This window comes from Desulfovibrio sp. SGI.133 (assembly GCF_050313955.1).
Lineage (GTDB): Bacteria > Desulfobacterota > Desulfovibrionia > Desulfovibrionales > Desulfovibrionaceae > Desulfovibrio.
In genome coordinates, this window is sequence record NZ_JBNPMK010000005.1 from 1 (window position 1) to 115,343 (window position 115,343).

Genomic DNA, 115,343 nt, shown 5'->3' on the forward strand with positions numbered 1-115,343 from the left:
TCAAGCCCCGCTCCGGCGGGGCTTTTTGCGTTTTGAGATACTGCAGAGCAGCAACGATAGTGCGAACGCTGTTGGGACCGTCCAGCTTCTATGATAGTTATAACGGCGTTCTTTGGCAGACTGATCCGCAGAGCCGGTGGGGTAAGGTTTGCATGGGATCGCTTGTCGGTAGGCTTGTCTGATTCTGCCGCTCAGGGCACGGTTCAAAAAATTGACCTTTCCCCCTTGACGGAGACAACGGGCATGCGTATGCTTGCGTAACAAAATTTGTACTCAAACGGAAAAGCGTACATTTTTTGTCCAGAACTGGCTAATGGGACGTCCCTGGGGAGGAGCGTTCCATAGTGGAGCCAGAAAATTTCTCTCAGGAAGGAAGGTTTTTATCATGAAAAAGCTGATGACCCTCGCTCTTGCTGCGGGTATGCTGCTGGGTGTCGCTACCGGCGCCAGCGCTATTGATTTCAAGGCCAAAGGCCAGTGGCTGATGGGCTTCTCCGCCGGTGACGGCTCTCTGGTGAGCCACACCAAGACCAATAAGGCCAGCAATCACAACAAGGCCGCTGATACCGATGACATCTTCAGCGCTTCCCAGCGTCTGCGTCTGCAGTTGGACGCCGTGGCTTCCGAAGCCCTGTCCGGTACCGTGTTCTTCGAAATCGGTGACACCAACTGGGGCAAGAACAGCAATGGCGGTGCCATGGGTGCTGACCAGAGGATCGTGGAACTGAAGAACGCCTACATCGACTGGATGGTGCCCAACACCGACCTCAAGTTCCGCATGGGTATCCAGGGCATCCAGCTGCCCAACGTGGCCGGTGGTTCCGCCATCCTGGATGACGACGTGGCTGCCATCACCGCCAGCTACCAGTTCAACGAAAACGTGGCCCTGACCGCCATGTGGGCCCGTCCCTTCAACGACAACTACACCGGCACCGATCGTGTGAATTACCATGACAACATGGATCTGTTCGCCCTGATGGTGCCCCTGACCTTCGACGGCGTGAAGGTGACCCCCTGGGCCATGTACGGCATGGCTGGTGCCAACACCAACACCCTGACCTCCACCGCTCCGTACGCCCGTTACGCCAACGGCGGTGATAAGTTCGATTTTGATAAGGCCGATACCGGCAAGGCTTACGGTTCCATGTTCTGGGCCGGTCTGCCCATCTCCCTGACCCTGTGGGATCCGCTGAACGTCGAGCTGGACATCAACTACGGTTACGTGGAATCCATGGGCCGCTATCAGGCCGAACGCTATGGCTCTGCTGCCGATTTCCGCATGGGCGACACCAAGCGTGAAGGCTGGCTGGTCAAGGCCCTGGTGGAATACAAGATGGATTGGGGTACTCCCGGCATCTTCGGCTGGTATGCTTCCGGTGACGACGGCAACGTCAAGAACGGTTCCGAGCGTATGCCCAGCATCTCCGGCTGCGGTAACTTCATGTCCTTCATGGGCGACGGCAACTACGGCTGGTCCACTTCCGACAGCCTGTATGACCGCAATATGACCTATGCCGGTACCTGGGGTATCGGTCTGCGCATCCACGACCTGAGCTTCGTGGAAGACCTGAAGCACTCCTTCCGCGTGGCCTACTGGGGCGGTACCAACAGCCCGTCCATGGCCAAGTATGTGAACAGCTCCTACGGCTGGCAGAACTTCAACAATGACGGCAACTACGGCGAAAAGGACGGTCCTTACCTGACCACCAACGACGGTCTGCTGGAATTCAACCTGGTCAACAGCTACCAGATCTACGAAAACCTGGAAGCCAACCTGGAACTGGGTTACATCGTGAACCTGGTGGACGACGACACCTGGAAGCGCAGCTACCGCAGCGATTCCTACAAGAAGCAGGACGCCTGGAAGGCCCAGCTGATCTTCGCTTACAGCTTCTAGTCTTTACGGCAAAGATGCTTTCAAGGGGGGCGCAAGCCCCCCTTTTTTTATGCATGGCAGGAAGTAAGGAAGGCTGGCATTGCCTCTTCCTTCGCATTCTACTGCGGCCTTGCCTTGGCTGGGGCCTCTGTTATGCTGTGGTGGTAACAGCCTGTTCCCCCGTGTGTTCCTGCCTGTCTGTAGCTTTTTATGCATGGAGCCGGAACAACGTCCCTGTCCCGGAGAGGGGCAACCCTCCCTGCAGTCTGCTGAGGTCCCATGTTTGCCCGTATCGCTCTGCTTTCCGCTCCTTACAGTACCCTGACCTATGCCTTGCCCGACATCTTTCCGGAAGACTTCTGGCAAGACGGCCTGCGCGTGGCCATTCCTCTGGGGCGGGGGGCGTTGCGGGCGGGTATTCTGATGGAACGGCTGGAGCACAGCGATCTTCCTGACGGAGTCACTTGCAAGGAGGTCGCCTGGCCGCTGGAGACAGCCCCGCTGCTCTCGGAGGAGATCAGGGCTCTGGCTCGGGATCTGGCTGTCCGGCAGGGGCTGGAACCGGGCTGTGTGTTCGGACATGTGCTGCCGCAGGGCCTGCGCCAGGTGGAATTGCGTATCCGCTGGCTGGCGGCGGACAGGGATTTTTCCTGTACGGTGAAACAGGTAGGAAAGCTGGATGCGGATCTTCGGCAAGCTCTGGCTGCGGCCCTGTGCCGGGGCGAGGCCCGCCTTGCAGCGCCGGGCCGGGATGCCGCCGGAGAAGAGCTTTGCGTATTGCGCGTGGATCCTCCCTGGCCTGTACGCCCCCAGGCTGCCCGGCAGCGCGAGATACTGGAATATCTGCACGAACGGGGCCAGGTCAGCCGCCGCCAGCTGACACGGGATCTGGGAACCGGCAGCGCTCCCGCCCTGCGAGTTTTGTTGCAGGCCGGTTTCGTGGCCTTGCGCCACGCGGATGCTGATGAACCCGCTGACGAACTGCTTCCGCCTGCGCCCCGGGCCTTTGCCCTCAATGCAGACCAGCAGAACGCCCTGGAGGCCATGTGTGCTGCGCTGGAGGCGGAGCGGCCTGCCTCGGTCCTGCTGTTCGGCGTGACCGGCAGCGGCAAGACAGCCGTTTATCTGGAACTGATCCGTCATTGTATAGGGCAGGGCAAGAGCGTTCTCCTGCTGGCTCCCGAAGTGGCGCTTGCCTGCAAGCTGCGTCGGGATGCGTCCTGCGTTCTGCCCCATGTGCCCCTGTTTTTCTATCATGGCTATCAGACTCCGGCACGGCGCGAGGAGATTTTTCGCCGCCTGGCCACCCGGCAGGAGCCCTGCCTCGTGGTGGGGACGCGTTCCGCACTCTTTCTGCCTGTGCCGCAACTGGGCTGCGTCATCCTGGACGAAGAGCATGACAGTTCGTTCAAGCAGGACGAATCCTTGCCCTATCAGGCCAAGGAACTGGCCTGGTCGCGCATCGCACGGCAACGCGGTCTTCTGGTGCTGGGTTCGGCGACGCCGGACATCAAGACCTTCCATGCGGCCAGCCAGGGGCAGATAGATCTTCTTCGACTGCCGGAAAGGGTAGGGGGGCGCCCCCTGCCACCGGTGGAGCTGGTAGATACCAGCGGTCTTGCCGGGGAAAGCCTGCTGGCCGCCCGCAGCGAGCAGGCCCTGCGCGAAGTGCTGCAACGTGGGGAGCAGGCCGTTGTCCTGCTCAACCGGCGCGGCTATGCGCCCCTGCTGTACTGTCTGGACTGCAAGGAGACCGTCAGCTGTCCGCATTGCCACATCGCCCTGACCTATCATAAAGGGCGGGGGCGGCTCGTTTGCCATTACTGCGGTTATGCCGTTCCTTTTCCCAGCCCCTGCCCGCAGTGCAGGAGCATGAACTTCCTGCCCATGGGAGAGGGGACCGAAAGACTGGAAGAATATCTGTCCACGCTGGCCGGGCAGCCAGTTCTGCGCCTCGACCGCGACAGCACCCGGCGGCCCGGACGCATGGAAGAGATCCTGGCGGCCTTTGCCCGGCACGAGTCTCCCATCCTTGTGGGCACGCAGATGCTCTCCAAGGGGCATCATTTTCCTGATGTGACCCTGGCTATCGTGGCTGATGGCGATCTGGGCCTCAACCTGCCGGACTACAGGGCTGCGGAGCGGTCCTTCCAACTTCTTGTCCAGTCTGCGGGCCGGGCCGGGCGTGGTGACAGACCCGGGCGAGTACTGATCCAGACCCGCAATACCAACCACTACTGCTGGCAGTATGTCCAGAATGGTGACTACGAAGGCTTTTATGCTGCCGAGCTGGCCCGGCGGCGGCAATATGGTTATCCGCCTTTCGTACGTCTTGCCCTGCTGCGCATATCCTTCTCGGCAGAAGATTCCGGCGGTGCCGCGGCGCTGGGGGAGCTGGCCCGTCTGCTGCAAACCAGGGCCCGTGAGCTGGGCGTGCGCCTGCTGGGGCCTATCCCGGCGCCTCTGGCCATGCTGCGGGGGCGCAGGCGTTTTTCCTGCCTCATCAAAAGTGCTGACTGGCAGTCGGTCAGGGCGCTGTACCATGAAGCTTTGCGGCAGCAGTGCTCCAGTCGCTTGCGGCTTTTCCTTGACCTTGACCCTGTCAATATGCTCTAATCTTGCGATTTATTTTTCCCGTAAGCGGGATTTTACTGGGGAAAGCTCTGTGGTGCCTGCCCCGGCATTTTTGCGGCCTTTGACCGGTCCTGATGCCTGAGCGAGCGGCGTGCCCTATAGCCGGGCACAGCAGGGCAGGAGTCAGGACCGGGCGGAAGGACTTTGCCCGGTACTTCATGGTCAAGGGAGGAAGAATGAAAGCTTTGCGTGTGGTGGGCCTGTGGGTGGTCCTGGTTCTGGGAATGGCGTCGTCCGCCATGGCTGAAGGTTTTGCGCTGACCGAGTGGAGCGCACGCGGTCTGGGGCTGGCCAGCGGCATGGTGGGCCGCGCCGACGACGTGTCGGCCATTGCCTATAACGCGGCCGGCATCACCCAGTTGCCCGGCGTCCAGGTCATGGGCGGGATGGGCCTTATCGCTCCCATGGGGACCTTGTCGCTGGATACGACCTACGGCAAGCAGGAAACCACCACCAAGCCCGCTGTGTGGGCCGCGCCGCACGCCTACGCCAGCTGGCAGCTCAACGACAGCCTGTGGCTGGGCCTGGGCGTGTTCTCGCGCTTCGGTCTGGGCAACAGCTATGACCAGAACTGGACCGGCCGTTACAACCTGTACAGCGTCAACCTGCAGACCGTTTCCGCCGTGCCCACCCTGGCCTGGAAGATCAACGACATGTTCTCCGTGTCCGCCGGTCTGGAGATCATGAACGTCAATCTGACCACGCAGCAGAAGATTCCCGGTTTCAATTTCGGTGCGGCGGGGCTTACACCCGGTCTGGATCATGATGCCGAAGTCCAGGCCTCTGGCTGGGGCGTGGGCGGCCATTTTGGCCTGCACGCCCGCTTGAATGATGAGTGGTCCATCGGCCTTGCCTACAAGACCCAGGTCACGGTCAATGCCTATGGTGAAGGCAAGTTTGAGCGCAACAGTACACTTGCCCAAGTTTCTCTTGATGACTGCGACCTCCATGGCACTGTGCAGTTGCCCGACTCCCTGGCCCTGGGCATCGCCTACAAGCCTCTGGACAATCTGAGCTTTGAAGTGGGCGCTGTCTGGACGCGCTGGTCCACCTACAACTCCCTGAACATCTACATGGACAACGGCAACCAGTCCATCAGCCACAAAAACTGGAACGACGGCTGGAACTTCAACGCCAGCGTGGAATACAAGCCCCTGGACTGGTGGAGCCTGCGCGCCGGTTTCTGGTACGAGACCCCGGTCATCAACGAAGACCATTCCGATTTCATGGTGCCGTCCAATGGCCGCACGGCCCTGACCCTGGGCACGGGCGTGGAATGGAACGATTTTACTGTGGACTTCGCCTACTGCCATATGTGGATCAATCCCACCAGCTACGATTCCACCGATGCCAGCGGTATCCGTGACAGTTTCCAGCTCACCGGCATCAGCGGCGGCAATTCCAAGGACACCGTGGCCAACATCTACATGCTGAGCTTCGGTTACAAGTTCTAGGCTGCTTTCCGGCAGATTTCAGGGGCGTCGTCCTTGGGGCGGCGCCCTTTTTTCATGCCCTGCGTACAGACTATTTGACCAGCGGCTAGAAAGTCTCTATAGTCCCGTTTGAGAAAGTCTAAACTTTTATCCGCCTGAACAGGCCCTGCTCTGCAGGAAACATCTCTTTGGAGGAGAGCAATGAAACGCACCATCCTTGCACTGGCTCTGCTGGTGGCTCTGGTCCTGCCCGGCATGGCCAAGGCCGAAGGTACCGGTATGTACCTGGCTCCCAAGTTCCTGATGACCATTCAGGAAACCGGCACTATCGAACGTTCCGGTATGGGCGGCGTGGACGAATACTCCCAGTTCACCCTGGGCGGCGCTCTGGCTGCCGGTTATGACTTCTGGCCCCAGTATCTGGTGCCCCTGCGTGTGGAACTGGAATACGCCCTGCGCGGCAACAGCGAAAAGAGCTGGGGCAGCAACTGGGGCGGCGTGGACTGCACCTGGAACAGCTCCACACTGTTTGCCAACCTGTACTATGATTTCCGCAACGACAGCGCTTTTGTGCCCTACATCGGTGCCGGTATCGGTATGTCCTTCAACTACCTGGGCTTCGACCTGCATCGTGACCGCAGTTCCGTTTCCCGTGATGAAAGCACCACCAACTTCGCCTGGAACGTGGGCGCCGGTGTGGCTTACAATGTGAACGATGCCCTGTACATCGACGCCGCCTATCGCTATGTGGACTTGGGCTACACCGAAGCCACCGGTACCCTGAACGGCGACCAGATCAAGGTGGGCAGCCGTCCTTACAACCACGAATTCATGCTGGGCCTGCGCTTCGCCTTCTAGGGCGCATCACCCGCGATCCAACAAAAAAGGCCGCTCTTTTGGGAGCGGCCTTTTTTGTTATGTCGATCTTTAATTATACTAAATAAGTATCTTTTTCTTTGTTTGAATGGGCAAGGCCGTAGTTTCCAGGATGCAGGAACATTTCTTATTGGAACAACTATTTTGCTGATTGTGATAAAAATATCATGATAGTCATATCATCATGGATCCTAGCTGATTATGAGTATGAATCATCGTAATGAACATTTTTCTCTCTGTTATGGCAGAGTCTTCTGGAAAAGATGTAAAACGAAAATGTAATATATTTCAAATGTTATGAAATATAGCATATAATAATTATTCTTGAAAATTCTCCTCCTTCCTGCTAGGGAAGAAAATCCCAAACACTGCCTGTTACCACGGACAGCGCAGTTAACTTCCCAAAGAAAGGAGAAAACATGAAACGTTACTTTGCTGCCCTGGCGCTGATCTGCGCTCTGGCCCTGTCCGGTGTGGCCAAGGCCGAAGGTACCGGTATGTACCTGGCCCCCAAATTCCTGATGAGCATTCAGAATAACTATCCCACGGTAGAGGTGGGCCCCAATGGGCCCAGCGAGGATTACAGCCAGTTCACTCTGGGCGGCGCTCTGGCCCTGGGCTATGACTTCAACAGCCAGTTCGGTGTGCCTGTACGAGCTGAAGTGGAATATGCCCTGCGCGGCAACAGTGAAAAAAGCTGGAACTACAGCAAAAAGCTGGACATCAAGGGCGCCTGGAACGCTTCCACGCTGTTCCTGAACCTTTACTATGACTTCCGTAACAGCACGGCCTTCACTCCCTATGTGGGCGCCGGTCTGGGCATGGCCTTCAATTACGCCAACTATACCTTCTCTGCCCCGGGCTTTAATGCCAACTTCGATGATCACCGTACCACGTTCGCCTGGAACGTGGGCGCCGGTGTGGCCTATGACATCACTGACAACTTCGCCGTGGATCTGGGCTACCGCTATGTGAACCTGGGCTACTACGAAGTGGATCTCCCCGAAGGCGGCAAGATCAAGAACCAGCCCAGCAACCACGAATTCATGCTCGGCCTGCGTTATACCTTCTAGTCTGAGTCCTTCAGCACGTCTGGCCGCTCCTTCGGGGGCGGCCTTTTTTGTTTTTTGGCAGGGCAGGGCAACATGAGGGCATATCTCCCGGGATCCGTGAGCCACAGACAGGCCGGGACGGCCTGGTAAAAGCCGTGCTGGCCGCCACTGCGGTCTTTTCTTGACGAAACGTCGTAAACAGCCTATGAATCACAATTCTGTATGCGCTGGCCGGGCCCGCGTGATCTGCCGCCATGTCCTGCGGCAGGGAGGGCAGGGCCTTTCAGTGTAACTTGATAGCGGGGTTCCCATGTTTGAAAGTCTTTCCGATCGCCTTTCCGGTGTGTTCCGCTCCTTCAGCGGACGCGGCCAGCTGACGGAAGAAAATATCCAGGCCGGCCTGCGCGAGGTGCGTCTTGCCCTTCTGGAGGCCGACGTCAACTTCAAGGTCGTCAAGGACTTTGTGGAGAACGTCCGCCAGAAGTGCCTGGGACAGGAACTCATCAAGGGCGTCAGCCCGGCGCAGCAGGTCGTCAAGATCGTCCATGAAGAACTGGTGGGGCTGCTTGGCGGTGAGACAGCGGGGCTGAACCTGCAGGGGCAGGAACCCGCCGTCATCATGCTGGTGGGCCTGCAGGGCTCCGGTAAGACCACTTCGGCGGGCAAGATCGCCAATCTGCTGCGCAAGCAGAAGATGCGTCCCTATCTGGTGCCTGCCGACGTGTACCGTCCCGCGGCTATCGATCAGCTGACCGTGCTGGCCAAGCAGCTGGACATGCCCTGCTTCCCGTCCACGGTGGACATGAATCCCGTGGACATCGCCCGTCAGGCCATGGAAGCCGCCCGCGAGCAGCAGGCCACGGTGGTCCTGCTGGACACCGCCGGCCGCCTGCATGTGGACGAGCCCCTGATGCAGGAACTGGCCGCCATCAAGGCGGCGGTGAACCCGCAGGAAATCCTGTTCGTGGCCGACGCCATGACCGGTCAGGATGCCGTGACCGTGGCGGAGTCCTTCAACGAACGTCTGGGCCTGACCGGTGTGGTGCTGACCAAGATGGACGGCGATGCCCGCGGTGGTGCGGCCCTGTCCATCCGGGCGGTGACCGGTGCCCCGGTGAAGTTCGTGGGTATGGGCGAAAAGCTGTCCGAGATGGAGGTCTTCCATCCTGACCGCATCGCGGGCCGCATCCTGGGCATGGGCGACGTACTCACCCTGGTGGAAAAGGCCCAGGCCACCATCGACGCCGACGAGGCCGAAGCCCTTGCCAAAAAGATGCGCAAGGCCAGCTTCGACCTGGAAGATTTCCGTACCCAGATGCGCCGGATCAAGAAGCTCGGCTCTCTGGACAGTATTTTGAAGATGATCCCCGGTATGGGCGGCCTGCGCGAAAAGCTGGCCGAAGCCAACGGTGCCATGCCTGAAAAGGAAATGGCCCGTACCGAAGCCATCATCAATTCCATGACCATGGCCGAGCGCCGCAACCCCGATATCCTCAACGGCAGTCGCCGGGCGCGTATCGCCAAGGGCGCCGGGGTCACGGTGCAGCAGGTCAACCAGCTGGTGCGCCAGTTCGAGCAGATGCGCCAGATGATGAAGGGGATGATGGGCGGCAAGGCCAAGGGGATGCCCGCCATGCCCAGGATGCCCCGGGGCATGAGCATGCCCGGCGGCATGGGCGGGATGCCCGGCATGATGCCGGGTATGGGTGGCATGCCCGGTATGCCTCCCATGGGGCTGCCGGATGCCGGACACGGCAAGTCGGCGGCGGCCAAAAAGCGCAAGAAGCGCGAACGGCCTGCCAAGCGCAAAAAGAAATAGGCCCGTCCGTGCGGTCTGTCCGCACGGATCAGCGTCCGTTCCCCGGCAGCGCACGGCGAAACCTCATCGCCAGACGGCTGCGGCGATGCCGGAGACGCGATAAAAAAATCGTTGCGGCGCACTGGTCATTGATATAATGGGGGGAGGGCAAACTTGCTCTTTTGCCCCCGCAACGCTACCATAGCACAAACAGGAGATAATCATGGCTGTTAAGCTGAAATTGACCCGTCTGGGCAGCAAGAAGCATCCTTTCTACCGCGTCGTGGCCGCCAACGACGAAACCCGTCGTGATGGCCGTCCGCTGGAATTCCTGGGTTACTACAACCCCATGACCGATCCCGCCGAAGTGAAGCTGGACGCCGAAAAGGTGAAGGCTTGGCTGGATCGCGGTGCCGAACCCACCGACACCGTTCGCGCTCTGCTCAAGAAGATGGCCTAAGGGTATCTTTGCAGGATACCATCGTACCGGTCTTTCCGGTACTGGCCCGATGTTCTTCCGGTGTGCGGTACTGACACGGCAGATCCCTGAGGGGACTGCCTGATGGATGTACCGCACCGCAGGCGCATGGCGCTTTTCCCGCGGGCTTTTCCCGCGGAGATGCAGCGCCCGCTCACACCAACAGTCTTGTCACGGCAGGACTTGCGGGAGGCCAGCAATGAAAGCTTTGATTGAATTTATCGCCCGTTCGCTCGTGGACGCCCCTGATCAGGTGCAGGTCACCGAGGTGGAAGGCGAACAGACCACTGTGCTGGAATTGAAGGTCGCCAAGGAAGATCTCGGTAAGGTGATCGGCAAGCAGGGCCGCACGGCACGCGCCATGCGTACCTTGCTCAGCGCCGCGTCCACCAAGGCCAAAAAACGCGTCGTACTCGAGATCCTGGAATAGTTCCTCATGGCACGACGCATCCATATGGGCACGCTCGCGCGCCCGCACGGTATCAAGGGGGAGATCTGCGTCGACTGGTACGCAGACTCCCCTTCGCTGCTGGACGGTCCTTTCTGGTTGCAGGCGGGCGATGCTCCGCCGCGTCCTGCCCGGGCCCGTTCGTGGCGCATGCACAAAGGTCGTCCCCTGCTCCTGCTGGAGGGGGTGACCGACCGTAACGACATCGAAGCCCTGCGCGGCCAGAAGATCCTTGTGGACCGCGACCTGCTGCCCCCTGTGGACGAAGACGAAGTCTACGTAGAGGACGTGCTGGGCTTTGCCGTCATCCTGCCTGACGGCTCCCGCCTGGGCGTGCTGGATCATGTGGAATATCCTGCCGGTCTGGAGGTCTGGAGCATCGTGACCGATGACGGCAAGGAAGTCCTGTTCCCTGCGGAAGCCTCGTTCATCGAAGGCTTCGACCTGGAAGGGGAGTGCATCCACATCGCGCCGCCGGAAGGCCTGCTGGACATCTATCTGGGCGGTGACGAACAGGCCTAGCTTGTGGAGTCGGCTTTGCCGCCGGATTGCGGCGGGCATTTCGGACCGTCCATACGACTTCCTGTTCCCTGTTTTTTGCCTGTCTTTTTTGCTGCCCGTGCTGTCCGCAACACGGGCTGTCTTTTTCCTGGTCGGATGGGTTCCGACCCCTGCTGTTTTGGACCTGCCCTCGGCAGGTCTTTTCGTATGAGGTGGATCATGCCCGAATTGCCGGAAGTGGAGACCGTCGTCCGCACTCTGCGGCCGCAGGTACTGGAATGCTGCATCGAGCGGGTGGACGTGCTGCGCGAGCGTTCCCTGCATCCCCTGAGCCTTCCTGTGGAGCGAATGGCGGGGACGCGCATCAGCGCTGCCCGTCGCCGGGGCAAGCTGGCCCTGCTGGATCTGGAGCCGCCTGCCGTGGCCGCTGCTTTGCCTGTGCCGTCGATTCTGGCCGTGCATCTGCGCATGACGGGGCGCTTCATGGTCCACCCGGAAGGGGCCGCCCCTTTGAAGCACACGCGCATCATCTTCCATTTGCAGCGGCCTGACGGGAGTCGGGCACAGCTCTTTTTCGATGATGTGCGCTCCTTCGGCCTGGTCTTTGCCGCCACGCCGGAGCTGCTGGAGCACTGGGACTTCTGGCGTTCGCTGGGGCCGGAACCGCTGGACATGGGGCCCGGTTCTCTGGGGTCGCGTCTGCACGGACGCCGGGCCATCAAGGCCGCCCTGCTGGATCAGACCGTGCTGGCCGGTATCGGCAATATCTATGCGGACGAGTCCCTGTTCCGGGCCGGTATCGATCCCCGCCGGCCTGCCGGGGAGCTTTCGGAGGCAGAAGCGGAACGTCTCCGCTGTGCTTTGCAGGAGGTCTTGCGGGAATCCATCGCCCAGTGCGGCAGCTCCATCCGTGACTATCGGGATGCCAACGGCAATGTGGGTGCTTTCCAGAATACCTTTTTCGTTTATGGCCGTGGCGGACAGATGTGTCGTCGGTGCGGCACGGAGCTGGAAAAAGGGCGCATCGCCGGCCGGGCCACGGTATTTTGTCCGCAGTGCCAGAAGTAGCGGGCGATCTTTTGGGGAAGGGGGGCGGTAAAGTCCCCTATCTCAGGAGACTTTAGTCTGGCGGGTATTTGAGGCCGTCAGTCTTACAAATATTTGTGTATGGCTGATGCACAGCCGTGATGAGCAACGGGCCGTTCTCTGCGGGGAGCGGCCCGTTGCTCGTATCTGTCCCAGGTCCAGGTACGTTGGGGAAGGAGTTGCGGGAGGCCTCCCTTCCCAGTGGGATCTGAAAATGCTGCTAGCTGTACCGTAGCAACAACCTTACAAACCGTGCAGCAACTTTGGGCACCGCGGTATTTTTTCAGGGCCGTATCGGCCGGGCGGTGTCCCAGTTCAGAAGAGGGACGTCCGTGTCGCCTGACAGGGGCCAGGTCACACGGACATGCCCATGGCGTCCTGTCTGCAGCAGGGGGATCTGCTGTTCTTCCAGCCATTGTCTGAGCTGTTTCCCGGGATGGCCGAAGCGGTTGAAGGCGCCGCAGGAGGCCACCACCAGCCGGGGGCGTACAGCCGTCAGGAATTCAGGCAAAAAAGAACTGTCCGAGCCGTGGTGCGGTGCCAGCAGGACATCGGCCTGCACGTTCTGGCCGCTGGCCAGCAGGTGACGCAGGGCGGCCCCGTCGGCATCACCGGGGAAAAGGGCCAGACCGTGCCCGTTATGGACCAGACGCAGGATCAGGGAAGCACTGTTGCCTTCCCAGACAGAGATGCCCGGGGCTGGTCGGGGCGGATGCAGTACATGCAGAGCCAGCCCGTCTTCGGGATCGCCCAGTTGCAGAATGTCCCCGGCATGGAGGGGGGCGTTCTTCCGTTTTTGCAGGGTGGCCTGCCAGATATGCCCCATCTGGCCGCTGCCCGGCTGGCCGTTGTGCAGCAGGAGCGTTTCGGGAAAGGCCGCCAGCAGGGGAGGGATGCCGCCCGCGTGGTCGATGTCGGGATGGCTGTTGATGATGGCGTCCAGACCGGGGCGGGCATTGCAGGTCAGCAGGGGAAGGAGAAGTTCGCGTCCCGGGTTCCAGGAGCGGGACATGCTGCCTGCGGCGTCCACGAGCAGGGTCTGGCTATGCGGCAGACGCAGCAGGACGGCTTGTGCCTGTCCCACGTCAGGGACGGAAAGCTCCAGCCGGGGCACCAGACTGTGGTGCAGACGCAGGGCCGGGCCCACACAGGCCAGCAGCAGACCACAGATGAGCAGGCGCTTTCCCGCCGGCGGCAAGCCGGGGCGTCCGGCCCGCAGGGCCAGAGCCAGAAAAAGGCAGGCCATGGCGGGCAGGGCCGTCCAGTGGGGCCGCAGGATGGGGGGGACGCTGAGCCAGCCCTGCGTCTGGAGGAAAAGCAGGCCGTCCACCAGCCACTGGCAAGGCAGGGCCACCACATCCAGCACCAGGGTGGCTGCCGGGTCAAGGCCGCACAGGCTGAGGCCAAGCCCCAGAAAGGCTCCCGGCAGGACAAGGGTGCCCAGGACGGGCAGCCAGAAAACATTGAGCAGGAACCACAGACCGCTGTTGTTGAACAGCAGCAGGGAAAGGGGCAGCAGGGCCAGCTGGATGAAGAAGGAGACCAGCAAAATGCTGGCCAGTGAACGGAGCAGGCGCTGCCCGGGGGACGTCCGCGGGATGCGGCGCAACAGCTGCCCCATGAGTGGTGTGGCGCAGCAGATGACGGATACGCACAGGGCGGAAAGTTGCAGACCGGTATCGAAGACGGACAGGGGGGAGATGACGGTGATGCAGAGCAGCGTGCAGCACAGGACATCCAGCCCGCTGGAAGGAAGGCGCTCCCGGAGCGTTTGGGGCAGCGGCATGCAGCGCAAATGGGCCAGGGCCATGCCCGTGGCCAGCAACAGGAGCATCCCGGCCGCCCGCAGCAGCGAAGGCGGCGCATTGCCCAGCCAGAGATAGGCCAGGGCCGCCGGGCAGGCCGCCAGCGGGATGAGGACGGTACGGGGGCGCCAGAGATAGAGCCCCGGGTGCACACGGGCCGCCAGCCAGACCAGGAGCATCCCTGCCAGACCGGCCACGAGCAGATGTTGCCCGGAAAGGGCCAGGCTGTGGGAAAGGTTGCCGGCGTTGAAGGCCTTTACGGTGGGCGTCTCCAGCAGGAAGCGTTCTCCGAAGAGCAGGGCCAGCAGGATGGCTTTGCCCTGGGGCACCGGTGCCGCGGAAGGCGTGGAAGGCGCGGCGGCAGGGGGCTGAGGAGGGGCTGCGGCCGTCAGACCGGAGGGAGAAGCGGCGGCGGGCGGCAAGAGGGCTTCCCTGCCCGGCAGGAGCACGGCAAGGAACTTCCGTATGAGTTCCAGACGCTGTTGGGCAAAGGGGGAGGGGGCGCCGTCGACGGCGGGCTGCCCGCCCGTGCCTCGGCTCCAGATGCGCCAGCCGGTACCGTGGCTGTGCCACCAGAAGCCCCAATCGGTGAGGCCGAAGTTGCGTTGATTGTCCACGGGCAGCAGTTTGCGCTGTAAGCGTACCGTCTGCCCCGGCAGCGGGAAGACGGCGGCCTGTTCCCATGTCCAGGCAAGGTTGCCGGGAAGGCGGACCAGTGTCTGGCCGTCAGGCTGTTGCAGGTGCAGGTCGGTCAGGCTGATTCGCAGGCGCTGTTCCGGCAGGGTGCGCACATCGCTCACCCTGGCTTCCAGCACAGGCCAGTGGCGGGGAGGGGTACGTTCCTCGTACAGCTGTTCCAATACAGGGGGCGTGGGAAAAGCGGGCAACAGGGCCTGGGCCGTGACGCAGCCCAGCAGGGCGACGGCACAGCCCGTCAGAAGTCGGGGGAGACGCCACAAACGGCTGTCCGCCACCAGGACGCAAAGACCCGCGCAGAGCGCGGGTCCGGGCCAGCGTGCCGCCAGCAGGCCCAGCAACCAGCATAAGAGCCAGCTTTGCCAGAGAAGGCCCGGGGCCAGCGGCGGACGCCACATGATATCAGGCCAGATCGCGGGCGGCGTCGCGCTCTTCAGCCCTGCGTTTGAGGGTCTCGCGATGGTCGAACAGCTTCTTGCCGCGGCCCAGGGCGATCTCCATCTTGACCTTGCCCTGCTTGAAATACATGCGCACGGGCACCACGGTCAGGCCTTTCTGTTCCACGCGGGCCGCCATCTGGCGGATCTCGGCGGCGTGCAGCAGCAGGCGGCGCGGGCGGTCGGGGTCTTGCGGTACATAGCCGGCATTGTCGTACGGGGCGATATGCAGCGAAAGCACGAAGGCCTCGCCGTCACGGAAATCCACATAGCTGTCCAGAAAGTTGATCTTTCCGGCCCGGATGCTTTTGACTTCAGGACCGGTCAGGCTGATGCCCGCTTCCACGAAGTCGGAGAGTTCGTACAGGTGGCGGGCCTTCTTGTTGACGGCGATGGTGGACGGGGATGGTTTTTTGCTCATATTCCTAACTGTTCGTCATGATGCTTGTGGTATGGAAGGCCAGCTCCGAGCCCAGGCTCTCCTGCAGGCGTTCGCGCAGCATGCGCTGCGAGGCCGTCACGTCGGTGCTCATGAGCACGCTGTGGGCCATGTCCATGCAGGTCTGGGCGTCCAGGCGGCGGATCATGTGCTTCATGCCGGGCACGAAGCGCGGCGAGGCCGAGAGCGTGTCCACGCCCATGCCCAGCAGCAGGGCCAGACCGTAGGGGTCGGCGGCCAGTTCGCCGCAGACGGAGACCCCGATGCCCTCGCGGTGGGCGGAGTCGATGATGCGCTTCAGGGAGCGGACCACAGCCGGATGCAGGGCCTCGTTGAGATAGCCCACATGCAGGTTGTTGCGGTCGATGGCCATGAGGTAATGGATGAGGTCATTGGTGCCGATGCTGAAAAAGTCACATTCGCGGGCCAGGGCATCGGCGATGAGCACGGCCGCCGGGGTCTCCACCATGATGCCCAGGGGCAGGTCGGCGGCGTGGGGCAGACCGGCGGCCTGCAGCTCCTGCTGCAGTTCCTGCATGATGCGGCGCACGCTCTGCACCTCGGCCAGGCCGGAGATCATGGGCAGCAACAGGGAGATATTGCCTTCCACCCCGGCGCGCATGAGGGCGCGCAGCTGGCTGCGGAAGATCTTCTGGTGCCGCAGGCAGAAGCGGATGCCGCGCAGGCCCAGGGCCGGGTTGGGTTCCTTGAGGGCTTCCTGGGCGCGGAGCATCTTGTCCGCACCGGCGTCCAGGGTACGGAAGACCACATGCGCGGGCGCGGCCTTGCGGGCTACGGCGCTGTATTCGGCATAGAGCTCTTCCTCGCTGGGCAGATGCTCCCGCAGGAAGGAGAATTCCGTACGGTACAGGCCCACGCCTTCGGCACCGCTGGCCTGCAGTTCGTCCATCTCTTCCAGCCGTTCCAGGTTGGCATGGACGCTCACGCGCACGCCGTCGCGCATCTCGGCAGGCCAGTGGGACTCGCTGCGGGTGCGGGCCTCCCACTCCTGATACTCGCGCTGGCGCTCTTCATAAGTGGCCAGGTCGTCGGCATCGGGATCCAGCAGCAGGCAGCCGTTGAGGCCGTCCACGATGACCTTTTCACCGGGCTTGCCGGTCTCCAGCAGGCCGGTGACGCCCACCAGGGCCGGGATGTGCAGGCCGCGCGACAAAATGGCCGTGTGCGACGTGGGCCCGCCCTCGGCCGTGATGACGGCCCGCACGTCCTTGAAATCCATGTCCATGACGTCGGCGGGCGAAAGATCCTGGGCGGCCAGGATGCCGGCACCGGCCGCGGCGGGCAGGGCGCAGCTGCCGGCCAGGCATTCGCGCAGGCGCAGACCCACGGCCCGGATGTCCTGCGCACGGTCGCGCAGGTAGGGGTCGTCCATGTTACGGAAGATGCTGCACAGCTGTTCCACCGTGCTGTCCAGGGCCCAGGCGGCGCAGACCAGTTCCTTCTCGATGCGGGAAAGGGCGCTGCCCACCAGTTTGGGGTCGCGGGCCAGCTCGATCTGGGCGGCGATGACCTCACGGTATTCGGAAAGGTCTTCCGGGACCTTGGCCATGGCTTCCTGCAGGGCGGCGCGCACATTGGTCACGGCGGCGCGCAGCTGTTCCTGCTCGCCTTCCACTTCGCGCGGGCTGATGCGGCGCATCTCCACGGTCTGGACATTGTGGGCGAAGCGCAGCACCCCGATGGCGATGCCGGGAGAGACGGACGTACCGAAAAGAAGAGAGCGTGCCATATCAGTCCTGCAGATTTTCCAGATAATCGGCCAGGGCCGTCAGGGCTTCGCGGGCGTCATCGCCACGGGCCAGCAGGGTCAGCGTGCAGCCTGTGGAGATGGCGAGGGAGAGGATATCCAGCATGCTTTTGGCATCGGCGGTACCGTTGTCGCTCTGGATCTGGATGTCGGAGGAAAAATTCTGGGCCTCCTGCGCCAGACGGGCAGCAGGCCGTGCGTGCAGCCCGCCACGCGTATGCAGCGTGATGGGGAGGACGAGGCCTTCGGGTGTTTCCTGAACTTCTGCCATGATATATTCTCCCTGGTCGCCCGGGGCGACCTGTACGATCTGTTCCTGACGGTCCCCCGCACCGCATCGGGGGCCTTGCGGCAAGGATGCCATGCCGTAGGCGTCCCTGTCGTTTGAGGCGGCCGCAGGCCCTGCGGAGCGCGCCTTTCCCGTCCGTGTGGCCGGATGTTTCCCTGCCGTGGCGGCAAGGGCCTTTACAGGCCGACCAGCCCCGTGTCCATGAGCACGAGAAAGGTCAGCAGGATCAGCCAGAGCACGATGCGCGGCAAATGCAGGCGCCCGATGATCCAGGCGGCGGCCAGAACGGCAGCGCCGCCGCCCATACACCAGAGGAGCGTATGCCGGTCCCCGCTGTAGGGCAGCAGCATGGCGGCCGCCACGGTCAGCAGGCAGGCATTGACGACCTTGATGCGGCCGGTCCAGTTGATGAGCCCCAGACGCTTGAGCCAGGCCAGGGCAGCCAGCCCGTAGCGCAGGGCAAAGAAAAACGTGCCTGTCCTGAAGGCCAGCAGGGCCACGGCCAGCAGGGCCGTCAGCAGGATGACGGGCAGCGTGTGCCCGGCCAGCAGGAAGCAGATGCAGCACAACGCCCAGCAGGGGAAGACGCCCCCTTCAAAAAAACCGTCCCCCACGGCGGAAAGCGTGGTGCCCAGCGTGCGGCGCACCGTGTCCAGCGCGTTGGAGGGCAGTTTGCCTTCGGCCACCTGTTCTTCGATGTTCAGCAACAGGCCCATGTAGAACGGCAGCATGTAGGGATGGGTGTTGCTGTGGGCGCTGTAGTGGGTCGCCGCCTGTGCCCGGGCTTCGGCCTCGGGATACAGATGGCGCAGTGCCGGTTCCAGGGCGAACAGCAATCCCAGCTGCTGCATGCCGCGTGCCGTGACGGCGGCGTTGATGCAGCAGCTTCGCGCAAGGCAGGAAAGGGCTGTCCGGGTGGGCAACATGACGGGCTCGCTTGGTTGGGCGGTCGGTTCCGTGGCGGAGAAAGGCTCAGGCGCGGGTCAGCAGTTCGTAAAGCTCCTTGGCGCTCCAGCCGGGGGCCATCTCCTGGGCCCGGCGGGCCACTTCCTTGGGCTTGAGACGCTCGTCCGCGGCGGCCATGACAGCTTCCAGCGCCCGGCGGGCCTCGGCTTCATCGACGCGTTCCTTCTGTTCCGGCGGGCCGATGATGACCGTGATCTCGCCCAGCAGTTCTTCGGGCAGCTCCTGCCATTTCTCCAGACGGCCAAGTATAAATTCCTCATGTGTCTTGGTCAATTCCCGGCACACGGCCACGGCCCGGGGGCCCAGCAGCTCCGCGGCCTGGGCCAGGCTCTCGCGCAGGCGGTCCTTGCGCTCGAAGAAGATGAGCGAGCCCGGCGTGCGGGCAAAGGCCGAGAGCGTGGCGCGGCGGCCCGCGGCATCACGCGGCAAAAAGCCCAAAAAGGTGTAGGGCAGGGGCGGGATGCCCGCGGCGGAAAGGGCCGTCACCGGCGCTGAAGGACCGGGCACGGGCGAGACGGGCAGGCCTTCGGCCCGGCAGGCGCGCACCAGACGGTAGCCGGGGTCGGCCAGCAGGGGCGTGCCCGCATCCGAGACCAGGGCCAGGTTCTGGCCCTGACGCAGCAGGCGCAGGACCTCTTCCTGCCGTTCGCTCTCGTTGTGGTCATGAAAACTCAGGAAGCGGCGGGCCGGGATGTTGCACTGGCTGCACAGCAGCCCGGCGCGACGGGTGTCCTCGGCCAGGATGAGGTCGGCACCGGCGAGGACTTCGCGGGCGCGGGGAGAAAGGTCACCAGGGTTGCCAAGAGGCGTGGCCACTATCCACAGATGGCCCGGAGCCGGAGAGGTCGAAAGCATGGCGGATGTGCTCCATGTGCGGGCCCGTGGGCCCCGGTTCGATACAGACGAGGTCAAAGCGGCAGGGCAGGTGCCACTGGTCATGCGCGGCCAGCCAGGCCCGTGCGGCCCGGATCAGGGTCTGCCGCTTGCGCGGCCCCACCGCGTCCAGGGCGCTGCCCAGACTGCCCGGACCGCGAGTTTTGACTTCCACGAAAACAAGAGTGTCGCTTTCCCGGCAGACAAGGTCAAGTTCCAGCGGGCCGCTGCGCCAGTTGTGGGCCAGGATGCGCATGCCGCGCGCATGCAGCAGGGTGGCGGCGGCATCTTCCCCGGCACGGCCCAGGGCGGCCTTGTGGTCCCCGCCCGCACGCTCGTCCCCTGCCGGTGTCCCGGAAGGATCGGCCAGACGGCGCAGGCGGGAAAGAAAACTCACAGCAGGCTCCCCTGCCGGGTCCCGGGGCCTTCGTCCCTGTCGGGCAGCACGCCGCGAAACGTCAGCCGGTGCTGGCGGCAGGGCCCCAGACGGTGCAGGGCCTCGTAATGGTCGGCCGTGCCGTAGCCCTTGTGCCGGGCGAAACCATAGCCGGGATGGCGGCGCTCCAGATGCTCCATGAGCATGTCCCGGTAGGTCTTGGCCAGGACGGAGGCCGCGGAGATGGCGGGCACGGAGCTGTCCCCGCCCACCACGGCATTCTGGCGGGGCAGATCGGGGGCGTCGGCATGACGCTTGCGCCAGTGCGGCAGCAGGACGGGCTCGGGCACGGTCTTGTTGCCGTCCACCAGCAAAAGGCCGGGCCTGCGCTTGAGGCCGGCCACGGCGCGGCTCATGGCTTCGAAGGTGGCCTGCAGGATATTGATGCGGTCGATGGTGGCGGGCCAGATCACGCCCAGCCCCCAGGCCAGAGCGCACTGGCGGATCAGGGGCGCCAGGTGTTCCCGCTGGGCGGCGCTCAGGGCCTTGGAGTCCGTGAGGCCCGGCAGGTCGTATTCTTCCGGCAGGATGACGGCCGCCGCCACGACGGGGCCGGCCAGGCAGCCGCGGCCCGCCTCATCGATGCCCGCCATGAGCAGGGGACGGGAGGGCAGGGCGCAGAGCAGGCCCTGTTCCGGGGCCGGTGCGGCGGAGGATCTTTTGCGGCGAGGGGGCATCGTGTTTCACTCGGTTGCTAAAACGCCAAAGACCTCACCCCGCGCAAGGCAGGGTGAGGTTCATTCCGTTCGTATTCTGCCCGGGCATGTTCACAGGACCCTCAGGCCGCCATGGACATTCCGCTGGGCTGCGAATCAGAAGCGGCCGCGGGGCTTGATGCGAGCGGCTTTGCCCTTGAGGGCACGCAGGTAGTACAGACGGCTGCGACGCACGCGGCCCTGGCTCACCACTTCCACATGGTCGATGAAGGGGGAGTGCAGGGGGAAGATGCGTTCCACGCCCACGCCGTCAGAGATCTTGCGCACGGTGAAGGTGGCGTCGGTGGTGCCGCGCTGGATGCGGATCACGTTGCCCTGGAACACCTGAATACGCTCTTTTTCGCCTTCCACAATGCGCAGATGCACTTTCACCGTGTCGCCGGAGCGAAACACGGGCATATCCATACGCATGTTTTCACGTTCAATTTTCTTAATGATATCCATGCCCTACTCCTTAAATACGCAGCCTTGGGACGGCTGTCGTCGTGAAGAAAAACTGTGGCGCTTACTTGTAATCGCCCAAAATTCTGTCGGCCAGGATAGCGGCCGCGCTCCGCACCGAAAGGTGGTTGTAGCCCAGATACCGTATGGGTCTGAGCACCCCGTCACACCGGGCGAGCACCTCAGGGGCCAGCCCCTGGGCCGTACCCAGCAACAGCAGCACAGGACCTTCTTCGCACATGCGGCACACATCCGCCGGACAAAGCGGCGGGGGCGCGTGCTTGTGAGCGGGCCAGGAGGCGGAACTCGCCACCACTCTGGGCCGCATGCCCGTGCGCTCCGTGAGATGTTCCACAGCGGCATCCACGGATTCGGCAGGACAAACCGTGGCGAGCGCCTGGGCCCGGTCCGGGTTGCCCCTGCTTCCCGCGCCTTGCGTCCAGTGCCGGACTATGGCCTGTAGCAGACGCTGCTGGTCCTCCAGCGGGGTCACGGCATAGAACGGTCCCATCGCATAGCTGCGGGAAATCCGGGCTATATCGTGAATATCCAAATTTGTCAAAGAGGAAACGCCGGAATTTTTCCGGCCCAGCAGCACGGGATAGTGCACGAGGCAGAAAGAAAGGTTCCTTCCGGCCCTTGTCCGGGGCAGCGTGGCCAGATGGCGGGCATCTTCCGCCACCAGGGGCGCGCTGTCCAGCAGATCGGGCCGTACCCGCAGCGTGGTGGCCAGCGACTGCTGCCGCCGCCAGCGCGCTACGGCACCGTGGTCCCCGCCCCGCAGTACCTCCGGCACCTCGCGGCCTTCCAGTACTTCGGGCCGCGTGTAATGGGGGTACTCCAGCAAGCCGTTGGAAAAACTTTCGTCGTCCCCGGACTCCTCCTTGCCCATGAAGCCGGGCACCAGCCGCGCCACGGACTCGATGACGGCCAGGGCCGCCGTCTCGCCGCCATTGAGCACGGCTTCGCCCACGCTCACGGGCTCCAGAGGAAAGATGTCCAGCAGGCGGGCATCCAGTCCTTCGTAACGGCCGCAGATCAGGGTCAGGTCTTCTTCCCGGGCCAGCTCGCGGGCCAGCGCATCATTGAGGGGACGCCCGCTGGGAGCCAGCAGGATCATGCGTCCCGGCTTTTCGATGGAGCGCAGCGCCGCGGCCACCGGTTCGCCCTGCATGACCATGCCGGGACCGCCGCCGTAGGGGCGGTCGTCCACATGATGGTGACGGCTGGTGCTGAAGCTGCGGGGATCGTGGAAAGAAAAGTCCACGATGCCGGCCTCGCGGGCGCGGCCCAGCAGTGCCGTCTCAAGGGGCGAGCGGAAAAACTCCGGGAAAAGGCTGACCAGATGAAAGCGAAGCATGGGCGCACAGTGACCCAAAAGCGGGCATAAGGCAAGTAATGTTTGTATATGGCAGCTGCGAGGGGACACAAAATGGCCGGGGTGAGCTGGTGTGCGGAAAGAATGGAAGCCTTACCCCCGCACCGCCACGCAGAGCCAGTGGGCGGGACAGGGCAGCATCTGCCAGCGGTAACGGGCATCATCGAGCATGAGGTTACCTGTACGCCGGCCGCTGCGGCCGCTGTCCAGCAGGCGCGGCGGTCGGTCGCAGCCCGTACCGGCGGCCTTGAAGACGGCTTCCTTGATGGTCCAGCGGCGCAGGCGGTCACGCTGCCGGGCTGTTGGAGAAAGACCGGGGAAAAGCTCTTGGGGCGAGAAGGCCGATGCGGGCGGCGCCGGGCTTGTCAGGGCCTCGGCATCCACGCCGGGACTGGTATCAGGCCCGGCCAGCAGGCAGAAGGCCGCCTGTTCGCTGTAGCTGAAGCTGACGGAAAAGCCTTCCAGCCACGGACGGCCTGAAGGCAGGCGATGCAGGCGGGGGCAGGCATGGCGGGCGAAGAAGAGCCGGGCCTCCCGCATGCGGTGGAACAGCAGCGGCAGGGGATGCCAGCTTAAAGAGGGGAGGGCGGACAGACCGTCAACAGCGGCGCGATGCAGCAGCACCGCCAGCAGCAGCCGCGCCAGATGGCGTTTTTCACGTTCGGCCGGAAGACGGAAAGCCGTCATATGGGCCCGGTCTTCCGCCGTCGGCAGGCCCTCCGGCAGCTCCGGCAGTGACATGACAGAAGACTGACCGGAGAAAGACGGCAAAGGGCAGGCCGCCAGCAGCATGGGCGGCAAGGGAGAGGAAGGTTTGGGCCGGGACATGCTGTGATGATGCCCGTCAGGCAGGCAAAAGGCAATGCGCTGACGGTATCCCGACGCGCCGTCTGCTACAGGCAGGGATACCCTTGCGGTTGCCTGCCCCGCGCTCCCGAAACGGGGCTGATACAAAAAAAGTCCGCAGGCACAAGGCTTGCGGACGGACTGTTGACGGGATGGCGGAGGCGTATAGGAGTCGAACCTACCGCAGACGGTTAAGCCTGCCACCGGTTTTGAAGACCGGGCGCCACACCGGTGACGACACGCCTCCACACAACAGCCATATATGTGACACAAAGCCCGGGGGAAAGCAAGCCCGCCCTGCGGCAAGGCGCCGGGGCCGGAGTATGGTGCGGGAAGAGCGATTTTCCCGTCTCTCCGGCGCTGCCCATTGCCAGACGGGAAAAGAGACTTATCTTGTTCCTGATCCCTGACCGGTGTCGATTGACACCCTGCCGCCGGTCAGAGTACCTTGACTGCTTGGCGCAGACCGGTGCGCCATCAGCACAACGCTTTACCGCTCTGTAGTGGAGGCCGAATTGAATCAGTTTAGTCGCAACCTGATGCTCTGGGCTGCCATAGTCCTTGCGATGGTCATGCTTTTCAATATGTTCCAGCAGCCGCAAAGCTCGGCCCAGAAGGTGTCCTACACGGATTTCATCGGCCGTGTGGACGGCGGGCAGATCAGCTCTGTGGAGATCCAGGGCAACACCCTCATCGGGCGCGGACCGGACGGTGCTTCCGTCCAGACCTATGCCCCGCGTGACAATGAGCTGGTGTCCCGCCTGCTGGACAAGAAGGTGGAAGTCAAGGCCCAGCCGCCGGAAGAACAGCCCTGGTACATGACCCTGCTGGTGTCGTGGTTCCCCATGCTGCTGCTCATCGGTGTCTGGATCTTCTTCATGCGCCAGATGCAGGGTGGCGGCGGCAAGGCCATGAGCTTTGGCCGTTCCCGCGCACGCCTGCTCAACCAGGACTCGGCCCGTGTGACCTTTGAAGACGTGGCCGGTGTGGATGAAGCCAAGGACGAACTGTCCGAAGTGGTGGAATTCCTGTCCAACCCCAAAAAGTTCACCCGTCTGGGCGGCCGCATCCCCAAGGGCGTGCTGCTGGTGGGCCCTCCAGGTACCGGTAAGACCCTGCTGGCCCGTGCCGTGGCCGGTGAGGCCGGTGTGCCCTTCTTCTCCATCTCCGGTTCGGACTTTGTGGAGATGTTCGTGGGCGTGGGTGCCTCCCGTGTGCGCGACCTGTTCGTGCAGGGCAAGAAGAACGCCCCCTGCCTCATCTTCATCGACGAAATCGACGCCGTGGGCCGCAAGCGCGGCGCCGGTCTGGGCGGTGGTCATGACGAACGCGAACAGACCCTGAACCAGCTGCTGGTGGAAATGGACGGCTTCGAGAGCAACGAGGGCGTCATCCTGCTGGCCGCCACCAATCGTCCCGACGTTCTGGACCCGGCCCTGCTGCGTCCCGGCCGTTTCGACCGTCAGGTGGTGGTGCCCACGCCTGACCTGCGCGGCCGCCGCCGTATCCTCGAGGTCCACACCAAGCGTACGCCTCTGGATCCCGATGTGGATCTGGATACCCTGGCTCGCGGTACGCCGGGATTCTCCGGCGCCGATCTGGAGAACCTGGTCAACGAAGCCGCCCTGCAGGCCGCCAAGCTCAATGCCACCAAGGTGGACATGCACGACTTCGAATACGCCAAGGACAAGGTGCTCATGGGCCGCGAACGCCGCAGCCTGATCCTTTCCGATGAGGAAAAGCGCATCACGGCCTACCATGAAGGCGGCCATGCCCTGGCGGCCCGCCTGCTGCCCGGTTCCGATCCCGTGCACAAGGTCACCATCATCCCCCGCGGCCGCGCCCTGGGCCTGACCATGCAGCTGCCCGAGGAAGACCGCCACGGTTACTCGCGCAATTACCTGCGCAACAACCTGGTGGTGCTGCTGGGCGGCCGTGTGGCGGAAGAGATCGTCTTTGACGACATCACCACCGGCGCTTCCAACGATATCGAGCGCGTGACGCGCATGGCCCGCAAGATGGTCTGTGAGTGGGGCATGAGCGATGCCATCGGCACCCTGTCCATCGGTGAGACCGGTGAAGAAGTCTTCATCGGCCGCGAATGGGTGCAGAACAAGAACTACAGCGAAGAGACCGCCCGCCTGGTGGACGCCGAAGTCAAGCGCATCGTGGAAGAGGCCCACGCCCGCTGCGTCAAGCTGCTGCAAGACAACCGTGCGGCCCTGGACCGCATCGCGCAGGCGCTGCTGGAACGTGAGACCATCAGCGGCGAAGAGCTGGATCTGCTCATGGAAAACAAGCCCCTGCTGCCGCTGGACGCCAACGGCAAGCCGGTGAAGGCCGCTCCTGCCGGGGACTTCGTGCTGGAGCCGGATCCGGCCGACACGGACGCTGCGGCGCCCGAGGCGGACAAGGCTGCTGAACCCGCTCCCGAAAAGGCGGAGCAGGGCGATGCCGATACGGGCAGCAGAACGCAGGACAACGATGAAAACGAACAGCGCAAGCAATAACCATATGTCCGAGGAGCCGTCCCGCCGGGGCGGCTCCTGGCTGTGTCTTGGGGGCGGGGCGGTGACGACCTCTGCCCCCTTTGGCGTTATGGGCATCGTCAACCTGACGCCGGACTCCTTCTATGACGGCGGCACGCACGATTCCGCGGATCTGGGGCTGGCCCACGCCATGCGCCTGCATGCGGAAGGGGCCGACATCCTTGATCTGGGGGCGGAATCTTCCCGGCCCGGCGCACAGGCCCTGACGCCGGAGCAGGAGCTGCTGCGCCTCATGCCCGTGCTGCGCGAACTGCGGCGGGAGATCCCCGGCGTCATGCTCTCCGTGGATACCTACCATGCGGCCACGGCGGCTGCCGTGCTGGAAGAAGGCGTGCAGATCATCAACGATATCTCTGCCTGTGCCTTCGATCCCGGCCTGCTGGACGTGCTCGCCCAATACAAGCCCGGTTACGTGCTCATGCACAGTCAGGGCAGACCGGACGTCATGCAGAAGAATCCCCGCTATACGGACGTGCGTTCCGAGGTCATGGCCTTTTTTGAACGCGAGCTGCACCGCCTGACCGCCGCCGGTCTGCCGGAAGAGCACATCGTGCTGGATCCCGGCATCGGCTTCGGCAAGACCCTGCGCCATAATCTGGAGCTGCTGGCCCACGCGGAGGACTGGCTCGCCTTCGGGCGGCCCGTGCTCATGGGCCTGTCCATGAAGTCCATGTTCGGGCAGCTGCTGGGCCTCACCACCCAGGAACGGGGCTGCGCCACCCAGGTGGCTACGGCCATGCTCTGGGAAAAGGGCCTGTTCTGGCATCGTGTGCACGATGTGGCCGCCACGCGCCAGACGCTCACGCTGGCCGCGGCCTTCCGTGATCCTGCCGGGGCCTGCGGGGACTGATGTCCGGCCCGGCCGCACGGGGGATATTTGTCTGTTGCGCCGGCGTGCGCTTGTTTTTATACTGCGCGCCGGCTGCCCGGCATCCGTGATGCGGCAGACGGCAAGGGGGGACGCCATCCCATGGCGTGGAAGGGGATTTTTCTGATGCCCAAGGATAGGGACCGTGCTGGAACATGTGGTTTTTGAATGGCGTGACGCGCTGGACATCCTGCTGGTAGCATTCCTGCTCTATCAGGTCATCCAGCTGTTGCGGGGATCGCGTGCCCTGACGGTGCTGACCGGTCTCGGGCTGCTGACCCTGCTGTATTTCATCTCGCGCAGCATGGCGCTGTACACCCTTACCTGGTTGCTGCAGCATGTCTTCAGCTCCCTGTTCCTGCTCATCGTGGTCATCTTCCAGAGCGACATCCGGCAGGCACTGGGCGAGATAGGGACCAACAACCTTTTCCGCAAGCGTGCGCTGCAGCATTCGGCCGTGGAAGAAGTGGTCATGGCCTGTGTGGAGATGGCCCGCCTGCGCGTGGGGGCCCTCATCGTCATCGAGCGGGGCACCCGGCTCGACGACATGATCAAGCGCGAAGGCGTGCGGGTGGATGCCCTGTTGTCACGCCAGCTGCTCATGAACATCTTCTATCCCAAGGCGCCGCTGCATGACGGTGCCGTGCTCATCAGCAAGGGGCGCATCACGGCCGCCGCCTGCATCCTGCCCCTGGCCGAGGCCAAGGGGCAGTCGTTCGGCACGCGCCACCGCGCCGCCCTGGGCATGACGCAGGAATGTGATGCCGTGGTGGTCGTGGTCTCGGAAGAGCGCGGCGAGATCTCCGTGGCCATGAAGGGCGAGCTTGTCCGCAGTCTCGATGCCACACGCTTGAGGCAGGTGCTCAATGATATTCTCTAAGAACAGCCGCAAGGCCCCCCATCTTCTTTCCCTGCTCGTGGCCTTTGCCGTGGCCGTGGGTATGTGGTATGTGGTCAGCGTGCGCGACCGTCTGGAAGTCCAGCTGGAAGTGGGCATCGAATACAACGGCATCCCCTCCGGGCTGGTGGTGACGGACGGCCTTGTCAGCAAGGTGCAGGTGCGTTTGCGCGGGCCGGAGATCCTGTTGCGCTCCATCTCGTCACGCAGCCTGACGGAAGCCATCAATCTTTCCAATATCAAGAAGGGCACGACCATCGTCCCCCTGACCTCGGACAACATGGGCCCCAGCTTGCGGGCCTTCGAGCTGGTGGACGTGCAGCCGCCCCGCATCGTCATCACGGCCGATACCCTGGCCGAACGCAGCGTGCCCATCCGGGCCGTGCTGGAATCCCCCCTGCGCAGCGGGGCCCTGACCGTGGAGAACGTGACCGTTTCTCCGGCATCCGTCACCCTGCGCGGGCCGGAAGGCGTCATCTCGTCCATCAACAACCTGCCCTTGGGCATCCGGCTGGACCCCAAGGCCGCCGGCACCACGGTGGAGCAGACCCTGCTGCTGGATACCCCCAGCCTGGTCACCTCCAACCCCGCCTCGGTGAAGGTGCAGTACACCATCACCAGCGGCCGCACCGTGGTCTCCCGCCGTTGCAAGATCTCGGTGGAGGCCCAGAACGCCTCGCAGTTCACGGTGGAGCCCTCCCATGTGGAAGTCATGGTGGAGGTGCCCGAGGCCCTGGCCCGCAATTCGTCCTATCTCAAACGACTGGAAGTGATGGTCGTCCCGCCGGCGCTGGAGCCGGGGCAGAAAGGTACGGCAGAGCCGCGCATCCAGCTGCCGGAAGGCATGACCATCTTGAATCCCTCTTTCGACAGCGTTACCATTACCCGTAAGAAGTAGCCTCCGGCGCATGGCACCGGCAAGGAGAACACATGGCAGAACGTCTTTTTGGCACTGATGGCCTGCGTGGCCCTGTCAATATCTATCCCATGACCGTGGATGTGGCCCTGCGTCTGGGCCTGGCCGCCGGGGTGCGCTTCCGCAAAGGCTCGCACCAGCACCGCGTGGTCATCGGCAAGGATACCCGCCTGTCCGGCTACATGTTCGAGTCCGCCCTCACGGCGGGCCTGTGCGCCGCAGGCATGCACGTCATCATGACCGGCCCGTTGCCCACGCCCGCCATCTCTTTCCTGACCCGCAACATGCGGGCGGATCTGGGCGTGGTCATCTCCGCCTCGCACAACCCCTATTCGGACAACGGCATCAAATTCTTCGACGCCGACGGCTTTAAGCTGCCTGACGAGGTGGAGAACGAGATCTCGGCCATGGTGCTCGATCCCGACATGCGCTGGCCCTATCCCGATTCCAACCGGGTCGGCCGCGCCAGCAAGATCGAAGACGCCGGCGGCCGCTACATCGTGTACACCAAGAGCTGTTTCCCGGCCCATCTGACCCTGTCCGGCCTGCGCATCGTCATCGACTGCGCCAACGGCGCGGCCTACAAGGTGGCCCCTCTGGCCCTGGAAGAACTGGGTGCGGAAGTCTTCCGCCTGGGGACCAGCCCCAACGGGACCAATATCAACGACCACTGCGGTTCCCTGCATCCCGAGACCCTGGCCGCCAAGGTGCGCGAAGTGCGCGCGGACGTGGGCCTGGCCCTGGACGGTGACGCCGACCGCCTCATCGTGGTGGATGAAAAGGGCAATGTCCTGGACGGCGACCAGCTCATGGCTCTGGGGGCCCAGGCCATGATGGAGCGGGGCGAACTGCCCGGCAACATGCTGGTGGCCACGGCCATGAGCAACCTGGCGCTGGAGATCTTCATGAAGGAACGCGCCGGTACGCTGCTGCGCACCAAGGTGGGCGATCGCTACGTCATGGAAGCCATGCGCAAGACCGGCGCCATGCTGGGCGGCGAGCAGTCCGGGCACCTCATCTACCGCCAGTACAGCACCACCGGTGACGGTCTGCTGGCGGCCCTGCAGCTGCTGCGCATCGTGCGCGAGAAGGAAAAGCCCCTGTCCGAGCTGGCGGGCCTGCTGCATCTCTTCCCCCAGAAGCTCATCAACGTGCGGGTGGAAAAGAAGCTGCCCTTCGAGGAGCGCCCCGCCATCGGCAAGGCCGTGGCCGATGTGGAAAAGGCCCTGGCCGGTCGTGGCCGCGTGCTGCTGCGTTACTCCGGCACCGAGGCCCTGTGCCGCGTCATGGTCGAGGCCGAAGATGAAGATAAGGTCGTCCGCTACGCGCGTGATCTGGCCGACGTGGTGAGCCGCGAACTTCGCTAGTTTTTGTCCTCTCCTGGAGGAGCTGATTCGTTCCGGGAGCTGCCGCGGGCAGACCCGCGACATACTTTCGTCAAGAACCATGTCCCAGGCACGGCCCCGTGACGGGCGTGCCATGATGGAGGAGAACATGAAGGATATTCGTAAGGTTGTTATCCCTGTGGCCGGCTGGGGGACCCGTTCCTTGCCTGCAACCAAGAATATTCCCAAGGAAATGCTGCCCATCTACAACAAGCCTGTCATCCAGTACGTTGTGGAAGAGGCCCAGCGTGCCCATATCAAGGACGTGATCTTCGTCACCAACCGCGACAAGAACGTCATCGAAGACCATTTCGACCACAATCTGCAGCTCGAAGACCTGCTGGAGCGCTCCGGCAAGCTGGACAAGCTGGAGGAAGTGCGCCGCGTGGCGGAGATGGTCAACATCCTGTCCGTGCGCCAGAAGCGCCAGCTGGGCCTGGGCCATGCGGTGCTGTGCGCGCGTGAACTGGTGGGCGACGAGCCCTTTGCCGTCATGGTGGGCGACGACCTGATGTTCAGCGGCGTGCCCGGCATCGGCCAGCTCATCGAAGTGGCCATGGCCGAAAAGATGCCCGTCATCGGCGTCATGGAAGTGCCGTGGGAAAAGGTGAGCCGCTACGGCATCATCGACGGTGAGGAAGTGGCCCCCGGCGTGTATCGCGTGCGCGACATGGTGGAAAAGCCCAAGCGTGAGGACGCGCCTTCCCGCATGGCCATCGTGGGGCGCTATGTGCTGACCCCGGACATCTTCGACTATCTGGAAAAGGTCAAACCGGGCCACGGCGGCGAGATCCAGCTTACCGACGCCCTGCAGGCCATGGCCAAGGATCGCGGCATGATGGCTGTGCGCATGGCCGGCATGCGCTTCGACGCCGGTGACTGGGCCGAGTTCCTGAGCGCCAACATCTACTTCGCCCTGCAGGATGAATCCCTGCGTTACGAACTGCTGGGCCTGCTCAAGAACTTCGTGCAGTTCAAGTAAGCGGATATACATCTGCAAGATCCCAAGGTCGTTGTCATTTCGGTGGCAACGACCTTTCTTTTTCATGGCGGCGCTTCCGGCTTGCAGTATGGGGAAAAAAAGGGCAGAATCTCACAAGCGTCCACAGAGGATAGAGGGCAGGCATGCCCGCATGGCGGCAGCAGGCGCGAAAGGCCTGGTCTTCCTGTTTGCCATATGTTGACAGAACAACGCGAAAAAACTACATCCTTGCGGGCGCTTCGCCGAAAGACGGACGGCGACATCGCAACAGCACCAACGGGGCGAGACATTTTTGAGCGGGCATGGCTGACCATGACCCGCGTACCGGCATTTTTCATGGGCGGGCAATGACAGGCATGCAAGAGCAGTGGCAGAAGATCTCTGAAAATTTGAGGGGTGTCCTCAATCCCGGCATCTTCAAGGTGTGGATCCATCCTCTGGATGCCCATATCGAGGGGAACAGCCTGTGCCTTGCCGCACCTAGCGAATATGTGGCCCGCTGGCTGCGTGACCGCATGCAGGATACTCTGCGTTCCGCTGCCGCACCTGTGTTGCAGGTGGCGCCGGAAAATATCGATATCCGCATCTCCTGTCAGGGCGCTGCGCCTGCTTCTGCCGCGCCTGTTGCCCCTGCCGCCGTTGCTGCGGCCCCTGCCGCGCCCGTGGCGCAGCCCGTGCATGAGGCGCCCGTAACGCCCCTCCATACGGCGCCCTCCCGTCCGTCCCAGCCCCTCTGGCAGCCCAGCCAGTGTTCCCTGCCCCTGCCTGCCCCCACGTTGCGCCCCCGTACCCGTCAGCGCTGGCGCTTCAGTTTCGACGATTTTGTGGTCGGCCCCTGCAATGCCATGGCCGTGGCCGCGGCCAAGGACATTTGCCATGACGGCGGCTGTGTGGAGACCCTGTTCGTCAGCTCGGCTTCCGGCCTGGGCAAGACCCACATCATGCAGTCCGTGGGCCGTGCCGTGCAGGAGCAGGGCGGGCAGGCCCGTCTGGCCTACCTTTCCGCCGAGGATCTGGCGTCGCGTTATGTGGCTGCCCTGCGCAGCAACGATGTGGAGAGCTTCCGCGCCCGTCTGCGCGATCTGGACGTGCTCCTGCTGGAAGACGTGCATTTCCTTCAGGGCAAGGAAAAGATGCAGGACATGGTCCTGACCGTCATCAAGAGCCTGCAGGATCGCGGCGGACGCGCCATTTTTACCAGCAGCTTTTCTCCGCGCGAGCTGGAAAAACTGGACAGCCAGCTGGTCTCCCATTTCTGCTCCGGCATCGTGTCGCCTCTGGAGCGGCCTGATACGGAGATGTGCCGCCATATCCTGGAGCGCAAAGCCAAGAGCTTTCAGGTGTTGTTGCCTGACGAGGTCTGCGACCTGCTGGCCGGGCGCCTGCAGGGCGATGTACGCCAGCTGGAATCCTGCCTCAAAAGTCTGGTGTTCAAGGCGCGTATGCTCAATTGCGGGCTCAATCCCGAGCTGGCGCTGGAAGTGCTGCAGCAGTACGCCACCGTGGACTGTGGCCCGGACTTCGCCTCCATCGTGCGCCTGGTCTGCGAGAGCTACGGCCTCAACGAACGTCAGCTGGCGTCCCGTTCGCACAAGCAGCAGTACGTGCTGGCCCGCAATACCATCTATTATCTGGCCCGCAAACATACGGACATGTCCCTCAAGGAGATCGGCGAGCGCTTCAACCGCCGTCACTCCACGGTCATCAAGGGCATCACGTCCCTGGAACGCGAGATCGCCAATGAGTCCAGGGTCGGCCGCCAGATCTCCCGTGCTGTGGAGCTCATCGAACGTAATGCGGGCATCCGGCCCGAGATGAGCCTGGCAGGCAAGGTTCCTGCGGCCCGTCATGCGGCTCCCAGCCTGCTTTCCCTGTAAACTATACGCCTGATTTTTGTGAAGGGAGGACATTTGTGGTGTCCTCCCTTTTTTGTTGTCTGCGGGAAGGGGCTTGTGCCGCTAGACAAGCATATCCCGCTCATCGCTGCTGCGGGGGCTCTGACTCACTTGATACGGGGAAGGGCAGGGGGCAGGGGCGCTTTGCCGGGCACGGTGCGGTCATCGCTCCCGGGGCTGTGCCACGATATTTTCGACTCTGGAACGGGCAGGAATCCTGCCGGGATGGCGTGGCTCTTTTCGCATTTTTGCTGCTCAGACAGCCTCGTGGCTGCGTCCTCCGTGCTGGGGCGACGTCCCTTTGTTACAATCCTCTTCCGTCCACTCCGGGGGAATGTTTCCCCTTTTTTGCATTCCTCGGTGCCCTGCAGGGGACCTGTGGAAGAACGTCCGTAAACAAAAAGGGCCACCCGCACGGAGCAGGTGGCCCTTGATCAGCAGGAGAGAGGCTGCGGCTTATTCGCCGGCCACGGCCTTCTGGTGTTCAGCGATGACCTTGTCGGCCACAGGCTGGGGAGCTTCTTCATAGTGGGCGAATTCCATGGTGAAGAAGCCCTGACCGGCCGTCATGGAGCGCAGGTCGGGAGCGTAGCGAAGCACTTCGCTCATGGGCACGTGGGCCTTGATCTCGGTGACACCGGCGGCGGAGTCGGAGCCCAGCACCTTGCCGCGACGCGAGGAAAGGTCGCCGATGACGTCGCCCATGCATTCGTCAGGCACGGAGACGGTCAGCAGCACGATGGGTTCCAGCAGCACGGGCTTGAGGCTTTCCATGGCTTTCTTGAAGGCCAGGGAGCCGGCCACCTTGAAGGCCATTTCCGAGGAGTCCACGGTGTGGTAGCTGCCGTCGTAGACCTTGACGCGGAAGTCCACCACCTGGCAACCGGCCAGGAAGCCGCGGGCGGCCGCTTCCTGGATGCCCTTGTCGATGGCGGGGATGTACTGGCGGGGGATCACGCCGCCCACGATGGCGTCTTCGAAGACATAGCCGGAACCGCGGGGCAGGCCTTCCATCTCGATCCAGCAGTCACCAAACTGGCCACGGCCGCCGGACTGCTTCTTGTGACGACCCTGCACCTGCACCTTGCCGCGCACGGTCTCACGATAGGGGACCTTGGGCGTTTTGAGGATGATGTCCACCTTGAAGCGGCGTTTGGCCTTTTCCACCGAAAGTTCGATGTGCAGCTGGCCCATACCGGAAAGCAGGATATCGCCGTTTTCTTCGTCGCGGGCCAGACGCAGGGTGACGTCTTCGTCCAGCAGGCGCTGGATGGCGGAGTAGACCTTGTCTTCATCGCCCTTTTCCTTGGGAGCCAGCGCGTAGGTGATGAGCTGCGGCGGCAGCTTGGGCATGGGCAGGGCAAAGGGCTGCTTTTCGTCGCACAGGCTGTCGCCGGTGCGGGTGTTCTTCAGTTTGGCCACGGCCACGATGGCGCCGGGGCCCACGGGTTCCTTGCAGGGGGTCTGGGTCTTGCCGGTCAGGAAGAGCAGGCTGCCCAGGCGTTCGTTTTCACCGCTGCGCATGTTCTTGAGGGTGGCATCACCATTGATGGTGCCGGAGAGGATGCGCACCAGCGAAAGCTGGCCGGAGAAGGGGTCGGCCAGGGTCTTGAAGACGAAACCGGCCACGGGGGCGTCGGGATCGGGCTTGCGTTCCTGGCCCAGGGCGTCCACAAAGGCGGGGCGCTCGGAAGCGGCGGGCAACAGGGCCTGGATGGCTTCCAGCACGGCCACGCCACCCTTGTTTTCCAGGGAGGAGCAGACCAGCACGGGGCAGAGCTCACCGGCCACGGTACCCTTGCGCAGACCGATCTGCAGGTCTTCCAGAGACAGGCTGCCTTCTTCCAGGTATTTTTCCATGAGCTCTTCATCGCTTTCGGCGATGTTTTCCACGGTCAGGTCGTGGAGCAGGCTCACGTCGTCGGCCACATCGGCGGGCACATCGCATTCGCTGACAGCGCCGTCAGCGCCAAAGGTGTAAGCCTTACCGGTCAGCACGTCCACATAGCCGGTAAAGGCCTCGCCTTCACGGATGGGCACCTGCAGCGCCACAGCCTTGACACCCAGGGTAGCCAGGCCGTCGAAGGCCATCTGGAAGTCGGCGCGGTCGCGATCCATCTTGTTGATGACGAAGATGGCGGGCAGGTTTTCGGCGCGGGTGAGGTTCCAGAATTTTTTGGTCAGGGGGCGCACGCCATCCACGGCGTCCAGCACGAAGACGACGCTGTCCACGCCCTTGAGCAGGCATTCCATGTCGCCGGTAAAGTTGCCGTCACCCGGGATATCCAGCATGAAGTGGCGATTCTTGTTCCAGAGGCAGGTAGCCACCGCAGGCTGGATGGAGCCGCGACGACGTACTTCTTCCGGTTCATAGTCGAGGCAGGTGGTACCGTCTTCGATGGCGCCCATGCGGGTCAGAGCGCCGCTATTGAAGAGGAGCATCTCGGCCAGCGACGTTTTGCCGCAGCCGCCGGTGCCTACAAGTGCGTAAGTACGTTGGGTATCCACGGGGTTGGACATGCTAAAACTCCCTTAGTAAGCGATATGGCGAGCCCGGGGCCGCCGGATTTACGAGGGCAACGTGCGACCTTTCACACGGTAGTAATAAAACCATAGCCCGACATGGCCAAAAAGGGAAGTGCCCAAACTTTTTTGCTCAACTTGACATCTGCGCCCGGAAAGACAAAATAGATGGCTGCTTGTGCAAGAATGGGGACAGCTACCTCCCCCGGAGCCTGAAAATCCGTGCCCGGTACGAGTCCTCCGCGTCCCTGCCGTGGCGTGCGGATGGGCACACGGCAGAAAATAATAAAAAATATTGTGAAAAATTTTTCCAATGCCATAAAAAAAGCCGGGATTTCCCCGGCTTTTTTCGTGTTCGGCTGTCAGGTCGAAGTTATTTCAGGTTGCCCAGAAGATCGCGCAGCCAGTCCGGCACGGCCACAGGACGGCCCTGACGGTTCACCAGGGCATGCTGGGTGCTGCCCATGGCCAGCAGGCGCGTCTTGTCCTCGTTCCACATCTCGTATACAAAGCGCATGGATGCGCGGCCCCATTCGCTGATGGCCGTGTGGACCTGCACCAGATCGTCATAGCGGGCCGGGGAACGGTAACGGCACTGGGCCTCGCGGACGGGCAGGATGATGTCCTTTTCCTCCACATCACGGTAGCTCATGCCGCAGGCGCGGATGAATTCGCTGCGCGCCCTCTCGAAGATGTGGAGATACTCCGCATAATACAGAACGCCCATGGTATCTGTTTCACCGTAGGAGATCCGGTGGGTGAACCAGATGGCCGGGGAAGGAAAATCGTCATGCATCAGAAAACTCCTTTGCGTGTGGGGAAGGGGCTCCCGCGTCTGGCGCTGTGCGCCGTGCTGCTGGCCGCCCTGGCGCTGTCCGGCTGCGGGTCGCGGCAGACGCACGAGGAATACCTGATCCCCAAAGGGCCCGCCGTGGGCTTTGAATCGCCCGAATTCTTCACGGAGCATCTTGCGCCCCAGAACCAGGACCTGCAGTCGTGGCGCGAGATGGCGCCTACGGTGCGGAAATCCCTGCGCTATGTCAAGAGCAAGCCCGCCGGGGCCGTGGCCATCGACCGGCCCGGCCTGCGTCTGACCTGGGGCGACATGGAACGCACTCTGCTGCGCCTGCAGGAGCTGCTGCCCCGTCTGGATGCCGAACCGCAGCTCTTCCTCCAGAACTTCCAGTGGGTGGAGGTCCCCTCCGGTATCGCCTATTCCGGTTACTATGAGCCCCGCGTCAAGGCCAGCCGTACCCGCAAGCCCGGCTACGAGCAGGCCATCTACGCCCTGCCGCCGGACATGAAGCAGTACAAGCGCCGTCACAAGGGCCGGTACTATACCCGCCGCCAGATCGAAGAGCAGCAGCTGCTGGCCGGTCGTGGGCTGGAACTGGCCTGGGCTGCTGACCCCGTGGACGTCTTTTTCCTGGAGATCCAGGGCTCCGGCCGCCTGGTCTTCGATGACGGTACCGAGGCCTTCATCAACTACGCGGGCCAGAACGGCCACAAATACAAGAGCTCGGGCCGCATCATGCGCGAGAAGGGCCTGCTCAAGCGCGGCGACATCTTCGAGCAGCGTCAGTGGTTCAAGGACAATCCCCAGCGCGTGCGCGAGATCCTCAACGAGAACCCCAGCTACGTCTTTTTCCGTTACGGCAGCCGCGGTCCCACCGGCGCCATGGGCCATGTGGTGGACGAATGGCTCTCCCTGGCCGTGGACCGCAGCTATATCCCGCTGGGGGCCGTGGTGGCCTTTGGCGTCAACGTGCCGGATGAAAAATACGGCAGTCTGCCCCTGCGCGGCATCGGCTTTGCCCAGGACGTGGGCGGCGCCATCAAGCAGCGGCGCATCGACCTGTTCTGCGGCGGCTCCGAGCGCGCCAATTACGTGGCCAGCCATCTGGATGCCCCCGGCCCCGCCTGGGTGCTGGTGGCACGGTAGGGAGCGGGGAAAGGCTGGTTCGAGGGGAGGGGAAACCCTTTGCGTTGCTGTCGATGCCCGTAGCTTCCTCCGTCGCAACGGGTACGGCCCTGCGGGCCGCTTTCGGTCGTTCCCGGCGGAAAAAGGGCCTCCCCGAGCTCCCCACTTCTCCCCCAAAAACGCTCATATGATCTTTTTGGAAGGTCCCCGTCGCTGACCGACGGGCATGGAAAAGCGGACATCCCAAGGATGTCCGCTTTTCGTTTTTTGCGGCGTTAGTTCGTGGGGGGCCGGTGGCGGAAAACAGAAAAGACCGGGCGGATAGTCTTGCTACGCCACCAGGCAGGCGTGCGAGATGGAAGTGGGGACGTGCTGTCGGATATGATGAGGTGTGCGGCGGGCGTCTTGCGTTCCGTCGGGCATCGCGGGGAGTCCCTTGGGGCAGGCAACAGGCATGGCGGCATGATGCCCTGTCTTTTCGCCGGTCAGGGAACAAAATCCCTCTCCGCCAGACAGCGACGGGGACCTTCCATACCGATCAGAGGAACGTTTTTTCAGGGGTGGGGGAGAGTTTGAGAGGGGGCGGGGACAGTTTTTACAAAAAACGTCCCCGCCCCCTCTCAATGAAGCCGCTTCAGCAGCGGCGGACTAACCTTCGAGGAAGGCTTTATAGGCTTCGGCCGTGGCAAGGATGTCCACGCAGCTGGCCAGCTCAAAGGGGCTGTGCATGGAGAGGAGGGCCGGGCCGCAGTCGATGACCTGCATGCCGTAGGCGGCCAGGAAGAGGGCCACGGTACCGCCGCCGCCCACATCCACCTTGCCCAGTTCGGCGGGCTGCCAGGGGATGTTGCGGGCGTTGAACAGGCCGCGCACATAGCCGTAGAACTCGGCATCGGCGTCGCTGGCACCGTATTTGCCGCCGGAGCCGGAGTACTTGGAGCAGACGGGGCCGTGGCCCAGCTGGGCGGCGTTCTGCTTTTCGTGCACTTCGGGGAAGTCGGGGTCGAAGGCGGCGTCCACGTCGGCGGACAGGGCGCGTGTGTTGAGCAGCACCTGCGAGACAGGGATGCCCGGGGCCCAGGCGCGGGCCAGGTCTTCGAAGCAGTACTGCAGGAAGCGGGAGGCCGCGCCGGTGGCACCGTCGGAACCGATCTCCTCCTTGTCCCAGAACATGACGGCCATGTTGGGGCAGAGGCGGTTGGTGTTCTTGGCGTTGAGCAGGGCCTCCAGGGCAGTGAAGACGCAGATGCGGTCATCCTGGCCGTAGCCGCCCACCAGCCCCTTGTCGAAGCCCACATAGGTGGCGGGGCCTGCGGGCACGACCTGGAGTTCGGCGGTGACGAGGTCTTCCTCGCGGATGCCGTACTTGGCGTTGAGCAGTTCCAGCACGTGCTGCTTGATGGGCTCCTTGATGTCCTTGTTTTTGGCGGCGGTGGGGGCCGGGCTGTGCCCCAGGATGATGTTCAGCTTTTCGCCGTCGAAGACTTCGGCCAGGGTCTGGCTGTTTTGCTTGCGGGCCAGATGAGGCAGCAGGTCGGCGATGGTGAAGACGGGCTCTCCGGCTTTTTCACCGATGGCCACGCTGATGCTCTTGCCGTTTTCCAGCACCACCACGCCGTGCAGGGCCAGAGGACGGGCCAGCCACTGATACTTGCGGATGCCGCCGTAATAGTGGGTCTTGGCCTGGGCCACGCCGGGCTGCTCGACCAGCGGACGCTGCTTGAAGTCCAGACGGGGGCTGTCGGCGTGGGCGGCGATGAGGTGCACGCCCTTCTGCAGCGGGATCTTGCCCTTGCGGGCGGCGAAGATGGCCTTGCCGCGCAGGTTGCGGAATACGGTGTTCTTTTTGAAGTCCTCGCTGAACCCGGCTTCCTGCAGGCGTTTCTGCACATAAGCCACGGTCTCGCGCTCGGTCTTGCAATTGCTGAGGAAATCCATGTACCGCTTGACCAGGGCGTCCATCTGGCGCTTCTGGGTGGCGGTGGTGTACACGTCCCAGGCATTGCGGGGACTGTAGGTGAGGGAAGGCGTTTCTGCTTTTTTCATATCCAGTATCCTTTAGGCAGCGGTACTGCGGCTGCCTTTTCATGGAGCCGGTGCCCGGCTGGCCGGAGATCCGGCAGCCGCGGCAGGGCGTGATGCTCCGGCCGGTGCATGGCCGGGAAGCATGGCCCGCATGGCGCTGTGGAGCGGGGTGCGGGCGGAAATATGCTCTAGCCGGCCAGCAGCTGTTTGAGCAGGGCCGTCAGGCGCGGCAGGTCTTCGGGCAGGAGGGTGCGCGGGTCGAGGCAGAAGCTCCTTTCTTCCAGACGGCCCAGCACCGGCGGCGTGGTATCCAGCAGAGCCTGCTTGAGGGCCGTGGCGCTCATGGCGGCGGGCTCCAGGCAGACCAGGGTGGTGGGCAGGTCGCGTTCCGGGAAGGCGCCGCCGCCCACGCGGGAAACATCCGGGCGCAGGCTGATGCGGCAGGCGGGGCCCAGGGCGCGGCGCAGCCGGGCGGCCAGCGAGCGGGCGGCACGGGCCAGGTCTTTGGGGTCCCGGCAGATGTCGCGCAGGGTCGGGATCTCGCGGCGGGCGCGTTCGGGCTCGCAATAGAGGCGCAGGGTGGCTTCCAGCGCGGCCATGGTCAGCTTGTCGCAGCGCAGGGCGCGGGTGAGGGGATTCTTTTTCAGGGCCTCGATGCGCTCCCGGCTGCCCACGATGAGGCCGCATTGCGGGCCCCCCAGCACCTTGTCGCCGGAAAAGGTCACCACGTCGGCGCCTCCGGCCACCACTTCGGGCACCGTAGGTTCGTTGGGCAGGCCTACGGAGGAAAAGTCCATGAAGGAACCGCTGCCCAGATCCTCGATGACGGGCAGGCCGTGTTCCCGGGCCAGGGCCACCAAATCGGGCAGGGGCACGGCGGAATGGAAGCCCACGATACGGTAGTTGGAGGTGTGCACGCGCATGAGGGCGCGGGTATCTTCGTTGATGGCCGCGGCGTAGTCGTGCAGGTGGCAGCGGTTGGTGGCGCCCACTTCGCGCAGGCGGGCACCGCTTTTTTCCATCACTTCCGGGATGCGGAAGCTGCCGCCGATCTCCACCAGTTCCCCGCGCGAGACGATGACCTCGCCGCCCTTGCAGAAGGTATCCAGCACCAGCAGGACGGCGGCGGCGTTGTTGTTGACCACCATGGCGGCCTCGGCGCCGGTCAGGCGCTGGAGCAGCTCGTCGATGATGACGTAGCGGCTGCCGCGTCCGCCGCTGTGCAGGTCGAGCTCCAGGTTGCAGTAGCCGGAGATGACCCGGCGCACGGCCTCCTGGGCGCTCCGGGCCAGCACGGAACGACCCATGTTGGTATGGATGACCACGCCGGTGCCGTTGATGACGTTACGCAGGCGCGGCGCCGTCTTGCGGCGGACGAAGGCCAGCAGCTCGGGCAGGCAGGCCTCCAGAGCCAGTTCGGCGGCATCCTGTACGCGACCGGCGCGGATGTCGTCGCGGCGGCTGTTCCAGAAATCCGTGACGGCCTCGCGCAGCAGGGGGCGGGGCAGGTCGTGCAGGGCCTTGTCCGCCGTCAGCAGGGCATCCAGACTGGCGTCCATGGACGGCAGGGCACGGAAAAGGTGGTTCATGCGTCCTCCTTGGCGCCCCGGGCGGAGGCGGGCTGTTCCAGCAGGTGGGGGTAAAGGCCGTAAAATTCCGCCAGCATGTACAGGGACCCGCTGATGATGACCGGGGCTTTGTCGTCGCCGGGCAGGTCGCGCACGGCATCCAGGGCATTGCGCACGTCGGGCAGCAGGGTGGCATGGGCCGGGGCCGCAGCGTTGGCGGCGTCCACCACCTGGGCGGCGTCGGCGGCGCGTTCGTTATGCAGGGCCGGGATGAAGAGCGGTGCGTCACCCAGGGCCCGCTTGAGCAGCATCAGGGCCGGGTGCCAGTCCTTGTCGCCCAGGCAGGAATAGATGGCCGCGCGCGGGCGCAGGCCGGACTGGCGCACATGGGCCAGCAGGGCGGCCATGCCGTGGGCATTGTGGGCGCCGTCCAGCAGCAGGGGCGGATGCTGGTCCGTGGCGGGCACGGACTGCAAACGACCGGGCACGAAGGCCCGGGCCAGTCCTCGGGCCACGGCATCAGGGCGCGGCGTCACGTGCAGGCGCGGGGCCAGAGCCTGCCAGGCATGCAGGGCCACGGCGGCATTGATGCGCTGGTGCGGCCCGGCCAGCCCCAGCGGCATGTTGCCCGGCAGGGGCTCGACGATGTGCAGGGGAGCGGCCAGCTGTTCGGCCTGGCGGCGCAGGACCTCTTCGGCAGCCGGGAACTGAGGGGCGCTGACTACCGGCACGCGGGGGCGGATGGCGCCGCATTTGTCCAGGGCAATGTCACGCAGGGTGGGGCCCAGGATGGCGGCATGATCCATGGCTACGGGCGCGAAGCAAGTCAGGTCGCTGGCCAGAGCCGTGGTGGCGTCATGGGCGCCGCCCAGCCCGGCTTCCATGACGGCCAGCTGCACGCCCTGACGGGCAAAGGCCAGTATGGCCAGCACGGTCAGGAATTCGAAATAGGTCAGGTCCGGTCGCGCCGCGTAGACTTCCGTAGCCAGCTCGGGCCACAGGTCTTCCTGCAGGGGGGCCCCGTCGATGCGGATGCGCTCGCAGGGGGAAAGGAAATGCGGTGAGGTATAGAGCCCGGTGCGGCAGCCGTGGGCGCGGGACAGACTATCCAGAAAGGCGGACGTGGAGCCCTTGCCGTTGGTGCCCACGATCTGGGCCACCACAAAGGGCGGGCGGGAAAGGCCTAGGCGGGAGAGGGCGGTCTCCATGCGCGTCAGGCTCAGGTCCATGTGGAAGAAACCAAGGCCGTCCAGGTGTTCCCAGATCTGGTCGATGGTCGTGAAATGCTTTGCAGTCTTCATGCCGCGACCATGCCACAATTCCCTGTCCTTGTCAGCGCTTGCGCCGAGGGGAAAAACGTTCTGTCGCAGGGCAGCCGTACGAAAAAAATATTTTATGCCTGTGGCTGCTGCGGCGTACTGACTGCAATAGGTGGCCGGGGGATCGGGCAGCATAGTGATGTCCGTTGCAGATCGGGCTGCTTGCGACAGCCCCATTCCCTTGCTAGGCTGGATTCCGAAAAGGAGGCTATGCATGATTCGTCTTGAAAAGGCCGGCCGGGAAGATCTGGCTGCTCTTGTACAGTTGCAGGAAATGGTGCGGGCACGCCTGCTGCCTGAAGGGCAGGCTCTGCCCGAGACGGCCGGAGATACGCTGGAGGATTTTTTTGCTCACGGCGTGGTGTTGCGGGCCCTGATGGAAGACGACACCATGGTGGGTGCCGTAGGCGGGCGAGAAGCGGACGGCAGACAGCATTTGGGCCAGCTGCTGGTGCATCCGCAATGGCAGGGACAGTATGTGGAGACCATGCTGCTGTTGCAGATGGAAAGCCTGTTGCCCGAGGCCCGGCGAGAACTGCTGTTCCCGGCACGGGATGCCGCGGACCTGCGCTCCCTGCTGTGGCTGGGCTATACCGTCAGTGAAGAGACGCCCCTGCCTCACGGCCTGACCCTGTACCGGCTGGAGAAAGAGGGATAAGGCTGGGGTGCCTTTTTGACTGTACCTACGTGGAGTAGTGGGCTTTCGGCAGGGAAAACTTTTCTCGCGATGCATCAAAAAGCGGGGCCCTGCCGAGGAGACACGTGCTCCGGCATGGTTTTCCTGATGCCTCACAGATGGGTGTTCAGTATATCAGGAAGGGGAGAGCGCTGCAGGGCGGTTGGGGCTTTTCCCAAAGGGACAGTCCTGGCGGGTCAGGCCTCTTCTGCACAGAGGGACAGGTGGGCATAAAAACAGTGCAGAGAAAAAGAAAAGACGGTCACACGCGAATCATGTGACCGTCTTACTTTTTTGATGGCGCGCCCGGGAGGATTCGAACCCCCGGCCAAGAGCTTAGAAGGCTCCTGCTCTATCCACCTGAGCTACGAGCGCGTGCTGTCCTTATAGGTGGCAAGCGTCTGTCCGTCAAGAGGGGGCAGCCCGGCCATGGTCCATGCGGTGGGGCAGGGGATGGAGCTCCTTGCCAGCTTCTGTCCGAAGCCGAAGCACCGGCCGTCCATTTCTTCCTGCCCGGGAAGGAACGGGCAGTATGTGCGCCATGCCCCGGCCGCCCTTGTGTTCCTCATCCAGGCGTGGCAAATTCTGTACTTACCGATAGTTTTCTACTGTTCCAGGCACGCGGGAGGTCCCATGAATTTTCAGGAAAAGTGGCGTAAATTGCTTCTTCCCCTGCGCTACGGGGGCAGCGGGGTGGATTTCAAAAAGCTGGACCCGGCCCGCAGCCCGTTTTTGCAGGATCGGGACCGCATCATCTATTCCAGTTCGTTCCGGCGTCTGGCCCGCAAGACGCAGGTGCATCCGCTGGTGCGTAACGACCACATCCACACGCGCCTCAGCCATTCGCTGGAGGTCAGCAGCGTAGGGCGTTCGCTGGGCGCCATGGCGGGCTATTTTTTGCGCCGCCGGGGCGAGCTGCCGGAGTATGCCGCGCCGGAATTTCCCGGCCAGATCCTCGAAGCCGCCTGCCTGGCCCACGACATCGGCAATCCGCCTTTCGGCCATGCGGGCGAGTTCGCCATCCGCGACTGGTTCGGGGACCCGGCCAACCACACCTATGTGAATGCGCTGGAGGAGACGCAGCAGAGCGATTTCCGCTGCTTCGACGGCAACGCCCAGGGCTTCCGGGTGGTCAACGTGGTGGAGAACAACCGCGATCAGGGCGGGTTCCGGCTCACCTATCCCACGCTGGCCAGCATGGTCAAATACCCGTGGGATTCCTGGCAGTCCCGTGCGCGGAGCGGCAAGTGCAAGTTCAACTACTATCAGGCCGAGGCGGCCATCTTTGAGGAGGTGTTCTCCGCGCTGGGGCTGAAGACGCGCCGGGGCGACTTTGCCCGGCATCCGCTCTCCCTGCTGGCCGAAGCGGCCGACGACACCTGTTACCGCATCGTGGACATGGAAGACGCCCGCGAGCTGGACATCATCACCCTGGCGGACATCCTGAAGGTGGTGGAGCCCCTGGCCCCGAGCCTGAAGCTCGATCCGCAGCGGCTGGGCGATATGGGTTCCGACCGGGAGCGGGCCGGGTATGTGCGGGCCCGTGTCATCGGTCATGTGACCGCGAGCCTGTTCGAGACCTTCGCCGCGCAGTACGAGCGCATCATGCGGCGGGAGTTCGAAGGGCCGCTCATGGACATGGCGCCGGAGGACGTCCGGGCCTATATGGACAGGGCCAAAGAGATCTTCAACGGGCGCATCCTCAAGAACAGCCACAAGACGGCGCTGGAGATCGGGTCCTACAGTGTCTACAAGCGCCTGCTGGATACCTTCATCCCGGCCTGTCATCGCCGCATCTGCGATCCCGGGCGGCTCACCTACAAGGAGCAGCAGGCCTTGCAGCTCATGGGCGGCCATGCGCCGCGCCCTGAGGATGACCTGTACGTCTCCTATCTGCGGGTGCTGGATTTCATCACCGGTATGACCGACCAGTACGCCAGCTTCGTGTCCACCCAGTTCTTGGGCACGTCCTGCTAGCGGAGGCATCTTTTACAGGGGCCAAAGGCCTCGAAAGCCGGAGGGCAGGGATCAGATGGCCCGCCCTGCCGGTTTCCTGCCGTTGCGCCCTGAAAAGGGCGCTTTTTTATCAGGGGCTGTCAGCCGGGCCGCACGTTCCCGGGGCACCGGCGCGTCCGGGAGTCCGCGGCTAGTCGTCCGGGCGGAGCAGGGGAAGAGGATCGCCTGCGGACGGGGAAAGCTTGCGGGTCAGGCGGCAAAGCTCGTCCCGCCCGTTGTCCGTCCAGTCGGTCAGGAAAGCCATGGCATGGCGGTGCATCTCGTCCTCGCACCAGCGGGCATATTCCTCCAGACCGTCGGCATCCTCCGCATGCTGCCGGGTCTCCGGCATGTGCTGCAAGTGGCGCAGGGCCGTGGCCGCGGCCACGGCATTGTCGTGCATCTGGCCGAGGCTTTCCTGACAGCGGCGGCACAGGCGGATCAGGCGTTCGCCGTTCTTGCCGCCCTGGCTGCCGAAAAAGGCCATCAGATAGCGTAACTGCTTGAACGCGATGCGCATGTTGTGCAGCAGGTCTTCGGGGATCAGGTGCCCGTGCGTCCAACGGTCATGGGCAAGAAGGTCGCGTGTGGCCTGATCCACACCGGCCGCCATGATGTCCGCCAGCAGCATGGGCCGGGCGCGACCGCGGCGGTCCAGCATGGGGCGGCAGGTCTGGGCCGCGGCATTGTCATCCAGCTTGTGCAGCAGCTCGCGGTAGGCGTCCGAGGCATAATGGGCCGCGGCACGGGAAAGGGCCGTGGTGCGTTCTTCCTGCAGGGCGGCATACAGGCTGCGCAGACCGGCGGGCAGATCCGCCGGCCGGAAAAGGGGGGCAGCACCTCCCGGGGCCTGTCCGCTTGCGGCGGCGGTCTCGGCGGCACCGGCAGGGACAGGACGCAAGGCATAGTCCCTGATGTGTCCCAAAAGCACGTCCGTATCCCGCACACCGCCCAGCAGCTTGCGGGCCGTACGCAGGTCGGCTTCCACAGAGGCCAGCCAGTCCTTGCGCAGATAGGGCTTCAGGCTGCGGAAGACGGAAAGCAGGCTGCGCAGGATGACGCGGGCATCGTGGATGGGCTCTTCGTCCAGGGCGCTGTCACTGCGGGCCAGCTCATGCAGGGCCCGTGCCTGCTTTTGCAGATACGCGCTGAAATGGCTGCTGAACAATTGCCCGGAAGGCGGCGCCTGGACCGGGACGGGCGCACCGGCATCAGCATCGAAGGTCCAGAACCATTCCAGTGAGGACTTGCCGAACAGGCGTTCCCAGAGCGGCGCATGGATGACCAGCTGCTTGCGCAGGCGCAGGGGCGTGCGCACTCGGATGAGGAAAAGGACGGGGGGCTCACCGGGCAGGCGTATCTCCAGCGGATCGAAGCGCAGGGCAAAACGGGCCACCTGCACGATGGCTGCCAGCACCACGGCGGTACGCCGCCGGGGATCGTCGTGGGCACAACCCATGGCGGTAAGCAAGGGCTCCACTTTGTCCGTACGGCCCTTGCCTACGGTGAGCAGGGTCAGGACCATGGCCAGCAGCCGGTTGCCGGCGGCATCAAGGCGCTTGAGCGGATGGGTGAGCAGGATCTCGCCCGCATCGGGCATCCCGTCCCCCAGCTCCACCAAGGTATGGGCCAGCACGGCCAGAGGGGCCAGATCCCTGTCCAGACCGTGCTGGGGAGCCAGCCCGGCGAAGATGGACAGGACAAGATCAGTTTCCCGCTGGCGGGCGGCCAGGTCGATGCCGAATAACCGGCAGAGGCGGCGGAGCCCGCAGGGGCGCAGAGCGGGAGAATCATTGCGCAGGCAGCGGGTGCCGCGCCAGAGCAGGGTGCGGGGCGTGGTGGAGGGAGCTTCGTCCATGAGGAGTCTCCTTGGCAGGCGTCTGCCGGAAAAAGAGGCGTCCCCGGGCCGGAAAGGCAGGGATGAAGGGCCCGGAGGCTGCCTGAAGCATAGCCTTCCCGAAACAGGCGCGCAAGGGGCGGAGCGTCATTACGGGGAGTATGCCAAGGGACGACGGGACAGCGGGCGTTGCGGCAGGAGGACTGGGCGCGGCCGTGTCTTCTCCGGGATGGAGTGTGCCGGGGAGAAGGCGACCGTCGGCGAAGCCTTGCCGTACGGCCCGGATATGCGGAAGGCGAGCCCTCCCGAAAACGGGAAACGGCGCGAAAGCCGGGGCAGGGCCCTGCTTCCGCGCCGTGTGATGACGCTGTTTGCGGCGGTATCGCCTAGACTTCGAAGAGCATCTCCAGATCCTCGCGGGTCAGGGACTTCCAGGTGTCCTGACCGGGGATGATGGCCTCGGCCACGCCACGCTTGGCTTCCTGCAGCTTGAGGATCTTCTCTTCCACCGTGTTCTGGCAGATGAGCTTGTAGGAGAACACCTGCCGCGTCTGGCCGATGCGGTGGGTACGGTCCGTAGCCTGGCTTTCCACGGCGGGGTTCCACCACGGGTCGTAGTGGATGACGTAGTCCGCGCTGGTCAGGTTCAGGCCCGTGCCGCCCGCCTTGAGCGAGATGAGGAAGATGGGGATGTCCGGGCTGTTGTTGAAGCGGTCCACCTGTTCGAAGCGGTCCTTGCTGGCGCCGTCCAGATAGCAGAAGGGGATCTGCGAGAACTCCAGCCACTGGCGGATGATCTGGAGCATCTGTACGAACTGCGAGAAGACCAGCACCTTGTGGCCGCCCTCCACGATCTCCATGACCATGTCCTTGAAGGCGTCGAACTTGCCGGAAGGCAGGTTGTTGGAGAAGCCGGGCAGGTCGATCTTGAGCAGGCGCGGATGGCAGCAGATCTGGCGCAGCTTGAGCAGGGCGTCCAGGATGGACATCTGGCTCTTGGCCAGGCCCTTTTCGTCCACGTCGGCCAGCACCTGGGCGCGCAGCTTGCGGGCCAGGGCGGCGTAGAGCTCGGCCTGGGCCTCTTCCAGCGCGCAGCAGGTGACGCTTTCCACCTTGGGCGGCAGGTCCTTGGCCACTTCGGCCTTGGTACGGCGCAGAATGAAGGGCCGCACGCGGGTGCGCAGGTAATCCAGGGTCTCGGCGTCGCCGTCCTTGATGGGCTTGACGATGCCGCGCTGGAAGGCATGCTGCGAACCGAGGAAGCCGGGCATCAGGAACTCGAACAGGCTCCAGAGCTCGAAGAGATTGTTCTCGATGGGCGTACCGGACAGGCACAGGCGCATGCGGGCATGGATGCGGCGCACGGCGCGTGCCGTGATGGTGTTGGGGTTCTTGATGTTCTGGGCTTCGTCCAGGATGACGGTGTTGAACTCGTACTTCTCCATCTCCTCCAGGTCACGCCGCAGCAGGGCGTAGGTGGTGATGATGAGGTCCGATTCCGCGATATGTTTGAACATGCCCTCGCGGCGCGTGCCGTAGATGGTCAGGCGGCGCAGGCCGGGCACGAACTTTTCTGCTTCGCGCTCCCAGTTGGGCAGCACCGAGGTGGGCACCACGATGAGGTTGGGGCCCTCGAAGCGGCTTTCCACCATATGCTGGATGAAGGCCAGGGTCTGCACGGTCTTGCCCAGGCCCATTTCGTCGGCCAGGATGCCGCCGAAGCCGTATTCCGACAGGAAGTTGAGGTAGGACAGGCCCTGCAGCTGGTAGCTGCGCAGATTGGCCTGCAGCGCTTTTGGCGGCGGTACGGGCCGAACCTCGCGGAAGGAGCGAATCTTCTCGCGCAGGTTGTTCCAGAAGGAGTCCGTGCGCGCGCCGGGCAGGTCTTCCAGCAGGCTGTCCAGCACCGGTGCCTCGAACTGCTTGAACTTGGTCTGCGGCGGCTTGCTGGGATCCAGGCCCAGGGCCGTGAGCTTGTGAGCGATCTTTTCCAGCCAGGATTCGGGCAGGCTGGTGTAGGAGCCGTCCTTGAGCTGCACATAACGCTTGCCGCGGGTCCAGGCCTTCCAGATCTTGTCCAGGGGCAGGGACTGGCCTTCGTAGTCCACGCTGATCTCCAGCGAGAACCACTTTTCCTTCTCGTTGCTCACCACCTCGGCGGAAATGGAGGACTTGGCCGTGCGCATCTTGTAGCGCGAAAGGGCGCGCTCACCGTAGACGCGGTAGTTCTCCACCAGCGTGGGGTAGGAGTCCAGCAGGAAGGCGATGGCTTCTTCCGGCTCCAGGAACCACAGCTTGCTGGAACGGGCCTGGAAGTCCATGCCCGCCAGCTCGTTCATGAGCTGGGCCTCTTCTTCCTGATGGCGGCGCACCAGATAGGTCTGGCCTTCGTAGGTGTAGCTGCCGGTCTGGAAATCGGGGTTGGGACCGTTGAGCGTGAACTCGCCGTGACGGGTCTGGTAGATGTTGTCGATCTCCAGGGTCAGCAGGCTGCCTTCCTCGTCCAGGAAGAGCTTGGGATTGTAGGTGGCCGGCTGGAACACGGGTTCCATCATGCGCAGGAACTGCTGCGGCTCGTAGAGTTCGGACGAGGGCAGGCGTGTCCAGACGCGGTCCAGGAACTCGGAGATCTCTTCCTGCGGCACCACCGGACGTTCATAGATAAGGTTGTGCACCAGCGAGGGATACAGGCCCGTCTGCACGGGATAGAAGTTGTGCTGGTAGCAGACCCAAAGCGGCATCTGGCCGTGGAAGGTGATGGGCGCGTCCTCGGGGGCCTCGGCGCCGTGCAGGTGGTCGCTGGGCGCCCCGTTGGCCCGGATGGGCAGGGGGGGGCGGCCTTCACGCTTGAGCAGCACGTCGAAGCTGAAGCCGTTGTCGTCGAAATTGGGCTTGAGCTTGAGGGCAAAGGGCGTGCTCTCGATGCGGCAGGGGCGGTCGGTATCCTTCCAGAGCAGGTAATATTCCTTGCGCACGGCCCAGAAGAACCACGAGGTCAGGCCGTCGGGGATCTCCACGCGATGACCGTAATAGTCCAGGTGCTGGCCTATCTGGCGGGCCACATGCGGCAGCTGGGGCGAGAACTCGCACCAGTCGGGATTGTTGATGATCTGCTGGAGCGTGATCTCGTTGTGCACGCTGGACAGGCCGGACTTGTTCTGGCGGCCCCGGAAGAAGGAGACCAGCAGACGGCCCTGCTCCGGCTGGAAGCGGAAAATGAGATAGTGCTTGCCGGGCTCGGGCTCCATGTCCGTGGAGAAGAAAGAGCGGAAGCTCTGCTTCCAGTCCTTGGCAGGGGGAGCGACCTCTTCGGCGTCGCCCTGTTCCTTGCGCAGTTCCTCCAGCAGACGCAGGGCCAGGGCCGCCACATGGCGGCATGTGCTGGTGAAGGACTCCGAACAGTTGCACTGGTGGCGGGTGCTGCGATCCGTGATGGAGAAGGTCAGGCTGGGCGTATAGACCTGGAGGTCTTCCCCCTGGATGACGCCTTGCGCCTCCCAGGTTTCGCCCTCCTGGATATTTATTTTTTGCACCCCGCCTTCGGACAGGATATAGTAAGCCGTATCACGGATATACTCCGGAACGGCGTCGTGCAGGAAGGCCTGGCACATCTCCCTGACGACGTTCTGCTCAGATCTGCTCATGCATACTCTCCGCTGCCCGGTTTTCTGCGCGGGCTCCGTTGAAAAATCGCAGTAATAGATCTGGGAGTAATATCACAGGCATCACTTCAATGGCAATAGACACGCGTAACTTATGAAAAAATATTTTATGAAAAAAAAGATGGCATTTTCCGCCACCTCCCGGGCAGCCGCTATGGGCTCTTCGGCAGGGGGCACCGCCCCTTGGGGAATTTTTTTTCTGCTTCTTCTGCTGCTTTGCCTGCCGCTGCCCGCCACCGCGGATGACGAGGAAGGCAGCATGCCCCCCACGGACGGCGACCGCATCCTGCTGGGCAGCATCGGCGAGGCCTCCAACCTCATCCCGTATCTGACGGCGGACTCCGCCTCCCACGAAGTGGCGGATCTTCTCTATGTGGCGCCGTTGCGTTTCAACAAGGATCTGGAGCCGGAATGCTGGGCGGCGGAGTCCTTCAGCATGGAGGACGAGGGCCGTCTGCTGCGCTTTCGTTTGCGCAAGGGCATCCTCTGGGAAGACGGCACCGAACTGACGGCCGCGGATGTGGAATTCACCTACAAGATGGTCATCGACCCGGCCACGGGCAGCCCCTATGCGGATGATTTCCTCCAGATTAAGGAATTCCGCGTGCTGGACCGCTACAGCTTCGAAGTCCGCTACGAGCAGTTCTTTGCCCGGGCCGTATCTTCCTGGATGAACCCCATCCTGCCCAAACACATCCTGGAAGGGCAGAACATCCGCACCACCGCTTTCGCCCGCAAGCCCGTGGGCGCCGGACCTTACCGTCTCCAGCGCTGGGAGCCGGGCGTGCGCATCGTGCTGGAAGCTTCTCCCTCCTATTTCCTGGGGCGGCCGCACATCAGCGAGGTGGTCTTCCGCATCATCCCGGATACGGCCACCATGTTCATGGAGACCCGTGCTGGGCGTCTGGACGTGATGGAGCTGAGCCCGCAGCAGTACCTGCGCCAGACATCGGGGAAAAAGTGGGCGGAATCCTTCCACAAATATCGCTATCTGGCCTCGGTCTACAATTTTCTGGGCTTCAATCTGGAGCATCCTTTCTTCAAGGATAAAAAGGTGCGGCAGGCCATCTCCTGCGCCATCAACCGGGGCGACATCGTCAAGGGCGTTTTGCTGGGGCTGGGAGAACCGGCCTTCGGGCCCTACAAGCCGGGCACCTGGGCCTACCATCCGGGCCTGCGCCCTGTAAGCTTCAATCCCGACCGGGCCCGCAAGCTGCTGGCCGAAGCGGGCTTCGCGGACAGTGACGGCGACGGCATCCTGGACAAGGACGGCAAGCCGCTGGCGTTCACCATCCTGACCAACCAGGGCAACGAGCCGCGCATCCTCACCGCCACCATCATCCAGAGCCAGCTGCGGGCCGTGGGCATCGACGTGCGCATCCGCACCGTGGAATGGGCCGCTTTCATCCGGGAATTCGTGAATACCGGCCGTTTCGATGCCATCATCCTGGGGTGGACCATCACCCAGGACCCGGACATCTTCGCGGTCTGGCATTCCTCACAGGCCGTGCCCGGGGGCCTGAACTTCATCCATTATAAGAACCCTGAACTGGACAAGGTGCTGGAAGAGGCCCGCTCCACGCCGGACCGCCAGCGCCGGACAGTGCTCTACCATAAGGCGCAGGAGATCCTGGACGAGGATCAGCCCTACTGCTTCCTTTATGTGCCCTATGCCCTGCCTGTGGTGCAGAATCGCTTCATGGGCATCAAACCCGCCCTGGCGGGCATCATGTACAACTTTGAGGAATGGTGGGTGCCCAAGAGCCTGCAACGCTACAAGGTGACGCCGTAGTCGGTCTTTGGAAAGGCTGTTTTTTGAGGGGAGGGGCCCTCCTTTTCCTGGCGGAAAAAAGGGGTTTCCCTCCCCTCAAATTCCCCACCCCTCCCCCAAAATCGCTCATATGGTCTTTCTGACAGGTCTCCGTCGCTGACTGGAAGGCAGGAAAAAAGCGGACATCCCGACTGGGATGTCCGCTTTTGCATCTGGAACGTATCGTTGGTGAGACTGCCGTTTCACGATGGACTGGAAAATTTAGCGGAGTAGCGTCCGGCAGCGAGGTCACCGACAAAAAAGGGGGTATGCCGTTTTTATATACAGGCATTGCGCGATTACGCATGGTGAAAAGAGGCGTTGCCTGCTGTTGTCCTTTGGGATAACAGCAAAATATATCTCGTTGAAGAATGGTATATCAGAATAAGTTTTCTCTGGGAGAAAAAAGCATATGATACACAAGCTTTGCAGAATATGCAAGAATACAAAACAATGGAGCTCCCCAACAGGTGATAAGTATGGAAATGGAAAAAGTTTTCCTGAGAAGCACAACTTCGGAATCGAAGAATGGATCAATAGAAAAGAATGGCTGCTTACAGGATATGATGAGACAGATATAAATTGGCGATATGCGCATATCACTGCTTTATGTACACCAAATCATGCATATTGCGGTCAGGATGCCAGAGTCTTTCTTTTTACCTATATCGAGGGACAGGCACTGCTGGTCGCCTATCTGGACAAGGTTCATATCCTCGATGAAAACGAAGCTGCATGGGCCGTCCGGCGATTCCGGAAAAAGGGCTGGCTGGATACAATGAGGAAGGAAGTGCAAGAGGTCGGAGGAAAAATGGCCCCTCTGTCAGATAAGAAGGTAAAGGAAGATCCCCTTTGCCTTGTCAATATTCGTTTTCTTCCGGAAGACTTGCACTTTTTTGAGGAACCTCAACAGCTTGACATGTCGCGTTGGCGGTATACCGTCGCCTATGACTGGGATACTGCCCTCCTTGCGGCGGTCATGCCACCGACGGATTTAACGGTACAGGCTCTGGACAGATTTTCGGAAACGATTCGCCTGCGTCGGGCCATCAGTGCCAAGGAGTTCTTGCCCCGGCAAGCTCCCATCCAGAATCGTCTGGCGATGCGGCTGGCGGAAATCTATGGCCCCAAGGGCTATCAGGTACTTTGTGAAGACCACAGGGTCGACATAACGGTCCGTAAAGAAGGCTACACGAGCTTTCTGGAAATAAAACCGGCGGACAGTGCCCGGGAGGCCATCCGTCTGGCCTTGGGACAGTTGCTGGAATACGCCCATTATCCGGAGGCGAACAGTAAGGACGATCTGGTGGTCAGGGCGGATAATCTGGTGGTAGTCAGCGATGCCGCTCTGGAGTCTAACGACAAGCTGTATATCCGGCAGCTGCGGCGACGTTACGGCATCCCTTTGCGTTATGTGCACTGGCCTAGGGGCGCTGAAGAAATATCGCAGAAAGAGCTGGCGAAGTGCGTGAAGCTTCCCGGCCGGAACGCCTGACGCCGGAAGGGAGACTATCCGGCAATTTTGACGGAAACCGCGTCTGTCTTCCTTAAAGAATCTTTTCTTCGGCTGCGGTCAAAATCCCTCCCCGCGAGGCAGCGACGGGGACCTGCCATACAGACCAGAGGAAAGTTTTTTCGGGGGGAGGAGAGTTTGAGAGGGGGCGGGGACAGTTTTTATAAAAAACGTCCCCGCCCCCTCTCAAGCCGCGCCAGCGGCCTTTGCGACAAAAAACACCCCAAACAGAAAAAGCCCTTGCGATTTCTCGCAAGGGCTTGATCGTCTGGCTCCCCGAGACGGACTTGAACCGCCAACCTAGTGATTAACAGTCACCCGCTCTGCCGATTGAGCTATCGGGGATCATTGATTGCTTTGTTTGCAGCTTTGGGGAAATAAGGGCTTGCGCTTGCCGCGCAAGCCCTGAAGTCCTTTGTGGCTCCCCGAGACGGACTTGAACCGCCAACCTAGTGATTAACAGTCACCCGCTCTGCCGATTGAGCTATCGGGGAGTGCTGCAAAAGCAACGAAAGTCTTTCTACGGAAAACAGGCCCGTTCGTCAAGCGGAAAAATCATTTTTTCAGGATTTTTTTATCAGGCGCTGCAACTTTTTGTCATAACGCTCGGCTTCGCTGTACACGCAGCCGCAATAAGGCTGGCGATATACGCCCCATTCCTTGGAAAGATCGATGCCTGCCTGCCAGTCGGTGCGGAAATCACGGTAGACGAAGCGAGGGCCTTCGCTCAGGGGGGCGTCTTCCGCCGCTGCGGCGTGTTCCCCGGCGGCCCGGATGACGTCGTGCGGCTGGTAGCGGGAGTAGAGCAGGCTGCTGCTCACATGGGCATAGCCGTTGGCGCGGGCATAGGCCACGGCGGCCTGCATGCGGCTGCTGCAACACCAGGCACAGCGCTGCGGGGGCAGGTCACGTCCGGCCACGGAGCGCAGCCAGGCCACCAGATCCCAGGTATCGTCCTGACAGATGAGTTCGATGCCCAGTCGGGCGGCGCATTCCTCGGCGGCCTCGCGGCGGCGCAGGTATTCCATCAGGGGCTGGATGTTGGGGTTCATGTACCAGGCCGTGACCCTGAAGCCCTCATCCTGCAGGCGCTTGACCGGCATGATGGAGCAGGGGCCGCAGCAGATGTGCAGCAGCAGGCTGCGCTCGCCTTTGACGGGTTCAAAAACAGGGGCCTGCCCCGAAGGGCAGGCCGCGGAAGTTTCGACAGGGGCGTCCGTTACGGACGGATACTGATTTCCAGACATTTGCCAAAATCCTGTTCCATGTCGCGCAGGCTGTCGCGCTTGTGGTTGAGCAGATAAAGGCCCAGTTCCCGCGTGGTCTCGAAGACGTACTTGTCGCCGCCGTGGGTCCGCAGGGCACGGCGCATCTCGCGCAGGGCCTGCAGGGCCTGCCATTCAAGGTTGCGCCGCTGGCCCGTGCCGCCGCAGAAGGGGCAGGGCTCCATGGTGATGGAAAGGGCCGAGGAGCCCGTGCGCTGGCGCACCAGTTCCAGCAGGCCGAAGGAACTCATGCGGCCCACGTCGTGGCGGGCGCGGTCGTTCTTCATGGCCGTGCGCAAGGTCTTTTCCACTTCCAGCACGTGTTTCTTGTCGCGCATCTCGATGAAGTCGATGACCACCTGGCCGCCGATGTCGCGCAGCTTGAGCTGGCGGGCGATGGCTTCGGCGGCTTCCATGTTGGTGCGGTGGGCCATGGACTCGAAATTGACCTTGCCGGAGATCTTGCCGGAGTTGATGTCCACGGCCATGAGGGCTTCGGTCTGGTCAAAGACCAGGCGGCCGCCCGAAGGCAGGGTGACCTCGCGGGAGTAGATCTGGTCCAGCTGGCGGCGCAGGCTGAAGCGCTCCCACAGGGGCATGCGCACGTCGGTATGCAGGCGTACCAGCTCCTTCTTGCGGGGGAAGAGCAGGGAGACGGTCTCGCGGATGCTGTCGGCCACTTCCTCGTTGTCCACCCAGATCTCGCAGACATCGTCGGTCAGGTAGTCGCGCACGGCCCGCTGGGGCAGGCCCGGCTCCTGATAGATGAGGGCCGGGGCCGAGACTTCGGTGGCCTTCTTGCGGATGTCCTTCCAGACGCGCTTGAGGTACTGGAGGTCGTTCTTGAGCGTGGTCTTGGTGGTGCCGGCGCTCACGGTGCGCACGATGACGCCCAGGCCCTGGCCGGGGTCGATGCCGTTCATCATCTCGCGCAGGCGGGTGCGTTCTTCATCGCTGTCCACCTTGCGGGAAACGCCGATCTGCTCCTGACCGGGAGTCAGCACCAGGAAGCGGCCCGCCAGCGACAGCCAGGTGGTGAGGAAGGCGCCCTTGTTGCCGGTAGGTTCCTTGACCACCTGCACCAGCACTTCCTGGCCGGGCTTGAGCACTTTCTGGATGGGCGGGAATTTTTTGCCCTTGCTGGGCTCGTGATGGGTCAGCCAGTATTCGGGGTGGATCTCGTCGATCTGGAGGAAGCCGTTCTTGCCCGCGCCGTAGCTCACGAAGGCAGCCTGCAGGTTGGTGTCGATATTATGGATGACACCCTTGTAGATATTGCCCTTGAGTTTGCGCTGGTGGAACATGTCCAGGTAGTATTCCTGCAGACGACCTTCCTCGGCGATGGCCACTTCCACCTGCTCGCCGGGCAGCACGCTGATGAACATGCGCCGCTTGCCCGCAGCCACCTTGGCCTTGACCGCGGCCGCACGCACGCTGCCCTTCTTGGGGGCTTCGCTGTCCTCGCCACGGCGGCGGGGACGGGCAGGGGCGTTTTCCAGACTTTCCACATCACCGGTGGCCGCCTGCCACAGTTCCTCGTCACTGAGATCGTCCGGCAGGTCGGCAGGGGCGGCCGCTTCGGCGCTCTCCTCGGTATCCTTGTCGGCGGGCTCGGCACTTTCCGCCTGAGCCTCACGGTTCTTGCGGTTGCGTCCGCGTCCGCCGCGACGGCCGCGACGGCTCTTGCGGCGGGGCTGTTCCTCGCCGTCTTCCTGGCTGCCGGTATCGGCAGCGGCCGTTTCGCTGCTCTCAACAGTCGCAGCGGTCGCCGCATCTTCGCTATCCGGGGCGGCCTTGGCGGCAGGTGCCGCAGGCGTCTCGGCAGCGGGGGCTTCAGCCGTCACGGCAGGCTGATCGTCAGCGGGACGGGCCGCGGGCGTTTCCGTGGTCTGGTCGCCGCTTTCGGCAGGGGCAGCTTCGACCGGCTGGCTCGCAGCTTCGGGAGATTTTTTGCGGGGGGTACGCTGGCGGCGCTGGGCACCGGGCGAGCGGCGGGTCCCGCGACGGGGCGCGGCGTGCTGTTCGCCGTCGGTATCGGCGGATGCTTCGGCAGCTTCGGGGGCTGCGGTCTGGGCGGGCGCCTCTTCAGCGGATGCGGCGGCGGGAGCTGTCTCGGGGGCCGTATTTTCGGCGGCAGGGGCCGTGGTCTTGCGGCGGCTGCTCCGGCGGGCAGGCTTGCGGGGCGCGCTGGCTGCCGCGTCGGTAGCCTGGGCATCGCCGTTGTCCGCAGCGGCCTGGGCGGCATCGGTGGCCGGGGAGGCCGTCAGCGTGGCCGTTTCTTCCGCGGCAGGGGCGGTCTTGGCGCGCGAACTGCGGCGGGTGGTACGGCGTTTGGGGATGGGGGTTGCTTCAGCGACATCAGAGGAAGCGGCCGCGTCAGACACGGCCGGCGTATTTTCCTGCGTCATAAATATCCTTTTGGACCGCCAGCGGCGGCGAAATTTGTCAGCCGTTATCCCGACTGAGGGAACAGGCCGGACATCCGGCAAACACCGGATGGCGTGTCCGTGAGCGGGCACGGGCCTGGGGATGCCCGGAAAGGGCAGGGCACGGGGGATGGCAGGAGAAAACGCCCGTCACGGGGACGGCGTTTTCCAGGCGGCCGGAACAGCCGCCGGAGGGGCAACGTCAGAAAGCGCGGCACCGGGCCGCGCCATGACGGGCGGGATCAGACTGTCTGTCCCCCGCGGAAGCGCTGGGCTTCGCTAATCACAATTTTCAAGGACGCGCAGCTCCACGGACAGCTTGCCGCCGCTGGAGCGCAGCAGCACATAGCCGCCCTGGGCCAGAGCGCCCGGATTCACCACGATGGTGCGGCCCACCCTGTCCACGGCGCGCGCTTCGTGGATATGCCCGCACAGGCAGACATCGGGTTGGGCTTCTTCAAGGAATTCGCGCACGGCAGTAGAGCCCACGTGAATATTGCCCGGGATGACGTCACAGGCGCTGTCCTTGGGCGGATTGTGCGAAACCAGCACGGTGTGGGGGTACTTGCGGGCCTTCTGCCAGCTGTTTTCCAGCCAGCCGGCGAAGGTGGATTCAGGAAACTCGCTGGGCGTCCCGAAAGGCGTGAACGTGGAGGCCCCGATGCCGAAGATGGCCGTATCGGGCGTGAGCTCGTGCACCTGCGTGTGCAGGTTGCAGCCTAGGCCGCTCAGCCATTCGTCCACTTCGGGCCGGTCCATGTTGCCGATCTGGGCCCAGATGCGGGGATTGTGCGCCCGCAGAACGTCCATGACCATTTCGGCTTGCTTGACGCCGCCTGTGATGGTCAGGTCGCCGGTGACGATGATGCCGTCTGCCTGCGCCAGCTCGGGGATACGGGCAAACAGCCCGGGCTCGTCGTGAATGTCCCCAACGGCAATCCAGAGATGATCCTGTTCGTTGACGCTTGGCATGGCGGTGTTTCCTTTGTTATAAAGTCACTCCGCGAACTATGGCACATTTTAGCAAGGATGGAAAGACCTCCATGTCCCTTTCCCCCGATGAGCAGAAGAAGGAATTGCGCGCCCGCATGCGTGGGCTGCGGCGCGGTCAGGACCCCGACCTGGCACGGCAGCGGGCCCGGGCGGCCCAGCAGGCCCTGCTGGACTGGGACGTCTGGCAGCAGGCCGCCCGCGTGGCCCTGTACGTGGCCCTGCCGGAAGAAGTGCATACCGGCTACCTGCTGGCCGATGCCTGGCAGCGCCGTGTGCGGGTCTACCTGCCCCGGGTGCGCTTGGAACGCGGGCTCATGGACTTCGTGCCCTGTTCCCGGGTGGGCGATATGGCCGCCGGGCCCTACAAGATGCTGGAGCCCCATGCCGGTCTGCTGGGCATGGCGCCCCCTGTGCTGGCCCATCCCGATTTCTGTCCCGACGTGCTCATCCTGCCCGGTGTGGCCTTTGACCGCATGGGCAACCGCCTGGGCTTCGGCGGCGGCTACTATGACCGTTTCCTGGCGGCGTTCGGCGCCCGGGGCAGCGGTCGGCGGCCCCTGCTGGTGGGCCTGTGCTATGCTTTCCAGGTGGTGGACGCGCTGCCTTCCCAGGACTGGGATCGGCCCGTGGACTGCCTGTGTACTGAAGAAGGACTCGTATGCCTGTAAGTTTCATCCCCTTTGTGTTCCCCGGCGTGGACAATGTGCGCTGCGCCTTCCAGACCCGCTGGCAGGAGGCCGGAGATGGCCCCTACGCCGGTGGCAACATCTCCCTCGCCACGGCTGATGACCGGCAGAGCGTCATCGGCAACCGTCGCGAACTGCGGGCGGCCCTGGGCCTCCGGCGCATGGCCGAACTCAATCAGGTGCATGGCGATGCCATGATCTTCGAGCCCGAGGCCGTGGAGCCCGACGCCGTGCCTCGTTGCGATGCCGACGGCATGGCCACCAGTCAGGCGGGGCTGGGACTGGCCATCAAGACCGCCGATTGCCAGCCCATCCTGCTGGCCCACAAGAGCGGCCGTTTCGTGGCCGGCATCCATGCGGGCTGGCGCGGCAACCGTTGTGACTTCCCCGGTTCCGGGGTGCGCCGCTTCTGCGAGCATTACGGCGTGGAACCGCGTGAGCTTCTGGCCGTGCGCGGCCCGAGCCTGGGCCCGGCCCGGGCGGAGTTCATCAATTTCGAGAGCGAGTGGGGCGACGAGTTCCGCCCCTGGTTCGATGCCCAAAGCCGCACCATGGACCTGTGGGGCCTGACACGCTGGCAGCTGGAGCAGGCCGGGCTGCTGCCGCGCAATATCTACGGCATCGACCTGTGCACGGCCAGCTGCAACCGTCAGTTCTTCTCGTACCGCTGCGTGAAGGCTTCCGGCCGTCAGGCCAGCGTCATCTGGCGTCTGGACTAGCAGGCCGGAGAGCTTGCTTGTGATGAGGGGGGAAGGAGGAAACCTTGGCTCGCGCACAAGGTCTTCCCCTTCCCCCCTCAAGCTCCCCCCATCCCCTTTCCAACGCGCTTTTGTCTGTAAGGATGGAACATAGCTGGCTACGGGGAGGCAGCCCCTGCCGTGACTTGTCTGCCGCACCTCCCCCTTTTCGCCATACGTTGACAAGCCGCAGCTCCCTGCCTAGAGTAGCGCGTCCATGGTCGCCGGAACCTGCCGGCGTCAAAAGGGAATCCCGTGAGAATCGGGAGCGGACCCGCCGCCGTAAGGCCCGCATACCAGCTTCCTTCATGTGCCACTGGCAACGGGAAGGCCGGAAGCCGGGGGCCGAGCCGGAATACCTGCCGTGGACCGTGGCCGACGGCCGCGACCGGTATCGGCACGGGTCTTGCCGAGGGGAGCAAGGGAATACGGGCCTCTTCCAGTGGTGGAAGGGGCTTTTTTTGTTTCCGGGCCAGTGTGCCCGGCCACTGATGGCCATGACAGGACGGACCATGCCGGAGAACAGCCCCATTGCCAAGGATACCCGGAGCGCGCGCCGCTGGTGCTGCGTGTTGCTGGCCGTCCTCTGGTGCGCTTCGTTGCCGCTGGCCTGCCTGCCCGGGCCCGTGCCTGTGGCTGTGGCCGATGTCTGGCAGGCGCTGGGGGCCGTGGTGGGTCTGTGCCCCCCCGCGGACGGCAGCGTGCAGCTGGTGGTGGGACAGATCCGTCTGGCTCGCGTACTGCTGGGCCTGCTGTGTGGCGGTGCGCTGGCCGTGGCCGGTGTGGCCCTGCAGGGCGTGCTGCGCAATCCGCTGGCGGACCCCTTCACTCTGGGCATTTCCGCCGGAGCTGCCTGCGGCGCCAGCATGGCCATCGCACTGGGCGGTACCCTGGGCATCTGGGCCGGAGGCCTTGCCGTGGGTCTTTCCGCAGCAGCCACAGTGTCCCTGTCGGCCCTGCTGGGCTCTCTGCTGGCCTTGGGCGGCGCGCTCTGGCTGGGCAGCGGGCAGGGGAGCTTTAGGCGCGAGACCGTCATCCTGGCCGGTATCGCCGTGGCGGCCTTTCTGGGCGCTGTGGTGGCCCTGGTCAAAGCCCTCAATGAAGAATCCGTCACCAGCATAGTTTTCTGGATCATGGGCAGCCTGCAGGGCCGTGGCTGGGACAGCGTGCCGCTCCTGCTGGCCACCTTGCTGCCGGGGCTGCTGGTGGTGCTGCCGGGCTGGCGCAAGCTGGACATGCTGGCCTTGGGCGATGAACAGGCCGCGCATCTGGGCCTTGCCGTGGGCCGCACCCGTTTTTGGCTGCTGGCCGGTGCCAGCTGCATGACGGCCGGTTGCGTGGCCGTGGCCGGGGTCATCGGCTTCGTGGGCCTGGTGGTGCCGCATGTCCTGCGCATGCTGCTGGGCGGCGCGCACGGGCCCTTGCTGTACGGCGCGTTCCTGGGCGGCGGTATCTTGCTGGTCTGGGCGGACGTGCTGGCCCGCTGTGTGCTTTCCGGCGGGCAGGAGTTGCCCGTGGGTGTGGTGACGGCCCTGCTGGGCGGCCCCTTTTTCGCTTTTCTGGTGCGGAGGCGCTGATGCTGCGGGCAAAGGGCATCCGGGCGGCCTACGGCACGGACGAGATATTGCACGGCGTGGACATCGACCTCCATCCCGGTGAGGCCGTGGCTCTGCTGGGGCCCAACGGCAGCGGCAAGACCACACTGCTGCGGGTGCTGGCGGGCAGTCTGATGCCGACGGCGGGCATGGTGCAGGTACAAGGCGCGGACATCCGCCGTCTTTCCCCCCGGGAGCGGGCCCGCCGGGTGGCCGTACTTTCCCAGCGCAGTGCCGCGCCGCAGGGCATGACAGCCCTGCAGATGGTCCTGCTGGGCCGCTATCCCTGGCTGGGCTGGTGGGGCAGCTACAGCGCCGAAGACCGGCGTATCGCCCACGAGGCCCTGGAGGAGACCGGTGCCTTGCCGCTGGCCGGGCGGCAGGTAAGCGAGCTTTCCGGCGGTGAATTGCAGCGTGTGGCCCTGGCCCGGACGCTGGCCCAGCAAAGCCCCGTGCTGCTGCTGGACGAGCTGGCCGCCGGTCTGGACTTGGCCCGGATGCTGGAACTTTTCGACCTGCTGGAGCGCCGTCGTCGGGCAGGTGCCGCGCTGCTGCTGGTGATGCATGACTGCAATCTGGCGGCCCAGTATGCCACCCGTCTGCTGGGTCTGCGCGAGGGCCGCGTATTGTTCGACGGCCCGGTGCGCCGCTGCTTCACGGCGGAGAACCTGCGCGCTCTCTATGCCGTGGACTTGCATATCGTCCCGCATCCCCGCAACGGTCTGCCCCAGGCCCTGCCCCTGCGGCCTCGTGGCCCTGAATACCGGGAGGACTCGCCGCATGAAGCCTGATCTTTGTCGTCTATGGCAGCGCGTTGCCGCTCTGGGCTTTCGCCCTGGCCTGTGGCGGGGGCTCTGCTTGTGCCTCTGCCTGTTCTGCTGCTCCGTACTGCCTGCCCAGGCACTGGAGCTGGTGGACAGCCGGGGCGTGACCGTGCGCCTGCAACGGCCCGCACAGCGGGTCATCGCTCTGTACGGCGCGTTCAACGAGATATTGCTGGCGCTGGATGCCCGCGAGACCCTCGTGGCCCGCACGGCGGCCGATGCGGCCATCCCCGGCTTGCAAGACCTGCCTGCCGTGGGTACGCACATGCGCCCCAATGCGGAGCTGGTGGCGGCCCGGCAGCCAGATGTGGTGCTGCAACTGGCCGGACGGCAGGAAGTGCTGACCCAGACCGAGGGCCTGGAAGCCGTGGGCATCCCGGTGCTGGTCTACGAGATGCAGTCCTTTGAACAGCTTTTTGCCGTGACCCGCGCTCTGGGGCGCCTCACCGGACGCGAGGCGCGCGCCGAAGCCCTGGTGGCGGACTGGCAGCGGCGTCTGGCGGTTCTGGAGCAGCGCTATGCGGGCCAGCCGCCTGTGCGCGTGTTCTATGAGGTGCGCTATCCCAACCTGCTGGCTGCCGGACGCGCCAGCATCGTGGACGAGATCATCCGCCATGCCGGTGGCCGCAATGTGCTGGACGCGCCGCAAAAGCTGGTGCGTTGCAACGAAGAAATGCTGGTGGCCCTGGACCCGGAAGCCTACATCCTGCAACAGGGACCCATGAACCCCGCGCCGCAGGCTCCGGCGGATCGTCCGCATTACCGGGGCCTCAGTGCCGTGCGCTCCGGGCGCGTGCTGCTGGTGGACGAGCATCTGTTCGCCCGCCCCGGCCCCCGCTCCGTGGAGGCCGCCGAACAGCTGGCCCGCTGGCTGCATGGTGAGGAGCAGGGCAGCGGGGAGTGAGGCGGGTATTTGGTTGAGGGGGAAAGGCCCCTTTGGCCAGAGCTCAAAGGGGCCTTCCCCCCTCAAACTCCCCCCATCCCCCCAAAGCTCTTTCTTCTGGTCTGTGGAAGGCAACGGGGCGCGCTGGACGTTGCCGTGCCGTTGGTCTCCGGGAGGAGAGGGCAGGGGCTGATCGGAGCTGCGGTCTTCGGGAGAAGGGGATGAGGAGTGAGGTATCTCAGTCTCCGGGAAGAGGGGTTCAAGGCGGTAGCCTGCCGGAGCCGAACAGCCGGATCCCGGGGAGAGAGCGGCCGGATTTTTGAGGGGCTGTATCACGGACAGGTATTTTTTTGGCCGGAAGGTATGCCGCCTCTGAAGGGATAAACGATGAAGGGTTGCCGCGCTCTCATGCAACGGCGACCGGTCATGTTTTTCCCTGTGGAGAGATAAAGGAATCAGTCTGTAACCGGGCATGAGCCCGCAACGATACGAGATGACCATGACAGGAACCCTGTACGCTGTGGGCGTGGGCCCCGGCGCTCCCGATCTGCTGACCCTGCGTGCCGTGGAGGCCCTGCGCCGGGTGGACGTGATCCTGGCGGCGGCCTCGCCGCGCAATGACTATTCACGGGCGCTGGAAACGGCCCGTCCCCATCTGCGCCCGGACGTGCGCCTGCAGCGGCTGGAATTCCCCATGACGCACGACAAGGCCACCTTGCGCGCGGCCTGGGAAAAGGCGGCGGGCATCACGCGCGATGTGCTGCGGGGCGGCGAGAACGCGGCCTTCCTGACCATCGGGGATCCGCTGGTCTACAGCACGTTCGGCTATCTTCTGAAAACACTCCGGCAACTGGATGATTCTTTGCCGGTGGAGATCATACCGGGCATCACGTCGTTCCAGGCGGCGGCCGCGCGTACCCGCACCATTTTGTGCGAGAGCCACGAGACCCTGTGCATCATCCCCGGTATCCGGGACGAAAAGAGCCTGACCCAAACGCTGGAGCAGGCCGATTCCGCCGTCATCCTCAAGGCTTACCGCAACTTCCCGGCCATCGTGTCATCCTTGCGCCGTAGCGGACGCCTTGAGAGCGGCCTTATGGCCAGCCATGTGGAGCAGCCCGAAGAGCGTCTGGCTCCCGTGACAACGGTGGCTGCCGAAGAGGGGACCCCGCCGTACATGTCCCTGATCTTGAGCCGCAAAAAATAACCTCTCCCATCCTCATACACACAAAAAAAGGACGCCCTCTGGCGTCCTTTTTTCGTCATCTGTCCCCAACGACCATACGGCCTTCAGCCGGAGATCTCTCCCGGTACGGGCACGAAGTCCCTTCCCGTCGGTCAGCGACGGGGACCGGCCATCCGGACCGGAGTAAAGTTTTTTGGAAGGGAGGGGGCGCGGGGGAGGGAGAACCTTTTGTCCACAAAAGATTCTCCCTCCCCCGCATCCTGCTTTCTTCTCCTCCCAATAGCTTGCCTAACAGATGCGCGGCAGCTGGGCGCCTTCGAGCATGCCCAGCAGGCGCTGGCCGCCGATGCGGGTACGCAGGCGCACCTGGCCGGGCTTGCCGTCCCCGGCCACGCGGCCGATGATGGCGGCTTCCTTGCCGTAGGGGCTGGCCTGCATGGCGTGCAGGGCGGCTTCGGCCTTGTCCTGGGGCAGGATGCAGATGCACTTGCCCTCATTGGCCAGATAGAGCGGATCGAGACCGAGGAAGGAACAGCCGTTGCGCACGCTCTCGTGCACGGGCAGCAGGCTTTCCTCGATGTCGATGCAGACGGAAGACTGTTCGGCGATCTCGTTGAGGGTGGTGGCCAGACCGCCGCGGGTGGGGTCGCGCAGGACGTGGACCTCGCCGCAGGCGGTGATGATGTCGGCGATCATGTGGTTGAGGGGCGCGGAGTCCGAGGCCACGTCGGTGAGGAAGGACAGGCCTTCGCGGCTGCCCATGACGGTGAGGCCATGATCGCCCAGAGCGCCGCTGACCAGCACGGCGTCGCCGGGACGGGCGGCATGGCCGGAGGGCACCGGGGAGGCGAAGATCTCGCCCACGCCGGTGGTGTTGATGAAGATCTTGTCGCACATGCCGCGCGGCACCACCTTGGTGTCACCGGTGACGATGTGCACGCCGGCGGTCTGCGCGGCCGCGGCCATGTCGGCCACCACGCGGTCGAGGATGGAAAGCTCCAGGCCTTCCTCGATGATGCAGGCGCAGCTCAGGTAGCGGGGCCGGGCGCCCAGCATGGCCACGTCGTTGACCGTGCCGTGCACGGCCAGGGTGCCGATGCTGCCCCCGGCGAAAAAGAGGGGCGTGACGGTGTAGGAGTCCGTGCTCATGGCCAGCGGGCCCTTGATGTCCAGCAGGGCGGCGTCGTCCATGCGGTCCAGCAGGGGGTTGGAGAAATGGCGCATGAAGCACTGGGAGATGAGCCGTTGCGAGGCGCGTCCGCCGCTGCCTGCATCCAGCAGAATGCGATCGTCCATGATGATCCCGGTAGTCTTGGGGTTACGGCCGGGCGTCGCTGCGGCGCGGGCCGGAAAAAAACGGGGAAGGTGCCCCTTCCCCGTCTGTCCAGAGGCAGGATGCTGCGGTTGCCCATGCCGACGCTCAGGATGTGCGCGGCATAGGCAGCCGGGGAGATCCCGCTCCTAAGCCATATACTTGAAGTAGGCCGCGCAGCTGCCTTCGGTGGAGACCATGCAGGGCCCCACGGGGCTGGCCGGGGTGCAGGCCTTGCCGAACAGGGGGCATTGCGGCGGCGTGATGCGTCCCTTGAGCACCTGCCCGCAGCGGCAGCCAGGCAGGGGCGGCACGTCCGGCAGGGTGATGTCGAGGCGCTTCATGGCATCGAAGCGCTCATAGGCGGGCCGCAGGGCCAGACCGCTGTTCGGGATGGGCCCCAGGCCGCGCCACAGGGCGTCGGACGGCATGAAGTAGGTCTCCAGCAGGGCGCGGGCGCGGGGGTTGCCCTGGTCGCTGACGGCGCGCTGGTAGGCATTGACCACGGCCGGGGCGTCGTCGCGGCGCTGTTCGGCCATGATGCAGAGGGCCTGCAGGATGTCCACGGGCTCGAAGCCGCCCACCACCGCGGGGACGCGGTATTCCGAGGCCAGGAAGCCATAGGGCTCCAGACCGAGGATAGTGGAGACGTGCCCCGGCAGCAAAAAGGCCTGGACACCGCAGCCGTCCTTGTCGTCCAGCAGGGCGCGCAGCACGGGCGGCACCAGTTTGTGCAGGGAAAGCACGCAGAAATTGTCCAGCTTGCGCTGCTCGGCCATCATGAGGGTGGCGGCCACGGTGGGCGCGGTGGTCTCGAAACCGATGCCCAGGAAGACCACGGTGTCGCCGGGATTGGCGGCGGCGATATTCAGGGCATCCAGCGGCGAGTAGACGATCTCGATGCGGGCCCCCTGGGCCTGGGCATGTTTGAGGCTGCGACCGCCGGGACCGGGCACGCGCAGCAGGTCGCCGAAGGTGGCGATGATGACGCCGTCACGACCGGCCAGATCGAGGAAGGCGGCCACTTCGGCGTCATGGGTGACGCAGACGGGGCAGCCCGGCCCGGACAGGTGCGTGACTTCCTTGGGCAGCAGGGAACGCAGGCCGCTCTGGAAGATGGACACGGTGTGCGTGCCGCAGACTTCCATGAAGCGCAGCTCGCGACCGTCCAGGGCCGTTTGCAGGCGGTCCAGCAGGGCGCGGCAGAGCGCGGGGTCCTGATAGGGAGAGCTCAGGGACATGGCAGGCCTCGGCTAGGGCAGCATGGGCGCGGCGTTGAGGCCGCAGTCCACGGGCAGGCCGCACATAAGGTTGGCATTGGCCAGGGCCTGGCCGGAGGCGCCGCGGCAGAGGTTGTCGATGGCCGAGACCACGATGAGGCGGTTGGTACGCGGATCCACCACCAGACCGAGGTCGCAGAACATGCTGCCGCGCACGAAGCGGGTCTCGGGCAGCTTGCCCTTGGGCAGCACGCGGACCCAGGGGCTCTGGGCCCAGGTCTCGCAGTAGGCGGCATGCACTTCGTCCAAAGTGGTGCCGGGCTTGCGCAGGGTGGTGTAGATGGTGGACAGGATGCCGCGCACCATGGGCACCAGATGCGGGTTGAAGGAGACGCGCACGTCGCAACCGGCGGCGCGGCTGTATTCCTGCTCGATCTCGGGGGTATGGCGGTGCTTGCCCAGACCGTAGGCGCGGAAGGTGTCGTAGACCTCGCAGAACAGGGAGGGCACCACGGGCTTGCGGCCCGCGCCGGAGGTGCCGGACTTGGAGTCGATGACGATGTTGTCCGGCGAGATCAGGCCATGCTTGAAGGCGGCGTACAGGCCCAGGATGGCCGACGAGGGATAGCAGCCGGGGTTGGCCACCAGGCGGGCCTTGGCGGTTTCGGCGGCGTAGAGCTCGGGCAGGCCGTAGACGGCTTCGGGCAGCAGCTCGCGGCGGGTGTGGGGCACATACCAGTCTTCATAGACATTGACATCACGCAGGCGGAAGTCGGCGGAAAGGTCGATGACACGGGTCCCGGCCTCCAGCAGTTCGCCAGCCATCTCCATGGCCTTGCCGTGGGGCACGGCCAGGAAGACCAGATCGCAGCGGCGGGCGGCTTCCTTGGCATCGAAAATGCTGATGACCACGTCAGAACCGGGCAGGCCTTCAAGGAAGGGATAGAACTCGCCCAGGCGCAGGCCGGATTCGGTACGGGAACAGGCCATCTCCAGTTTCATGCGGGGGTGGCTGGCCAGCAGCCGGGCCAGTTCCATGCCGGTGTACCCGGTGACGCCCACAAGACCCACTTTGAATATCTTCATCTCCCTCTCCTTTATTTGCTGTCCGGGCCGCATTTGATGACGTATTTCATGCGCAATTCGTAAAGGATGCTCTCCAGCATCTTGCGCTCCTGTTCGTCCAGCCCCTTGGTGGTCTTTTCATGCAGCATCTCCAGCATGCTGATGCTGTGCCGGGCAAGTTCCGGCTGCTGGCTGGTCTGGCCGGTCTCGGGGTCGGCTACCTCGCCCAGATGCACGAGGGCGGCGGACGCCAGGGAAAGGACGAAGGTGGAGAAGGTCACTTCCGGCAGGGGGCCCTTGCCGCCGCAGCCGCATTGGTTCTGACTCATGCTGTTCTCCTGCTGATGCGCTCCGGGGGCCGTCCGGCAGCCCCGAAAGCGGTGCGGCCGCCGCAGCGGCCGCTGCTGTGATCTAGCGGACGGCGGGGCAGCTCACGGGCGTGCCGGGCGTCACTTCGAGGGCGGCACGGTACACGGCCAGGCCCTGTTCGAGGTAGTTGCGCGCGCCGATGTAACCGCCGGCGTCCACGATGCTGCGTTCCAGGGCGTAGAGCCCCGCGGCCACGTCGGCCCAGTCCACCCAGCCCATGTGGCCGATGCGCACGATGCGGCCCTTGAGCTGGTCCTGACCGCCGGCCATGTAGACGCCGTGCTTTTCGGCAGCCAGGCGCAGGACCTCATTGCCGTCCACGCCTTCGGGCAGCAGCACGCTGGTGATGCCCCAGGCGAAGTTATCGGGCGCCAGCAGTTCCAGGCCCATGGCCTTGACGGCGGCACGGGTGAACATGGTCAGCGCCCACTGCTTGCGGTAGACGGCATCCAGGCCGCCGGCCAGCAGCATCTTCAGGCTCACGTCCAGGCCCACGATGAGGTTCACGGGCGTGGTGAAACGGGTCTGGTTCTTGAGCACGTTGTCGCGTTCGCGGCACAGGTCGAAATAGAAGCAGCCGGTACCGGTCTTTTCGGCCTTGTCCCAGGCGCGGGCGGAAAGGGCCAGCAGGGCCAGGCCGGGGGGCAGCATCAGGCCTTTCTGGGAGCCGGTGACCAGGCAGTCCACGCCCCACTGGTCCATGGGGCAGGGAGAGAGGCTGACACCGGAGATGCCGTCCACCACGCAGAGCACGTTGCGGGTGCGGGTGATGGCCGCCACTTCTCGCACGGGATGGAGCACGCCGGTGGAGGTCTCGGACATCTGGATCAGCACGCCGCGGATGTCGGGATCGGCGTCCAGGGCAGCGGCCACGTCCTCGGCCTTGACGGCCTGTCCCCAGGGGGCGGACAGCACGGTGCATTCCAGACCGCGGGAACGGGCGATCTCCACCCAGCGCTCGCCGAACTTGCCGGCTTCGGCCACCAGCACTTTCTCACCGGGGGCGAACAGGTTGTAGACGGCGGCGGTCATGGCGCCGCTGCCGGAGCAGGACAGGGGCAGGACGGGCTGCGTGGTGCCGAAAAGCTCGCGCAGGTGGCCCTGTACGCGCTGCATGATTTCCTTGAACTGGCCCTTGCGGTGGTGGATCATGTCCTGGGCCAGAGCAAGGCGGACTTCTTCGGGCAGGGGCGTGGGGCCGGGGGTCAGGAGGCGTTTTTTGTTGAGCATGATGCGTCCTTTATGCGCCGCTTACGGCAGCAGATGCGCGATGAAACATTTGAGATAGGCCGTCTCGGGCATGGCAGCATGCACGGGATGGTCCGCACCCTGTCCGCCCGCATAGAGGATGCGGGCCTGCCACTTGCGGCGGGCGGCGGCCTGCTGCACGCAGGAACGCAGGGACTCGGCGGGCAGGTGGTGTGAACAGGAACAGCTTACAAAGACACCGCCCGGCGTCAAGAGCTGCATGGCCAGGGCATTGATCTTGCGGTAGGCGGCCAGGCCCTGGGCAAAGTCCTTGCGGCGCTTGATGAAGGCGGGCGGATCGAGGCAGATGAGCGAGAAGCGGCGGCCCTGGGCGTCCAGCTCGGCCAGACGTTCGAAGGCATCGCCGCACAGGCCTTCGATGGACTTGGTGCGGGCCAGTTCGGGCGCGTTACGGGCCGCGTTCTCCGTAGCCAGGGCCAGGGCTTGCGGCGAGGCGTCCAGGAAGGTCACGGAACGGGCACCGGCAGCGGCGGCCGTTCCACCGAAACCGCCGGCGTAGCAAAAGATGTCCAGCACGTCGGCGCCTGCGGCGTAGCGGGCGGCCTCGCGGCGGTTGCGGCGCTGGTCATAGAACCAGCCGGTCTTCTGGCCGCCCTGCAGGGGGGCCCGGAAGATGCAGCCGTTTTCCGGCACTTCCAGCACGTCGGGCACCGGGCCCTCGCTCTCGTTCTCGCGGGGCAGGCCTTCCAGCGAACGGGCGGCGATATCGTTGTCCCAAAGGATGGAGCGGGGCTGCAAAAGCTCGCCCAGCACCTCGCGCAGTTCTTCCTTGCGGGCTTCCATGCCCCAGGTGCCGACCTGCACGGTGAGGTGGTCGCCGAAGCGGTCCATGACCAGGCCGGGCAGCAGATCTCCCTCGCCGTGGCACAGGCGGTACCAGGGCTGGTTGTAGAGGCGCTGGCGCAGGCCCAGGGCGCTTTGCAGACGCTGGCGCAGCAGGTCCGCGTCCAGGGGCAGGTCGGCCTTGCGGCTGTAGAGACGGGCGCAGATGAGCGAATGCGGGTTGACGAAGACGCTGCCCAGCACGGCCCCGCGCGCGTCGCGCAGGGTGGCGTTTTCGCCGGGCTCAAAGTCGGGCAGGGGACTTTTGGCGCTGTCTATCTCGTTGCTGAAAATCCACAGGTGGCCGGCACGGATGCGGCGGTCTTCCCCTTTTTTCAGCCAAAGTGTCTTCATGGTAACTCCCGATGGGCAAAAAAGTTTGGCAGCGCGGGCAGGAGGCATCCTGTCCGATGCCGCACAGATGACTATGGCTGAAAAATGGATTTTTCGCCAGCACCATGATGCCCCTGAGCCCTGCGGGAGGGAGCGCCTTGCCGGCACCGGACGGTCCTGCGCCGTCTGTTGCAGGGACGAAAAAAGGAACGCTCCCCGAAGGGAGCGTTCCTGTCCGTCAGGGCAGGGCCCAAGGCGCGGCGGGCCCCTGCGGCCGGTGAGGGCCTAGTGGGCCATAAGGGCCTTCATCTGCTCCGGCAGGGACTTTTCACCGGGCGTTGCCGTGAGCGCCAGCATGCGGCCCAGGGCGGCGGGATCGAGGAACTGGATCCAGGGCATGAGCTGGGCCGGGTCCTCGCTGCGGATGGACAGGCTGCCGGGGCGGGCCAGGAAGGTCTGGATGGCTTCCGCATCAGCGGGATCACCGAGGTCTCTGCTCAGAGAGGCGCCCAGCAGGGGCATCATGGCTTCCATGGCCTCGGGACGGGGATCGATATTGTAGGCCAGGACAGCCGTCAGACCGTGATCGTGCAGATCCAGCGACAGGTCGGAGACGGCGGCATCCATCATGCTCGGGTCTTCACTGAAGAAGTTGTAGGCATAGTCCAGATCGGCCAGGCCTTCCAGGCTCAGGCGGCCCGTCTGGCGCAGGAGGTTCTCACTCTTTTCCAGGGTATCGTCCTGCCACTTGAGGGCGATGCGTTCCTTGCCCGGGATGGCGATCATCTCGCGGAGGGGCTTGGTGGAAAAGTCGCAGGCCAGGCTGCTCTTGAAATGATGGGGAGAGAGCCCCAGCCAGTCGAACCGCATCTCGCCGGCATGGAACAGGTTCTCGTTCTTCCTGCCGGGCGATTCGATGATGTCGACTTCCTTGACAGTCAGCTGACCGAAGAAGGGCCGGGTCATCATCTGCTTGCCGGCGGCATCCTTCTGGGGACGCGCGATTTCCATAAGAAGGGCTTCGAGCTGGAGCTCGAATTCGTCGATACCGGTCTCATCGGTACGGCGGACAAGGCTGAGGAAACGCCCGAACCAGTCGGCGTCGGGCAGGAAGATGTCGCGGATCTCCAGCTTGCCCATCTTGAACGCGCCTTCGGACCGGATGGTGACCTCGGTGGCATCCATGGTCATCCGCTTCCAGGTGCGGCGGTCCACGCCTTCGATGCTGACGGCGGCGATGGAGCTCTGCATCTGAGCGTCCGCGGACGTGCTGCTGATGCGGACGGGCCCGTAGGTGACCTTTTCCGCGATGACAGCGATCATGAGTTCACCTTCGGGCACCTGCTGCCCGTTCAGCAGACGCTTGAGCACAGCGGCGTCCATGGCCACAGGACCGGAGGTGAGGCCCTCCACCGTGCAGGTTACAGAGTCCCCCGGTATCAGAGACTTCTCGATGAGATCACGCCCCGTGGCGCTGGAGAACAGAGGCGCGTCCCCCGTGGCGGGCAGGATGCTGTCCCGCAGGAAGGGCACGCAGGCCAGGATGAAGCGGGGGCTGAGCGTCAGGGAGATCTCTTTCAGGACCGTGTCATACGTGCGCTGGTCGGAGATGTGGATGTTGCCGAGTTTCAGGGTGAAGCTCAGGGGATTGATGTCCACCGTTTCCACGCTGCAGATGGCGGCATCAGGATTGGCCGTGCGCAGGGTATCCCGGACAGCCTGTTCCACCAGGGGCTTGCAGGCGAACAATCCTCCTACGACGGCGAGGACACAGATGATGAGTGCGGCCAACAGGCCTTTCGCTGTTTTCGACATGGCAGTGTTCCTTGGGCAAAAGGATGGATGGACCCTGTGAGGGGGGGGGCTTTTTCCAAAATAGCCGGGCTCCGGCTGCTTGTACAGAAAAAATGCCCAGGGGACGCGGGAACGGAAAGCGCCGTGGCCCGGGGACCACGGCGCTTTGTCGTCAGGGAAGGAGAAGGGCTAGTCCACGCGGTGGTGGCAGCCGATGCTGTTCTTGTTGCGCATGGCGGCCTGGGTGATGACGTAAGCCGTCTGGGAACCGTGGAAAAGATCCACCAGAGGCTTGGAGATGCGCGTGCCCTTGTAGAAGTCGTGGATATGGCGCACCAGGTCGCGCATATCCTCGAAAGCCCGGCGCAGGCGAGCCTTGGAGCGCGAGATGCCCACATAGTTCCACATGGTGTTGCGGATATTGGCCCAGTCCTGAGCTACCAGGGCCGGGTCGTCATGATGTTCGTTGCCTTCGTGGCGCCAGTCGGGAATGGCGGCCGCCAGGGCGCGGGGGATGGCTTCGCGGCCGGAGGCCGTGATGCGCGCCAGATGTTGGCCGCAGCTCTGGCCCCAGACGGCGGCTTCCAGCAGGGAGGTGCTGGCCAGGCGGTTGGCGCCGTGCAGGCCGGTACAGGCGCATTCCCCGATGGCGTACAGACCGGGCATGGACGTACGGCCGAAGGTGTCGGTGAGGATGCCGCCGCAGAAGTAGTGGGCCGCGGGCACCACGGGGATGGGTTCCTTGCGGATGTCGATGCCGATCTCAAGGCACTGGTTGAAGACCGTGGGGAAGCGCGTGGGCAGATCCTGCTTGACGCCGCTCACATCGAGGTACAGGCAGGGCACGCCCCGGCGCAGCATCTCTTCCACCATGGCCTGGGCCACCACGTCACGGGGGGCCAGGTCGCCGCGCTTGTCATGGCGAAGCATGAAGGCATCGCCGCGGTCGTCCAGCAGGCGGGCGCCTTCACCACGCATGGCCTCGGTGATGAGTGGACGGCGGTAGCTGCGTTCCTCATACAGGGCCGTGGGATGGAACTGCATGAATTCCAGGTTGGCCAGTTCCACACCGGCGCGGAAGGCCATGGAGATGCCCGCCCCCACACAGCCGGGAGCGTTGGTGGAGTGCAGGAAGACCTGCCCCACGCCGCCGGTGGCCAGGACGGTCCAGTCGGCCAGGATGGTCTCGGGCTCGCCGGTCTCGGCATTGAGCACATAGGCGCCCAGGCAGCGGTTGGTGACGCTGTAGCGGTACTGGGAGTTCTTGGCGTGGTGGTGGGTGGTCAGCAGGTCGATGGCCGAATGGTTGTGCAGGCAGGTGATGCGCGGATGGATCTTCACCTGGGCGGCCAGGCCGTCCATGAGGGCGCGGCCGGAATAGTCGGCCTTGTGGAGGATGCGGTGGGCACCGTGACCGCCCTCGCGGGTGAGGTTGTAGGTGCCGTCCTCATTACGGTCAAAATCGACCCCGGCGCGTTCGATGAGCATATTGTCCACGCAGTCGGGGCCCTGACGGCAGAGGAAACGCACGGCGCGGTTGTTGTTGTAGCGATGGCCCGCCACGAGGATGTCGTGCTCCAGGGCGCGAGCTTCGGTGTCACGGGGGGTATCTGCGGCCTTGTAGATGATGCCGCCCTGGGCCAGAGGGGTGTTGCCGTCGTCCAGGTCGGGACCGGCGTTGATGAGCAGCACGTCACGCCCGGCATCGGCCAGGGTAAGGGCGGCAGTACAACCGGCGATGCCGGAACCGATGATCAGGATGGTGACGTGACGACGTGTCGAGCTCATCTTGACTCCTTGTTTCTTGCGCTAGCGTTGGGCCGCGCATACCTGGAGCATGCGGGTCAGGGATGCCCGGGCGGGCGCCAGCTGCTCGTCCTGCAATGTCATGATGGGGGCGGTGCCGGCAGCGACGCCTTGCAGGCAGGCCAGCAGGTTTTCTTCGGTGACCTTGGCCATGTCGGGGCAGATGGCGGGCGCCAGGGGCTCGATCCGGCAGCGTCCGGCAAAGCGGTCACGCAGGCGGTGGACAAGGTTGGTTTCCGTACCGATGACCAGGGTGCCGCCTTCGCCGGCGGCCTTTTCCGCTTCCTTGATGAGGTAGGAGGTGGAGCCGGAGCCGTCGCACAGGCCGATGAGCTCGGGACGGCATTCGGGATGGGCCAGCACGCGGCAGCCGGGATAGGCGGTCCGGGCGGCCTGAACGCTTTCGGGACGCAGGCGGCCGTGGATGGCACAGCAGCCCGGCCAGAGCAGCAGGCGGCGACTGGCGGCGGCGCTGCCGGGCCGGCGTTCGCTTTCGGCCAGACCGTCTTTGCCGCTCAGGCGCAGCACGTGCCAGTCATCGGGGCCCAGACCCAGCTGCAGGCCCGTGTTGCGGCCCAGGTGCTTGTCGGGCATGAAGAGCACGGCACCGTCGGGCCCGGCTTCTTCCAGGGCCCAGGCCAGCATGGTACGGGCATTGGCCGAGGTGCAGACGGCCCCGCCGAATTCGCCCACCACGGCCTTGAGGGCCAGGGTGGTGTTCACATAGGCCAGGGGCACGATCTTGCGGCCTGTGGCCTGCAACTGCAGCAGCACGGTACGGGCAAGTCCGGCCGGCGTCATGAGCGACATCATGCAGTTGGCGTCCCAGGCGGGCAGGTGTACGCTCTGGCCCGGTTTGGCCAGCAGGGCCGCGGATTCGCCCATGAAGTACACGCCGCAGAACACGATATGTTCGGCATCGATGCCTTCGATGCGGCGGGCCAGTTCCAGGGAGTCCCCGGTCACATCACAATGACGCACCACATCGTCATGCTGGTAATGATGCCCCATGATGCACAGGCGGTCGCCCAGTCCTTGCTTGATGGCCGTAATGGCGTCGGAGAATCGAGACATGGTTTCCTTTGGGGTTGGGGATGATCAGGCGTTGGCCAGGGTCATGCTGAAGTCGGCAGCCACGGCGGAATGCGTCAGGCGGCCCACGGAAATGAAATCGGGATGGCGGGGACCGGTGAGGGCGATGCCGCGGATGGTCTCCAGGGTCACGCCGCCGCTCACTTCGGCCTCTATGTGGGCGGGCACCAGCTCCAGGGCCTGGCCCAGCAGGGGCGCGCCCATGTTGTCCATCATGATGCGGTCGGCCCCGGCGGCCACGGCCTCGCGCACATGGTCGAGGGTGCGGCACTCCACCTCGATGGGCGGGCAGGGGGAGTAGGTCTCACGCAGGCGGGCCACGGCGCGGGTGATGGACCCGGCGGCGTCGATGTGGTTGTCCTTGAGCATGAGCATCTCCACCAGGTTCTTGCGGTGGTTGCAGCCGCCCCCGGCCTGGACGGCGTATTTTTCGGGCCAGCGCAGGCAGGGCGTGGTCTTGCGGGTATCCAGCAGGCGGACCCCGGTGCCTTCCAGCTCGTGCACGTAGCGGGCCGTAAGGTTGGCGATGCCCGAAAGGTGGGTGATGAAATTGAGGATGACCCGCTCGGCCTTGAGCAGGACGATGGCCGGGCCCTCCATGCGGACGACCTCGGTCATGGCCGGGACGGTGGAGGCCTCCTCCACCAGCATCTCCACGTGCGGATCGGCGCCCATGACCTCGAAGACCTCGTGGATGACGGGCAGGCCCACCACGTGGGTGTCTTCCTTTGCGCGGATGACGGCATGCATGGGCGCATCAGCGGCAAAAAGGCCTTGGGCGGTCAGGTCGGGGCCGTCCTCATCCAGGGCCAGTTCTATGGAACGACGCAGATAGCGTCGGCCTTCGTCGGAAAAAAACGTGCTCCAGGGTGTGAACATTCTTCTTGTCCCGTCTATGGTGTGCATGGTAAGCCCTGCGCATAAGCACGGCATTACATAGTGATAAATGGCCCGTTGGGGCGCGTCAAGTTTGAGAGCTTTTTCACAACAGCGCAGCAAAAAAGCATTCTTTTTGTCACCAAGATGCTGTATGATACCGCCGTGTTGTGGGAGAAGTCCGTCGGGCAGGCAGAGGTCCGGCACGCGTACAGACGAGGGAGCTGATTGCCATGAGTGAACAAGAGAAGATCCAGACCGCAGACGACCGGCCGCAGATGGCGAACCCGATCCCCGAAGACGACGGGATGGCGGAAGGACATGGCATAAGCATACCCGAGGCCTGCCGCGAGCTGGGGGACGAGGCGGAATTCGTCCATCCCGCCGACCTTGCCGACCATCTGGAGAACCTGAGTCTGGAAAAGCAGGTCTGCGCCCTGCGCCACATGCCCACGGAAGACGCCGCCGAGGCCCTGGCCGAACTGGAAGGCAGCGTGGCCGTGGACGTGCTGGAGAACCTGGATGCCGACGTGGCCGCCCAGATCATCGCCGAGATGGAGCCCGACGACGCCGCCGACGTGCTGGACGAGCTGGACGAGGAACACCGCGACGTCCTGCTGGGCAAGCTGACGCGCGAAGATTCCGAAGAGCTGCGCAACCTGCTGAACTTCGATCCCGACTCCGCGGCCGGTGTCATGAACACCGAGCTGATCCTGCTGGAAGAGAACATGACGGCCGACGAGGCCATCACCCACATCCGCAGCGAGATGGAGGACAAGGAAAGCCCCTACTACGCCTATGTGGTGGACAAGAACGACAAGCTGGTGGGGGTGCTTTCGCTGCGCGACCTGATGCTGGCGCGCCCCGGGACCATCGTGGGTGATGCCGTGTCGGGCCAGAGCGTGGTCTCCGTGCCCTATGACATGGACAAGGGCGAAGTGGCCAACCTGTTGTCGCACTACAATTATCTTGCCATGCCCGTCGTGGACTACGAGGGGCACATCATGGGCGTGGTGACCTACGACGACATCATGGACATCATGCACGAAGAGGCCAGCGCCGACATGCTGGGCATGGTGGGCGCCGACCCCGAAGAAAGCGTGGACACCCCCTGGAAGGAGAGCGTGCGCAAGCGCCTGCCCTGGCTGGTGGTGAACATGGTCAATTCGGCGCTCTCGGCATCGGTGGTCTACATGTTCGAGGGCTCCATCGCTCAAATGGCCGCCCTGGCCGTGCTCATGCCCATGGTGGCCAACCAGGCCGGGAACACCGGCCAGCAGGCACTGGCCGTCATGATCCGGCAGCTGGCCACGGACCGCTTCGAGACCAAAAAAGCCTGGATGGCTGTACTGCGCGAGGCCAAGATCGGCCTGGTCACGGGTCTTTTCATGGCCATGCTGGCCCTGTGCGGCGCCTGGGGCTTCACAGGAAACCCGCTGGTGGGTATGGTCATGGCTGGTGCGCTGCTGTGCGACATGATGCTGGGCGCGGTGGCCGGCGGTTCCATCCCCCTCATCTTCCGGGCCCTGGGGCGTGACCCGGCCCAGGCTTCCAGCATCTTCCTGACCACCATCACAGACGGCGCGGGCTTCTTCATCTTCCTCGGGCTGGCCACCATGTTCCTTTTCTAGGCCTGCCCGGGCATAACGCAAAGGCAGGTAGCCATGCACGACGTTTGCCGCATTTTGCTGGTGGACGATCACAAATTGCTTATGGAGGGCATCCGCAGCCTGCTGGCCCCCCACAGCCATTTGCGCGTGGCCGGCATGGCCCCCGACGGCAAGGAAGCCGTGGGCCTGGCCGCCACCCTGTCGCCTGATCTGGTCATCATGGACATCTCCATGCCGGGCATGAACGGCGTGGAAGCCAGCCGCGCCATCCTCCAGATCCGGCCCGAGACGCGCATCCTCATCTATACCGGTCACGAGGACCAGCGGCATCTGCTGGAGCTCATCCAGCTGGGCATCATGGGCCATGTCTGCAAAAGCGATCCGCCGTCCGTCCTGCTTCAGGCCATCGATGCCGTGCGGCAGGGGGAGGTCTTCCTCAGTTGTGCGGACCCCGGCGGCTGCATGGCGGCCCTCATGCGCCAGAACCGCCAGCGCCTCAGCCCCGTCGAGGGCGGGCCGGATATCGGCATGCTCTCGCCGCGCGAGAAGGAGATCTTCCGTCTGCTGGCCGACGGCTACAGCGTCCGTCAGATAGGGGACGCCCTCAACATCAGCCCCAAGACCGTGGAGACCCACAAGTACAGCGTGCTGACCAAGTTGCGCGCCGGCTCCATCAACGAGCTGACCAAGATGGCCATCCGCCTGGGACTGGTCTCCCTGTAGCCCGTTTTCGGGCATCCTTCAGAGCGTTTTGGTACGCTTTTCTGCCTGCTGTCCTTGCGGCGGTGCTGGCGGGAGAGCGTGTCCTTTCGGGCGGGACCTGCCTTTCGAAGTCCTTCCTGTGCGGCAGTGAGGCCCGTCGTTCCCGCAGGCCGCCCGTTCTTCCTCCCCTTTTCCTTCACATCAGCGCATATCAGCCCGCCTCTGGCTGCCCTGGGGCGTCCTGTGGCATCCCCGTCCTGTACGGGATGGGGATGGTTTGCCATCCTGCGCCATAATGGCAGCGGCCTTGGTGCCGTACCTGTCTTCCGGGACGGGATAAACAGGCACGGCTGTCTGCGGCGTCCAGTCTGTGCGCAGCAGAGGCCTATGCCGTGGCGGGATCGTCTTGTGACGCACCTGCCGCTGCTACACCTTCCGCAGCGGGTCCGCCCCAGAGCGAGGCCTTCAGATACTCCAGAAAGACCCTGGCCGGTTTGGAGAAGAGCTGCTGTTTTTTCCAGGCCACGTTCAGGCCCACTTCCATGGCCGGGCGCAGGGGCCGGAAGCAGAGGGGACCGTCTTCCGGCAGGCGGATGATCCTGTCCAGGCAAAGGGCATAGCCCAGGCCTTCCTCGACCATGATCGAAGCACTGTAGAGCAGGTTGTAGGTGGCCACCACCTGGAGGGCGTCGTGCGTTTCTCCCAGCCAGCCCGCGACCTCGTTGTTGACCATGTTTTGCCGGGAGACCAGCAGGGGCAGGCCGCGCAGGTCCGCAGGGGAGACGGATGTCCGGGCTGCCAGCGGCGCGTCCTTGCGCATCAGGACGCCCCAGCGGTCCTTGACCGGCAGACGGAAGAACTCGTAGCCCGAAAGATCCACGGGCTCGATGAAGAGGCCGAAATCCACCAGATCCCGGTCTATCTTTTCCATGACGTCTTCGGCATTGCCGCTGAAGATGTGGAAGGTCACCTGCGGGTGATCCTGCCGCATGCGGCGCGCGGCCCGGGCGATGAGGCGTATGGCGTCGGTCTCGCCGCCGCCGATGTGGATGTCCCCGCTCAGCAGCTCGTCCGGAGCCCTGAGTTCCGCTGTGGTCTTTTCCAGCAGGCTGAGGATCTCCTGTGCCCGTTTGCGGAAAAACGTACCTTCCTCCGTCAGGGTGATGCTTCTTTTGCCGCGCAGGAAAAGCGTCTTGCCCAGCTCTTCTTCCAGCTCCTGCATCTGCCGGGACAGGGTGGGCTGGGTTACGTGCAGGGCCTCGGCAGCAGCGGAGATGGTCCTTGCCTGCGCGACCGCCAGAAAATAGCGGAGGGTCCTCAATTCCATGTGATGCTCCTTTGCCGGGATGCTTGGTGTGGATGCCTGCCTGCTGGTGTCGACGGCCGTCAGGGCCGGTCAGAGAGGGCAGAAGATCTGTGGAGCTGGCCCCATGGTCTGTGCAGCGGGGACAAAAAATCCCCGCCGGGCGGGGCTGGGAACGGCAGGAGCACTGACCGGGGGACGATGCGGGCACGTCCTGCCGCTGCCTTGCCCCATGCCGGAAGGGGAAGTTGCCGGAAAAGGGATATCCGGGAGAGGGGCCCCGCATGGCACGGGGCCTGCCTCTTCCCGAAACGTCTTTGTGTGGTGACGGGACTTATTCGTCCTGCAGGGCGGCGCCCCGTTGGGGATCGAAGTCGTTCTCCGTACGAGAGATGAAGATGGCCGCGGTGGCGTCGCCCAGCACGTTGATGGTGGTACGGGCCATGTCCATGACACGGTCGATACCGGCCACCAGGGCGATAGCTTCCAGCGGGATGCCCACATGGGTGAAGATCATGGAGAGCATGATCAGGGCCGCGCCGGGCACGCCCATAGTGCCCACGCTGGCCAGCAGGGCGATGAGCAGCACGGAGATCTGCTGGTCCAGGGGCAGGGGCATGCCGTAGATTTCGGCGGCAAAGATGGTCACGATGCCCATGTAGATGGCCGTGCCGTCCATGTTGATGGTGTTGCCCAGTGGGATGGAGAAGCTGGAGACGCTGCGGGAGGCGCCCAGCTTCTGCACGCTGGTCAGGTTGGTGGACAGAGCGGCGGCGCTGGAACAGGTGGTGAAGCTGGTGAGCAGCGGGGCGCTCAGGCCGCGGAAGAAGGTACCGGGCTTAAGACCGGCGTAGCGGATGCAGGGCAGGTAGGTGATGATGACGTGGATCAGGCAGCCCAGGTACATGATGCCGATGAGCTTGATAAGCGGCAGCAGCACTTCCAGCCCGTGGTTGGACACGGTGTAGGCCATAAGGGCAAAGACACCGATGGGCGCATAGAGCATGACCATGCTGGTGACGCGGATCATGACTTCGCTCATGGCGTCGAAGAAGGCGGCGGCAGGCTTGGCCTTGTCGCCGCACAGGCTGATGGCCATACCCACCAGCACGGCGAAGAAGATGATCTGCAGGATGTTGCCCTTGGCCAGGGCATCCACGGGATTCAGAGGCACGATGCCCATGAGCACCTGCACCAGCGAAGGCGCGGCTACTTCCTTGGCGCTCAGGTTGGCGGTGGAGAGGTCGAGCCCCACACCGGGCTGGAAGATGTTGCCCAGGACAAGGCCGATGGCCACGGCCAGGGCCGTGGTGGCGAAATAGAAGACCAGCGTCTTGGCAGCGACGCGGCCCAGACGGCCCACATCGCCCACGCTGGCGGCACCGGAGACCAGGGTGGCCAACACCAGCGGCACGACGACCATGCGGACGAGATTGATGAACAGGTCGCCGAAAGGCTTGAAGAAGGCGGCACTGATGCCCAGTTTGGGGGCCAGCGTGCCCACCAGTATGCCCAAAACCATGCCGATGCCCATTTGCAGGGGCAGGCCCATTTTCTTGCGTGCGCTCATAGGAACCTCACTGCGTGTTGCGTAATTTTACGATACTGTTGCCGACAGTAAGCAAGATTCGTTCCGCGCGCAACGTTTTCCTTGCCGGGGAATATGGCCGGGAAAGGCCCCGCATGAACGTTACAGCGGGCAGCGCATGTCATACCAGCAGGCCTGGCCGTGCTGGCTGTCGGAGCGTCCCAGCAACTGGAAGCCCAGGGAGCTGTAGAAGGGGATCAGCCGTTCCTTGCAGGTGAGGACCACATCTTCCTTGCCCCGTTGCCGGGCCACTTCCAGAAAATGGCGGACCAGGGCCGCGCCGATGCCCTGATGCTGCCGCTGCGGATCCACCACCAGTCCGAAGACGGCCTGATGCGGGGCCTCCTCATGGTGCAGTCCGGCATCGTGGTAGAGCTCGTCCCGGCAGGTATCGAAGTCGGTCATACAGCCGTTGATATGGCCCACGATGGCGCCGTCATCCTCGGCCACGAAAAAGCAGTGGGGAAAGACGGCAAAACGGGCGGCAAAGCTTTTCGGCGAGGCGGCTTCGGCAGGGGGAAAACCGCGCGCCTCCAAGGCGGCGATGGCGGGCAGGTCTTCGGGGCGGGCTTGTCTGATATGCATGGGAGCTCCTGGGCGGGGCCCGCCGGAGCGGACCGCGTGGTTGATAAGGGGCCGTCGCTAGACGGCATGACGGCTCGAAGGATGTCTTCGGCCACCAATGGTTAACGTTTTTCAGGACGGGCAACAGGGGCGCATGTGTCCCTGTGTGCGTGCCGCAAGAGGAAAAATGCCGTTTTGTCGCTGTCCGTAATAGATGGGTCGCGGCGGTGTCCGCCAGTCCCCGGGGACTCACGGACACCGCCGGAAGAGAAAACGGGGGATGCTTCCCGCAAGAGCGGCACGCGTTACGCTGCCTTCTCCGTGAACAGATTCCTGCGGGCGGCTTCGGACCGGATCTCCTTGCGGTAGCTGTCATGCTGCCGCAGATAGAAAGCCAGCGCGTTGGCGAAATTTTCTCCCAGCAGCCCGTCGAGGACCTGGCTGGAGATCTCGCGTTGCAGACGCAGCAGGGAATGCAGGGCCAGGATGCCTTCCACTTCTTCCGTGGGCATGCTGGACAGACGACGCCAGAAGATATCGTGCGAACGGGGCAGATAGTACCACATGTACATCAGGTCGAGCAGATGGACGATGGCCTGCCGGGCGGCGTTGGGGTCCTTTTCCAAAAGCTGCTGCCAGAATTCGCGGGGCTGCTCCTGCATCAGGCGCCGGATGGTGGCTTGGGGGAAGAGCAGGGCCAGCTTCACGAGATTGTTGAATATCTGGCTGAACTTGCTGTCGTACTCCAGGGTGCGCATGCGCAGATACATGTTGCGGTCCGCAAAACCTTCGATGACGGCGGCCACGATGTCCGAGGAACACTTGGAGACGATGGCGGCGCAGTTCTGCAGGGCGCCCACCGGGTCGGCGATGCCCAGCCAGACGAAGCAGACCAGCAGCCCCTTGCCCAGCACGATGGACAGGGGGATGGAAATGGCGCTGCGGAACAGGTTGCCCACGACAGCTTCCTTGGGCAGACCGCGGAAGATGTTGTGCCCTGATATGTAGACGCTGTTGATCATGGCGATGACCGTATAGACCGCCAGCTCGTTGTTCTGGACCGTGATGCCGAGCCAGTCCTCCAGCAGCCACATGCGGACGACCACCTCCAGCAGGGGGACGGATATGCCCGTGTAGAGCAGGGAGTCCGCCATGCGGCTCCAGCTCACATAGCGGTTCCAGGGCAGGAGCATGGAGCGGCAGAAGGCCCCGCCGCCCACCATGGATTGCAGGACATTGCGCACGGCCGTGATGGCGAACCAGAGCAGGGCGCCGATCCAGGTCAGGATCCACCAGCTGTCCACGTACCAGAAGGCCCACTGCGCGGGGATGAAGCCCAGCAGCACCTTGAGCACGTTCACCAGATTGCTGTTGAAGTAGTGGACGTTCCAGGGGGTGGCGGCATCGCGCATCATGCTCACGGGATCGTGTTGTTCCGCGTTGATGCCGCGGGAGTCCACGCCGCCCAGGGTCACCAGATTGCCGCCGTCGGGGCTGATGGTGGTGGTCTTCTTTTCCAGCTCCCAGCCACGGACCACGCGACAGCCCAGATGGTGCAGCAGGGGCAGGCGGCGCAGGGCCTGGAGCCAGCGCGGCAGGGTCGCGGGCTCGTGATAATGGGTGAAGCCGTAGATGTCGGTATGCACGGGCAGGGTCAGGCGCTGGCCGCTCTTTTCATGGCGCAGGGCGGCCCGGGCCTGCGGGGGCAGGGTCTCGGTGAAGACAAGGCCCATGCCGTGCGTCATGTGGGAACGGCTGGTGGAGTCCGTGCCGATGCGCGAGCCGAGCCACGAGAGCTCATAAAAACTCCGCAGCTGGGTCAAGTTGTCCTGCACTTCCAGCAACAGGTCCCGGCGGGGCGAATCCGCGGGTTCGTCCTGGACGATCCGGCGGACCACCTGCTTGAGGCGCAGGGGGCTGCCTTCGTTGATGGCCCGCTGCAGCTCGTTGATGGCCTCGATATGCGGCAGCTGGCCCTTGGACCAGGTGCGCAGGTTGAACAGTTCCAGATGGGTGATGAGCCCCTTGCCGCGCCAGAGCAGTTCCAGCGTGTCCTGTACGTTCAGTCCTTCCAGGCCCAGGATCATCTGGCAGGGGTGCAGGGGCACCAGGGACTGCAAAAGGACTTCGGGATCGCGCAGCAGCACGGGGGGCAGGTCCTTGTGGGGCGCCACGGGGAACAGAATATCCGGGTTGGCCTGCGGCCCCAGCCATTCCTGGCGCAAGCTGTCGGGCATGAGGCCTTCCATGACTTCCAGACGGGCGCGCAGGCGGGCGGCTTCTTCATCCGTGCCGTTCCGCCGGGGATCGTTGCGGAGTTCTTCCAAAGCCTGTTCCAGGACAGGCTGCCATTGCTGGAGGATGTATTCGGCCAGATGCAGGGACGAAGGCTGGCGCTGGCCCACGAAAGCCAGGAAGGCGTCCGCATCCAGCGGGGGCGGGGGCGGGACTTCCAGCTTGCGGGCCAGGGTGGCCGCGTGCTTCTGGTTCCAGGCTTGGAGCAGGCGCAGGACATGCTGGCGCATCCACTGGTTCACCGTGGCGTATTCCTTGAGGATGGCCGCGATGTCCGGGCGCTGGAGCAATTTGATGAAGGCCCGGCTGCTGTGGACGTTGAGCGGCGACCAGGTGAATTCGATGAGCTTGTCATGGAAGGTGGCCCGGAACTCGATGCCGATGCGTACGGTGATGCCCATGATGCGGGCCGCGCGCAGCAGTTCGCTGGCCGCTTCGGGGTCCACGGTATTGTAGTAGACCACCGTGATGAAGCGCAGGCCCTTGAGCCATGCGTCCATGACCAGATGCGTGGGGCTCTTGCGGCCCTTGGTGTTGGCATCATGGACGTGGTGGTCGAAGGCCTGCTGGTTCCAGGCTTCGGGCATCTCCAGCAGATGATAGCGGCGCAGCAGCGAGCGGATGACGTGGGGCGTGCCGCGTACCGCCTGGTAGAAATCGTGGGCCAGCGGCAGCTGGATATGCACATGCGGCGCGGCACGGACTAGGTCTTTCATGATCTGGATCAGGACGCGGGCCGTGTTCTTTTGCAGGCTGGAAAGGGCGGAGTAGAGGACCTCGTCATGCAGACGGCGCAGGGCCTGCAGGCGCTCCTGCGGGCCGCGGGCCTCCAGGCTCTCCAGCAGGATGATGACGGCGCGGGCGATGCGCATGCCGGGGTCCGTGGTCAGCTTGATGATGCCGCGCGGATGCAGGCCTTCCTCAGGCTGGGCCAGGCTCATGGACATGTTGCGGGCGGCCACGAAACTGTTGACCAGCTGGATCAGCTGATGGTCCTGCAGGTCGAACAGCCAGGACGCTTGCTTGTCCGGGCCGGAAGTGGTGACGGCATTGGCCGAATGTCTGGTGGCGCACATGATAGTTCCCAACTAAATTAGTTAGCATGCAATTTTTTTAATTCAATACAAGCAGGTTCATATCCAAGGTTACATGATTTTTTGAAGTAGGATATAGCATTTTTTTTACTTTTTTTTACTTGTAATCCATCGATATACATAATTCCAAGATAAAAACTTGCTTGTGGAGTATTATATTCGTCTGATTTTTTTAGCCAGAAGAAGGCTTCGGAATAATCATTCTCAATATAAAGATTGTGATATCCTAACATTAACATGGCAAACGCACTGTTTTGTGTCGCGGCAAATAAAAACATATTGAGTGCGTATGGAATATCTTTCTTTACACCTTTCCCCCAATATAACATATCGCCAGCAAGCACATTTGCATCAAGATGCCCCATGGCAGCAGCTTGTTCTGCAAAATAGAAAGCTTTATCGTATTCCATCCGATTGAAGTGAGTAACTGCTAAGTTATAATAATCTTGAGAATTACTGTATATTTTTGTATTTTGATTATCTATTCTTGCTATTGAAAATATAATTATTATTACTGTAATGACAGCTAAGAAAAAGAAAAAAACATCTTTTGTTGATTTATTATTAATTTTTTTATTTCTAATACTTGTAAATACTGATTGTTGTGAATAGCTCTCCTTGGATGTTTCTGCGGTATGTTGCTGTGCTGAAGCAGTTTTTCTATGAATACTTCTTATTACATTGATGGATCTTCTTTCCCCTTGTGTTGCTGCTATACTCAGTATAGTATAGGCATCGTCTATCTTATTATTATCAAAATAATATTTTCCAAGCCAATATTGTGCTGTTGCATTATTTGAGTTTGCAAGTTCTGTTAATTTTCTGGTATCATAAATGTATGGATTTTCTGTATCTTCTAAATTTTTAAATGAATTTGATAATATATTTTCTATATAGTGTGAAATATTTTGAAATGATTCTACTGTTTTTTCTACATTATATCCTGTGATATGCTCTTCATTGATATTTTTTAGCCTAAGCTTGTCTATAATATATGATTTATATTCTTTTAATGAAAATTCAAATGTGTCTGATAATTTTGAAAAAAGAGTATTTATATAAAGCGTTACAAGCTCTGTATAATTTGTGATAAAGTTATCTCGCAATAAATAATAGACAAATAATATTTTAGGATTGCCATCTTTTACTAATTTATCAATACATGCGATAAGGCCAATGGTGACATTTTTACTGTAGCTTTCTCCTGAATTTTCTCCTTCTGCTATTAAGTCTACAAATGTTTGTATTGCGTTCTGCATTGTATGCATGTACTTCTCCAAATAATAAAATATGCTATGATTATTAACAGATAGAAACAATAAAATAAATAACAAAAAACCCGCTGATTTCTCAGCGGGCTATTTTCTCGGTGGCGGAGAGGAAGAGATTCGAACTCTTGGTACGCTTTTAACGTACACACGATTTCCAATCGTGCTCCTTCGACCAACTCGGACACCTCTCCGTGTCGTGAAGACCTGCTCTTTATAGGCAGAACCTTCGGCTTTGGCAAGCAAAAAATCGCACTTTGGGCAAAAAATTTTTCTATTTTAAAAAATAGATGTTATTTCAGCTTGTTATCATCGCTATTTTTCGTCTCCATCTTCCGCCGGAGATGGTCACAGCTGCCCACTCACGGGGCGTGATGACGAAAAGGCGTCCCGGCCCGGCCTTTGGACAGGGCCACGGCAAGGACGATGACAAGCAGGACGAGCAGGGCCTGCCACATGGCCTAGTCCTTGCGGTCCCTGTCTTCTTCGCGCTTTTTTTTGCCCATCATGTAAAAAAAGCCCAGGACGGCCACACCGAAGGCCACGATGCCGGCCAGATTGAGCATGAAGATGGTATCCATACGATCTCCTGAAAGACTGTCCGGGGTGTCCCGGAGTTCGTCCGTTGCTACCGGAAGGCCCGGCAGGGGAGCGGGATGGTCCCGCCCCGCCGTTGCCGGGCCGTCAGCATCAAGAAAAGGCTTGGCTGCCGCGGCAGCCGCCTGATGGTCGTTTTAGATGCCCAGCTGGCTGAAGCCGCTGTCCACGTAGATGACTTCGCCGGTCACGCCGTGGGAAAGCTCGGAGGCCAGGAACACGGCGGCACCGCCCACATCGGCGGTGGTCACGTTGCGGCGCAGGGGAGCATGCTCTTCCACGCGGGTAAAGATGTTCTTCAGACCGGAGACGGCGGAAGCGGCCAGGGTCTTGATGGGGCCGGCGCTCAGGGCATTGACGCGCACGCCCTTTTCGCCCAGGTCGTAGGACAGGTAGCGCACGGAAGCTTCCAGAGCGGCCTTGGCCACGCCCATGATGTTGTAGCCGGGGATGACCTTGGTGGAACCGTGGTAGGTCATGGTCAGCACCGAAGAACCGTCATGCAGCAGGGGCTCGAAAGCGCGGCAGACGCCGGTGAGGGAGTAGGCGGAGATGTCCAGGGCCAGATGGAAACCGGCGCGCGACGTATCCAGGAAGCGGCCGCTCAGGTCTTCACGGTTGGCAAAGGCCACGGAGTGGACCAGGATGTCCACCTCGCCCCACTTTTCCTTGACCAGGTCGGCGGCGGCCTGGATCTGGGCGTCGTCGGTCACGTCACACTGGAAGGTGAACTCGCCTCCCAGTTCTTCGCTCAGGGGCTCAACACGCTTTTTGATGGCGTCGCCCACATAGTTGAAAGCAAGGCGGGCGCCCTGTTCCTTGAAGGCATTGGCGATGCCGTAAGCGATGCTCTTGTTGTTGGCCAGGCCCAGGATCAGGGCTTTTTTTCCTTGAAGCAGCATGTAATATCCTCCAGAAAAGTCGCCTTGGCGACGGTGACCACAGGTTAGATGGTGAATTCTTTGCCCGTCAGGATGTGGTAGGCCTCACGGTAGCGCCGGGCCGTGGCGTCCACGACCTCGGCAGGCAGGGCAGGCGCGGGCGGCTGCATGTCCCAGGGCTGGGAGGTGAGCCAGTCGCGCAGGTACTGTTTGTCGAAGCTGGGCTGGCTGCGGCCGGGTTCGTACTGGTCCGCGGGCCAGAAGCGGGAAGAGTCGGGGGTCAGCACTTCGTCGATGAGGCGCAGTTCCCCGTCCACGAAACCGAATTCGAACTTGGTGTCGGCCACGATGATGCCGCGGCTGGCGGCATAGGCGCGTCCGGCTTCATAGATGGCCAGGGTGGTCTCCCGGACCTTGCGGGCCACGTCCTCGCCCAGCAGGCGGGCGGCCTCGTCCGGGCTGATGTTCTGGTCGTGCTGGCCCAGCTCGGCCTTGGTGGAAGGCGTGAAGAGGGCCGTTTCAAGCTTGTCCGATTCCCGCATGCCGGCAGGCAGCTGATAGCCGCAGAGCGTGCCGGTCTTCTGATAGTCTTTCCAGCCCGAGCCGGAAATGTAGCCGCGTACGATACATTCCACAGGCAGGGGCTTTGCCTTGCGGACCAGCACGGCACGCCCTTCAAGTTCGTCCTTCCAGGGGGCAAGGGCGGCGGGGAACCGGTCCACATCGCTTTCCACCAGATGATTGGGGATGATGTCCTTGAACTTGTCCATCCAGAACAGGGTGATCTGGTTCAGGATCACGCCCTTGTAGGGGATGGGCTTGTCCATGATGACATCGAAGGCAGACATTCGGTCGGTTGTGACGATGAGCAGGGTCTTGTCGTCGATGTCATAGATGTCGCGGACCTTGCCGCGGGACAGCAGCGGGTAAGCGCTGATTTCAGTCTTGGTGGTGATGCGCATAGTCTTGATCCAGTTTGTTTAAGGCACTAGCGCTTGCTGCGGATCTCCACGGAACGAGCGTGGGCCTCCAGCCCTTCCAGACGGGCCAGAGAAGCAATGGCAGGCGCGTTTTCCAGCAGGAAGGCCGGCGAAGTGGCCACGATGCTGGTTTTTTTGCAGAAGTTCTGGACGGAGAGCGCGGAAGAGAAGCGCGCGGTCCGCAGGGTGGGCAGCACATGGTTGGGGCCCGCGAAGTAGTCCCCCACGGGTTCGGGGCTGTGCTGGCCCATGAAGATGGCCCCGGCATGGCGGATGTGGGGCAGCAGGGCCCAGGGATCGCGCACGCACAGTTCCAGATGTTCGGGAGCCACGCGGTTGGCGATGGCCACGGCGGTCATGATGTTGGGCACCACCACGATGGCGCCCCAGTCCATGAGGGACTTGCCCGCGATCTGGGCCTTGGGCAGCTGGCTGCACTGCTTTTCCAGCTCCTGCTGCACCTGTTCGGCCAGGGTGATGTCGTCGGTGAGCAGGATGGCGGAAGCCAGCATGTCGTGCTCGGCCTGGGAGAGCATGTCCGCGGCCAGCCAGTGCGGGCGGGCGGAGCTGTCGGCCACCACCAGCACTTCGCTGGGACCGGCCACCATGTCGATGCCCACCGTGCCCTGCACCAGGCGCTTGGCCGTGGCCACATAGATGTTGCCGGGACCGGCGATGACGTCCACAGGGTCGATGCTCTGGGTACCGTAGGCCATGGCGCCGATGGACCAGGCGCCGCCCACGCGGTAGATCTCGTCGATGTCCAGCAGGTGGGCCGCCGCCAGGATGTGCGGGTTGATGGTGCCGTCCTTGCGGGGCGGGGTGCACACGGCCACGCGGGGCACACCGGCCACCAGGGCGGGGATGGCGTTCATGAGCATGCTGGAGAGCAGCGGGGTGTTGCCGCCCTGGCCGCCGGGCACATACAGGCCCACCCGGTCCACGGGCAGCACGCGCTGGCCCAGGATGCTGCCGTCAGGCCGGGTCTGGAACCAGGATTTTTCCAGCTGTTCCTTGTGGAAGGTGCGGATGTTGTGGGCGGCTTCGCTGATCTGCTCGCGATGTTCGGGAGAGATGGAAGCAGCGGCCCAGGCGATGTCCTGTTCGCTGACGCGCAGGGGCGCGGCAAATTCGGGACAGTCGAAACGGCGGGTATAGTCGATCAGGGCCTCATCGCCCTTTTCACGTACATTGGCGAGGATCTCGCGCACGCTGCCCTCAACGCTGTCGCCGGGATTGAAGCGGCCGTCGAGCCACTGCGAGGCCTTGACCCATTCCTGCTCGGACTGCAGGTGCAAAATTCGGCAAATCATGGAATATACCTCAAGAAAAGAACGCCACCGGAGGGCGCGTGGACGCGCGGAATTGCGCGTCGGACGAATATAGCGAAGGCGTGCGCCAATGTCGAGACTTCCGTGCAGGAGGCCGTTGCCGGGGTGTCAGCCCCTTGACAGTACGGCAGTGCGTATTTACTCAATACTAGCCGGCACAACGCCGGTGCATTTCTGGGAGGAACCATGGATCGTCACAACGAGAACGATGATATGCATATGAAGGACACGCAGAACACGGAAGTGCAGGAAGAGGCCTGTGCCGGTGCCGAGGCCGGGGATGCCGGGGACGCCGTGCAGACCCTGCCGGAAAATCTGGAAAGCCTGTGCCACGAACATGTGTGCCCCAACTGCACCGAAAAGCGCGATGCCGATGACGCACGCCTGCGCGCGGCCGCGGAGATGGATAATTTCAAGAAGCGTCTGAAGCGCGAGCACGAGGAACAGATCCGTTATGCGGCGGAAAAGGTCATGAGCGACCTGCTGCCCACGCTGGACAACCTCGACCTGGCCCTGCAGTACGGCAGCAAGGATGAGGCCTGCAAGGACATGCTCCAGGGCGTGGCCATGACCCGCAAGCTGCTGCTGGAAGCCGTGGCGCGCCACGGTCTGACCCCCGTGGGCACGGCCGGTGAGGCCTTCACGCCCGAACTGCACGAAGCCGTGGGCTTTGATGCCGAGGCCGATGTGGAAGCCGGGGCCGTGGCCCGTGTGCTGCAAAGCGGCTACAAGCTGGGCGAGCGTCTGCTGCGTCCGGCCAAGGTCATGATCAAGCAGGGCTAAGCGCCGTTATCCGCAAGACAGCCGGAAGGGCCTTCCCCATATGGGGAGGGCCCTTTTTTGTAGTGCAGGGATACGGATCAGTGGACTTTCATCAGGGCCCGGGGACCTTTCTTTTCTCGTCCGGCATCCTTGTCACAGACTTTCATCCGACATACTGGCTGCTCTCCGTCAGCGGGCCTCAACCGGGCATCTTCGCGAGATCGTGGTCCGGCGGCCTCGGACAGGTGCAGGGCCATACTGCGTTGTCGTTTCCTGCGGCAGCCCGGGCAGTCCGGCAAAACAGCTTGACTTTCAAAAGCATTGCACTCTAGCGTAACAATAGATAGCTGTACTGCGGCTGTATGTTGCGGGGAAGGAGCGTGTGCTGCGTCCCAGACTTTTTTGTGGGGGATATCTATGAAAAAATTGTATGTCGTGCTTGCCGTCTGCCTTCTGTGGGCATGTCAGGTGACGACGGCAGGGGCCGAAGGCTTTGCCCTGACGGAATGGAGCTCGCGGGGCCTGTCGCTGGCAGGCGGTATGGTGGGGCGCGCGGACGATCCTTCGGCCATCGCGTACAATGCGGCAGGCATCACCCAGCTGCCGGGCACGCACGTCATGGGCGGTTTTGCCGCCATCGCTCCCATGGGGACCATCGACCTGGATCTGGCCGACGGCAGCCATACGTCCACGACCACCAAGTCCCACATCTGGCCCGCGCCGCACGCCTACATCACGCATCAGCTGAACGACCGCTTCTGGCTGGGCCTGGGGCTGTTTTCACGTTTCGGCCTCGGCAATGAATTTGCCGACAACTGGACGGGACGGTACAACCTGACCAACATCAATTTCCAGACCTTTTCCCTTGTGCCCACTGTGGCCCTGAAGGTCAACGATGTCCTGTCCCTTTCGGCGGGCGTGGAGATCATGCATGCCAGCTTTGCCATGGGCCAGCAGATCCCCAGCATGCAGTTTATCGGCTTTATCCCCGGTAAAGGGGAGGACAGCAAGATGACGCTCAACGGTACGGGCTGGGGCGTGGGGGCCCAGCTGGGGGCGCACGTGCTCATGACGGACGAGCTGTCTTTGGGCTTTTCCTACAAAAGTCCGGTCACGCTCAATATCGCCGGCACGGCGGATTTTTCCCGGCATCAGGGCAATCTGCTGGCTGAGAAGGGAGAGGTGCCGCACACTGTTGATACCGATGTGCACAGCACGGTGCATCTGCCCGATTCCTTTGCCCTGGGCCTGGCCTACCGCCCGCTGGAGAATCTGAGCTTCGAGGTGGGGACTGTCTTCACCCGTTGGTCCACCTACGATTCCCTGAACATCTATTTCGATTCCGACTTCCAGTCCATCAATCATAAAAAGTGGCGTGACGGCTGGAACTTCAACGCCAGCGTGGAATATGAGCCCCTGGACTGGCTGGCCCTGCGTGCGGGCATCTGGTACGAGACGCCGGTCACCAACGAGGAGCACGCGGACTTCATGGTCCCCAGCCACGGCCGCACGGGCGTCAGTGTGGGCGCTGGCTTCCAGTGGGGCAACTGGACGCTCGATCTGGCCTACGCCCATCTTTGGGTGCACAGTCTGGACTATTCAGAGACCGATGCTGCCGGTATCCGTTCGTCCGTGGGGAATGTCAGCACGGGGAACAGCCGGAACACGGTGGCCAATATCTATTCCGCCACCATCGGCTACACGTTCTAAGGTATGGGATGGCCGGATGCCGGTTATGACGCTGCCGGAAGGCAGACATGCCCGGCAGCCGCTCTGACTGCACGAAACCGGCGTTCTTCATGTGAAGGGTAAAACGGCGGGAAGTGGGATGACACAGCCTGTGTCCGCGGTCCCCGGCCACGAGACACAATGCGATAAAAAGGAAAGGGAGGCCTTGAGCCTCCCTTTTTTTGTCCTGTGATGGGTTTGGGGATCCGTTTCCCGCAGGTTCCCGTCCTGTCCGTGCAACCGGCCCGGCGGTACGCATTTGCCGTTATGGTTCTGCGAGCGATGGGCCAGGTGATGCAAAAAAACGGGCTGTCTCTAGCGTCCGGCCTTGAGGCGGGGCAGCAGACGATCGGCCAGATGTTCGCCCAGTCCCTGCAACAGGCGGCTCTGGGCCGCCACCAGACTGGCGCTGCTCATGCCGGCATCCTCGCTGGCTGCGTAGATGCCGCGATCCAGCGCCTCTCCGCCACGGGAAAGCTGCCAGCGGGCCTGCAGCCGGGCCGTGCCCGGCGTATCGCCGTCCAGACGTTCCAGAGCCACGGCCAGTTCCATGTCGCCCTGCCGGTCTCCGGCAGCGATCACGTCGATACCCCGGGGCAGCAGCCTGGCGGCCAGCACTTCGCCCAGCACACGCCGGGCGCCCTGTCCCAGCGGCTCGGCCCAGATGTCCAGCTCCGAGACCTCCAGACGGGTCTGGCCGTCGCTGCGGCGCACCAGACCATTGCGGTCCAGATAGTCAGCCACGCTCACCGGCGCGATGCTCAGACTGGCAGCGGGCAGGCTGTCGGCCGTCAGGGGGGGCTGGCCGCTGTCCAGCAGATAAAAATGCGTGGGCGCGCTGCGGCCGCAGGCGGTCAGCAGGAGCGTCAGCAGGGCCAGGAAAACAGTCGTATGGCGAAGGATATGGTTCATCGGCGACTTCCTTGTTTGCCGCGGAGCAGGGCTTCAGGGTTGCGTTCCAGCACGTCCATGAACGCCCGCAGGGAGCGCACGGCAGCCGCGCTTTCCTGGATCAGGCGGCGCAGCTCCTGGGTGAGGGGAGCATTGCGTTCCACTATGGCCTTGGTGGCCAGGGAAACGGAGGAGACGTTGTTCATGGCGTCACGGGTACTCTGCAGGGCCTGGGGAAGATCGTGCTGGGCCGACGTGGCCGCCGCGTTCAGCTTTTCCAGGGCCTGGGCCAGAGTCTTCTGGGATTCCTGCATACCGGCCAGCAGGGCCTGGGCCTCTTCAAAGGAGGTGGCAAAGGCCTTGAGACCGCGTTCCAGCGTATCCCCGGACAGGGCGGCGTTGAGCTTTTCCAGGATACCCGCCGTGGTGTGGGCCATCTCTTCCAGCGGCAGACTGGCCACAGTACGCTGCAGGGTGTCGATGGGCGAGGGCAGGGTGGGTATCTCCCTGTCCGGCATGGGGGAACGGAAATTGGCGGGCGTATTGGGCAAAAAGTCCAGTTCCACGCGGTACTGGCCGGTGATGAGGCTCTGGAGCTGCAGGCGGGCGCGCAGGCCGCGCTGGATCAGGCGGCGCAGGATTTCCTGCCGGAAGTTGTCCGTGAGCTCACCGGCGACCCCGGCCCGGACGATGCTGTTCTCGTCCAGCCGGATGTAGACCGGGATGGTGACGCTGGCATCGCGCGGGTTGGCCTCCAGGCTGATGCGCGTCACCTGGCCCATGGGCACGCCGCGGAAGACCACGGGCGCCCCGATGTTGAGGCCGCTCACCGAGCCGTCGAAGTACAGGACGTATTCGATGTCGTCACTGAACATGCGGCCGCCGCCCAGCAGGATGATGCCCGCCACCAGCAGCGCCAGTCCGCCGATGACGAAAGCCCCTACAGCGGTTTTGAATGATTGTTTTGCCATGCCGTATCCTGTGGGTTCAGTCCTGTTGTTGGGGGCCGCCCGCTTCGCCGCGCGTCAGGAAGCGCAGAGCCTGCAGCTCGGTGTGCGGGTCGCGCACCAGTTCGGAGGGGTTGCCCCGGGCAGTGACGCGCCGGGTCCGCACGTCGAGATAGATGCCGTTGCTGGCGATGGCGAAGATGCTGGCCAGCTCGTGGGAGACGATGACGAAGGTCGTGCCCAGGGCGTCGCGCAGCTCCAGGATCAGGTCGTCCAGCATGCGGGCGCTCACCGGGTCCAGACCGGCGGAAGGCTCGTCCAGAAAAAGGATCTCGGGATCGAGGGCCAGGGCCCGGGCCAGACCGGCCCGCTTGCGCATGCCGCCGCTGATCTCCGAAGGATAGTAGTCTTCGAAACCGGCCAGACCGGCCAGGGCCAGCTTGAGCGAGGCCTGCTCGCGGATCTCGTCGTCATCGAGGTCGGTGTACTGCTGCAGCGGCAGGCCCACGTTCTCGGCCAGGGTCATGGAGCTCCACAGGGCGCCGCCCTGGAAGAGGACGCCCGTACGCCGCAGGATGCGGCGGCGCTCTTTTTCGGTACAGGCCCAGATGTCCGTATCACCGTAGAGCACCTGGCCGCTCTGGGGCTGCTTGAGGCCCATGAGCGTACGCAAGAGCGAGCTCTTGCCGCAGCCGGAACCGCCCATGATGAGGAAGATGTCATCGGCGGCCACATCGAAATTGACGTCACGCATGAGCACGAAGGAACCGTAGCCCAGGGTCAGGTCGCGGACGCGCAGGCGGGGAGTGCTCATGTCAGATGCCCAATACGTTGCAGATGATGGTGATGATGGCCGTGGCGATGATGATGCCCACGATGGACTGGACCACGGCTGTGGTGGTGGCCAGCCCCACGGCCTGGGCACTGCGGCCGCAGCGGATGCCCTGATAGCAGCCCGCCAGGGCGATGATGACGCCGAACACCGTACCGTAGGCGATGCCGATGAGCCCGTGGACGAAGGAGACCATCTGCATGGTGGCGTTGAGGTATTCGGCGGAACTCAGCCCCAGCATGGAGACGCCCACCACATAGCCGCCCAATATGCCCATAAGGTCGGCATAGACCGTGAGCAGGGGAACCATGAGCATCAGGGCCAGCATGCGCGGCAGCACCAGGAAATCTATGGGCGAGATGCCCAGGGTGGTCAGGGCGTCCACTTCTTCGTTGACCTGCATGGTGCCGATCATGGCCGCATAGGCGGCCCCCACGCGGCCGGACATGACCACGCCCACCATGACAGCGCCCATGACGCGCAGCATGCCGATGCCCACCAGCCCGGCCACATAGATCTGGGCGCCGAACTGCGTCAGCTGCACTGCGCCCACAAAGGCCAGGATCAGACCGAACAGCAGGCTGGTGATGGAGATGATGGGCAGGGCGCGCACACCGCATTCGTACATGGCTTCTATAAAGTCCTGCATGCGCATGCCGGCGCGTCCCAGGATGAGACGCCAGATGGAAAGGGTCACATCGCCGAGGAATTCCAGAAAATCCGCACAGCGGGGCGGCAGGCCCATGACCGCTTCGCCCACCCGGGCGAAAAGCCCTTGCCGGTGGTCGCTGCGGGCGGCCCCTGCCTGGGCCGGGATGGCGAAGGCCAGGTGCAGCAGTCGCGCCAGTCCTGTGGGCAGGTCCTGGCTGATCTCGATCTGCGCGGCGCGGGCGGCCTTGTGCAGCTGGACGAGGAAGACCAGGAGGCTGCTGTCCCAGGCGTCGAGGGAGGCCGCCGCGAGGTGCAGCTGCCGGATGCCGGGGCCTCGCAGCTGCTGCAGGGCGTCGGCACACTGCGGCGGCCAGGGCGTATTGATGGCCCAGCTGCCGGAGACGGTGACCTGCAGGCGCTCTCCGGCCCTGTCCAGGTTTACTTGCGGACTTGTTTCCATCTCTATAGTATACGCGCAGGACAGAAGCTACGCAAGGAGGGAGGCCGCTCCCCCGCAGGCTTTTTCCCTTTTTTGCTTACCCTACAACCCCGGATTGCCATGTCGCTGAAACAACGCCTCGGGCTTGCCGCAGAGCCCGTCTTTCTCATGGATGGCTCGGCCTTCATCTATCGCGGCTTTTTTGCCAACAGGAACATGCAGCGTTCCGACGGTTTTCCCACCAATTCCCTGGTAGTGGTCAGCCGCGTGCTGTTGCGCATCCTGCGCGAAGAGCGCCCCCGCTATTTCGCCTTCGTGCAGGACGGCAAGGGCCCCAACTTCCGGCACGAGATATTCCCCCTCTACAAGGCCAACCGCGATGCCACGCCCGAAGATCTGGTACGCCAGCTGGATCCCATCCACCGCATGGTGCGGGCCCTGGGCCTGCGGCTGGAAGTCTCGCAGGGCTGCGAGGCCGACGACTGCATCGCCTCGCTGGCGGCGCGCTTCGCGGCGGAACATCCCGTCATCATCGTCAGCGGCGACAAGGACCTGAAGCAGTGCCTGGGCCCCAACGTCTACATGTGGGACCCGGCCTCCAAGGAAGAAAAGCTGGTGAGCGAGGCCGCCTTCACGGCAGAGAGCGGCGTGACGCCCGCCCAGTGGCCCGACGTGCAGGCCCTCATCGGCGATACCAGCGACAACATCCCCGGTGTGCCGGGCATCGGTCCCAAGACAGCGCGCCAGATCTTCTCCATCTGCCCCAGCCTTGAGGACATCCGCGACCATTTCGTCCTGCTGCCGCCCAAGATGCAGGCCAAACTGCAGGCGCATCTGGAAAACATGTTCACCTGGCGCGAGCTCACCACCCTGAGACGCGATTTCTGCCCCGGCGTCACCCTGGACGACCTGCGCGTGCGGCCGCTGGATGCCGCCACCTGCGCCCTGCTCACGGAAGAATTCGAGCTCTTCGCCCTGCGGCGTGAGCTGGCCGCTCTGGATCGCCTGCAGGCCGCCGAGGCCGACCTGCCCGAGGAATTCCTGGATGCGGGCAGCATCCGTGAGGACGCACAGCCTGCAGCCGGGAAGAAGGCCGCCGCGGAACAGGCCTCTCTGCCGCTGGCCCAGCCTGCCCGCAGCGGACGTGCCACCAGCCAGATGAGCCTTCTGGACGCCATGCCGCAGGAGTCCGCGCCCGCGCTGGACGATGTGGCGGCCCTGCCGGACTGCGGGGGTGCCCGCGTGGCCCTGATCTGGGCCCACGGCGATCGCGAGGCCCCCTATCTTGCCGTGGAAGGCGCTGACGGCAGTTCTTTGGGAGAATGGCAGTGGACAGGCCCTGTGGCGGAGCTGGCCCGGTGGCTGGTCCCTGCCCGCACCCTGGTGACGGCGGACCTCAAGGGTATGCTGACCTCCGCGCCCTGCTGGCAGTTCCTGGCCGGGCGTGCGGGGGACTGCATCGACCTGGGCGTGGCCGCCTATCTGCTGAACCCCGAAGAGAACGATTACGGCTGGCCCCGTCTTTCGGCCCGCTGGGGCGCCGTGCTGCGCCATGAACTGGAGAGCAGGGGCGAGACGGGCCCCGGCCCCGCGCGTCTGGGACTGGCCATGGCGCAGCTGTTCGAGCAGCGCATGGAAAAGGACGGCCTGCTGGAGCTGTTCCGGCGCCTGGAGATGCCCCTGCTGCCCGTGCTGGCAGGCATGGAGCAGAGCGGGGTGGCCATCGACGCCGCAGCCTTCCGGGCCTTCCTCGACGATGTGCAGGGCCAGCTGGACCAGCTCACGGCCCATGTCTACGAGCTGGCGGGCACGCAGTTCAATATCCGTTCGGCCCAGCAGCTGGGCGATGTGCTGTTCAACGGGCTGGGCCTGCCCGCGCCGCGCAAGACCAAGGGCGGCCAGGCTTCCACCAGCCAGCAGACACTGGAAAAACTGGCCGGGCAGCATCCGGTGGTGGACAGCATCCTCCAGTACCGCAAGCTGGAGAAGATGCGCTCCACCTATCTCGATCCCCTGCCGCGCCTGGTGGACCCGCAGGGCCGCATCCATACCACTTTCAACCAGAAGGCCACAGCTACGGGACGGCTCTCCTCCAGCAATCCCAACCTGCAGAACATCCCCGTGCGCGGGCCGCTGGGCAAGCGCATGCGCTCCTGCTTCATCGCCGGGCCGGGCCGCCTGCTGGTCTCGGCCGACTATTCGCAGGTGGAGCTGCGCGTGCTGGCCCATGTCTCGCAGGATCCGGCCCTGCTGGAAGCCTTTCGCAACGGCGAGGACATCCACGCCCGCACGGCGGCCCTGGTCTATGACCTGCCGCCCGATCAGGTGAGCCCGGACCAGCGCCGCAATGCCAAGACCATCAACTTCGGCCTCATCTACGGCATGGGCGCCCAGAAACTGGCCCAGGAGCTCAAGATCAGCACAGCGCAGGCCAAGGACTTCATCGCCCGTTATTTCGAGCGTCTGCAGGGCCTGAAGGAGTTTTACGAAGGCGTGGAGGCCTCGGCCCGCAAGCACGGCTTCGTGACCACTTTGGGCGGTCGCCGTCGCCTGCTGCCGGACATCAATTCCGCCAGCGGACAGGCCGCGGCCCTGGCTCGCCGTCAGGCTATCAATACCGTGATCCAGGGCTCGGCGGCGGACATCATCAAGCTGGCCATGCTGGCCGTGGCCCGTGACGAGCGCCTGCGGGAGCTGGATGCCCGCCTGCTGCTGCAGGTGCACGACGAACTTTTGCTGGAAGTGCCCGCCGATGCCGCCGAAGAGGCCGGGGCTCTGGTGGCTCGCCTCATGCAGGATGTCTGCCCCGCAGGCAAGGAGCTTTCCGTACCGCTGCTGGTGGACTGGGGCACCGGTCACGACTGGGGCGCGGCGCATTAAGTTGCCGTCATAGAGGTATCTGTTGGGGAGAAGGGAGGACTCGTGTGAATCGGGGCCCCTTTCTCCCAAACTTTTTTCTGCGTGAGCTTGGGAAAACGGCCGGAGCATGCATCCCCCGCGTTTTTCCCCGTTCGTATCCGCGAGTCCGCAAGGGCAGGGGGCCGGTGCCTTTTTGGGGGCAGCCTGTCCGCCTTTTGGGCCGCAGCTGCTGGCCCCGTAAAAGGTAGGGCGCAAAATACCAATATTTTCAAATGGTTTTTGCCTTGGTACAAATTTTTGGCAAAAAAAGGATGACAGCCGGAGCATTTTGATATACACCAACCCGCAGCCGTCTGGAATACGGCACAAATTTGGCATTCCGTCGTGAATGCTTGACAAGTTGCGCACTTTGCGATAAAGAGCGCTTTCTTTGTGAGCGATACTGTCGTCACCCGTTAGGCGGCACGTCGCAGACGGATTTTCCGCCGCTTGATGGCTACTGAGATAAGTAGATGAGGAGTTCATCCCGATGAAGACGTTCAGCCCCACCCCGAAAGACATCAACCACGAATGGTTTGTGGTTGACGCCCAGGATCAGGTGCTGGGTCGTCTGGCCAGCCAGATCGCCCACCGCCTGCGCGGCAAGCATAAGCCCGAATTTGCCCGTCACATGGACAACGGCGACTTTATCGTCGTGGTCAACTGCGAAAAGATCAAGGTGACCGGCACCAAGATGGCCCACAAGAACTACTATCGCCACTCCGGTTGGGTGGGCGGTCTGAAGACCACCTCCCTGGGCGATATGCTGGCTTCCAAGCCCGAGCGTGTGCTCATGGCCGCTGTGCGTGGCATGCTGCCCAAGAACCGTCTGGGCCGCGCCATGCTGAAGAAGCTCAAGATTTACGCGGGTCCCGAACACCCGCACACGGCTCAGAACCCGCAGCCGCTGACCCTGCCTTACTAAGGAGCGCACGTCATGAGCGACAAATTCGAATACGGCACCGGCCGCCGCAAGACCGCCACTGCCCGCACCCGCGTCTACGCTGGCTCCGGCAACATCACGGTGAACGGTCGTGCCTTTGAAGATTACTTCCCCCGCAAGACCCTGCAGATGATCATCCGTCAGCCCCTCGTGCTGTCCAAGCTGGCTGAAAAGCTGGACGTGCGCGTCAACGTGGCTGGTGGCGGCGTGGCCGGTCAGGCCGAAGCCGTGCGTCACGGTATTTCCCGCGCCCTGCTGCTGGTGGATCCCGCCCTTCGTCCTATCCTGAAGAAGGCCGGCTTCCTGACCCGCGATGCGCGTAAGAAGGAACGCAAAAAGTACGGTCTGCGCGCTGCCCGCGCTCGTTACCAGTACTCGAAGCGTTAATCCGCACTCCGGATTACGGAACCTCAAGGGGTGGGCCATTGTTGGCTCACCCCTTTTCTGTTATCTTCCGCCCGTCCTGTCCCGGGGAGAGGGGCGGCCATGTCCGTTGCTTCACAGTCTTGCCGCCTCTGTCTCCTGCCGTTGTGTCCGTGCCCCTGTTTTCCTGCAGGGCCGTATCGGCATCCCCCAGCCCGTCTTGGTGATGGATGACGGGCCGGTTGCGCCTCCGGCGTTGGGCCGCACGCCCCGGGATGTTGTCGCCATCTTTTTGCCATGAGGTTTTCCACGCCATGCCCGTGATCCCCGAAGGCATCGCCTATGCCTATACCCACGAGACGACCCAGGCCACGACCGGCTATTTTTCCTGCCAGCCGCCCGCATCCCTGACCCTGCCCCAGGCGTTGGCCCGTCTGGAGGCCACGCCCTTTGATGATTTCTTGCGCCAGCACTGCCTGCGCCAGCTGAGCCGCCGCTCGCCGGAGGAGATCAAAAATCTGGCCGATGAACTGTACGACCGCGAGACTGACAGTTTCCGGCGCATGGGGCTTGCCGGCCTGCTGCTGGAGTGCTCGCTGCTGGTGCCCGAGCTGGCCCATTGCTGCGACAGCTTCCCCGAGGATGCCCTGCAGCGGCTGACGCTGTCTTCTTCCCTGATCTACCTGCGCGCTGCCAGCCGGAAGGACTTTGGCCTCATGCAGGCCTGGAGCGCCCATTTTGCCGATAACATCGCCCGGCACCACATGCTGCCGCACTGGGAAGAACTGGAGCTGGAGCTGCCCTACAGTGAGGAAGAATTGGAGGTTTGCCGCGAGGGCCTGCGGGCCCGGGCCGGGATGCTGGAGCGGGAACACGCCCGCATGCAGGCGGAAGATCTGCCGTGCCTTGAGCGCCGTCCGGCACAGGAGACCTACGAGCAGGCCGTCAATGCTTTGCTGGAGAACGACGTCCTGGCCGGGCAGGAGATGCGTCATCAGGCTTCGCTGTCCCCCATCGCGCTGCTGCGTTCCTGGAAGGTGGATCTGGCCGTGGATTGCGGTCGCATGCGTCACAGCCTGCGCGGCGAGGCCACGGCCTACGGGCGCGGTCTTTCCCTGGCTGCGGCCCGGGCCTCCTATGCTATGGAGATCGTGGAACGGGCCAGCAGCTATGTGAGCGTGGCCCGTACCGGCGAGCACACCTTCGAGGTGACGAACCGCCGCCAGCCCATGCCGCTGGTCCATGCTTCCTGCGCCAAGCTGCGGTCCCAGGGCAAGGAATTCCTGCCCCTGTCCTCCCTGCCGCTGGAAACGCCTTTCGAGGACTATGTGCCCCTGTACTGGCTGGAGGCCCGCGATCCTGAGGGCAAGGCCGTGCTGGTACCCGCGCAGGCGGTCTTCCTGTTCTGCAATCTGGACGAGCAGTCCCTGTTCCTGGCTGGCGGTTCCACGGGCCTGGCCTCCGGCAATACTGAGGCCGAAGCCCGGCTGGCGGCGCTTACGGAGATCGTGGAGCGTGACGCCGAGGCCACCACGCCCTTCAGCCGTGAGGGCTGTTTCGTGCTCAAGAGCCGTGACGAACGTTTGCAGGCCCTGCTGGACGATTACGCGGCCCGCGGCATCCAGATCCAGTTCCAGGACATCACCACGGAGCTGGGCGTGCCGGTCTACCGTTGTTTCGTCATGAGCCGTCGCGGCGAGGTGGCACAGGCCACGGGCGCCAACCTGTGCGGCAGCCGGGCCGCGCTGGCGGCCCTGACCGAAGTGCCCTGGCCCTATCCGTATGGCGAACCGACGGGGCCCGCTCTGGGCGGTCTGCCGGTGCGTTGGCTGGAAGATCTGCCCGACTACAGTCTGCCGTCGGCCGAAGCCTCCTGCAAGCTGCTGGAAAAGACGCTGTGCGCCCAGGGCCGTACGCCTCTGTATGTGGACATCTCCCGCAAGGATCTGGACATGCCTGTGGTGCGCGCCCTGGCCCCCGGTCTGGAGCTCACCGCCGACTTCGACCGCTTCTCCCGCCCCTCGCTGCGCCTTCTGGCCCGCTACACGGCCCGCTGGCAGAAGTAGGAATCTGAAGAGGGAGGAGCCCCCTTTTGCTTGCGGCAAAAAGTGGGTTCCTCCCCCATGCCCCCTCCTTCCCCAAAACCCGCCGTACGGGGAGGCACCGTATCCTGGACACATGGTCCGCCCCGGGGCGCGTGGTCCAAATGCGATTTTTGAATAATGCGGGAAGCGGATGGCAGCGGCCATCCCGCAGCCATAAAAAAAGGACGCCTTGGCGTCCTTTTTTTGTGGCCTGATAAAAGTTTTTGGGAGGAAAGAGGGGAGCGCGAGGGGGGAAAGGAGGACCTTTTTCCAAAAAGGTCTCCTTTCCCCCCTCGCTCAAATGTCTCTTCCTGCTAGGCGTGCATCAGGCGGGCAAGAGCGGCATTGCTCTGCTGGCCTTTTTCTTCCAGCCAGTCCAGGAAGCCCTGGAGCTTGGGGGAAGGATTGGTATGACGGGGCCAGGCGGCGTAGTAGGAGCGGAACGCCGTGGTAGGCGGCAGGTCGGGGAAGGGGGTGACCAGTTTTTGTTCCGCCAGCAGGGGAGCGATGAGGCTGCAGCGCCCCAGAGCCACGCCCAGGCCGTGGCTGGCGGCCACGGAAGCCCCGTAGGTATGGTCGAAGGTGACGAAGTTCAGGCAGTTGGAGATGTCCACATGGTTCCTGTCGGCCCATTCCTGCCATTCGGCCGTGGTGGCGGCATAATGCCAGGCGGCGGAGTCATGGAGCAGGGTGCAGGCGGGCAGGTTCTCGGGATGGCCGATCAGGTCGTGCTTTTGTGCGTACTCGGGGGAGCAGACGGGCAGGGTGGCCTCGTCCATGAACTTGCGCGAGGTCAGGCCGCTGACGTGGCTCTCGGCATAATACAGGGCCACGTCCACCGTGGAGTCCCCGTGGAAATCTATGGGAGCGTTGCCGGTACGTACATGCAGCTGCATGGAGGGGTAGCGCTGCTGGAAGTCGCTCAGCTGGGGGATGAGCCAGGCCAAGGCCAGGCTGGGGGCGGCATAGATGGTCAGGGAGCTGAAGTCGTCCTGCAGCAGCTGGGTGATCTCCTCATAGATCTTCTGGAAAGCATTGAGGTAGACGTCGCGCAGGCGCTCGCCCTCCGGTGTCAGGGAGACGGCGCGGGTCAGGCGGTTGAACAGCGGGAAGCCCAGCTCTTTTTCCAGGCGGGCGATACGGTGGCTGACAGCGCCGGAGGTCAGGCCAAGATGCCGGGCCGCGGCCTTGAAGCTCATGTAACGGGCCGCGATGGCGAAGGTCTTGATGTTGATGAGGCTGGCGTCATCGTTGAGGACGCGGGCGATGCTGCGGGAACGCTGACGGTTTTTGCTGTCGGGAAGCGTCACATTGTCTCCTTGGAGATCCCGCCCGCAAGGGCAGGGGATGCGGACAGATATATGTCGAGAAGGGGATATTCCTTTCTTCATGGGCTTTCGTCAATACGGACAGGGCGGCCGGCGCAGGAGGATACGGGGCAGAGATGAGATTTATTCAACCATGGAACGCTGTGGGTATTTTCTTAAAAAAATATATTATTACAATATGTTATAGATAATAAAAAATCAAAACGCAAATTATCGAAAAAAGGCCTTGGCGCCTGACGTGAAAGAGGATAAATTTTTTCAACTGCGGATGAACCATTTTGCATGAGGCCATGCGCAGGGATTTTTCGGCTTGGGGTTTATGGCCAAATTCAACCGGCAAATTGCGCAATGGGGGGATTTGGTGTATCTCAACAGGAATAGCCCTGGAAAAGGATCACCGGGGCGAGCTCTTTCACCCTCCAAGACCTGGGAGATGATTTATGAAACTGGGCAAATTCGTTGGCTTGGCGCTGATGGCTCTGACCCTGGGGCTGGCCGGCCAGTCCCTGGCTGCTGAACCCATCAAGATCGGCGTGTACCTGCCTCTGACCGGTCAGAATGCCTTTGGTGGTCAGCTCGAGCTGGAAGGTGTGCAGCTGGCTCTGAAGGACATGCCTGAAGTGCTGGGCCGCCCCATTGAACTGGTTGTGGTGGACAACAAGTCCGACAAGGTGGAAGCCGCCAACGCCGTCAAGCGCCTGGTGGAACGCGACAAGGTCGTGGCCCTGATCGGTACCTACGGTTCCTCTCTGGCCATGGCCGGTGCTGAAGTGGCCGAAAAGGCCAAGGTGCCCGGCGTGGGTACCTCCTGCACCAGCCCCCTGGTGACCCAGGGCAAGAAGTACTACTTCCGCGCCTGCTTCATCGACCCCTATCAGGGTGCCGCTGCCGCCACCTATGCCTATGAGAACCTGGGTCTGCGCAAGGCCGCCGTGCTCATGGACATGACCAACGACTACGCTGTGGGCCTGTCCAGCTTCTTCACCCGCTCCTTCAAGAAGCTGGGTGGCGAAGTGGTGGCCAACCTCAAGTACAGCTCCGGTGACCAGGACTTCACTGCCCAGCTCACCGAACTGATCGCCAAAAAGCCCGAGATCGTCTTCATGCCCGCTTACTTCGCTGAAGGCGCCATCATCATGAAGCAGGCCCGCGAACTGGGCGCCACCTTCCGCCTGATGGGCGCTGACGCCATGGACAACCCCGACACCGTGAAGCTGGCCGGCAAGGCTGCGGAAGGCTTCCTGCACACCACCTTCCCCTACGATGCCAAGATGCCCAACATGAGCGCCGAAGCCAAAAAGTTCACCGAAGCCTGGAACAAGGCCTATCCTGAAAAGGAAACCAACGTGAACGGCGCCCTGGGTTACAACTGCCTGTTCCTGATCGTTGACGCCATCAAGCGCGCCAACTCCGCCGACCCCGCCGCCATCACCAAGGCCCTGGCCGCGACCAAGAACCTGGTGACCCCGCTGGGTACCCTGACCATCAATGCCAGCCACGACGCCGAAATGCCCGTGGGTATCATTGAGTACAAGGACGGCAAGCGCGTTTATCTGACCGAAGTCACTCCCAAGTAAGGGAATCCGTCTGTTCACGGCGGGGCTCCGACGGGCCCCGCCGTTCCGTCTTCGCGCCCCTTCGGGCGGGATAAAGCTTATTTCCAGGTGGCCCCATGACCCTTGACATGTTTTTGCAGCACTGTTTCAACGCCTTGACGCTAGGCTCGCTCTACGCGCTGATCGCCATTGGCTATACCATGGTCTACGGCATTCTGCGCCTGATCAACTTTGCCCACGGCGATATCTTGATGGTCGGGGCTTACTTCGTCTTTTTCGGCACTTTCGCCTATGGCTGGCCCTGGGGTGTGGCCGCCATCATCGCCATCCTCGGCGCCAGCGTGCTGGGTGTGGTGGTGGAACGCGTGGCCTACCGGCCCTTGCGTGACGCGCCCAGAATTTCGGCGCTCATCAGCGCCATCGCTGTTTCCTTCTTTATCGAAAGTCTGGCCGTGGTGGTCTTCACCGGCCAGCCCCGGCCCGTGCTGCAGCCCGACTGGCTGCTCTCGGTCTGGCAGTTCGGTGATGTGCGCATCCTCAAACTTACGGCCTTCGTGCCGGTCATGACCATCGTGCTGGTGGCGCTCCTGCTCTACATCGTGCACCACACCAAGCCCGGCCTGGCCATGCGCGCCATCTCCAAGGATATCGAGACCACGCGTCTTCTGGGGGTGCGGGTGGACAACATCATCGCCTTCACCTTCTTCATCGGTTCCGCCCTGGCTGCCGCGTCGGGCATCATGTGGGCCCTGCGCTATCCGCAGGTGCACCCCTACATGGGCATCATGCCCGGCCTCAAGGCCTTCATCGCGGCCGTGTTCGGCGGTATCGGCTCCATCCCCGGCGCCGTTATCGGCGGTGTGGCCCTGGGCTTTGTGGAAATCATGACCGTGGCCTTCATGCCGGAGCTTTCGGGCTTCCGTGATGCCTTCGCCTTCATCCTGCTGGTGCTGGTGCTTGTGTTCAAGCCCACGGGCCTGCTGGGCGAGCGCATGGAGGAGAAGATCTAATGCGCTTCAATCAAACGACCCTGCTCAACATCGCGCTTATCGTCATCTTCGGTCTGGCCCTGACCCAGGCCGAGGCCTATATGGGCGACTATCAGATCTACATCCTCAAACTGATCTTCATCAACGCCATCCTGGCCCTGTCGCTCAACCTGATCTATGGATTCACCGGCCTTTTCTCGCTGGGCCATGCCGGCTTCATGGCCATCGGCGCCTATGTGGGCGCCCTGTGTACCCTGCTGCCGGAACAGAAAGAGATCATGTGGATCCTGGATCCCATCATCTGGCCCTTCTCGGTGCTGCACACGCCCTTCTGGGTGGCGGTCATCGCCGGTGGCCTGGTGGCCATGATCTTCGCCTTTATCATTGCAGTGCCCGTGCTGCGACTGGGGGACGACTACCTGGGTATCGCCACCCTGGGCTTCGCCGAGATCATCCGCGTGGTCATCGTCAATGCCACGTCCATCACTAATGGTTCCCTGGGCATCAAGGGCATCCCCGGCGAGGCGACCCTGCTGACCTGTTACATCTGGACAGTCATCACGCTGGTGGTGCTGTCACGGCTTATATTCAGCAACTTCGGCAACGTATTGCGCTGCATACGCGATAACGAGATCGCCGCGGGCGTCATGGGCATCAACGTGTTCCGCTACAAAGTGCTCTCCTTCTGCGTGGGGGCCTTCTTCGCGGGCGTGGGCGGCGCGCTGCTGGGCAGCCACCTGTCCACCATCGACCCCAAGATGTTCAACTTCCTGCTGACCTTCAACGTGCTGATGTTCGTGGTGGCCGGCGGCCTGGGCTCGCTGACCGGCAGCCTGCTGGGGGCCACCATCGTCACCATCCTGCTGGAATGGCTGCGCGCCATCGAGGAGCCCATGGACTTCGGCGTGTTCGAGATCCCGGGCATCCCCGGCATGCGCATGGTGGTCTTCTCGCTCATCCTGCTGGCCATCATCCTGTTCCGGCGTGAGGGCATCATGGGCACCCGTGAGATCACCTGGAAAACCATCTTTTCGCTGGGGAGGCGCAAGGCATGAGTGCAAGCAAAGTCCAGCCCATCCTGACGGCTGAAAACGTGACCATGCGCTTTGGCGGCGTGACGGCCGTCAGCGACCTTTCCCTGAAGGTGGACGAGGGCAGCATCGTGGGCGTCATCGGTCCCAACGGTGCGGGCAAGACCACCCTGTTCAACGTGCTGAGCGGTTTCTATACGCCGCAGGAAGGTGACGTGCGCTTTGCGGGCAAGAGCATCCGCGGCCGCAAGCCGTTCGAGATCTGCCGCATGGGCATGGCCCGAACCTTCCAGAACATCCGTCTTTCGCCGCACATGAGCGTGCTGGAAAACGTGATGGTGGGCTGTCATGTGCGCCGCCGCTGCCCCTGGTGGATGGCGCCGCTGGGTCTGCCCATGTATTACAAGGAAGAAAAGGCCATCACGGACAAGGCCCGCGACCTGGTGGAGCATCTGAACTTGGCCGAATACATGGACGAGAAGGCGGGCAGCCTGCCTTACGGGGCGCAGCGCCGCCTGGAGATCGCCCGTGCCCTGGCCACGGAACCGCGCCTGCTCCTGCTGGACGAACCCGCCGCAGGCATGAACCCGCAGGAAAGTATCGAGCTCATGCACTTCATCCAGGCCATCCGTGACCACTTCGACCTGACCATCCTGCTTATCGAGCATGACATGAAGGTTGTCATGGGCGTGTGCCAGTACATCTGGGTGATGGAATACGGTGCGCTTATCGCACACGGCGACCCGGACGCCATTCGCAGCAATCCCGAGGTCATCCGGGCCTATCTGGGCGAGGACGTGGTGTAGTATGCTGAAAATCAGGGATCTTTACGTTCGTTACGGCGGCATCGAGGCCGTGCAGGGTGTCAGCCTGGACATCAAGCGCGGCAGCATCGTCACGCTGGTGGGCGCCAACGGCGCCGGCAAGAGCAGTATCATCCGTTCCATCGCCGGCCTGAACAAAAATATCAGCGGCGAGATCTCGCTGACCCGCAAGGAAGGCGACCAGCCCGTCTCCCTCATCGGCCTCAAGCCCGAGGAGATGGTGCGGCGGGGCATCTCGCTTTCGCCGGAAGGCCGTCGCATCCTGCCGCATCTGACCGTGGTGGAGAACCTGCGCCTGGGCGCTTATTCGCGTACCGACAAGGACGGCATCAACGAGGACATCGAGCGTGTCTATGCGCTGTTCCCCCGTTTGAAGGAACGCCACTGGCAGAAGGGCGGCACGCTTTCGGGCGGTGAACAGCAGATGCTGGCCGTGGGCCGCGCGCTCATGAGCCGCCCGGACATGATCATGCTCGACGAACCGTCGTTGGGTCTGGCCCCGCTGCTGGTCAAGGAGATCTTCAACATCATCCGCCGCATCAACGAAGACGGCATGACCGTGCTGCTGGTGGAACAGAACGCGTTCGCGGCCCTTTCCGTGGCCCATTACGCCTACATCCTCGAAGTGGGCCGCGTGGTGCTGGAGGGCACCGGCCAGGAACTGCTGGAGAACCCCAAGGTCAAGGAAGCCTATCTGGGCGGCTAGTTTCGGCATCATCGACATGCAGGGGAGGGGATGTTTCCGCAAGGGACGCCCCTCCTTTTTTTGTACATGGCGGCTGGAGGACAGTCCCGGCCGTCGTCCTTTCGTGCCCGCCATCACACAGGGGCTTCGGCTCTTGTCAGGCGGGCCTTCTGACATTACTGTCCGAAAACGGAGGATGCAGGACCGGCTGCCGTCAGGCAGGGGGACCGGTCCGTGCTGTTCCCCGGATGTCTTCGGAGGGGCCGGAGACGTCCGCAACCCTTCATAAGGAGTACCCATGCTGCGCATTTCCCGCCATGCATTGCTCATCCTTCTGCTGGGGATCCTGCTTTTGCCGCAGCTCGCCGCTGCCGCGCCGCAGGCCGCCCCGGCCAATCCTTCAACCTCTGGTAACGACACCATGCTCGTCCGCCTCAAGAACGGCCTGACGGTCTACATCATCCGGGACAGCCGCTTCCCGCTGGTCTGCACGCGCCTGTTCGTAGGCACGGGTTCCGCCAACGAGACCGCCGAGCAGGCGGGCATCAGCCATGTGCTGGAGCATATGGTCTTCAAGGGCACGGAGAAGCGTCCCAAAGGGCAGGTGGCCCGGGATGTGGAATCCCTGGGCGGCTATCTCAACGCGGCCACCAGTTTCGACAAGACCTGGTACATCACCGACATGCCCGCCAAGCACTGGAAGACGGGCATGGACGTGGTCAAGGACATGGCCTTCCATCCTTCGCTGGACCCGGCCGAGCTGGAAGCGGAAAAGGACGTCATCGTTTCCGAACTCAAGGGCGGTGACGACACGCCTACCCGCCGCCTGTTCGAGGACCTGCAGGTGGCCGGTCTGGCCCACACGGTCTACGGACGCCCCATCATCGGTTTTGAAAAGACCATCCGGGCCGTGACCGTGGACGACCTGCGGGCCTATATCCGTACCTGGTACCAGCCGCAGAACATGATGCTGCTGGTGGCCGGCGACATTGATCCCAAGGCCGTGCTGGCCCACGCCGAAGAGCTGTTCGGCGACCTGAAAAACGATACCATCCTGCCCGAGCCCGCTCCCGTGCAGCTGGAAGGCGCCGCAGGCGGTCCCCGTGTCGAGGTGACGCGCGGGCCGTGGAACAAGGTCTATCTGGGCATCGCCCTGCCTGCCCCCGCCCTAGGCGACCAGCGCTCCATCGACCTGGACGTGCTGGCCTATGCGCTGGGCGGTGACGGTACCTCGCAGTTCTATCGCAAGTACCGTTACGAGAAGCAGCTGGTGGACAGCATCAGCGTCGGCAACATGAGCCTCAACCGTGCGGGCCTATTCTATATGGTCGCCCAGCTGGATGCGGACAAGGTGGAGCCTTTCTGGCAGGAGTTCACCCGCGATCTGGCCGCGCTGGACGCCGGCAAGATCACGCCCGACGTCATCGAGCGGGCCCGCTTCAATTATGAGGACGGCATGGACCGCGCCAGCGAGACCCTGGACGGCCTGACCTCGTGGAAGGCCACGGTACAGTTCGAGCTGGGCGGGCCGCAGGGTGAAGCCAATGTGCGTCATGCGCTGGCCGCTGTGGACAGCACGCGCCTGCGTCAGGCTCAGGACCTCTGGCTGCGCCCCGATCAGGTGCGCGTGCGCGTGCTGGCGCCCGAAAAGGCCAAGCTGCCCGATCTGGATGCCATTTTGCAGCGCAACTGGCCCGCGCCTGCCGTGGAGCGGCAAAAGGCTTCTGCTGTCGCGGAAAAGGTGGGCAAGCGCGAGATCGTCGATCTGGGGCAGGGCCGTACCGTGATCCTGCAGCCGGACCGCACCATCCCCTATGTGTCGCTGGAGATCCTGCGCCCCGGCGGCAATGCGCTGCTCAAGCCTGCCGACCAGGGCCTGGCCCAGCTCACGGCCGCTACCCTGACCGACGGTTGCGGCACGCGTGACCTGGACGCCATGGAACGCTTCGTGGCCGAACGTGCCGCCTCCCTCAGTGCCTCGGCGGGCGTGCAGAGCTTCACCGTTTCCCTGACGGGCCCGGCCCGCTTCAATGCCGATTACTTCGCCCTGCTGGGCGATCTGCTGCACAAGCCCACCTTTGCCGAAAAGGACGTGCGCCGTCAGGCCGATACGCTGAAGGCGGCCCTGGTGCGCCGTCAGGACAATCCCATGAGCTTCATGGGTTCCAAGATCAACGGCTTCCTCTTCCCCGGCGGTCAGCCTTACGGCTTTGACGGCCTGGGCACGGCGGAGAACCAGGACCGCTTCGGTCCCGGGGATGTGCAGTCCTTCTGGAAGCAGCAGAATGCCCAGCCGTGGATCCTTTCCGTGGCTGGGGACTTCGACCGGGAAAAGGTGCTGGCTTTTGCCCGCAGCCTGCCCGTGCCCACCGCGCCTGCCGTGGATGTGCCCCAGCCGACCTGGGGCGCCGACAAGCGCCTGTCCCTGTCCCTGCCCGGTCGCCAGCAGGCCCATCTGCTGCTTGCCTTCCATGCCGTGCCGCTGGATCATCCCGACGCTCCGGCGCTCATGCTGCTGGAATCGGTGCTTTCCGGCCAGAGCGGCCTGTTGTTCAACAAGCTGCGTGACGAGCAGGGCCTGGGCTACACGGTGACGGCCTTTTACCGCAGCCTGCCCGAAGCCGGTTTCATGGCCTTCTATATCGGGACCACGCCCCGCAATCTGGATGTGGCCCGGCAGGGCTTCAGCGGTATCATCAAGGACATCAAGACCGATTTGCTGCCCGCCGACCTGCTGGCCAAGGGCCTGAACCGCATGGAAGGCAGCTATTATCGTGGTCGCCAGAGCCTGGGCGCACGGGCCGACGAGGCCGCCAGCGAGCGTTTGCTGGGCCAGCCCCAGGATTTCCAGAAGCGTTTGCTGGAAAAGGCCGCCAAGGTGACGCCGGAACAGCTGCGCGAGGTCGCCCGCAAGTATCTGCTGGTGGACAATATGTATGAAGTGACCCTGCTTCCCTAGATCAAGGGTGACAGGATGCAATGACAGGGGAAGGGTTCCGGCCGAGGGCAGGGGCCCTTCCCCTTTTGCTTGCGGCAGGGCATTTTTGCCGTGCCGGGCAGGCCCGCCATCTTGACCGGCGTCCGGGCGGGCTTATCTCTGAGTAAAGCATCCTGACGGCTGGCTGACGCCTGTGCTGTTAGGCCAGAGGGGTGTGGCGACTGATGCGCCGGTGCCGCCGGTGTGGAAAGGGCGTCTGGGGAATATTTCCACTTTATGGAAATATATCCTGTCATACGAAAAATGAAATTTTCAATCCTGCGAGGATGACATGAAACTGACGGACATGCATGTGTTTGACAAGGCCCGTGTGGTGGCCAAGACCCTGGGCATCCAGGTATGCCTTTTTGTGGGCCTGCTGGTGCTGGTCTGGGGCAGCCAGGCCTTCTACGGCGTCATCGATACCAAGAAATTCCCCCAGGCCTACAGTGTGGGCGAGACGGCGAACCTGAGCGAGAACGACAAGGGCAAGCTGCTGGTGGATTCCGTCACCAATCAGCTGCGTCGCGAGATGGGCTCCACCTTCGGCTGGACCATGAACGACATCGTGTTCAACCGCTTCGTGCTGGATAACCGCGCCTATCGGCAGTACGGCGTCTACCACGCCACGCGCGTGCTCATGGACCTGTACTCCACCCAGATCGCCAAGCTGGGCTCCAATGACCGCGAAAGCGAGTTCCTGTACCAGGCCCGCCTCAACGGCTTTGCCGTTGATCCGCGCAGCTTCATGTTCCCCTCGGCGGAAGGCTCCTACAAAAAGGCTCTGAAGCAGGTGGAGGAATACAAGAAGTCCCTGGATACCGGCAAGGGCACCTACAATTGCCGTACTGACGACCTGTACGCGGCCCTGAACACGGTGGTGGGCGAGAACATGCTGGGCTACGCCCTGGGCCTGCTGGCCGATGCCCAGGACATCCCCTTCTACACCCTGGACAACCGCATCTACGAAGTGCAGGGCATGGTGCTGGTCATCCGTGATTTTGTGAAGGCCCTGTACGACCTGTATCCCGAGATCGCCCAGAAGAACAACGCCGAGAACATGGCCGCCGCCATGCAGTTCATGAACGACATCTGCACCTATGATCCCATGTACATCACGTCGTCGTTCAACTCCGGTGAGCTCATCATCTCCTACCTGATGTTCACCAAGAACCGTCTGGAAGACATCCGCGACAGCCTGCGCATCTAGCAGGATGTCCTTTCACATGCATCGGCAAGGCCGGAGCCCTAAGGGCTCCGGCCTTTTCGTGTTTATGGGCAGGGCTGCGGAGGGGATGGGGACGGTGGTCATGCGGCCGTTCGTGCGTCTCCGGCCTGCGGCAGGTAGGAGAGAGTATTCCGTTCCTTTCCCCGTGATCCTCTTCATGGTCCGGAGCCTCGTCAGTTCCCCTGGCGGGGCTTTTGGTGTCTGCGGATCTGTACACGGGCTGGCCGCCGGAGACGATCGGCATGGCCGGTCGGGCCGGGCTCCAGGTGATCGGGAACTGGAATCCCGGAAGGGGAGGCTACCGCTTGGGATATGGACAGAAGAAACTGCAAAAAATAATGGTGCAACGATGGGCAAAGAAGCAGTGATGGTTGTACTCATTTTCACAATTAACGGCTGCAAGGCGCACTTTTATCACCGGAAAAGCTCAAAGCGTGACATTCCCCCGAAAATCATTGCAAAAGCGTGCATCATCTGCTGAGGCATCAAGCCATCTTATTTTATGAGGTTTTTCTTTGCACTTTTTATGAAAACTTGTTATTTCTTTTCTGTATCTCATAATTTGTTCAGGAGAGACAATGAAAGCTGCTGCCATGAAAACCATTCACGTCAAGGACGCTGTCGGCAGCGTGCTCTGTCACGATATCACCCGCATCGTGCCCGGAGGGGACAAAGGGCCCGTGTTCCGCAAGGGGCATATCGTGAGGGAGGAAGACATCCAAACCCTTCTGGAGGTAGGTAAGGAACATCTGTATGTGTACGAGCCGCAGGAGGGCGTGCTGCACGAAAATGAAGCCGCCCGGCGCATCGCGGCCGCTACGGCCGGGGCCAACATCACGCTGAGCGAGCCCAAGGAAGGGCGCATCAACTATTCGGCGTCCTGTATGGGCCTCTTGCGGGTGGATGTCCCCACGCTGACCCGCATCAATTCGTTGGGAGAGATCACCCTGGCCACGCTGCACAGCATGCAGCAGGTCAGGCCGGGACAGAACCTGGCAGGCACCCGCGTGGTGCCCCTGCTCATTGAGGAAAGCAAGATCGTCGCTCTCGAGCAGCTGGTTTCCCGTCCCGTGGTCGAGGTCCTGCCCCTGCAAAAGTTCAAGGTAGGCATTGTCACTACCGGCAGCGAAGTCTACACGGGCCGCATCAAGGATGCCTTCGGCCCTGTGCTTCGAGACAAGTTCGCCCGCCTTGAATGCACCGTCATGGATCAGGTCTTCACCAGTGACGAAGTGGAGATGACCTCGTCAGCCATCAGCGGCTTCATCCGACAGGGAGCCGACATGGTGGTGGTGACGGGCGGCATGTCCGTGGATCCCGACGACAAGACCCCCGCTTCCATCCGTGCCGCTGGCGCGCAGGTGGTGAGCTATGGCGCACCGGTCTATCCCGGGGCCATGTTCCTGCTGGGCTATGTGCCCACGGAACGCGGCCGCGTCCCCGTACTGGGGCTGCCCGGCTGTGTCATGTATTACAAGGCCAGCATCTTCGAACTCGTAGTCCCGCGCCTTCTGGCCGGACTGGAGGTGACAGCCGAGGATATCGCCGGCATGGGTCACGGGGGCTTCTGCTCCGGCTGTGGCGAATGCCGTTATCCCATCTGTCCGTTTGGAAAATAGACGGCGCGGCAGCGACCGTCTCAACTTGCAAGCCGTTTCTAGGAGTCGCATATGGAAACGAAAACGCTTGTGGTCAATGGTATTCCCCGTCAGGTCCTGGTGGATTCCGACACTCTTCTCGTTGACGTGCTGCGCAACCAGCTGCAGATCACCAGCGTCAAGGTCGGTTGCGGTCAGGGCCAGTGTGG

The 115,343-nt window shown here is 63.3% G+C and carries 90 protein-coding genes, 5 tRNA genes and 1 riboswitch (1 of these 96 running past the window's edge); of the genes, 45 read left to right on the forward strand and 50 right to left on the reverse strand.

All coding sequences use genetic code 11. The features are described 5' to 3' along the window. The first annotated feature begins 385 nt into the window (after positions 1 to 385). The 10 genes from ACQRBR_RS07805 to mutM all read left to right on the forward strand — a co-directional run bounded on the left by ACQRBR_RS07805 (position 386) and on the right by mutM (position 12,164). A complete protein-coding gene (locus tag ACQRBR_RS07805) occupies positions 386 to 1,897 on the forward strand; it encodes an outer membrane homotrimeric porin (protein WP_427812708.1) in 1,512 nt (503 codons plus the stop codon). 258 nt (positions 1,898 to 2,155) lie between these two features. Beyond that, positions 2,156 to 4,492, forward strand: coding sequence for a replication restart helicase PriA (priA, locus tag ACQRBR_RS07810; protein WP_427812709.1), 2,337 nt, complete (start codon positions 2,156 to 2,158; stop codon positions 4,490 to 4,492). A gap of 194 nt (positions 4,493 to 4,686) precedes the next feature. Next, on the forward strand, positions 4,687 to 5,964 hold the full coding sequence (locus ACQRBR_RS07815) for an OmpP1/FadL family transporter (protein WP_427812710.1): 1,278 nt from the start codon (positions 4,687 to 4,689) through the stop codon (positions 5,962 to 5,964). 180 nt (positions 5,965 to 6,144) lie between these two features. Next, complete coding sequence (locus ACQRBR_RS07820; RefSeq protein WP_303878124.1) at positions 6,145 to 6,801, forward strand: outer membrane protein; 657 nt, start codon at positions 6,145 to 6,147, stop codon at positions 6,799 to 6,801. A gap of 437 nt (positions 6,802 to 7,238) precedes the next feature. Further along, the gene (locus ACQRBR_RS07825; RefSeq protein ID WP_427812711.1) at positions 7,239 to 7,892 is read left to right on the forward strand and encodes an outer membrane protein; all 654 of its coding nucleotides are present in this window, start codon (positions 7,239 to 7,241) and stop codon (positions 7,890 to 7,892) included. A 289-nt stretch (positions 7,893 to 8,181) separates the two neighbouring features. Beyond that, positions 8,182 to 9,690, forward strand: coding sequence for a signal recognition particle protein (ffh, locus tag ACQRBR_RS07830; RefSeq protein ID WP_168935657.1), 1,509 nt, complete (start codon positions 8,182 to 8,184; stop codon positions 9,688 to 9,690). Between the two features lie 202 nt (positions 9,691 to 9,892). Beyond that, positions 9,893 to 10,129 carry a 30S ribosomal protein S16 gene (gene rpsP / locus ACQRBR_RS07835; RefSeq protein ID WP_072337376.1) on the forward strand — a complete coding sequence of 79 codons (237 nt, stop codon included), beginning with the start codon at positions 9,893 to 9,895 and terminating at the stop codon, positions 10,127 to 10,129. Between the two features lie 217 nt (positions 10,130 to 10,346). Next, positions 10,347 to 10,577, forward strand: coding sequence for a KH domain-containing protein (locus tag ACQRBR_RS07840; protein WP_006006428.1), 231 nt, complete (start codon positions 10,347 to 10,349; stop codon positions 10,575 to 10,577). Between the two features lie 6 nt (positions 10,578 to 10,583). Then, entirely contained in the window at positions 10,584 to 11,117 is a 534-nt protein-coding gene (gene rimM, locus ACQRBR_RS07845; RefSeq protein ID WP_168935658.1) for a ribosome maturation factor RimM, read from the forward strand. A 198-nt stretch (positions 11,118 to 11,315) separates the two neighbouring features. Next, positions 11,316 to 12,164, forward strand: a complete 849-nt coding sequence (mutM, locus tag ACQRBR_RS07850; RefSeq protein WP_427812712.1) for a bifunctional DNA-formamidopyrimidine glycosylase/DNA-(apurinic or apyrimidinic site) lyase — start codon at positions 11,316 to 11,318, stop codon at positions 12,162 to 12,164. Between the two features lie 301 nt (positions 12,165 to 12,465). On the opposite strand, the gene ACQRBR_RS07855 is transcribed toward mutM, so the two are convergent. The 12 genes from ACQRBR_RS07855 to ACQRBR_RS07910 all read right to left on the reverse strand — a co-directional run bounded on the left by ACQRBR_RS07855 (position 12,466) and on the right by ACQRBR_RS07910 (position 23,519). Continuing rightward, positions 12,466 to 15,081, reverse strand: coding sequence for a ComEC/Rec2 family competence protein (locus ACQRBR_RS07855; protein WP_427812713.1), 2,616 nt, complete (start codon positions 15,079 to 15,081; stop codon positions 12,466 to 12,468). A 4-nt stretch (positions 15,082 to 15,085) separates the two neighbouring features. Then, the gene (gene smpB, locus ACQRBR_RS07860) at positions 15,086 to 15,541 is read right to left on the reverse strand and encodes an SsrA-binding protein SmpB (RefSeq protein ID WP_006006439.1); all 456 of its coding nucleotides are present in this window, start codon (positions 15,539 to 15,541) and stop codon (positions 15,086 to 15,088) included. 4 nt (positions 15,542 to 15,545) lie between these two features. Then, positions 15,546 to 17,309: a phosphoenolpyruvate--protein phosphotransferase gene (gene ptsP / locus ACQRBR_RS07865; RefSeq protein WP_168935661.1), complete on the reverse strand. Its 1,764-nt coding sequence runs from the start codon at positions 17,307 to 17,309 to the stop codon at positions 15,546 to 15,548. Position 17,310: 1 nt separating this feature from the next. Continuing rightward, positions 17,311 to 17,598, reverse strand: a complete 288-nt coding sequence (locus ACQRBR_RS07870; RefSeq protein WP_427812714.1) for an HPr family phosphocarrier protein — start codon at positions 17,596 to 17,598, stop codon at positions 17,311 to 17,313. 194 nt (positions 17,599 to 17,792) lie between these two features. Continuing rightward, the gene (locus ACQRBR_RS07875; protein ID WP_303878117.1) at positions 17,793 to 18,542 is read right to left on the reverse strand and encodes a PTS system mannose/fructose/sorbose family transporter subunit IID; all 750 of its coding nucleotides are present in this window, start codon (positions 18,540 to 18,542) and stop codon (positions 17,793 to 17,795) included. Positions 18,543 to 18,588: 46 nt separating this feature from the next. Further along, a complete protein-coding gene (rsmI, locus tag ACQRBR_RS07880) occupies positions 18,589 to 19,437 on the reverse strand; it encodes a 16S rRNA (cytidine(1402)-2'-O)-methyltransferase (protein WP_303878116.1) in 849 nt (282 codons plus the stop codon). Beyond that, positions 19,370 to 19,825: a YraN family protein gene (locus tag ACQRBR_RS07885; RefSeq protein ID WP_427812765.1), complete on the reverse strand. Its 456-nt coding sequence runs from the start codon at positions 19,823 to 19,825 to the stop codon at positions 19,370 to 19,372. Before ACQRBR_RS07885 ends, rsmI begins: the two co-directional genes overlap by 68 nt. Positions 19,826 to 19,848: 23 nt before the next feature. After that, a complete protein-coding gene (locus tag ACQRBR_RS07890) occupies positions 19,849 to 20,568 on the reverse strand; it encodes a ribonuclease HII (protein ID WP_414600848.1) in 720 nt (239 codons plus the stop codon). A gap of 135 nt (positions 20,569 to 20,703) precedes the next feature. Continuing rightward, positions 20,704 to 21,051, reverse strand: coding sequence for a 50S ribosomal protein L19 (rplS, locus tag ACQRBR_RS07895; RefSeq protein WP_006006452.1), 348 nt, complete (start codon positions 21,049 to 21,051; stop codon positions 20,704 to 20,706). A 61-nt stretch (positions 21,052 to 21,112) separates the two neighbouring features. Further along, on the reverse strand, positions 21,113 to 22,408 hold the full coding sequence (gene trmD / locus ACQRBR_RS07900; protein ID WP_204626173.1) for a tRNA (guanosine(37)-N1)-methyltransferase TrmD: 1,296 nt from the start codon (positions 22,406 to 22,408) through the stop codon (positions 21,113 to 21,115). Between the two features lie 111 nt (positions 22,409 to 22,519). Continuing rightward, entirely contained in the window at positions 22,520 to 23,113 is a 594-nt protein-coding gene (locus ACQRBR_RS07905; protein ID WP_427812715.1) for a 4'-phosphopantetheinyl transferase family protein, read from the reverse strand. A gap of 312 nt (positions 23,114 to 23,425) precedes the next feature. Beyond that, positions 23,426 to 23,519, reverse strand: a tRNA-Sec gene (locus ACQRBR_RS07910). A 292-nt stretch (positions 23,520 to 23,811) separates the two neighbouring features. Between ACQRBR_RS07910 and ftsH the strand changes: the two genes are divergently transcribed. The 7 genes from ftsH (at position 23,812) to ACQRBR_RS07945 (ending at position 32,747) form a co-directional block, all read left to right on the forward strand. Further along, entirely contained in the window at positions 23,812 to 25,782 is a 1,971-nt protein-coding gene (gene ftsH / locus ACQRBR_RS07915; protein ID WP_320854845.1) for an ATP-dependent zinc metalloprotease FtsH, read from the forward strand. A gap of 4 nt (positions 25,783 to 25,786) precedes the next feature. Then, a complete protein-coding gene (gene folP / locus ACQRBR_RS07920; protein ID WP_427812716.1) occupies positions 25,787 to 26,671 on the forward strand; it encodes a dihydropteroate synthase in 885 nt (294 codons plus the stop codon). A 163-nt stretch (positions 26,672 to 26,834) separates the two neighbouring features. Then, entirely contained in the window at positions 26,835 to 27,569 is a 735-nt protein-coding gene (gene cdaA / locus ACQRBR_RS07925) for a diadenylate cyclase CdaA (RefSeq protein ID WP_168935667.1), read from the forward strand. Next, positions 27,556 to 28,485 carry a CdaR family protein gene (locus ACQRBR_RS07930; protein WP_006006470.1) on the forward strand — a complete coding sequence of 310 codons (930 nt, stop codon included), beginning with the start codon at positions 27,556 to 27,558 and terminating at the stop codon, positions 28,483 to 28,485. The genes cdaA and ACQRBR_RS07930 overlap by 14 nt, the downstream gene beginning before the upstream one ends. Before the next feature lie 32 nt (positions 28,486 to 28,517). Next, positions 28,518 to 29,870, forward strand: a complete 1,353-nt coding sequence (glmM, locus tag ACQRBR_RS07935; protein WP_168935668.1) for a phosphoglucosamine mutase — start codon at positions 28,518 to 28,520, stop codon at positions 29,868 to 29,870. Positions 29,871 to 29,997: 127 nt separating this feature from the next. After that, positions 29,998 to 30,870, forward strand: coding sequence for a UTP--glucose-1-phosphate uridylyltransferase GalU (galU, locus tag ACQRBR_RS07940; protein WP_168935669.1), 873 nt, complete (start codon positions 29,998 to 30,000; stop codon positions 30,868 to 30,870). Positions 30,871 to 31,217: 347 nt separating this feature from the next. Continuing rightward, on the forward strand, positions 31,218 to 32,747 hold the full coding sequence (locus tag ACQRBR_RS07945) for a DnaA ATPase domain-containing protein (RefSeq protein WP_414600844.1): 1,530 nt from the start codon (positions 31,218 to 31,220) through the stop codon (positions 32,745 to 32,747). Between the two features lie 474 nt (positions 32,748 to 33,221). On the opposite strand, the gene ACQRBR_RS07950 is transcribed toward ACQRBR_RS07945, so the two are convergent. From ACQRBR_RS07950 to ACQRBR_RS07960, 3 genes are all read right to left on the reverse strand, one after another. Continuing rightward, positions 33,222 to 35,285 (reverse strand): elongation factor G, encoded by a 2,064-nt coding sequence (locus tag ACQRBR_RS07950; protein ID WP_303954150.1) that lies wholly within the window; start codon positions 35,283 to 35,285, stop codon positions 33,222 to 33,224. Between the two features lie 71 nt (positions 35,286 to 35,356). After that, positions 35,357 to 35,608, reverse strand: coding sequence for a hypothetical protein (locus ACQRBR_RS07955; protein WP_427812717.1), 252 nt, complete (start codon positions 35,606 to 35,608; stop codon positions 35,357 to 35,359). Between the two features lie 53 nt (positions 35,609 to 35,661). Then, entirely contained in the window at positions 35,662 to 36,084 is a 423-nt protein-coding gene (locus ACQRBR_RS07960; protein WP_427812718.1) for an acyl-CoA thioesterase, read from the reverse strand. Between ACQRBR_RS07960 and ACQRBR_RS07965 the strand changes: the two genes are divergently transcribed. Then, entirely contained in the window at positions 36,079 to 37,230 is a 1,152-nt protein-coding gene (locus ACQRBR_RS07965) for an MltA domain-containing protein (RefSeq protein WP_303954147.1), read from the forward strand. The two genes, ACQRBR_RS07960 and ACQRBR_RS07965, sit on opposite strands and share 6 nt — an antisense overlap. Positions 37,231 to 37,857: 627 nt before the next feature. Here the strand turns inward: ACQRBR_RS07965 and ACQRBR_RS07970 are convergent. The 3 genes from ACQRBR_RS07970 to ACQRBR_RS07980 form a co-directional block, all read right to left on the reverse strand. Continuing rightward, on the reverse strand, positions 37,858 to 39,255 hold the full coding sequence (locus ACQRBR_RS07970; RefSeq protein WP_204626266.1) for an aminopeptidase: 1,398 nt from the start codon (positions 39,253 to 39,255) through the stop codon (positions 37,858 to 37,860). A 167-nt stretch (positions 39,256 to 39,422) separates the two neighbouring features. Beyond that, on the reverse strand, positions 39,423 to 40,823 hold the full coding sequence (gene selA / locus ACQRBR_RS07975; RefSeq protein WP_427812719.1) for an L-seryl-tRNA(Sec) selenium transferase: 1,401 nt from the start codon (positions 40,821 to 40,823) through the stop codon (positions 39,423 to 39,425). Then, positions 40,820 to 42,103, reverse strand: coding sequence for a bifunctional folylpolyglutamate synthase/dihydrofolate synthase (locus ACQRBR_RS07980; RefSeq protein ID WP_427812720.1), 1,284 nt, complete (start codon positions 42,101 to 42,103; stop codon positions 40,820 to 40,822). Before ACQRBR_RS07980 ends, selA begins: the two co-directional genes overlap by 4 nt. A 232-nt stretch (positions 42,104 to 42,335) precedes the next feature. Here ACQRBR_RS07980 and ACQRBR_RS07985 point away from each other — a divergent pair, with 232 nt between their 5' ends. After that, on the forward strand, positions 42,336 to 42,779 hold the full coding sequence (locus ACQRBR_RS07985) for a hypothetical protein (protein ID WP_427812721.1): 444 nt from the start codon (positions 42,336 to 42,338) through the stop codon (positions 42,777 to 42,779). Between the two features lie 316 nt (positions 42,780 to 43,095). Here the strand turns inward: ACQRBR_RS07985 and ACQRBR_RS07990 are convergent. Beyond that, positions 43,096 to 43,172 (reverse strand) — tRNA-Arg (locus ACQRBR_RS07990). 258 nt (positions 43,173 to 43,430) lie between these two features. On the opposite strand from ACQRBR_RS07990, the gene ACQRBR_RS07995 reads away from it, so the two are divergent. Beyond that, positions 43,431 to 44,774, forward strand: a complete 1,344-nt coding sequence (locus ACQRBR_RS07995) for a deoxyguanosinetriphosphate triphosphohydrolase (RefSeq protein WP_427812722.1) — start codon at positions 43,431 to 43,433, stop codon at positions 44,772 to 44,774. 169 nt (positions 44,775 to 44,943) lie between these two features. On the opposite strand, the gene ACQRBR_RS08000 is transcribed toward ACQRBR_RS07995, so the two are convergent. Together ACQRBR_RS08000 and ACQRBR_RS08005 are read right to left on the reverse strand one after the other, a co-directional pair. After that, the gene (locus ACQRBR_RS08000; protein ID WP_427812723.1) at positions 44,944 to 46,650 is read right to left on the reverse strand and encodes a CHAD domain-containing protein; all 1,707 of its coding nucleotides are present in this window, start codon (positions 46,648 to 46,650) and stop codon (positions 44,944 to 44,946) included. 365 nt (positions 46,651 to 47,015) lie between these two features. Continuing rightward, complete coding sequence (locus tag ACQRBR_RS08005) at positions 47,016 to 50,273, reverse strand: DEAD/DEAH box helicase (protein ID WP_303878102.1); 3,258 nt, start codon at positions 50,271 to 50,273, stop codon at positions 47,016 to 47,018. 277 nt (positions 50,274 to 50,550) lie between these two features. Here ACQRBR_RS08005 and ACQRBR_RS08010 point away from each other — a divergent pair, with 277 nt between their 5' ends. Both ACQRBR_RS08010 and ACQRBR_RS08015 read left to right on the forward strand, forming a co-directional pair. Further along, positions 50,551 to 52,083, forward strand: a complete 1,533-nt coding sequence (locus ACQRBR_RS08010) for a peptide-binding protein (RefSeq protein WP_427812724.1) — start codon at positions 50,551 to 50,553, stop codon at positions 52,081 to 52,083. Positions 52,084 to 52,513: 430 nt separating this feature from the next. Further along, a complete protein-coding gene (locus tag ACQRBR_RS08015) occupies positions 52,514 to 53,596 on the forward strand; it encodes a hypothetical protein (protein ID WP_303878099.1) in 1,083 nt (360 codons plus the stop codon). Between the two features lie 287 nt (positions 53,597 to 53,883). Here the strand turns inward: ACQRBR_RS08015 and ACQRBR_RS08020 are convergent. The 5 genes from ACQRBR_RS08020 to ACQRBR_RS08040 all read right to left on the reverse strand — a co-directional run bounded on the left by ACQRBR_RS08020 (position 53,884) and on the right by ACQRBR_RS08040 (position 58,277). Further along, a tRNA-Asn gene (locus ACQRBR_RS08020) sits at positions 53,884 to 53,959 on the reverse strand. 73 nt (positions 53,960 to 54,032) lie between these two features. Beyond that, a tRNA-Asn gene (locus ACQRBR_RS08025) sits at positions 54,033 to 54,108 on the reverse strand. Positions 54,109 to 54,177: 69 nt separating this feature from the next. Then, on the reverse strand, positions 54,178 to 54,861 hold the full coding sequence (locus tag ACQRBR_RS08030) for an epoxyqueuosine reductase QueH (RefSeq protein ID WP_427812725.1): 684 nt from the start codon (positions 54,859 to 54,861) through the stop codon (positions 54,178 to 54,180). Continuing rightward, the gene (locus ACQRBR_RS08035; RefSeq protein ID WP_427812726.1) at positions 54,834 to 57,287 is read right to left on the reverse strand and encodes an Rne/Rng family ribonuclease; all 2,454 of its coding nucleotides are present in this window, start codon (positions 57,285 to 57,287) and stop codon (positions 54,834 to 54,836) included. The genes ACQRBR_RS08030 and ACQRBR_RS08035 overlap by 28 nt, the downstream gene beginning before the upstream one ends. 297 nt (positions 57,288 to 57,584) lie before the next feature. Beyond that, complete coding sequence (locus ACQRBR_RS08040) at positions 57,585 to 58,277, reverse strand: metallophosphoesterase (RefSeq protein ID WP_168936476.1); 693 nt, start codon at positions 58,275 to 58,277, stop codon at positions 57,585 to 57,587. Between the two features lie 71 nt (positions 58,278 to 58,348). Between ACQRBR_RS08040 and ACQRBR_RS08045 the strand changes: the two genes are divergently transcribed. The 6 genes from ACQRBR_RS08045 (at position 58,349) to cobI (ending at position 64,230) form a co-directional block, all read left to right on the forward strand. After that, a complete protein-coding gene (locus ACQRBR_RS08045; protein WP_427812727.1) occupies positions 58,349 to 58,966 on the forward strand; it encodes a 5-formyltetrahydrofolate cyclo-ligase in 618 nt (205 codons plus the stop codon). Further along, a complete protein-coding gene (locus tag ACQRBR_RS08050) occupies positions 58,957 to 59,703 on the forward strand; it encodes a polyphenol oxidase family protein (RefSeq protein WP_321127314.1) in 747 nt (248 codons plus the stop codon). Before ACQRBR_RS08045 ends, ACQRBR_RS08050 begins: the two co-directional genes overlap by 10 nt. 220 nt (positions 59,704 to 59,923) lie before the next feature. Continuing rightward, positions 59,924 to 60,102: riboswitch (cobalamin riboswitch) on the forward strand. A gap of 131 nt (positions 60,103 to 60,233) precedes the next feature. Next, on the forward strand, positions 60,234 to 61,298 hold the full coding sequence (locus ACQRBR_RS08055) for a FecCD family ABC transporter permease (RefSeq protein ID WP_427812728.1): 1,065 nt from the start codon (positions 60,234 to 60,236) through the stop codon (positions 61,296 to 61,298). After that, positions 61,298 to 62,107 carry an ABC transporter ATP-binding protein gene (locus ACQRBR_RS08060; protein ID WP_303878090.1) on the forward strand — a complete coding sequence of 270 codons (810 nt, stop codon included), beginning with the start codon at positions 61,298 to 61,300 and terminating at the stop codon, positions 62,105 to 62,107. The genes ACQRBR_RS08055 and ACQRBR_RS08060 overlap by 1 nt, the downstream gene beginning before the upstream one ends. Further along, complete coding sequence (locus ACQRBR_RS08065; RefSeq protein ID WP_427812729.1) at positions 62,097 to 63,044, forward strand: ABC transporter substrate-binding protein; 948 nt, start codon at positions 62,097 to 62,099, stop codon at positions 63,042 to 63,044. Before ACQRBR_RS08060 ends, ACQRBR_RS08065 begins: the two co-directional genes overlap by 11 nt. Before the next feature lie 478 nt (positions 63,045 to 63,522). Then, positions 63,523 to 64,230 carry a precorrin-2 C(20)-methyltransferase gene (gene cobI, locus ACQRBR_RS08070; protein ID WP_427812730.1) on the forward strand — a complete coding sequence of 236 codons (708 nt, stop codon included), beginning with the start codon at positions 63,523 to 63,525 and terminating at the stop codon, positions 64,228 to 64,230. Positions 64,231 to 64,497: 267 nt separating this feature from the next. Here cobI and hypE read toward each other — a convergent pair whose 3' ends face one another. The 10 genes from hypE to nadC all read right to left on the reverse strand — a co-directional run bounded on the left by hypE (position 64,498) and on the right by nadC (position 76,170). Next, a complete protein-coding gene (gene hypE, locus ACQRBR_RS08075; RefSeq protein WP_427812731.1) occupies positions 64,498 to 65,505 on the reverse strand; it encodes a hydrogenase expression/formation protein HypE in 1,008 nt (335 codons plus the stop codon). 165 nt (positions 65,506 to 65,670) lie between these two features. Further along, positions 65,671 to 66,762 carry a hydrogenase formation protein HypD gene (hypD, locus tag ACQRBR_RS08080; RefSeq protein WP_278882344.1) on the reverse strand — a complete coding sequence of 364 codons (1,092 nt, stop codon included), beginning with the start codon at positions 66,760 to 66,762 and terminating at the stop codon, positions 65,671 to 65,673. Positions 66,763 to 66,774: 12 nt separating this feature from the next. Further along, entirely contained in the window at positions 66,775 to 67,827 is a 1,053-nt protein-coding gene (gene argC / locus ACQRBR_RS08085; protein ID WP_168934827.1) for an N-acetyl-gamma-glutamyl-phosphate reductase, read from the reverse strand. 11 nt (positions 67,828 to 67,838) lie between these two features. Continuing rightward, positions 67,839 to 68,135, reverse strand: coding sequence for a DUF1844 domain-containing protein (locus ACQRBR_RS08090; protein WP_006004276.1), 297 nt, complete (start codon positions 68,133 to 68,135; stop codon positions 67,839 to 67,841). Between the two features lie 82 nt (positions 68,136 to 68,217). Next, positions 68,218 to 69,405, reverse strand: coding sequence for a pyridoxal-phosphate-dependent aminotransferase family protein (locus tag ACQRBR_RS08095; protein ID WP_303878085.1), 1,188 nt, complete (start codon positions 69,403 to 69,405; stop codon positions 68,218 to 68,220). Positions 69,406 to 69,426: 21 nt separating this feature from the next. Next, positions 69,427 to 70,620, reverse strand: coding sequence for a class I SAM-dependent rRNA methyltransferase (locus tag ACQRBR_RS08100; RefSeq protein ID WP_303878082.1), 1,194 nt, complete (start codon positions 70,618 to 70,620; stop codon positions 69,427 to 69,429). Between the two features lie 264 nt (positions 70,621 to 70,884). Next, entirely contained in the window at positions 70,885 to 72,414 is a 1,530-nt protein-coding gene (locus tag ACQRBR_RS08105) for a hypothetical protein (protein WP_427812732.1), read from the reverse strand. Positions 72,415 to 72,582: 168 nt separating this feature from the next. After that, positions 72,583 to 74,181 (reverse strand): L-aspartate oxidase, encoded by a 1,599-nt coding sequence (gene nadB, locus ACQRBR_RS08110; protein WP_303878079.1) that lies wholly within the window; start codon positions 74,179 to 74,181, stop codon positions 72,583 to 72,585. A 21-nt stretch (positions 74,182 to 74,202) separates the two neighbouring features. Further along, positions 74,203 to 75,273 carry a quinolinate synthase NadA gene (gene nadA / locus ACQRBR_RS08115; protein ID WP_427812733.1) on the reverse strand — a complete coding sequence of 357 codons (1,071 nt, stop codon included), beginning with the start codon at positions 75,271 to 75,273 and terminating at the stop codon, positions 74,203 to 74,205. 24 nt (positions 75,274 to 75,297) lie between these two features. Beyond that, the gene (gene nadC / locus ACQRBR_RS08120) at positions 75,298 to 76,170 is read right to left on the reverse strand and encodes a carboxylating nicotinate-nucleotide diphosphorylase (RefSeq protein WP_303878076.1); all 873 of its coding nucleotides are present in this window, start codon (positions 76,168 to 76,170) and stop codon (positions 75,298 to 75,300) included. Positions 76,171 to 76,475: 305 nt separating this feature from the next. Here nadC and mgtE point away from each other — a divergent pair, with 305 nt between their 5' ends. Then, positions 76,476 to 77,798 (forward strand): magnesium transporter, encoded by a 1,323-nt coding sequence (gene mgtE / locus ACQRBR_RS08125; protein WP_239463818.1) that lies wholly within the window; start codon positions 76,476 to 76,478, stop codon positions 77,796 to 77,798. A 33-nt stretch (positions 77,799 to 77,831) separates the two neighbouring features. Continuing rightward, the gene (locus tag ACQRBR_RS08130; protein WP_427812734.1) at positions 77,832 to 78,500 is read left to right on the forward strand and encodes a response regulator; all 669 of its coding nucleotides are present in this window, start codon (positions 77,832 to 77,834) and stop codon (positions 78,498 to 78,500) included. Between the two features lie 364 nt (positions 78,501 to 78,864). On the opposite strand, the gene ACQRBR_RS08135 is transcribed toward ACQRBR_RS08130, so the two are convergent. From ACQRBR_RS08135 to hisD, 9 genes are all read right to left on the reverse strand, one after another. Continuing rightward, a complete protein-coding gene (locus ACQRBR_RS08135; protein WP_427812735.1) occupies positions 78,865 to 79,806 on the reverse strand; it encodes a LysR family transcriptional regulator in 942 nt (313 codons plus the stop codon). A gap of 310 nt (positions 79,807 to 80,116) precedes the next feature. Then, positions 80,117 to 81,352, reverse strand: coding sequence for a dicarboxylate/amino acid:cation symporter (locus tag ACQRBR_RS08140; protein WP_278882338.1), 1,236 nt, complete (start codon positions 81,350 to 81,352; stop codon positions 80,117 to 80,119). A 120-nt stretch (positions 81,353 to 81,472) separates the two neighbouring features. Then, complete coding sequence (locus ACQRBR_RS08145) at positions 81,473 to 81,955, reverse strand: GNAT family N-acetyltransferase (RefSeq protein WP_427812736.1); 483 nt, start codon at positions 81,953 to 81,955, stop codon at positions 81,473 to 81,475. Positions 81,956 to 82,239: 284 nt separating this feature from the next. Next, positions 82,240 to 85,305: a hypothetical protein gene (locus ACQRBR_RS08150; protein ID WP_427812737.1), complete on the reverse strand. Its 3,066-nt coding sequence runs from the start codon at positions 85,303 to 85,305 to the stop codon at positions 82,240 to 82,242. Between the two features lie 17 nt (positions 85,306 to 85,322). Beyond that, positions 85,323 to 86,591 carry a tetratricopeptide repeat protein gene (locus ACQRBR_RS08155; protein ID WP_427812738.1) on the reverse strand — a complete coding sequence of 423 codons (1,269 nt, stop codon included), beginning with the start codon at positions 86,589 to 86,591 and terminating at the stop codon, positions 85,323 to 85,325. 102 nt (positions 86,592 to 86,693) lie between these two features. After that, positions 86,694 to 86,785 (reverse strand) — tRNA-Ser (locus ACQRBR_RS08160). A 540-nt stretch (positions 86,786 to 87,325) separates the two neighbouring features. Further along, entirely contained in the window at positions 87,326 to 88,090 is a 765-nt protein-coding gene (locus tag ACQRBR_RS08165; protein ID WP_006004296.1) for an enoyl-ACP reductase FabI, read from the reverse strand. Between the two features lie 44 nt (positions 88,091 to 88,134). Beyond that, on the reverse strand, positions 88,135 to 89,031 hold the full coding sequence (locus ACQRBR_RS08170) for a phosphoribosylaminoimidazolesuccinocarboxamide synthase (protein ID WP_303878068.1): 897 nt from the start codon (positions 89,029 to 89,031) through the stop codon (positions 88,135 to 88,137). A gap of 26 nt (positions 89,032 to 89,057) precedes the next feature. Next, positions 89,058 to 90,362 carry a histidinol dehydrogenase gene (hisD, locus tag ACQRBR_RS08175; protein WP_168934841.1) on the reverse strand — a complete coding sequence of 435 codons (1,305 nt, stop codon included), beginning with the start codon at positions 90,360 to 90,362 and terminating at the stop codon, positions 89,058 to 89,060. A gap of 231 nt (positions 90,363 to 90,593) precedes the next feature. Here hisD and ACQRBR_RS08180 point away from each other — a divergent pair, with 231 nt between their 5' ends. Together ACQRBR_RS08180 and ACQRBR_RS08185 are read left to right on the forward strand one after the other, a co-directional pair. Beyond that, positions 90,594 to 91,163, forward strand: coding sequence for a nucleotide exchange factor GrpE (locus ACQRBR_RS08180; RefSeq protein WP_304039439.1), 570 nt, complete (start codon positions 90,594 to 90,596; stop codon positions 91,161 to 91,163). A gap of 396 nt (positions 91,164 to 91,559) precedes the next feature. Then, positions 91,560 to 92,852 carry an OmpP1/FadL family transporter gene (locus ACQRBR_RS08185; RefSeq protein ID WP_427812739.1) on the forward strand — a complete coding sequence of 431 codons (1,293 nt, stop codon included), beginning with the start codon at positions 91,560 to 91,562 and terminating at the stop codon, positions 92,850 to 92,852. A gap of 333 nt (positions 92,853 to 93,185) precedes the next feature. Here the strand turns inward: ACQRBR_RS08185 and ACQRBR_RS08190 are convergent, their stop codons facing one another. From ACQRBR_RS08190 to ACQRBR_RS08205, 4 genes are read right to left on the reverse strand one after another with little or no spacing between them, the layout of a single operon-like run. After that, the gene (locus tag ACQRBR_RS08190) at positions 93,186 to 93,782 is read right to left on the reverse strand and encodes a PqiC family protein (protein ID WP_427812740.1); all 597 of its coding nucleotides are present in this window, start codon (positions 93,780 to 93,782) and stop codon (positions 93,186 to 93,188) included. Beyond that, entirely contained in the window at positions 93,779 to 94,732 is a 954-nt protein-coding gene (locus ACQRBR_RS08195; protein WP_427812741.1) for an MlaD family protein, read from the reverse strand. Before ACQRBR_RS08195 ends, ACQRBR_RS08190 begins: the two co-directional genes overlap by 4 nt. A gap of 16 nt (positions 94,733 to 94,748) precedes the next feature. Beyond that, positions 94,749 to 95,522, reverse strand: coding sequence for an ABC transporter ATP-binding protein (locus tag ACQRBR_RS08200; protein WP_168934845.1), 774 nt, complete (start codon positions 95,520 to 95,522; stop codon positions 94,749 to 94,751). 1 nt (position 95,523) lies between these two features. Then, entirely contained in the window at positions 95,524 to 96,651 is a 1,128-nt protein-coding gene (locus ACQRBR_RS08205; protein ID WP_303878060.1) for an MlaE family ABC transporter permease, read from the reverse strand. Positions 96,652 to 96,750: 99 nt separating this feature from the next. On the opposite strand from ACQRBR_RS08205, the gene polA reads away from it, so the two are divergent. The 4 genes from polA (at position 96,751) to ACQRBR_RS08225 (ending at position 102,900) form a co-directional block, all read left to right on the forward strand. Beyond that, positions 96,751 to 99,510 carry a DNA polymerase I gene (gene polA / locus ACQRBR_RS08210; protein WP_427812742.1) on the forward strand — a complete coding sequence of 920 codons (2,760 nt, stop codon included), beginning with the start codon at positions 96,751 to 96,753 and terminating at the stop codon, positions 99,508 to 99,510. A gap of 508 nt (positions 99,511 to 100,018) precedes the next feature. Then, positions 100,019 to 100,453, forward strand: coding sequence for a 50S ribosomal protein L13 (rplM, locus tag ACQRBR_RS08215; RefSeq protein WP_072331677.1), 435 nt, complete (start codon positions 100,019 to 100,021; stop codon positions 100,451 to 100,453). A gap of 12 nt (positions 100,454 to 100,465) precedes the next feature. Next, on the forward strand, positions 100,466 to 100,858 hold the full coding sequence (gene rpsI / locus ACQRBR_RS08220; protein ID WP_006004313.1) for a 30S ribosomal protein S9: 393 nt from the start codon (positions 100,466 to 100,468) through the stop codon (positions 100,856 to 100,858). Between the two features lie 290 nt (positions 100,859 to 101,148). Further along, the gene (locus tag ACQRBR_RS08225) at positions 101,149 to 102,900 is read left to right on the forward strand and encodes a YcaO-like family protein (protein ID WP_427812743.1); all 1,752 of its coding nucleotides are present in this window, start codon (positions 101,149 to 101,151) and stop codon (positions 102,898 to 102,900) included. A 332-nt stretch (positions 102,901 to 103,232) separates the two neighbouring features. Here the strand turns inward: ACQRBR_RS08225 and dsdC are convergent, their stop codons facing one another. Then, positions 103,233 to 104,228: a DNA-binding transcriptional regulator DsdC gene (gene dsdC, locus ACQRBR_RS08230; RefSeq protein ID WP_168934850.1), complete on the reverse strand. Its 996-nt coding sequence runs from the start codon at positions 104,226 to 104,228 to the stop codon at positions 103,233 to 103,235. 458 nt (positions 104,229 to 104,686) lie between these two features. On the opposite strand from dsdC, the gene ACQRBR_RS08235 reads away from it, so the two are divergent. From ACQRBR_RS08235 to ACQRBR_RS08275, 9 genes are all read left to right on the forward strand, one after another. Next, a complete protein-coding gene (locus ACQRBR_RS08235) occupies positions 104,687 to 105,823 on the forward strand; it encodes an ABC transporter substrate-binding protein (RefSeq protein ID WP_427812744.1) in 1,137 nt (378 codons plus the stop codon). A 95-nt stretch (positions 105,824 to 105,918) separates the two neighbouring features. After that, positions 105,919 to 106,812: a branched-chain amino acid ABC transporter permease gene (locus tag ACQRBR_RS08240; protein WP_006004323.1), complete on the forward strand. Its 894-nt coding sequence runs from the start codon at positions 105,919 to 105,921 to the stop codon at positions 106,810 to 106,812. Continuing rightward, positions 106,812 to 107,846, forward strand: coding sequence for a branched-chain amino acid ABC transporter permease (locus ACQRBR_RS08245; RefSeq protein WP_168934852.1), 1,035 nt, complete (start codon positions 106,812 to 106,814; stop codon positions 107,844 to 107,846). The genes ACQRBR_RS08240 and ACQRBR_RS08245 overlap by 1 nt, the downstream gene beginning before the upstream one ends. After that, positions 107,843 to 108,628, forward strand: a complete 786-nt coding sequence (locus ACQRBR_RS08250) for an ABC transporter ATP-binding protein (protein WP_302261810.1) — start codon at positions 107,843 to 107,845, stop codon at positions 108,626 to 108,628. The genes ACQRBR_RS08245 and ACQRBR_RS08250 overlap by 4 nt, the downstream gene beginning before the upstream one ends. A 1-nt stretch (position 108,629) precedes the next feature. Next, entirely contained in the window at positions 108,630 to 109,352 is a 723-nt protein-coding gene (locus tag ACQRBR_RS08255; protein WP_303878052.1) for an ABC transporter ATP-binding protein, read from the forward strand. 277 nt (positions 109,353 to 109,629) lie between these two features. Then, positions 109,630 to 112,290, forward strand: a complete 2,661-nt coding sequence (locus ACQRBR_RS08260; RefSeq protein WP_427812745.1) for a M16 family metallopeptidase — start codon at positions 109,630 to 109,632, stop codon at positions 112,288 to 112,290. 310 nt (positions 112,291 to 112,600) lie between these two features. Then, entirely contained in the window at positions 112,601 to 113,518 is a 918-nt protein-coding gene (locus tag ACQRBR_RS08265) for a DUF2333 family protein (protein ID WP_168934855.1), read from the forward strand. 611 nt (positions 113,519 to 114,129) lie between these two features. After that, positions 114,130 to 115,155, forward strand: a complete 1,026-nt coding sequence (locus ACQRBR_RS08270; RefSeq protein ID WP_147589186.1) for a molybdopterin-binding protein — start codon at positions 114,130 to 114,132, stop codon at positions 115,153 to 115,155. A gap of 51 nt (positions 115,156 to 115,206) precedes the next feature. Then, positions 115,207 to 115,343, forward strand: partial view of a molybdopterin-dependent aldehyde oxidoreductase gene (locus tag ACQRBR_RS08275; RefSeq protein WP_278338611.1) — the 5' portion only. The gene runs 2,593 nt beyond the window's last position; the window shows 137 of its 2,730 coding nt (coding positions 1–137); its start codon is at positions 115,207 to 115,209; its stop codon lies beyond the right edge, outside the window.

Excerpts from the sequence above, each read along its gene's own strand:
- ACQRBR_RS07805 (WP_427812708.1), top strand. The coding sequence starts at position 386 with ATGAAAAAGCTGATGACCCTCGCTCTTGCTGCGGGTATGCTGCTGGGT.
- priA (WP_427812709.1), top strand. The coding sequence starts at position 2,156 with ATGTTTGCCCGTATCGCTCTGCTTTCCGCTCCTTACAGTACCCTGACC.
- ACQRBR_RS07815 (WP_427812710.1), top strand. The coding sequence starts at position 4,687 with ATGAAAGCTTTGCGTGTGGTGGGCCTGTGGGTGGTCCTGGTTCTGGGA.
- ACQRBR_RS07820 (WP_303878124.1), top strand. The coding sequence starts at position 6,145 with ATGAAACGCACCATCCTTGCACTGGCTCTGCTGGTGGCTCTGGTCCTG.
- ACQRBR_RS07825 (WP_427812711.1), top strand. The coding sequence starts at position 7,239 with ATGAAACGTTACTTTGCTGCCCTGGCGCTGATCTGCGCTCTGGCCCTG.
- ffh (WP_168935657.1), top strand. The coding sequence starts at position 8,182 with ATGTTTGAAAGTCTTTCCGATCGCCTTTCCGGTGTGTTCCGCTCCTTC.
- rpsP (WP_072337376.1), top strand. The coding sequence starts at position 9,893 with ATGGCTGTTAAGCTGAAATTGACCCGTCTGGGCAGCAAGAAGCATCCT.
- ACQRBR_RS07840 (WP_006006428.1), top strand. The coding sequence starts at position 10,347 with ATGAAAGCTTTGATTGAATTTATCGCCCGTTCGCTCGTGGACGCCCCT.
- rimM (WP_168935658.1), top strand. The coding sequence starts at position 10,584 with ATGGCACGACGCATCCATATGGGCACGCTCGCGCGCCCGCACGGTATC.
- mutM (WP_427812712.1), top strand. The coding sequence starts at position 11,316 with ATGCCCGAATTGCCGGAAGTGGAGACCGTCGTCCGCACTCTGCGGCCG.
- ACQRBR_RS07855 (WP_427812713.1), bottom strand. The coding sequence starts at position 15,081 with ATGTGGCGTCCGCCGCTGGCCCCGGGCCTTCTCTGGCAAAGCTGGCTC.
- smpB (WP_006006439.1), bottom strand. The coding sequence starts at position 15,541 with ATGAGCAAAAAACCATCCCCGTCCACCATCGCCGTCAACAAGAAGGCC.
- ptsP (WP_168935661.1), bottom strand. The coding sequence starts at position 17,309 with ATGGCACGCTCTCTTCTTTTCGGTACGTCCGTCTCTCCCGGCATCGCC.
- ACQRBR_RS07870 (WP_427812714.1), bottom strand. The coding sequence starts at position 17,598 with ATGGCAGAAGTTCAGGAAACACCCGAAGGCCTCGTCCTCCCCATCACG.
- ACQRBR_RS07875 (WP_303878117.1), bottom strand. The coding sequence starts at position 18,542 with ATGTTGCCCACCCGGACAGCCCTTTCCTGCCTTGCGCGAAGCTGCTGC.
- rsmI (WP_303878116.1), bottom strand. The coding sequence starts at position 19,437 with ATGCTTTCGACCTCTCCGGCTCCGGGCCATCTGTGGATAGTGGCCACG.
- ACQRBR_RS07890 (WP_414600848.1), bottom strand. The coding sequence starts at position 20,568 with ATGCCCCCTCGCCGCAAAAGATCCTCCGCCGCACCGGCCCCGGAACAG.
- rplS (WP_006006452.1), bottom strand. The coding sequence starts at position 21,051 with ATGGATATCATTAAGAAAATTGAACGTGAAAACATGCGTATGGATATG.
- trmD (WP_204626173.1), bottom strand. The coding sequence starts at position 22,408 with ATGCTTCGCTTTCATCTGGTCAGCCTTTTCCCGGAGTTTTTCCGCTCG.
- ACQRBR_RS07905 (WP_427812715.1), bottom strand. The coding sequence starts at position 23,113 with ATGACGGCTTTCCGTCTTCCGGCCGAACGTGAAAAACGCCATCTGGCG.
- ftsH (WP_320854845.1), top strand. The coding sequence starts at position 23,812 with ATGCTCTGGGCTGCCATAGTCCTTGCGATGGTCATGCTTTTCAATATG.
- folP (WP_427812716.1), top strand. The coding sequence starts at position 25,787 with ATGTCCGAGGAGCCGTCCCGCCGGGGCGGCTCCTGGCTGTGTCTTGGG.
- ACQRBR_RS07930 (WP_006006470.1), top strand. The coding sequence starts at position 27,556 with ATGATATTCTCTAAGAACAGCCGCAAGGCCCCCCATCTTCTTTCCCTG.
- glmM (WP_168935668.1), top strand. The coding sequence starts at position 28,518 with ATGGCAGAACGTCTTTTTGGCACTGATGGCCTGCGTGGCCCTGTCAAT.
- galU (WP_168935669.1), top strand. The coding sequence starts at position 29,998 with ATGAAGGATATTCGTAAGGTTGTTATCCCTGTGGCCGGCTGGGGGACC.
- ACQRBR_RS07945 (WP_414600844.1), top strand. The coding sequence starts at position 31,218 with ATGACAGGCATGCAAGAGCAGTGGCAGAAGATCTCTGAAAATTTGAGG.
- ACQRBR_RS07950 (WP_303954150.1), bottom strand. The coding sequence starts at position 35,285 with ATGTCCAACCCCGTGGATACCCAACGTACTTACGCACTTGTAGGCACC.
- ACQRBR_RS07955 (WP_427812717.1), bottom strand. The coding sequence starts at position 35,608 with ATGGCATTGGAAAAATTTTTCACAATATTTTTTATTATTTTCTGCCGT.
- ACQRBR_RS07965 (WP_303954147.1), top strand. The coding sequence starts at position 36,079 with ATGCATCAGAAAACTCCTTTGCGTGTGGGGAAGGGGCTCCCGCGTCTG.
- ACQRBR_RS07960 (WP_427812718.1), bottom strand. The coding sequence starts at position 36,084 with ATGCATGACGATTTTCCTTCCCCGGCCATCTGGTTCACCCACCGGATC.
- ACQRBR_RS07970 (WP_204626266.1), bottom strand. The coding sequence starts at position 39,255 with ATGAAAAAAGCAGAAACGCCTTCCCTCACCTACAGTCCCCGCAATGCC.
- selA (WP_427812719.1), bottom strand. The coding sequence starts at position 40,823 with ATGAACCACCTTTTCCGTGCCCTGCCGTCCATGGACGCCAGTCTGGAT.
- ACQRBR_RS07980 (WP_427812720.1), bottom strand. The coding sequence starts at position 42,103 with ATGAAGACTGCAAAGCATTTCACGACCATCGACCAGATCTGGGAACAC.
- ACQRBR_RS07985 (WP_427812721.1), top strand. The coding sequence starts at position 42,336 with ATGATTCGTCTTGAAAAGGCCGGCCGGGAAGATCTGGCTGCTCTTGTA.
- ACQRBR_RS07995 (WP_427812722.1), top strand. The coding sequence starts at position 43,431 with ATGAATTTTCAGGAAAAGTGGCGTAAATTGCTTCTTCCCCTGCGCTAC.
- ACQRBR_RS08000 (WP_427812723.1), bottom strand. The coding sequence starts at position 46,650 with ATGGACGAAGCTCCCTCCACCACGCCCCGCACCCTGCTCTGGCGCGGC.
- ACQRBR_RS08005 (WP_303878102.1), bottom strand. The coding sequence starts at position 50,273 with ATGAGCAGATCTGAGCAGAACGTCGTCAGGGAGATGTGCCAGGCCTTC.
- ACQRBR_RS08010 (WP_427812724.1), top strand. The coding sequence starts at position 50,551 with ATGCCCCCCACGGACGGCGACCGCATCCTGCTGGGCAGCATCGGCGAG.
- ACQRBR_RS08015 (WP_303878099.1), top strand. The coding sequence starts at position 52,514 with ATGATACACAAGCTTTGCAGAATATGCAAGAATACAAAACAATGGAGC.
- ACQRBR_RS08030 (WP_427812725.1), bottom strand. The coding sequence starts at position 54,861 with ATGTCTGGAAATCAGTATCCGTCCGTAACGGACGCCCCTGTCGAAACT.
- ACQRBR_RS08035 (WP_427812726.1), bottom strand. The coding sequence starts at position 57,287 with ATGACGCAGGAAAATACGCCGGCCGTGTCTGACGCGGCCGCTTCCTCT.
- ACQRBR_RS08040 (WP_168936476.1), bottom strand. The coding sequence starts at position 58,277 with ATGCCAAGCGTCAACGAACAGGATCATCTCTGGATTGCCGTTGGGGAC.
- ACQRBR_RS08045 (WP_427812727.1), top strand. The coding sequence starts at position 58,349 with ATGTCCCTTTCCCCCGATGAGCAGAAGAAGGAATTGCGCGCCCGCATG.
- ACQRBR_RS08050 (WP_321127314.1), top strand. The coding sequence starts at position 58,957 with ATGCCTGTAAGTTTCATCCCCTTTGTGTTCCCCGGCGTGGACAATGTG.
- ACQRBR_RS08055 (WP_427812728.1), top strand. The coding sequence starts at position 60,234 with ATGCCGGAGAACAGCCCCATTGCCAAGGATACCCGGAGCGCGCGCCGC.
- ACQRBR_RS08060 (WP_303878090.1), top strand. The coding sequence starts at position 61,298 with ATGCTGCGGGCAAAGGGCATCCGGGCGGCCTACGGCACGGACGAGATA.
- ACQRBR_RS08065 (WP_427812729.1), top strand. The coding sequence starts at position 62,097 with ATGAAGCCTGATCTTTGTCGTCTATGGCAGCGCGTTGCCGCTCTGGGC.
- cobI (WP_427812730.1), top strand. The coding sequence starts at position 63,523 with ATGACAGGAACCCTGTACGCTGTGGGCGTGGGCCCCGGCGCTCCCGAT.
- hypE (WP_427812731.1), bottom strand. The coding sequence starts at position 65,505 with ATGGACGATCGCATTCTGCTGGATGCAGGCAGCGGCGGACGCGCCTCG.
- hypD (WP_278882344.1), bottom strand. The coding sequence starts at position 66,762 with ATGTCCCTGAGCTCTCCCTATCAGGACCCCGCGCTCTGCCGCGCCCTG.
- argC (WP_168934827.1), bottom strand. The coding sequence starts at position 67,827 with ATGAAGATATTCAAAGTGGGTCTTGTGGGCGTCACCGGGTACACCGGC.
- ACQRBR_RS08090 (WP_006004276.1), bottom strand. The coding sequence starts at position 68,135 with ATGAGTCAGAACCAATGCGGCTGCGGCGGCAAGGGCCCCCTGCCGGAA.
- ACQRBR_RS08095 (WP_303878085.1), bottom strand. The coding sequence starts at position 69,405 with ATGCTCAACAAAAAACGCCTCCTGACCCCCGGCCCCACGCCCCTGCCC.
- ACQRBR_RS08100 (WP_303878082.1), bottom strand. The coding sequence starts at position 70,620 with ATGAAGACACTTTGGCTGAAAAAAGGGGAAGACCGCCGCATCCGTGCC.
- ACQRBR_RS08105 (WP_427812732.1), bottom strand. The coding sequence starts at position 72,414 with ATGTCGAAAACAGCGAAAGGCCTGTTGGCCGCACTCATCATCTGTGTC.
- nadB (WP_303878079.1), bottom strand. The coding sequence starts at position 74,181 with ATGAGCTCGACACGTCGTCACGTCACCATCCTGATCATCGGTTCCGGC.
- nadA (WP_427812733.1), bottom strand. The coding sequence starts at position 75,273 with ATGTCTCGATTCTCCGACGCCATTACGGCCATCAAGCAAGGACTGGGC.
- nadC (WP_303878076.1), bottom strand. The coding sequence starts at position 76,170 with ATGTTCACACCCTGGAGCACGTTTTTTTCCGACGAAGGCCGACGCTAT.
- mgtE (WP_239463818.1), top strand. The coding sequence starts at position 76,476 with ATGGCGGAAGGACATGGCATAAGCATACCCGAGGCCTGCCGCGAGCTG.
- ACQRBR_RS08130 (WP_427812734.1), top strand. The coding sequence starts at position 77,832 with ATGCACGACGTTTGCCGCATTTTGCTGGTGGACGATCACAAATTGCTT.
- ACQRBR_RS08135 (WP_427812735.1), bottom strand. The coding sequence starts at position 79,806 with ATGGAATTGAGGACCCTCCGCTATTTTCTGGCGGTCGCGCAGGCAAGG.
- ACQRBR_RS08140 (WP_278882338.1), bottom strand. The coding sequence starts at position 81,352 with ATGAGCGCACGCAAGAAAATGGGCCTGCCCCTGCAAATGGGCATCGGC.
- ACQRBR_RS08145 (WP_427812736.1), bottom strand. The coding sequence starts at position 81,955 with ATGCATATCAGACAAGCCCGCCCCGAAGACCTGCCCGCCATCGCCGCC.
- ACQRBR_RS08150 (WP_427812737.1), bottom strand. The coding sequence starts at position 85,305 with ATGTGCGCCACCAGACATTCGGCCAATGCCGTCACCACTTCCGGCCCG.
- ACQRBR_RS08155 (WP_427812738.1), bottom strand. The coding sequence starts at position 86,591 with ATGCATACAATGCAGAACGCAATACAAACATTTGTAGACTTAATAGCA.
- ACQRBR_RS08165 (WP_006004296.1), bottom strand. The coding sequence starts at position 88,090 with ATGCTGCTTCAAGGAAAAAAAGCCCTGATCCTGGGCCTGGCCAACAAC.
- ACQRBR_RS08170 (WP_303878068.1), bottom strand. The coding sequence starts at position 89,031 with ATGCGCATCACCACCAAGACTGAAATCAGCGCTTACCCGCTGCTGTCC.
- hisD (WP_168934841.1), bottom strand. The coding sequence starts at position 90,362 with ATGATTTGCCGAATTTTGCACCTGCAGTCCGAGCAGGAATGGGTCAAG.
- ACQRBR_RS08180 (WP_304039439.1), top strand. The coding sequence starts at position 90,594 with ATGCATATGAAGGACACGCAGAACACGGAAGTGCAGGAAGAGGCCTGT.
- ACQRBR_RS08185 (WP_427812739.1), top strand. The coding sequence starts at position 91,560 with ATGAAAAAATTGTATGTCGTGCTTGCCGTCTGCCTTCTGTGGGCATGT.
- ACQRBR_RS08190 (WP_427812740.1), bottom strand. The coding sequence starts at position 93,782 with ATGAACCATATCCTTCGCCATACGACTGTTTTCCTGGCCCTGCTGACG.
- ACQRBR_RS08195 (WP_427812741.1), bottom strand. The coding sequence starts at position 94,732 with ATGGCAAAACAATCATTCAAAACCGCTGTAGGGGCTTTCGTCATCGGC.
- ACQRBR_RS08200 (WP_168934845.1), bottom strand. The coding sequence starts at position 95,522 with ATGAGCACTCCCCGCCTGCGCGTCCGCGACCTGACCCTGGGCTACGGT.
- ACQRBR_RS08205 (WP_303878060.1), bottom strand. The coding sequence starts at position 96,651 with ATGGAAACAAGTCCGCAAGTAAACCTGGACAGGGCCGGAGAGCGCCTG.
- polA (WP_427812742.1), top strand. The coding sequence starts at position 96,751 with ATGTCGCTGAAACAACGCCTCGGGCTTGCCGCAGAGCCCGTCTTTCTC.
- rplM (WP_072331677.1), top strand. The coding sequence starts at position 100,019 with ATGAAGACGTTCAGCCCCACCCCGAAAGACATCAACCACGAATGGTTT.
- rpsI (WP_006004313.1), top strand. The coding sequence starts at position 100,466 with ATGAGCGACAAATTCGAATACGGCACCGGCCGCCGCAAGACCGCCACT.
- ACQRBR_RS08225 (WP_427812743.1), top strand. The coding sequence starts at position 101,149 with ATGCCCGTGATCCCCGAAGGCATCGCCTATGCCTATACCCACGAGACG.
- ACQRBR_RS08235 (WP_427812744.1), top strand. The coding sequence starts at position 104,687 with ATGAAACTGGGCAAATTCGTTGGCTTGGCGCTGATGGCTCTGACCCTG.
- ACQRBR_RS08240 (WP_006004323.1), top strand. The coding sequence starts at position 105,919 with ATGACCCTTGACATGTTTTTGCAGCACTGTTTCAACGCCTTGACGCTA.
- ACQRBR_RS08245 (WP_168934852.1), top strand. The coding sequence starts at position 106,812 with ATGCGCTTCAATCAAACGACCCTGCTCAACATCGCGCTTATCGTCATC.
- ACQRBR_RS08250 (WP_302261810.1), top strand. The coding sequence starts at position 107,843 with ATGAGTGCAAGCAAAGTCCAGCCCATCCTGACGGCTGAAAACGTGACC.
- ACQRBR_RS08255 (WP_303878052.1), top strand. The coding sequence starts at position 108,630 with ATGCTGAAAATCAGGGATCTTTACGTTCGTTACGGCGGCATCGAGGCC.
- ACQRBR_RS08260 (WP_427812745.1), top strand. The coding sequence starts at position 109,630 with ATGCTGCGCATTTCCCGCCATGCATTGCTCATCCTTCTGCTGGGGATC.
- ACQRBR_RS08265 (WP_168934855.1), top strand. The coding sequence starts at position 112,601 with ATGAAACTGACGGACATGCATGTGTTTGACAAGGCCCGTGTGGTGGCC.
- ACQRBR_RS08270 (WP_147589186.1), top strand. The coding sequence starts at position 114,130 with ATGAAAACCATTCACGTCAAGGACGCTGTCGGCAGCGTGCTCTGTCAC.